This window comes from Pseudomonas khavaziana (assembly GCF_036704165.1).
Taxonomy (GTDB): domain Bacteria; phylum Pseudomonadota; class Gammaproteobacteria; order Pseudomonadales; family Pseudomonadaceae; genus Aquipseudomonas; species Aquipseudomonas khavaziana.
This window is the reverse complement of the sequence record NZ_CP129946.1, coordinates 4,255,214-4,365,940: the sequence shown is the minus strand read 5'-3', so window position 1 is coordinate 4,365,940 and position 110,727 is coordinate 4,255,214. Positions and strand designations below refer to the sequence as shown.

The following is a 110,727-nucleotide window of genomic DNA, read 5'->3' as shown; positions in this document are numbered from 1 at the left end:
CTGAATCCACCTGCTGGCGTTCGATTGCTCGGTGCCATCCCCCACAAAAATTATTGGTTTGCAGCAACAATTTTTCTTGTTGGACACTCCCCGCCCTCAGGCAGCAAAGTTGCCGCCACTGACGCTCGACCTTCCGGGTCAACAATAAAAAACCGAGCCGACTGCACGCCAATTCATGCTGTGAGCCCTTTGCCCACATCCTGCTGTATGGCGCCGCAGCGCGCACTAAAGGACCTCTCCGCCATGCAAACAGTAGTGAATTTATGGCCGTTGATCGGCGTACTTGTCATCGTGGTCGGCTTTGTATTGCGCTTCAATCCGCTTTTGGTGGTCACCGCGGCCGCCATCGCCACCGGGTTCGCCGCCCAGTTTCCGCTGGAAAAAATTCTCGCCACCATGGGCGATGGCTTCCTCCAGACCCGTGCCCTGCAATTGATTCTGTTACTGCCGCTGGCGGTGATTGGCCTGTTGGAGCGCCATGGCCTGCGCCTGCATGCGCAGAACTGGATCGCCCGCTTCGAGCGCGCCACGGTTGGGCGTTTGCTGATCATGTATCTGTTTGTGCGTGAATCCACGGCCGCCATGGGGCTTACCAGCCTGGGTGGGCACCCGCAAATGGTGCGCCCGCTGTTGGCGCCCATGGCCGAAGGCGCGGCGGAAAAACGCTACGGCAAGCTGCCGGACAAGCTGCGGCATAAGGTATTGGCCATGTGCGCGGCCACCGACAACGTCGGGCTGTTTTTTGGTGAAGATATTTTTGTCGCTTTCGGTGCGATTGCGTTGATGCATACCTTCCTGTTGGGCTCGGGCATTGATGTGGAACCGTTGCACATTGCCGTATGGGGCATTCCCACGGCGATCTGTGCCTTCATCATTCACGCTATCCGCTTGCATCGTTTTGATCGACGCCTGACCCGAGAGATGAGCCCGGCTACCGCTCCGGTGGAGGCTGCGCAATGATCATTTCCATTCAATACCTGTACTGGCTGGCCGGTGTGCTGTTGCTGATCACCGCGGGCATGATCCTGCTCGATCGCTCCCATCCCAAGCGCTGGTCCAGCGCGCTGTTCTGGCTGCTGTTCGCCATACCGTTCCTGGTGGGGGAGCGCTTGCCTTCGGTGGTCATCGGTGTCGGTGTAGTGGTGATGGCGTTGATCGCAGGGCTGGGCGGTGTTGGTCGTGGCCAGCACGCCGAATTGCACGACAAGGCGTCCCGCGCCAGTGCCGGGCGCCTGGGCCATAAATTGTTTATCCCGGCATTGGCGATCCCGCTGACCACGGTGATTGGTTCGGTATTGCTCAAACACACTGAAATAGGCGGTGTACCGCTGCTGGACCCGAAGAACACCACCTTTGTGTCCCTCGGCATCGGCTGCCTGATTGCCTTGGGCCTGGCCTGCTGGCTGACCCGCGATACGCCGGTACAAGCCTTGCGCGAATCGCGCCGCCTGACCGAGGCCCTGGGCTGGGCGATGGTGCTGCCGCAGATGCTGGCGATGCTCGGCTTGCTGTTCAATGAAGCTGGGGTGGGCACTGCTGTCGCCCACGTCACCACCACTTATATCAACCTGGATTACAAGTTGGTGGCGGTGATGGTGTATGTGCTGGGTATGGCCTTGTTTACCGTGATCATGGGTAATGGCTTCGCGGCGTTCCCGGTAATGACAGGTGGCGTCGGCGTGCCGGTACTGGTGGGGATTTATGGCGGCAACCCCGCGGTGATGGCGGCGATCGGCATGTTTTCCGGCTACTGCGGTACGCTGATGACGCCGATGGCGGCCAACTTCAACATCGTACCGGCAGCGTTATTGGAGCTGCCTGATAAAAACGCGGTGATCAAGGCCCAGATACCCACGGCGCTGATGATGCTGGTGGTCAATATCGTGCTGCTTTATCTGTTGATGTGAGGCTCATATGCAAACGGTGCTGCTGACGGGCTTCGAGCCCTTTGATAACGACTTGGTGAACCCCTCCTGGGAGGCGGCGCGACAGCTCGATGGCGTGCAAGTGGTCGAGGGCGTGCAGATTGTCGCGCGTTGCTTGCCGTGCGCCTTTGCCACCGCAGGCGCGTACCTGTCCCAACTGATCAGCGAGTTGAACCCGTCGATGGTGATTGCTACCGGCCTGGCACCTGGGCGCAGCGAGATGTCCATCGAGCGGGTGGCGATCAATATCAACGACGCACGCATCCCCGACAACCTCGGGCAACAACCGATTGATACGGCGGTGGTGGTCGATGGCCCGGCTGCGTACTTCTCGACGTTGCCGATCAAGTCCATGGTCAAGGCACTGCGCGAGGCCGGTGTTGCGGCAGCGGTTTCGCAAACGGCGGGGACCTTTGTGTGCAACCAGGTGTTCTATCTTTTGCAACATCGGCTGGTTGGGGCCGGGATACGCGGTGGGTTTATCCATATCCCGAGCTCTCCACCACCGGGCCAGCCTTCGCAGGTTGAAGGCTTGCGGCTGGCGGTCTCTACGGCTTGGCTCACCCAGGCCGATGTGGTCGAAACGGGTGGGCAGGTGAGCTGACGGCTGGGCTGCGCATAAAAGGTGGGGAAACTTCGGCTATAGTTCAAAAGCGTATCCACCTTGGAAAACCATCATGATCAAGTGCCCGAAGTTCGTGTCTGTCGCGTTGTCTCTCGCGCTGTTTGCGGGTAGCGGTCTTACCCTGGCTGATCCCGGTAATGGCAAGGGTCAAGGTAATAACAAGGGAGAGCAGGGCCAGGGTAATAACAAAGGCGGTAACCAGGGTGCACAAGGCCACGACAAGCCCAAAGGCAAAAGCGGCTCAGGTGGTCATGGCCCCAGCGTTGATCGAGGGAGCGTGCTGAATGTGTTGGGCGGTTATCGCGATTACTGGAGCCCAGGGCCTGCATTGCCACCAGGTATCCAGAAGAACCTGGCGCGTGGCAAGCCGCTGCCACCCGGTATCGCCAAGAAGCTCGACGGCCGCCTGTTGGGACGGTTGCCCCATTACGATGGTTATGAATGGCAGCAAGCGGGAACCGACTTGATCTTGGTGGCCATTGCCAGTGGCATTATCTACGAAGTGCTCAATGGCGCCTTTGATTGAGCGGGTGAAGGTTCAGGCCTCCTGTGCTGGAAAAAACAACTCGAAGCACGTCACGCCGCCTTCACTGGTAACGCCATAGCGGCCGTTATGCAATTGCATGATGGTCGCCACAATCGACAGTCCCAGCCCGTTGGACTGGGACGAACATTCGCGGGATTCATCCACCCGGTAAAAGCGTTCGAACAACCTGGGCAAATGCTCGGCGGCAATGGTTTGGCCGTGGTTGCTGACCCTCAGGTGGGTACCTCCGGTCGTCGGGATTGCCTGGATACTCAGCTCGGTGTTCGGCGCGCCATACTTGATGGCATTGGCACACAGGTTCGCCAGGGCTCGGCGCAGTAGCATCGGTTCAGCCCAGATCACCCCTTCGCCCAAGCCAACGATGTGCATGCCCACATCACCGGCCAACCCCTCGAAATAATCTGCGATGCGTTCCACTTCATCCGCTGCATCCAGCTCCTGGCGTTGGCGCAAGGCGCTGACAGGGTCGGTACGGGCCAGGAACAACATGTTATCGAGCATCCGCGCCAGGCGTTCGAGCTCTTCGACGTTGGAGGCCAGCAGTTGTTGGTAACTCTCCATGCTGCGGCTCTGTTGCAGGGCAACCTGGGTTTCACCGAGCAAATTGTTGATCGGGGTACGCAGCTCGTGGGCCATATCGGTGGAGACCTGGCCCAGCTGGATAAAACCTTTGGCCAGCCGTTCAAGCATGGTGTTGAAGGAGTCAATCATCGGCAGCAGTTCTTTGGGGGCGCCGTGGCTGTCGAGACGTTCGGCCAGGTTACTGACGCCGATGCCCTGTGCATGGCTGGCCAGGCGCCGCAACGGCACCAACCCACGGTGTACCAGCACATAACCGACCAAGGCGAGGATCACCGCTGCGATGCTGGCCAGGATGAACACGTTCAAGCGATAACGCCCGAGCATGGTCGTGCGCTCGGCCATCAGGCGCCCGACGGTGATTTGCAGGCTGCCCAGGTCACCGGTGTCGATGGACGCCGCCACTGTGGCCAACGGTACGCCGCTCACATCGAGGAAATGCTGCACGTCGGCAAGCCCAAGCGCATGGTCTTTCGTCACGGGCGATACCGGGGGAATCTGGATGTTGCCAGGGTTCACCAGCAATAACGCTTGCTGCCCGGGTGCGGCGATGCTCAATACCGACTCACTGTTGCCCAGCATATTCTGGAACAGCTCCGGCTTGGATTTGATCAGCTCCAGGGTGTTGCCGTCATTAAGCAGGTTGCGCAGTTGGTTGGCGCGCGAGATCAGCGCGGCGTCGTCACGCTTGATCAGTTCACGCTCCAGCTCGCGGTACAACGTCACGCCCAGGGTTGCCAGCAAGGCGAAGGCGAGCAAGGCGAAGATCAGCGCCAGGCGCAGGGTCAGGGAGTAGTGGCGATGACGGTTCATGGCTGGGTATCGAAGCGGTAGCCAATGCCCCGCACGCTGTGGATCAGCTTGAGCTGGAACGGGTCGTCGATTTTCAGGCGCAGGCGTCTGACGGCCACATCCACTACGTTGGTGTCGCTGTCGAAGTTCATGTCCCATACCCGCGAGGCGATCAACGAGCGGGACAGCACCTGGTCCTGGTGCGTGGCGAACAGGTGCAGCAGGGCGAATTCCTTGTTGGTCAGGGTAATGCGCGTGCCGGCACGGGTGACACGGCGCTTGAGCACGTCAATGTGCAGGTCGGCGATGTGCAGCTGTTCTTCCTCGCGGCTGGGGCCGCGGCGGTTGAGGGTGCGCAGGCGTGCGACCAGCTCGGCGAAGGAGAAGGGCTTGATCAGGTAGTCGTCGGCACCCAGTTCCAGGCCTTTGATGCGGTCGGCGATATCATCCCGGGCGGTGAGGAACAGCACCGGCGTATCGGCTTCTTTACGCAGGCGGCGCAGCACTTCCCAGCCGTCCATCTTCGGCATCATCACGTCCAGCACAATCACGTCGAAGGGCGTCTCCAGGGCCTGGTGTAAACCATCCACGCCATCGCGGGCCAGGCTTACTGAGTGGCCCAGCTCCTGCAGGCCGTTGAACAGATAATTGCCGGCCTTGGGTTCGTCTTCGACTACGAGGATGTTCATGGCTGATGTCCTGCTTCAATAAGTGGCGCAAGTGTAGCCCGATCAATTGTCACTGGCGCAACCAATGCCCTGGACCTGGTAATCCAGCACGTGTTCGCGGTCCTGGTGGTCCAGGTAACGCAATTGCGCCGGTACGACTCCGCATTGGCCATAGGTGTCGGTGCTCGACAGCACCTTGGCCACATCCAGGTGTACGAAGAAGCCGGTCTGGTCATGAATGACGTTGGAGGCAGGGACCGTGTCGGCAGCGAACGCCGAGCCGGTGGTGAGCAGAGCGGCAAAACCGAGGGTAAACAGTTTCATGGTGGTATCTCTCGTTACGGATTGGCTGCCGCAGTGGCAGTGAGTTCACGGTAACCAGGCAATCCCAACAGCCAACCAACAGGATCATGACAAGTTCGTCATTCTTGACGTGAGACCGATACGTAGGCGGTTTGAGGGGGCTCAGCGTTTACAAGCGTGAAGGTGATCCGTAGATTGCAGGGGTCCAGCTCATGAGGAAGCCGCGTAGTGTCCATCCCGAATCCAACTGTGTTTACCCGGCGCTATCGCGCCTTCCTGTTCGACATGGACGGGACCCTGCTTAACTCCATCGCCGCAGCCGAGCGGGTATGGAGTATCTGGGCGGAACGTCACGGCCTGGACGTGGAGGCCTTTCTGACCACCATTCATGGCGCCCGCGCGATTGATACCATTACTCGCCAGGCCTTGCCGGGTGTCGATCCCGAAGTGGAAGCTCGGTGGATCACCGAGGCTGAGTTGAATGATGTCGAAGGGGTTGTTGCGATTCCTGGCGCTGTAGAGTTTTTGAAGGGCTTGCCCATCGATCAATGGGCGCTGGTCACATCCGCTCCAAAGGCATTGGCGATGCGCCGACTGCAAGCGGCAGGCATTCCAGTACCGGAAGTATTAGTGACAGCCGAAGACGTGGCGAGCGGCAAGCCGGATCCGGCCTGCTATGTGCTGGGTGCCCAGCGCCTGGGCGTGCCGGTGCAAGACTGCCTGATATTCGAGGACGCCACCGTGGGAATCCGAGCGGGCGAGGCGGCGGGGGCGGATATCATGGTCGTAACCTCTGCGCACCTGACGCCGATGCTGACTGATCATGCTTGTATCGAGGGGTATAACGGGTTGCGGGCGCTACGCGACGCTGATGGCTTGCTTTGTGTTCATCGTTGACACCTGATGCACAGAAGGCCGAGCCTTTACTGGGCTCGGCCTTCTGTGCAGGCGGCTGCTTGCAACCGGCTGCTTTTCATTCCCTGACGCGACAACACCATTTCCCTGAGTATCTCTGTGGCGAGCCGATTGATGGCTTCAGTGCCGTGATAATGCGCCCGCACGATTCCAGTAACCGCAAAATGATCGGTTTCCGGGCTGCTGAGAACGGCTGACAAGGTACCGTCGGCATGCAGTGTGCACTCAACCCTGTAGCTGGGAAGGCGGTCTGCCAAGGCCGTTTCGATTTGGGATTTGCTGAGCGTGTCCATCTGTTCCTGCACCTTTGACTGACTGTGCATGCCCAAGCATAGGTCTTGTTGCTCAACTGTAAATACCGGCGATCCGATAGCATGCAGCGGTATCAGCGTAGGGTTTGCTGGTGTGCACGATCAGCTGCGCGTTGGCACAACTTGCGCAAAATAACCTTTTGCATGGGTTTGAGGCAGAACACCAGCAAGTAACCGCACAGCAGAAGTGTCAAGTCCAGCCAGGCGTGGTCATCGGTAAAGGCCCGTTCAGCTTCCACTCTCAACCCATACCCGAGCGCCAGGAAAACCAAGCCTATCAGCAGGGCGATCATCCAGGATCGGGTAACAAGTGGGGGCGTCGCGACTGGCCTCATCGACGTGCTCCTGAATGCACTCGGATGGCGGAAAAAAGCGTCACAAATTGGGCTACGAATAGATCGACAAGTTCCAGGTACGCGGACAGTTTCATCTTGCAGCGAAGAGACATGCAAAGGACGCGCTGGTCACGCAAAAAAGCGCGAGCAGGCCGATTGGGTTTTCGCCAGCCATTACAATGAACGAAAAGGCTGGCTACTGAGGCGTTTCAAGGCATCTGGTTTTTGTCGGGTGCAGTCAGGCCAGCCTGGATGCGCTGGTAAATCTCCTCGCGATGCACGGCAACATCCTTGGGGGCGTTGATGCCGATTCGTACTTGCTGGCCGCTAACGCCCAGGATGGTGATCGTAATGTCATCACCGATGTTTATGCTTTCACCGACTTTGCGGGTGAGTATAAGCATGGACTTCTCCTTGATTACTTTTAAGGACACATGTTTCAGACAGGGCAGGTGTCGGATGTGTGTAGCTTACTGCGAAGCGCTTCCCTGTGACTGCCTCTTTTAGGACGCATAGAGGCGACATTAATTCCCATGGCGGCATCATACAGGTCGCGATACATCATTCGCATTGTTTGAACCAACGTTTATGACGGCCAGAATAGACAGCGAATGGTAAAGTCGCCTCTTTGATCCTCAAAGGAGCAGGGCAGTGCGTAAAGTAGCGATGGCAATTGTGGTGTTGACGTTGGCCGGATGCGGTGAAGGTAAATCGGTCGATGCCCCCAAGGCCAAGCCTGCCGTGACTGAAAACCTGCCACAAACCGGTGCGATTGCCGCTCAGGAATGGGATCTATGGGTCGGCCCGCCGGACCACAAGCTGCAGGCGATCACTGACCTGACCGCCTGGTTGCTGGAGCATGGTTTCAGTTTTTACATCGTGAAGGTCGATGGCAAGGATGAGGTGCGGCTGGGGCCGTTCGCTACCAAAGCGGAGGCCGAAGCCAGGCAGGCGTTGCTTAATGAAAAGATGGCCAGGGCCAAAAAAACCGATACGGTGTCGGAGATCGTCGAACACAAGGCTGCACAGTAAGGCCTGAGTGGGCGGCATCCCCGCCCACATTCAGCCGCAGGCCTTCAGGTTCACCGGGCCGACAAACTCGTTGCCTCGCCCCATCACACAGGCCACGGTCTGGTTGCGCTGGCGCTCCCAGGTCTGCACTGGATAGGTCTTGTTCCAGGCTTCATACAGTTGCCGGTCCTGTTTCGACAGGCGCAGACCGTACTGCTTGCTCATATAAAAATACGTGCGTGCGATCATTCCACGAATGGAAGGGCGTGGCATGACCTTCTTGGCCTTGAAATCCACCTGGGTCAGGCATGAGCCGTACTGCCCGCTTTGCACCGGCAGCCAACCAAAGCTGAAGTTGTTACGGTCGCCATTCACTTCGCCGATGCTCGGCACCAGGTTGTGCAGGTCAGCTTCGGCGCGCTTGAACACCTCGTCATGGCGCGTGCAGTTTTTTCGCCCGCCACTTTGCCAGCATTGGCGCTGATGCCCGATCTGCCAGGCCGGCACGATGTGTTCCCACTCGATGCGCGCAGCGCGGTTGGCGTTTTTGCGCGGGATGTAGCCACAGGCTTTCAGGTCCACACGATTACCTGTGTACTTACACCCGCAATAGAACTCGGTGGATTGCGGGGCGTAGAGCTTCCAGGCAATTTTCTTGGCTTCGCTGAAGGTTCGAGGGGCTTGGGCGTGGGCGGTGACGGTAAAAAACAGACAGCACAGGGCAATAAAGCGGGCACTCATTCAATCAATCTTCCTTCGGCACAACCCAGAAAATCTGCACGCCGCCGTCATCCCGATAAGCCAGGGTGACATTGTCGTTTTCAGCAATTTCTTCCAGGAGACGCTGCCACTCGTCCTCCGGCTCATCGGGTAAACGGAAGATCAAGGCTGCCTTGGCCTTCTGGGCGTTGGTCGAATTGATGATTTTTTGCACGCGGATGGCCAGGCGCTGGTAGGCGTCAGGCGATGCTGATACTGCGGACGGGGGCTTTGCCACGGAGCATTCCTTAATAGGCTGTACGCACATACAGTATTTAAATGTAGGCGATTTCGCAACTGCTTAAATTTCAAGAAGTTCGTCTGACAGCGATTAAGGAAATTTGTTGAGAGGTGGGACAAAGGAACTGTAGGAGCGAGCTTGCTCGCGAAAAACGTGATAGCGCCGCAGTGAGTCAGCTTTGCGCGTTATCGTTAGCGTTCTTCGCGAGCAAGCTCGCTCCTACAGGTCGATCAACAGGTATCAGTATTCCCAGAACATCCGTTGCAGTTCCTTGCTGTCCTGGGTCTTGGTCAGGGCGACCATTGCCAGGATGCGGGCTTTCTGCGGGTTCAGGTCATGGGCGGCAACCCAGTCATATTTGTCATCAGGTTGTTCCGCGTTACGCAGGACGAAACCGCCGGCATTCACGTGGGAAGAGCGAATGATCTGCACGCCTTGCTTGCGCAATTCCTGCAGGGCAGGGACCACCTTGGAAGAGACCGAGCCATTGCCGGTACCTGCGTGGATGATGGCCTTGGCGCCAGCCTGGGCCAGTGCCTTGGCGGCGGTGTCGCTCACGTTGCCATAGCCGTAGGCAATTTCGACATCTGGCAGGCTCTTGATGGTTTTGATATCGAATTCCGAATCCATGGTGTGACGCTTGGCCGGCAGACGGAACCAGTAGGATTTGCCTTCAACGACCATGCCCAGCGGGCCCCACGGGCTCTTGAAGGCCTCGGTCTTGATGTTGATCATCTTGCTCACGTCGCGACCCGATTGGATCTCGTCGTTCATGGTGACCAGTACGCCTTTGCCGCGTGCATCCTTACTGCCGGCGACGGCAACCGCGTTGTACAGGTTGAGCATGCCGTCCGCCGACATGGCAGTGCCTGGGCGCATGGAACCGACCACCACGATAGGCTTGTCGGTTTTCTCCACCAGGTTGAGGAAGTAGGCGGTTTCTTCAAGGGTGTCGGTGCCGTGGGTGATCACGATGCCGTCGACATCCTTGCTGTCGGCCAATTCAGCGACGCGACGGCCCAGTTGCAGCAGGTTTTCGTTGTTGATGCTTTCCGAGGCAATTTGCATTACCTGCTCGCCGCGCACATTGGCGATCTGGCCAAGTTCGGGCACGCCGGCAATCAGTTGTTCGATGCCGACCTTGGCTGCCTGGTAGGTAGCGCTATTGGCGGCACTGGCACCGGCACCGGCGATGGTGCCGCCTGTGGCCAGGATGACCACGTTGGACAGTTTAGCCTTGGTTTCAACTTCTTTTGCCTGGGCGGCAAGGGGGAACAGCAGCAGGAGCGCGAGGGCGCCCGGGACAAAGTTCTTCAGTGCAGATGTCATTATTTTTCTCTCTGGTTTTTGATGAGTGCTGTTGCAGGTTCATCTAGAACACCCGGGCGGTTCTGAGCGCCGCAGGGTGCTGGGAAAGAGCAGGATTCATACCAGACTGATGGTGCTTGCTGTTTTAATTTAACGTTTTGATTTAGAACAGGTTTTATCGAATTTTAAGATCGCTGGCGCGACGCCTCGTCCGGCTTTCCGAACGGCGCAGGGTTGTTGTGTTCGGTTGTCCGAAAGCCTGTACGGATTATCCTGGTGGCTCGTACGGCTTCGGCGGGCGTGATCTGTCGTTTCAGGGATTATTCGGTAAAGGGCTTTGCTTAAACGTATCAGTGGCTTCGATCGAGCAGCCAGTTCTGAACAGCTGGATGGAAGGCTTGTTTTCTACCGTTGACAAATCCCGACAAGGTTCTCATAGTTTGTTTAACGCAAACGTTTGCGAGATGTTTCACGACGCACTCTTTGAGTACCGTGACAGCTCGTATCGGCCACCCAGGTGGGAGGCTGCCGAAGGCTCTTCGGTGCAAGCGTTGCTCACAATAATCATAAGATCGGAGTGAACCCATGAAGCTGCCATTTGCTGGACGTCTTCTTGCTGTCGCTGTGCTTGCTGCCGCATCCGCCGCTTTACCTCTCTCCTCTGCATTTGCTGAAGACGCCGCCGCCAAGCCCAAGGTTGGCTTGGTGATGAAGTCCCTTGCCAATGAGTTCTTCGTCACGATGCAAGAGGGCGCGAAGGCTTATCAGAAAGAACACACCGCCGATTTCGACATGATTACCAACGGTATCAAGAACGAAACCGACACCAGCGCACAGATTGCCATCGTTAATGAAATGATCAATTCCAAGGTCAACGCCATTGTGATCGCACCCGCCGATTCCAAAGCGCTGGCCAACGTACTGAAGAAAGCCTCTGATGCTGGTATCAAGGTCGTCAACATCGACAACCGCCTTGACCCTGACGTACTCAAAAGCAAAAACCTCGATATTCCTTTCGTAGGCCCGGACAACCGCAAAGGCTCCAAGCTGGTGGGCGACTACCTGGCCAAGCAACTCTCCGCGGGTGACAAGGTTGGCATCATCGAAGGCGTACCGACCACCACCAACGCCCAGCAGCGTACTGCGGGCTACAAGGATGCGATGGATGCCGCGGGCATGAAGATCGTCTCCACCCAATCCGGTAACTGGGAAATCGACCAGGGCCAAAAGGTTGCGTCGGCGATGCTGAGCGAACACCCCGATCTCAAGGCGCTGCTGGCCGGCAATGACAACATGGCCCTGGGTGCCGTCTCTGCTGTACGTGCAGCGGGCAAGGCCGGCAAGGTGCTGGTCGTAGGCTACGACAACATCGAAGCCATCAAGCCGATGCTGCAGGACGGACGTGTGCTCGCGACTGCCGACCAGGCTGCCGCCCAGCAAGCCGTGTTCGGTATCCAGAACGCGTTGAAGCTGGTCAAGGGTGAAAAAGTCGATGCCAAAGATGGCGTGATCGAAACCCCGGTCGAACTCGTCCTCAAGAAGTAATCCTGGCAGTACCCAACAGCGCTCGCTCGTCCTGGGCGGGCGCCTGGAGATTTTCCTATGTCATCTTCCGCCCCGAACGCTGTCCTCTCGGTCAGCGGTATCGGTAAGACCTATGCCCAGCCGGTTCTGTCCGATATCACCCTGACGCTCAATCGCGGGGAAGTGCTGGCGCTGACCGGTGAGAACGGCGCAGGCAAAAGTACCTTGTCGAAGATCATTGGCGGCCTGGTCACGCCGACCACTGGGCACATGCAGTTCAATGGCCAGGATTTTTGCCCCGCCAGCCGTACCCAGGCCGAAGCCTTGGGCGTACGCATGGTCATGCAGGAACTCAACCTGCTGCCGACACTGACGGTGGCTGAAAACCTGTTCCTGGATAATCTGCCAAGCAGCTGTGGCTGGATCAGCCGCAAACAACTGCGCAAGGCTGCGATCGACGCCATGGCCCAGGTCGGCCTGGACGCGATCGACCCGGATACGCTGGTTGGCAGCCTGGGCATTGGTCATCAGCAAATGGTCGAGATTGCCCGTAACCTGATCGGCGACTGTCATGTACTGATCCTCGACGAACCCACGGCCATGCTCACCGCCCGTGAAGTCGAGATGCTGTTTGAACAAATCACCCGCCTGCAGGCCCGAGGCGTGGCGATCATCTATATTTCGCACCGGCTGGAAGAGCTGGCCCGTGTCGCCCAGCGCATTGCGGTACTGCGCGACGGCAAGCTGGTCTGCGTCGAGCCGATGGCCAATTACAACAGCGAGCAGTTGGTGACCTTGATGGTTGGTCGCGAGCTGGGCGAACACATCGACCTGGGCCCGCGTACGATTGGTGCCCCGGCCTTGACCGTGACCGGCCTGAGCCGCTCGGACAAGGTTCGCGACGTCTCATTTGCAGTGCGAGCTGGCGAGATTTATGGCATCTCCGGCTTGATCGGCGCCGGTCGCACCGAATTGCTCCGCCTGATCTTCGGCGCCGACCTGGCCGACAGCGGCACCGTGGCCCTGGGCTCGCCGGCCAAGGTGGTGAGTATCCGCTCGCCGGTGGACGCGGTCGGTCACGGCATTGCCCTGATCACCGAAGACCGCAAAGGCGAGGGCCTGCTGCTGACTCAGTCCATCAGCGCCAATATCGCCCTGGGCAACATGCCGGAAATCTCCGGTGGCGGCCTGGTCAATAGCCGCGATGAAACGGCCTTGGCCAAGCGCCAGATCGACGCGATGCGGATCCGCAGTTCCAGCCCGGCGCAATTGGTCTCCGAGCTGTCGGGGGGCAACCAACAGAAGGTGGTGATCGGCCGTTGGCTGGAGCGCGATTGTTCGGTGATGCTGTTCGATGAGCCGACCCGGGGCATCGATGTCGGCGCCAAGTTCGACATCTACGCCTTGCTCGGCGAACTGACGCGCCAGGGTAAGGCGTTGGTGGTGGTGTCCAGTGACCTGCGTGAGCTGATGCTGATCTGTGACCGCATCGGCGTATTGTCCGCCGGACGCCTGATCCAGACCTTCGAGCGTGACAGCTGGACCCAGGACGAATTGCTCGCCGCCGCCTTTGCCGGCTACCAGAAACGTGACGCGCTGCTCAACGAGGCAGCGCCTAGGAATACCCCATGAAAACAAGCATTTCCCCCGGTAAGACTGGCGGCAACTTCTATGGCCTGGGTACTTACCTGGGCCTGGCGGGTGCTTTGCTGGCGATGATTGCGCTGTTCTCGGTGCTCAGCGACCACTTCCTGTCCTATGACACCTTCAGCACCCTGGCCAACCAGATTCCGGACCTGATGGTGCTGGCGGTGGGCATGACCTTCATCCTCATCATCGGCGGCATCGATCTGTCGGTAGGTTCCGTGCTGGCATTGGCGGCGTCGGCGGTCAGCGTGGCGATTCTTGGCTGGGGCTGGAGCGTGCTGCCCGCCGCTTTGCTGGGCATGGGTTGCGCCGCATTGGCCGGTACCATCACCGGCTCCATCACCGTGGCCTGGCGCATTCCGTCATTTATCGTGTCCCTGGGTGTGCTGGAGATGGCGCGTGGCGTGGCCTACCAAATGACAGGCTCGCGCACCGCCTATATCGGTGACTCGTTTGCCTGGCTGTCCAACCCGATTGCGTTTGGCATTTCACCATCGTTCATCATCGCGCTGCTGGTGATCATTGCGGCCCAGCTGGTTCTGACCCGTACTGTATTCGGGCGTTACCTGATCGGTATCGGCACCAACGAAGAGGCGGTGCGCCTGGCTGGCATCAATCCCAAACCCTACAAGATCCTGGTGTTCAGCCTGATGGGCCTGTTGGCCGGTGTGGCTGCCCTGTTCCAGATTTCGCGTCTGGAAGCGGCGGATCCGAATGCCGGTTCGGGCCTGGAACTGCAAGTGATCGCCGCCGTGGTGATTGGCGGCACCAGCCTGATGGGCGGGCGCGGTTCGGTCATCAGTACGTTCTTCGGTGTGTTGATCATTTCGGTATTGGCTGCCGGCTTGGCGCAGATCGGCGCAACGGAACCCACGAAACGCATCATTACCGGTGCAGTGATCGTGATCGCCGTCGTCCTCGATACTTACCGCAGCCAGCGCGCCAGTCGGCGGGGCTGAACCATGGCAACGATCAAGGATGTGGCAGCGCTTGCAGGTATTTCCTACACCACGGTATCCCATGTGGTGAACAAGACTCGGCCGGTCAGCGAGCCGGTACGCATCAAGGTCGAGGCGGCAATCAAGCAATTGGACTACGTGCCCAGTGCCGTAGCACGTTCGCTCAAGGCTAAGACCACGGCCACCATCGGCCTGCTGGTGCCCAACAGCCTCAACCCGTATTTCGCGGAGCTGGCCCGTGGCATCGAGGATTACTGCGAGCGTAATGGTTACTGCGTGATCCTCTGCAACTCCGATGACGACGCTGAAAAGCAGCGCAGTTACTTGCGCGTACTGCTGGAAAAGCGTGTCGACGGCTTGATCGTGACGTCGGTAGGTGGTGATGACAGTGGCCTTGCCGCTGGCTTGAGTGCGGTGCGCACGCCCATGGTGATTGTCGATCGGGCGCTGGATGGTATCGATGTCGATCTGGTACGCATCGACCACGAAGAGGGCGCTTACCTCGCGACCCGGCACCTGCTGGAGTTGGGACATCGGGACATTGCCTGTATTGGCGGCCCGGGGCATACCCGCGTGGCGCAGATGCGCCTTGCCGGCTACCAGCGTGCGTTGCGTGAGGCCGGTGTCGAAGTGTTGGCCAGCCGTATCCTGGAAAGCGACTTCACCAGCACCGGGGGTTATACCGCAGCGGTGCAGTTGCTCTCGGAAAACCCGCCCAGCGCGATTTTCGCCAGCAACGATATGATCGGCTTTGGCGTACTGCGCGCCGCTGCCGAGCGAAATATCCGTGTGCCAGGTGAGCTATCGGTGATCGGTTTTGACGACATCCAGATGGGGCGCTACGTGTACCCGGCATTGACGACGGTCGGGCAGTCGATCCTGCAGCTGGGCGAGACCGCGGCCGAATTATTACTGCAACGAATAGCAACACCCCAACTGCCGATCGATCAACGTATCGTGACGCCGAGTATAGTTTTGCGTGAGTCGACGGCGCCATTGGCCGGTGTGTTCGCCCAATACCGCTGAAACGAATTGATGAGTAGTGATGTATGCCAGCAAAAGTAGTGGTAGTAGGCAGCTTGAACATGGACCTGGTCACCCGTGCCAGTCGCTTGCCGCATGCCGGTGAAACCCTGGTCGGCCAAAGCTTTTCCACCGTTCCCGGAGGTAAGGGCGCCAACCAGGCCGTCGCAACGGCGCGCCTGGGGGCCGGCGTGGCGATGATTGGTTGCATCGGCACCGACGCCTACGGCAGTCAACTGCGCGAGGCATTGGTGGTGGAAGGTATCGATTGCCAAGCGATCAGCACCGTGGAAGGTTCCAGCGGTGTGGCGTTGATCGTGGTGGATGACAGCAGCCAGAACGCAATTGTTATTGTGGCGGGTAGCAACGGTGAGCTGACGCCCGAGTCGCTGAAAACCTGCGACGCTGTGCTGCAGGCGGCAGAGGTGATCATCTGCCAGCTTGAAGTGCCGATGGACACCGTTGGCTATACGCTCAAGCGCGGTCGTGAGTTGGGCAAGACGGTCATCCTCAATCCGGCCCCGGCAAGCGGGCCTCTGCCCGCGCAGTGGTATGCCTCGATCGACTACCTGATCCCCAATGAAAGTGAGGCCACCGCCCTGAGCGGTGTGGCGGTCAACTCGCTCGACAGCGCCAAGGTCGCCGCGATGGCGCTGATCAAGGCGGGGGCGGGTAAAGTCATCATCACCCTGGGCGCCCAGGGCGCGCTGTTCGCGGATGGTAAAAGCTTCGAGCATCTGGTCGCGCCAAAGGTCAAGGCGGTGGACACCACGGCCGCCGGCGACACCTTCGTCGGTGGCTTTGCCGCTGCGCTGGCTGCTGGCAAGAGCGAGCTCGAGGCCATCCGTTTTGGCCAGGTCGCGGCAGCGCTGTCGGTCACCCGTAACGGCGCTCAGCCTTCCATTCCTACGCTGCACGACGTACAAGGTTTTGTGCCCTCATGAAAAAGACCCCCCTGCTCAATATCGCCTTGTCTCGCATGATCGCATCCCTGGGTCACGGTGACATCCTGGTCATCGGCGATGCCGGCCTGCCGGTACCTCCCGGTGTGGAACTGATCGACCTGGCGCTGACCCAGGGCATTCCGGATTTCATCAGCACATTACGCATTGTGCTGAGCGAAATGCAGGTAGAAAGCCACGTGCTGGCCGAAGAAATCCTGCTCAAGCAACCGCCTGCGCTGACCCAACTCAATATACTCACAGAGCAGGCCGCGTTGGGTGAACGACGCCTGCTCAGCCATGATCAGTTCAAGCAACTGAGTCGCAACGCCCGCGCGGTTGTGCGCACCGGCGAATGCCAGCCTTACTGCAATATCGCGCTGGTGTCCGGCGTAACGTTCTAGCGTCCCCCCTATGACAAGGAGTGCTTTATGCAACGTGGTCTACCTACCCTGAAAAACCTGTTCCGGAGTGTCCTGCTTTTGTCCGCGCTCACAGCAGCAAGCGCCCAGGCGGCGGAAAAAATCGACCTGATCATCGACACTGATCCGGGTGCCGATGATGTGGTGGCGCTGTTGTTTGCCATGGCTTCGCCAGAGGAGCTGAGCATTCGTGCGCTGACCACCGTCGCCGGTAACGTGCGCCTGGACAAGACCTCCCGCAATGCGCGCCTGGCGCGTGAGTGGGCAGGGCGTGAGGATATTCCGGTGTATGCCGGTGCACCCGCGCCGCTGTTACGCAAGCCGATCTATGCCGAGAACATCCATGGCAAGGAAGGCATTTCCGGCGTCACCGTGCACGAACCGAAAAAAGGCCTGGCCGAAGGTAATGCCGTTGACTACCTGATCAAGACCCTGGGCAGCGCCAAGCCGCACAGCATTACCATCGCCATGCTCGGTCCGCAGACCAACCTGGCGCTGGCGCTGACCCAGGCGCCGGAAATCACCCAAGGCATCAAGGAAGTGGTGGTGATGGGCGGCGCGCACTTCAATGGCGGTAATATCACGCCGGTGGCCGAGTTCAACCTGTTCGCCGATCCAGTCGCGGCTGAGATCGTGCTCAAAAGCGGTGTGAAGTTGACTTACCTGCCATTGGACGTGACCCATAAAGTTCTCACCAGCGATGCGCGCCTGAAAAAGATTGCGGACCTGAACAACAACGCAAGCAAGGTCGTCAGCAGCATTCTGAATGAGTACGTCAAGGGTGACATGGAGCACTACGGCATTCCAGGCGGTCCGGTCCACGATGCGACCGTGGTTGCCTACCTGCTCAAGCCTTCGCTGTTCAGCGGTCGTCAGGCCAATATGGTCGTAGACAGCCGCGAAGGTCCGACTTTCGGCCAGACCATCGTCGATTGGTATGACGGACTCAAGCAGGAGAAGAATGTGTTTTGGGTGGAGAACGGCGACGCCCAGGGCTTCTTCGATCTGCTGACCGAGCGTCTGGCGCGTCTGAAGTAAGGCGTTTACCGGTCAGCGTTCGCTGGCCGGTTCTTATTTGTGCGCTGGTGCGCCCATATGGTCGGCCGGATATTTCTCGAATACCTGGCCGATGAATGCTTGTGCAGCTTGGGTGCCCAGCTCCTTGACCAGCAGGTCGATACCGATGATCGCCATTTCTTCCGGGCTGGTGGGGCTGTAGGAGCTTTGCCCTTGGGGCCATTTGGCTTTGATGTCGGCTTGGATCGTTACGGTGGTCATGGAAATCTCACGGGCTGAAAGTACTGGGCAATGCGCTGGAATGCGGTTCCAGCGGGCGCAGTTAAGCATTTTGCGCGGCATTTGGCACTGCTACTTAGGCATGAAGGAGGGGGTGTGCGACACTGCGAGCCTGTCCAATAGCCGGGAAACAACGCGTGCAGATCAATTTGAACAACCCTGAGGACCTGACCCAGGCTACCGTGCGCGAACTGCTTGCCAGCGCCAGTGACGATGAACATACCCAACTGCGGGTCACCAGGGAGGGTATTGCCTATATTTCTTCGGGGACCGTGGGAGGCGTTGATATCGACGGCCTGCTCTTTCGGCTGGAGACCTGGTCGAAGGGCTCCGGGTATGTCGGCATCGTCGCGGCAAGCGACGAAGTCTGGGTCATGCAGATTTTTAACGCGCTGAAGCAGAATTGGCCTACACCTTCTTCTGACTACATTGATATCTACTAGGTGCGTTCATATCTAGTCACGATTGACAGGGCGCTTGACTGCTGTGAGTGAGGCAGACTTGCGCGCAGGCGGTTAACGTCTTGAAACCAATCGCTTTGACTGCTGTCGCACGATCTCTGTCCATTTTTTATCATAGGAGGCTTCATGCCTTGGAAGCTCGCATCATTCGGTACTTTGTTGGCAGCACTCGCGTTGGCGGGTTGCAGCACCCCGGGTGCCTCTGAGCCAGGCAAAGGCGCCGCCGCGACCGATACCGGTCATAGCCGCTGTGAGTCGAAGGCCGCCGAGTTTGCAATCGGCCAGAAAGCCTCGCCCCAGTTGCTGGAGCAGGCCCGTACGCGTGCCGGTGCGCAGAATGCACGCATTCTCAAGCCCAACGATATGATCACGCTGGAGTATCGCTCCGACCGCTTGAACCTGAACACCGATAACAACCTGGTGATCACTCGGGTCAATTGCGGCTGATTGCCCTGCGGCTTTTGCATCGCCCATAAAAAACCCCGCCACATGGACGGGGTTTTTTTAGCTCAGCGGGGAATTACTCGCCGCGAACCTGTGCAGCTTGCATACCCTTTTGGCCTTTCTCAGCCACGAAGGAAACAGTCTGGCCTTCTTTCAGGCTTTTGAAACCGTCGCTTTCGATAGCTTTGAAGTGTACGAACAGGTCGTCACCGCCACCTTGAGGAGTGATGAAGCCGAAGCCTTTTTCATCGTTGAACCATTTAACGGTGCCGGTTTGGCGATTAGACATGGTGTATCTCCAAGAAACATATATTTTCAGTAGTGCTGTGCTGCTCAGGCCAACTGGGCACACTGGGCTATCATAGTCGAAATGTTCGACTTGGGAGCCCCCCCAAGGCATTGTTTGCTAATCAATCGCGTTGCGTTTGATCCCTGGGCCGGCTGAAAGCCCCGATCTACGGGGCTTTGCAGTGAAATATCAGCTGTTAAAAAAAGCCGTAAAACCTGCGTATTTTGTGCGAAATAGCAGTTTTGAGGCCGTTTTTTCAGTGAAAAGGCCGTCTGATCAGTGGTCAATCTTACTTTTTCTTCACGACTTTGCAGGACGAAATAGCCGCGACTGCTTTGTTTTTAAGCTCCGGGCTGGCGTTCTGGTTGGTCATGAGTTCCTTGATCTCGGCAGAACTCAATTCGGCATTGATCTTGTCGGCGCCACATTCGCAGTGGGCCTTGGCAGTCTTGACGTCTACGTTCTGGCTGGCGGCGGCACTGCAGTCGCTCACAAAGCTGTCACGGGCGCCGGCTGGCCAGTTGGAAGGGGCTGCAGCCTGTGCGCCGAGGGAAAGGAGGCTCAGGGTAGCGGCGACAGCGAGGGTAGAGGTGAAACGCATCATGGGATGCTCCTTTGGGTCGAGGACGAACGGCGATTCTCAGTGGGTTGGAGGCCCGGCGTACAGCTCAAGTTCACTTTTGCAGCTATAAAGCCTTGAAATGCTGTTTACACAAAGCTTCGCCGGCGCGACGACCGTTCATCTGTGCTAGCATCTTCGCCTGGCTATTTCCCGGCGCGCCATTTGCCGCCTTGCCAGGTCCTTTTTGTTCACTCCAGTCACTCTGGTTCGATTATCGGTTGGCCGAAAGGCTCCTGCCGCTGTAAGGCAGGCGTTCTCCATTGAACGGCCTGGTGTTGGATCTTGTACTGGCTCATCCCAACCCACGTGACCTTTGGTAGGGGTCACCACTAGGAGAGGAGGCGCCATGCCAACTATTACTCTTCCCGATGGCAGTCAACGTTCATTCGATCATGCGGTTTCCGTCGCCGAGGTCGCCGCATCCATTGGTGCCGGCCTGGCCAAGGCCACCGTGGCCGGCAAGGTCGACGGCAAGCTGGTTGACGCCAGCGACCTGATCACCAGCGACGCCAGCCTGCAAATCATCACGCCCAAGGACCAAGAGGGGCTGGAGATCATTCGTCACTCTTGCGCCCACTTGATTGGTCATGCGGTGAAGCAGCTGTATCCGACCGCCAAGATGGTGATTGGCCCAGTTATCGAAGAAGGCTTCTATTACGATATCGCCTACGAGCGTCCCTTCACCCCGGACGACCTGACGGCCATCGAGCAGCGCATGCACGCGCTGATCGAGAAAGATTACGACGTCATCAAGAAAGTCACCCCGCGTGCCGAAGTGATCGACGTGTTCACCGCGCGTGGCGAGGACTACAAGCTGCGCCTGGTCGAAGACATGCCGGACGAGCAGGCCATGGGCCTGTACTACCACGAAGAATACGTTGACATGTGCCGCGGCCCGCACGTGCCGAATACGCGCTTCCTGAAATCGTTCAAGCTGACCAAGTTGTCCGGTGCCTACTGGCGCGGCGATGCAAAGAACGAACAACTGCAGCGGATCTACGGCACGGCCTGGGCTGACAAGAAGCAGCTGGCCGCCTATATCCAGCGCATCGAAGAAGCCGAAAAGCGCGACCACCGCAAGATCGGCAAGCGCCTGAACCTGTTCCACCTCCAGGAAGAAGCGCCGGGCATGGTGTTCTGGCACCCGAACGGCTGGACCCTGTACCAGGTACTCGAGCAGTACATGCGCAAGGTTCAGCGCGAAAACGGTTACCTGGAAATCAAGACCCCGCAGGTCGTTGATCGCAGCCTGTGGGAGAAGTCCGGGCACTGGGCCAACTACGCCGACAACATGTTCACCACCCAATCGGAAAATCGCGACTACGCCATCAAGCCGATGAACTGCCCATGCCACGTGCAGGTGTTCAACCAGGGCCTGAAGAGCTACCGCGAGTTGCCGATGCGCCTGGCCGAATTCGGTGCCTGCCACCGGAACGAGCCATCGGGTGCGCTGCATGGCATCATGCGCGTGCGTGGCTTCACCCAGGACGATGCCCACATCTTCTGCACCGAAGAGCAGATGCAGGCCGAATCCGCCGCGTTCATCAAGCTGACCATGGATGTTTATCGCGATTTCGGCTTTACCGAAGTCGAGATGAAACTGTCCACTCGTCCGGAAAAACGCGTCGGTTCCGACGAACTGTGGGACCGCGCCGAAGCGGCACTGGCCGCAGCGCTGGACAGTGCGGGGCTTGCGTACGACTTGCAGCCGGGGGAGGGCGCATTCTACGGTCCGAAGATCGAGTTCTCGCTGAAAGATTGCCTTGGCCGCGTCTGGCAGTGTGGTACCCTGCAGCTCGATTTTAACCTGCCGATCCGTCTGGGAGCCGAATACGTCTCCGAAGACAACAGCCGTAAGCACCCGGTCATGCTGCACCGGGCGATCCTCGGCTCGTTCGAGCGGTTCGTCGGCATCCTGATCGAGCACTACGAGGGCGCGTTCCCTGCGTGGTTGGCTCCGACCCAGGCAGTGATCATGAATATCACTGATAAACAGGCAGATTTTGCCGCTGAAGTTGAAAAAACTCTCAATGAAAGCGGATTTCGTGCCAAGACCGACTTGAGAAATGAAAAAATCGGCTTTAAAATCCGCGAGCATACTTTGCTCAAGGTTCCCTATCTTTTGGTTATCGGAGATCGGGAAGTCGAGATGCAGACTGTCGCTGTGCGTACTCGTGAAGGTGCTGACCTGGGCTCTATGCCCGTCGCCCAGTTCGCTGAGTTCCTCGCGCAAGCGGTTTCCCGGCGTGGTCGCCCAGATTCGGAGTAATTACTATTAAGCGTGAAATGAGACAAGATAAACGAGCTGCACCGAAAGCCCCGATCAACGAGAATATCTCGGCACGCGAGGTTCGGTTAATTGGGGCTGAGGGTGAGCAGCTTGGGATTGTGTCAATTGAAGACGCGCTTCTTAAGGCTGAAGAAGCCAAGCTCGATTTGGTGGAAATTTCCGCCGATGCTGTACCGCCTGTCTGCAAGCTGATGGACTACGGCAAATCGATCTTCGAGAAGAAGAAGCAGATTGCCGCAGCCAAGAAAAACCAGAAGCAGATCCAGGTTAAAGAAATCAAGTTTCGTCCAGGGACGGAGGAAGGGGATTACCAGGTAAAACTGCGCAACCTGGTACGTTTCCTGAGTGATGGGGACAGGGCCAAGGTATCCTTGCGATTCCGCGGCCGTGAGATGGCCCACCAGGAGCTGGGGATGGAACTCCTCAAGCGGGTTGAAGCTGACCTGCTCGAGTACGGTTCGGTCGAACAGCATCCTAAGATGGAAGGACGCCAGCTGATCATGGTCATCGCCCCGAAAAAGAAGAAGTAATCAACAGGGCACGGCAGGCCTTCTGATTATGTTTATCAACTGAATGCGGAGTATCCGAACATGCCAAAGATGAAGACTAAAAGTGGTGCTGCTAAGCGGTTTCTGAAAACTGCTAACGGTATCAAGCACAAGCACGCTTTCAAGAGCCACATCCTGACCAAAATGTCGACCAAGCGTAAGCGTCAACTGCGCGGTAGCAGCTTGCTGCATCCGTCTGACGTGGCAAAAGTCGAGCGCATGCTGCGCCTTCGTTAATTTTGGATCAAGAATAGAGGAAGTAACTCATGGCTCGTGTAAAGCGTGGCGTCATTGCCCGTAAGCGTCACAAAAAAATTCTGAAACTTGCTAAAGGCTACTACGGTGCACGCTCACGCGTATTCCGTGTTGCCAAGCAAGCGGTAATCAAGGCAGGCCAATACGCCTACCGTGACCGTCGTCAGAAAAAACGTCAGTTCCGCGCTCTGTGGATCGCTCGTATCAACGCTGGTGCACGTGTTAACGGTCTGTCCTACAGCCGTTTCATCGCTGGCCTGAAAAAAGCGTCCATCGAGATCGACCGTAAGGTTCTGGCTGATCTGGCAGTGAACGAAAAAGCGGCGTTTGCTGCGATTGTCGAGAAAGCTAAAGCCACCTTGGCTTAAGTACCCCCGACAGTCACCCTGGGCTGCTCCTGTAGCCCAAGGTGTTAAACGTCATAAATAGGGGAAGAGCCTTCAAGCTCTTCCCCTATTTTGTATCTGGAGTCTGTACATGGAAAACCTGGACGCGCTCGTCGCCCAAGCCCTCGAGGCTGTGCAAAGCGCTGAAGATGTAAATGCCCTGGAGCAAATCCGGGTTCACTACCTTGGCAAGAAGGGTGAATTGACTCAGGTGATGAAGACCCTGGGGAATTTGCCAGCTGAAGAGCGCCCGCAAGTCGGTGCGCTGATCAACGTCGCCAAGGAGCGTGTCACAGAGGTCCTCAATGCGCGCAAGGCGTCGCTCGAGGAGGCCGATCTTGCGGCCAAGCTCGCCGCCGAGTCCATTGATGTCACCTTGCCTGGCCGTGGCCAGGCCTCGGGCGGTCTGCATCCGATCACCCGGACTCTGGAACGTATCGAACAGTTCTTCACTCACATCGGCTACGGCATTGCCGAAGGCCCTGAGGTCGAAGACGACTATCACAACTTCGAGGCGCTCAACATCCCAGGCCATCACCCGGCCCGGTCGATGCACGACACCTTCTATTTCAACGCAAACATGTTGTTGCGCACCCATACCTCGCCGGTACAGGTTCGCACCATGGAAGCGAACAAGCCGCCGATCCGCATTGTCTGCCCAGGCCGTGTGTACCGCAGCGACTCGGATATCACCCACTCGCCAATGTTCCATCAGGTCGAAGGCCTGCTGGTGGATCGCGACATCAACTTCGCCGACCTCAAGGGCACCATCGAAGAATTCCTGCGGGTGTTCTTCGAGAAGGAGCTGGCGGTGCGTTTCCGTCCATCATTCTTCCCCTTCACCGAACCATCGGCTGAAGTCGACATGGAATGCGTGATGTGCAGCGGCAAAGGCTGCCGCGTGTGCAAGCAGACCGGCTGGCTGGAAGTGATGGGCTGCGGCATGGTCCACCCTAATGTGCTGCGCATGTCCGGCATCGACCCGGAAGAGTTCTCGGGCTTCGCCTTCGGCATGGGTGTCGAGCGTCTGGCCATGCTGCGTTACGGCGTGAACGACTTGCGTCTGTTCTTCGACAACGACTTGCGGTTCCTCGCGCAATTTCGCTAGTCGTAACGAATCTTTAGGAGAGCAGGATGAAATTCAGTGAACAATGGCTGCGTGGCTGGGTAAGCCCGCAGGTAGATCGCGATGCGCTGGTTGCGCGTCTGTCGATGGCCGGTCTTGAGGTCGATAGCGTTACGCCGGCCGCCGGTGTTTTCAGCGGTGTAGTGGTGGGCGAGGTGTTGAGCACCGAGCAGCATCCCGATGCCGATAAATTGCGTGTGTGCCAGGTCAGCAATGGCGCGGAAACTTTCCAGGTCGTGTGCGGAGCGCCAAATGTGCGTCCGGGCCTGAAGATCCCGTTCGCCATGATCGGTGCCCAACTGCCGGGCGACTTCAAGATCAAGAAGGCCAAGCTGCGTGGTGTTGAGTCCAACGGCATGCTGTGCTCCCAGGCTGAGCTGCAAGTGGGCGAAGGCAACGATGGCCTGATGGAACTGCCGGCTGACGCGCCAGTGGGCCAGGACATTCGTGTCTATCTGGAACTGGAAGACGCCAGTATCGAGGTCGACCTGACCCCGAACCGCGGCGATTGCCTGTCCCTGGCGGGCCTGGCCCGTGAAGTGGGCGCGCTGTACAACACGCCTGTCGCCCGTCCAGTCGTCGCTGCCGTGCCGGCAGTGCACGACGAAGTACGTTCGATTGACGTGCTGGCGCCAAACGCCTGCCCCCGTTACCTGGGGCGAGTGATCCGTAACGTCGACCTGTCCAAGCCAACCCCGCTGTGGATGGTGGAACGTTTGCGTCGCGCTGACGTGCGCAGTATCGACGCTGCCGTCGACATCACCAACTACGTGATGCTGGAGCTGGGCCAGCCGCTGCACGCCTTCGATCTCGCCGAAATCAATGGCGGCATCCGCGTGCGCATGGCCGAAGAAGGCGAGAAGCTGGTGCTCCTGGATGGTCAGGAAGTCAGCCTGCGTGCCGATACCCTGGTCATCGCTGACCACTCCCGCGCCTTGGCGATTGCCGGCGTAATGGGTGGCGAGCACAGCGGTGTGTCCGCGACCACCCGTGACGTATTTCTAGAAAGCGCATTCTTCGACCAGATCGCCATCGCTGGCAAGGCACGTTCCTACGGCCTGCACACCGATGCGTCGCACCGCTACGAGCGTGGCGTGGACTGGAAGCTGGCCCGTGAAGCCATGGAGCGCGCCACTGGCCTGCTGCTGGACATCACTGGCGGCGAGGCCGGCCCGATCAGCGAAACCGTCAACGAACAATACCTGCCGTCGATTGCGCCGATCACCCTGCGCGCCAAGAGCGTTGAGCAAATGCTCGGCCTGGTCATCGAGCCGACTGAAATCGAGCAACTGCTGTCGGCCCTCGGCCTGGGCATTTCCTCGAGTGGGGAAGGGCAATGGCAGGTTGAAGTACCAAGTCATCGCTTCGATATCAGCCTGGAAGTCGACCTGATCGAAGAGCTGGCGCGCCTGTACGGTTACAACCGTCTGCCGGTTCGTTACCCGCAAGCGCGCCTGGCGCCACAGCCGAAGGCCGAGGCGCGTGCGGCCCTGCCAGAGTTGCGTCGCCTGCTGGTGGCTCGTGGTTATCAGGAAGCTGTGACTTACAGCTTCATTGATCCAAAGCAGTTCGAGCTGTTCAACCCAGGTGTTGAGCCACTGTTGCTGGCTAACCCGATCTCCAACGACATGGCCGCCATGCGTTCGTCGCTGTGGCCGGGTCTGGTAAAAGCGCTTTCCCACAACTTGAACCGCCAGCAAGACCGCGTGCGCCTGTTCGAAAGCGGCCTGCGTTTCGTGGGGCAGCTCGATAGTCTTAAGCAGGAACCGATGCTGGCCGGCGTCGTCTGCGGTAGCCGCCTGCCGGAAGGCTGGGCGCAGGGCCGCGACGTCGTGGACTTCTTCGACGTCAAGGCTGACGTGGAAGCGGTACTGGGCTTTGCCGGTGCGCTGGATGCCTTCACTTTTGTGCCGGGCAGCCACCCAGCATTGCATCCGGGCCAGACTGCGCGTATCGAGCGCGAAGGTCGCCTGGTGGGCTTCGTCGGTGCTATTCACCCAGAACTGTCGAAAACCCTGGGGCTGGATCGCCCGGTCTTCGTTTTTGAGCTGGTCCTGGCTGAAGTTGCCACGGGCAAGATGCCTAAATTCAGCGAGTTGTCGCGCTTCCCTGAAGTGCGCCGTGACCTGGCCCTGATCGCCGACCGTGACGTCGCCGCCACTGCCGTTCTGGATGTAATCCGTGAAAATGCAGGGGAATGGCTGACAGACCTCAGGCTATTTGACGTCTATCAGGGTAAAGGCATTGATCCGCATAGAAAAAGCCTTGCAGTTGGCTTGACCTGGCAGCATCCATCGCGCACTCTTAATGACGATGAGGTGAATACCACGACGCAAAATATCCTCACCTCGCTCGAACAAAGGTTGAACGCCACGTTAAGGAAGTGACGTATGGGGGCTTTGACGAAAGCTGAGATGGCGGAACGTCTGTACGAAGAGTTGGGTCTGAACAAGCGCGAGGCCAAGGAATTGGTCGAGCTGTTTTTTGAAGAGATCCGCCACGCTCTGGAAGACAACGAACAGGTCAAATTGTCCGGTTTCGGCAATTTTGACCTGCGAGACAAACGCCAGCGGCCTGGCCGCAATCCAAAAACGGGAGAAGAAATCCCGATCACGGCTCGCCGTGTGGTCACCTTTCGTCCAGGGCAGAAGTTAAAGGCCCGAGTTGAGGCTTATGCTGGAACCAAGTCATAACGACGAGCTACCCGTCATCCCAGGCAAACGCTACTTCACCATTGGTGAAGTCAGCGAGTTGTGTGCGGTAAAACCGCATGTGCTGCGCTATTGGGAGCAGGAGTTTCCTCAACTCAACCCCGTCAAACGCACCGGGAACCGTCGGTATTATCAGCGCCAGGACGTGCTGATGATCCGACAGATCCGCGCGTTGCTGTACGACCAGGGGTTCACCATCAGTGGCGCACGCCAGCGTATGTCCGGTGATGAAGCCAAAGACGACACCACCCAATACAAGCAACTGATCCGCCAGATGATCTCCGAATTGGAAGATGTACTGGTGGTGCTGAAGAAATGATTCAAGCTTTTAAAAATACTTCCACATTTCAAAAGCTTGCGGTATATTCCGATTCGCTTCGTTAAGAAGCGAACCCAGTAACACGCCTAGTCGGGGCGTAGCGCAGTCCGGTAGCGCACTAGCATGGGGTGCTAGGGGTCGAGTGTTCGAATCACTCCGTCCCGACCATTATTCCTGAGTAAAATCAGACACTTAAGCCGATCAGACAGATCGGCTTTTTTGTGCCTGCGCAAAATCCGCGCAAAACTACCCGGTGATTTCGCTGATATTCAGGTCCGGAATTGCCTCGGACCAGATGATTTCCTCATGGTCCCGCTGGTAGTTTTTGGTCATGCCCTCGCTCGCGTGGCCTGCGATCTTCTGCCCATCCTTTCCTGCTTTCTTGTACAAGTGCAGCGACAGTGCCCGCACTCCATGGAAGCCTGGCATCTCTTCCTCCTTCCATCCCGCGTAGCAGTTCGCCGCCTCTCTGGCCTCCTTGAACGCTCGCGTCAAATACCGTTCCTCAATCTTAGTCCAATGGTCCTTTGTCTGCGCCTGCTTCTGTTTTAGCCGATCCGGCTTGCGGTGTACCAGGTAAGGCGAAACCACATCATCGCGGCTCCGGCTGATTACCGCCTGCAGCTCTGGCGTGACCCTGAACCGAATCCAGGCCGCGTCTGTTGCCTTATTCGCCTGATTTCGGCGTGGTGATGAGGAGGAACAAGCAGGCACTCGCAATGAGCCAGACCGCGGTACCGAAGAAAGCCGCAGCCACGTCGAAATCCGAGGAACTGCTCATCAAGTCGCGGGCGGCAAAAAGCAGCCAGGCGCCAGAGGCGGTGATGTAGAGCAGGATGGAAATCATCACTTTGAATAGCTGAAGCGGTGTGATGGGTTTACGTGACATTCACTTTCTCCAGGGCGAGCAAGGGCCCGCCGCGTTGTTGGCTTTCGCAAAAAACTGAGGTGCTCTTGCTTCGCCATGAGGTGGCGAAGGAGTGGCTGTAAATTAGCAAATTATTTCTGCTGATTCTTTTTTGCTAATTTACATGCCGAAATAAAACCCGCCTGGGTGGCTCGTAGTGGCGAAGTAATGGTGCTAAATTTTGCGCACCAGTCGTGCTTGGGGTTAGTCAGTAGCGATGGAGAGGCGTAGGGCATGACAATCTGTCAGATCGACAAAACACAAAATAATAATCACAGGAAGTGAACCATGAAAATTATCACCCTCGTACTCGCGGCAGTTCTTGCCGTCACCTCTGTGTCTGCAATCGCGCACGGCGGTCGTACCGACAAGCAGGGGTGTCACAACGATAAGAAGGCGGGTACACGGCATTGTCACTGATCTAAGCCCTGATTCAGCGTTGCCTTGTAGGAAGCTGGCATGCACCTGGCGAACCCAGCCCAATTGCGCCGTGACCTGAAAGAGGCTGCGGCCCTGCGTAAGTGGTTGGGCATCGATCTGGTGCGGGCAGCTGTGCGGCTATCTGAGGCTGGTCAGGAAGATGAAGCCAAGGAGTTGCAGAGGATTGCAGCGAGCTATCAGGATGTCGAGGACAGGCTGGCGGGCTATGCGGATGAGGTGAATGGGGGAAGAATTTTGCGTGGGAAGGCTGAGTAGAAAGCGCAACGAATCTGGTCACTCGACCATCGCACAAGGGAGCGAATCTGGTGACAACCATCAAGTTCAGTTACAGGGATGCAAAGGGTGATTTGAGTCAGCGCGAGCTGATCCAGTGGTCAGAGAACTCGCTCTACATTCAGGGGAGATCTGCTGCTGACTCATTCCCTAAAACCTTCAGGAAAGACCGCATAGTTGAAGTCTACTTTGGTGCGGAGCTGTTGCTGAATGACGCCGCACCACCTGCTCCAGAGTTGCTGCAAAAAACACGACCCTCGGCCAAAGCTGTGTCGGCTGCTACTTCCCACCATCCATCGCCAAAGGCAACGCCTGGCGGTATTAACCAAATTCTTTTCACGGGCTTTGCGGCGGTGCACCGGGCCGAGCTTGAGCAAAAAGCATTGGATTCAGGATTCAAAGTTATGAGTACGCCTGGTAACACGCTGACCTTTCTCTGCTATGGCGATAACGCTGGACCTACTAAGGTTGCGAAAGCCCAGGAGGCCGGGGCTTTCATCATTGATGCTGAGCAGTTTCTGACTTTGATAATGACCGGCGAGATGTCTTAGCTGGAGCAGGCATGGCGTGACGGAATGTTGTAGCAGGTTGTGCGGATAGGTTGAAAGCGGGAAGGTTCGTTCGACTAGCGAGTACTTAGCATCGACAAGCAGGAAACGCTTGGGCGCTATATCAAGCGCACATGCACACCACATAAAACCGTTTAAATCAGATGGATATGAGAAAAATGGCTAATTTGCCCACCAGGCCTAAATCACAGATGCCTTTAGCAATTGATGCTCAGATTGAGATCGATGGCATTGGTATGGGCGTACTTTCGGATGGTACGCCTTTTCTAACTGCGCGCGGTCTGGCCCGATTATGTGGCATTCAGCACACGTCGATCTTGGATATTGCAAACGACTGGGCATCGAATAGGCCGGCAATCACCAAAATTCACTCGCTGCTTCAAACACATGGGCTGACCTATGAGGAGCCTTACACAACGGTTGTTGACAAAGGCACGATGTCACATGCGTACCCAGATGGCGTTTGCCTGGCGATCTTAGAATATTACGCATTTGAAGCAGGAATAAATCGTAAAGACGAAGCACTGATGAACTTCAGGCTTCTTGCTGGTAAAGCTCTTCGAGACTTCATTTACACGCAGGTCGGATACGATCCAGAGAACCACGTTCCTACTCAGTGGAAGCAGTTCCACGATAGGATGTCTCTGGTCTACAACGCGGTGCCAGCGGGTTACTTTGGGGTGTTCAAAGAAATCGCTGATATGGTCGTCCATCTTGGACAGAGCGGCATTCATATTGATAGGACCTTTGTTCCTGACGGTAGCGTGGGATACATTGGGCAAAGCATTGGAAAGCCGCTGAGTTAGAAAACGTTTACAGCCCACGAATAAAATACGAACACAACTACCCAGATTATTTCCCGCAAGCTCTGTCGAACCCTCAAGAGTCAAACTGCTATCCAGAGTCGGCCCTGGGGGAGTTTCGGAGGTGGTTCCGTGAGGTATACATGGGCGCTGGCAAGTTTGAGGCGTACCTAACAACGAAGGTCAAAGCCAAGGCTCTGCCGATATCTGTAGCTCAATTAGCCATTTCTTCGTACGCAAATCAGCCTCTTCTGAAGTAATAGGCTTTTTCGCTGTATAGAGCCCGGCCCAGCGCCGGGCTTCTCGTATCTGCCTACCGTTTCCCTGCCTGCTCGTACACCGAACTGCGCTCTCGCTTGCCGACAGCCAGCACCAGGATAACTATTCGCTCATCCTCAACGCGATACACCAGCCGGTAGCCGGCGCCGCGCAATTTGATCTTGTAGCAATCCTTCATGCCGTGGAGTGCATCGCCTGCCACCCGAGGTCCGGCCTGCCGCTCCTGGAGCTTTTTCAGAAACTGGAGGCGGATTGTGCCGTCGAGTTTTCGCAGTTCTTTCAGCGCCTTCGGATCCCATTCAACCTCGTACTCAACGCCCATTGGCTATGTCTGCCTCGGCCTCGCCAATCAAATCGTCGAGAGATACTCGAACAGGTGTTTCCTTGGCATCGAGACGACCCTTGACCAGGTGAACCAGCTCCAGTTCGTCCAGGCGCTCTACCATCGCTTCGTAGACATTTGCCGGAACCATGTAGCCCATTACGCGGTTGTGGTTCAGTACGGCCACGGGCAGGCCGTTGGCACCGCTCAAGACGGAGGAGGGGTTCTTCTTGAGTTCGGAAACGCTCACCGCCACATCAGCCAGAATATTTTGCATAGATAAGACTCCTATATAGGTCTTTATTCTGGTCTTTTTAGGTGGTGATGGCAAGCGACCCCGCAACTGATAGGCGGTCCACCGCAAGTTACTCCGGTGCTGTGATAGGTACCCCGCTGGCAATAGCAGCAAGACGGTTTAATGATCGTACTGACTGAGACAGACCCGTCATCAATTCCGCTTGGTATTTTTTCACTCCTTGATTGGCTAGGGTATCTAAGAGTGCTGCGACTTCCGATATGGTTAGTCGTATCTCATGATCATATTCGCCGCTTCGGTCGGGATCGCTGGTTTTCTTGACGTTGAACGCTGCGTAAAGAACTTCTTTTTCGGTCGCAATCGAGGTGACTGCCGCTTTCTTTGAGCGAAGTATGGCCCACCCAGTTTTTCGGTTCGAACCTTGCCGCCAGATTTCCATAGCATCTCCTTATAAGCCGGCTAGGTGCGTGGGAATTCGTTCTCGCGAGAGAGAAACAAGAAGGAAGAAATATTCCTTGCCCTGAGTTTGTCAGACAGTTTTATGCTGCAAAAACATCTGTGTGCGCCCTGAAGCGTGAGTTCCAGGATGCATTGCAGGTTGATGTAATTATCAAAGATATCGATGGAGGTAACGAGGATATCGGCATTGACCTTTCGGCTGACGGAATTGACCTGTTTGTCAGCCAGCCCTATGATCAAAATGAGCTTGAACGTATTTTGAACGGAGAATCCCAATGAAAGGCGAGAAGGTAGCAGACGCTTCGACGAAGATTCATGGTTCGTCGAAAATGTCTGATTTTTTCCGCCACGGGACCGTGGAGGAGAGGCGAGCCGTTTATCACATGGCAGCTAGTGCAGCCATTGAGGAGCAGAGGGAAGTGATTCGCTCAGCGAAGCCTGGCGAAATTCTGACTGTAAAACCTCGATAAATACGTATTCGTGTCCTTAATCCTTAAGCCCAGCCTTGCGCTGGGCTTTTTGCATCTGGCTCAAGGCTTTTCAGCGTTGGCTTTTCAAGCAGGGCGGCTATGCCCTCCAGCAGAACCAAGTCTGACTCCTTGAGTCTTCCTTTCGCGGCGGCCCTGGCGAGCTTCTCGATAACCGCAACTGCCCGCGGCGTAGCCTTGTCCTGGCCTCGACGCGAAGTGGGCATCCTAGTCAGTGCGAGTGATCGACTTCAATTCAGGCGGTGTAATCACATCTTCATTCTTGATACGTTTGGCGATGGCGGTTAAATGCAAGTCATCATCAAAAAGTAGTCCGGCGGATTTATCGGCGTTCGCGGGTTGAACGTGCTTGTAGTCCCAGTGGTGGCTTTGAGCTATGACGTCTGATGGTCAAGACCTGAGTGTCCAAGCCGATTGAGCTGCAGCGGGTCAGAATTAGAGAGGGGGCCCTGTAGGACAGCTCCTGATTGCATCCTGGGAATTGCTGTCCGTCTCAGATGATTTATCGTTTTGAAATCTAGGTTCGCCGTACGCATCTTTTCTCCGAGCGATCGAATGCAAGAGCAATTAGGACTTGAGCTAATGGCGAGCGTCGGAAAAAACCTGAACGGTGGTCGGGACAAACACGTAACCGGGAACAGCAGACCGAACAAAAAGCGGCATAGCAGAACGGTTGACGCGAAAACTACCTTGAAAGACGCCGTTATTGGGTGCAGAAAATGCCGAGAACGAAGGAGTAACTACCATGTCCGTAATGCAAAGCCTATGTGCTGGCTTGGCGTTTTTTGCCATTACTGCCTGTTCGACTTCGCCCTCGACTAAAAATGGTGGCGCCAATGATATCCAGGTGGCAGCCCAGAGGCTCGTAGGGCAGCCCGCCGAAAGGGCTTTTGAAGTATTCGGAGCGCCTGACCAGGGTATGGGGCCTTCATCATATGGTAGTGGCGGCTTCTACGCCTGGAATCGGATCCAAACACGCGTCACTCCTGAAAAGGTGTTCATCCAGACGGGGGTTGAGTATGTGGGTCAGCAAGAGAGGTGGGTCGGAATTGGAGGTCGTGGACTCAATGGCATCATGCCCGTCAGTAGTGAACCTATCTATCGCAAGGTCGGCTATGAAGAGAACAGGATCGTGATCGATTATTTCTGCAGCATCACCTTGTTGACAGATGGCAAGGATGTGATCACCGATGTGAGCGTGGTGAACTGCAACGATAAGAAGTAAAGCCAGCGGAGGTGCTGATCGCTTATGGCGATACGCTGTTGCTTCGCGGCACGGCAATGTCGTTCTCCCATGTTGGACTTGGACGCGCGCCATTGAGCAGAAAGTCTACTTAAGCCCAGTATTTGCCTGCAAGCTTGCAGGTGCAGTCTGGTCAATATGCCATTAGCACACCTGCCCTAATTGATCCTTGCTCAAGCCCACTATTAAAGTTGGAAGCGCAAGCCAATGTATTAACGATGGGAAGGGGAGTGAAGATGACAATAAAAAAATACGTCTATATGACGGCTGCAGCCTGCCTGTTAGCAACTTCAAGCGCGCATGCGTCGTTCGCCACCAGTTGCCAGGATTCTCAGCCGTGGTACCACTTCAGCATGATTGAAGCGGCAACCTGTTGGCTCTCTGGCCAATGGTAACCGGGTCGCCCCCGCTGCGGTTCGGCGGGGGAGAGCCCCCAGTGATGCCGCTCAAGTCGCGTCAAAATCGCTCGCTATCATTGGTGCACTTCAAATTCCTTAGGAGATGACCGCTGGATGGATCGTAGGAGTGCTTAAGCAAAGCAGCTACCAACCTTACGCCCATCACAGCCTTCCGATCCTCCGTTCGTCCAGTGCCCGGCACTCACTGCTACAAGCCTGCTCCAATGGTTTAAGTGCGTATTTGTCGTGCTTTTACAGCGGAGAGACAGCATGGAAATCAACGAGAACGCCCCAGGCAATATTTCACAGCAGGCAGTAACGCGCGGCACGGACAATGAGACCGGTCATGATCCAAAGCGCGATGAGGATCATATCCCGCTGCCACCAGATGACGAGGCACCCCTCGAGGAGGATATGTCGGACGTGGACGCTGCCGACTCCGTAGCCAGTGAGCATCCTGACAACTGAGCATTCAGATCAACGGACCCGGCCAAGCGCCGGGTTTGCCTTGATAGGCCAATTCCTTTTCAGCGTCGGAAGCTGGATAGATCGACGTAGGAGTCAATACCGGGGCTCGGTTTGCATTTAAATGCCAGCGCAAAATAATTACGCTATTGTCGGCATGAGGCTTATCGAAAAGGCCGAGAAGTTAAAGCAACCCAACTGCGGAGACTGATATGCATGCCGAAGACATTCTCGCCGACGACACAAACGAGGCAACATTTGAAGGCGTGACCGTACGTAAGGGGACGGTGGGTGCCTTTTTGGCAAACGTACGGGTTTGGAGTGATTCTGACGCGAGCATGGATGATCAACTGCTGGCTGAGCGAGAGATTATTCAATCTTTACCCGCTCTAAAGGCGATCGGTCTCCTTGATGTGTTTGAGCCTAAAGATTCCCGATTGCGTGAGTTGATCGCCAGGGCGGGCGTGGCACAGTGAGTGCATGGCCGAATCCCGATGGAAGTCACCCTGGTTAGCAAGATCAGAGAGTGCCGCATCACCTGGCATGACGTTGCGAGCGAACCGTAGCGCCTCTGATCGCATCTGTGCGAATGGCCGACGGTTGCCCAGCGTTGTTGCGTGCATGGCTGCATAGCGTGATCGGCAACTCTGTTATGTCAATGAAAATGCCGGCCATGGCCAGGGTGTAGCGATCATCGTCAATATCGCCACAGGTAGTGCTGACCGCCGCGTTCACGCTGTAGTAATAATGCTGGCTGAAACCGTTGTGCTGGGTTTTCCAGGCGACACTCTACGCTGTGCCGTGAACGGCATTCTCAAACACTTCTTGCAGCTCTATCCGGAGCTGGTGTAATCGTGGCGATCACCAATGATTGGGAGTAGAGCGCGGCACCCGCATTTCCCACTCCCATCGCTTGCGCTAGCCCTCTATTTTGCTATCTTGCCCGCTCGTATCGCAGCGGAAGCATCGAAGCATGGACTTATGGAAGACGTTGGCAGCCATCATCACGGTGTCGATCAGTGCTGACGTAATGGCGTGGTATGTCGAAAATCCAGTAGAGCGGGCGCTGACCGTCACGACGCTGTTTCCGACCATGATCCTCGGCGGAACAACAGCATTTACAATGTATGGTCCCTCGTTGATGAAAAAAGCCAAGAACGATGCGCTCGCCTTCATAGGCTCTGATGGTGAGATCCGCGGCGCGCAGTTTGAGCAGGCTTCTCGCTACTATCGCTCGACCTACAACTCGCCGCTAATGTCTGACATGCAGTTGGCGCGAGCGATCGTCGTGGCGTACTGAGCACAACCTTTCACGCCCTCTTCACATTCATGTGTTTATGGTGACTCCAGCTCCTGGTGAAAACCTCTTAGCCCGTGCCCCATCGCGGGCTTTTCTTTGTCTGCGATTTCAGGGGCTGTGGCTTCCTGCTGCGCGTTAGCTGATAAGCAACGGCCAGCCATATAAACCATCCTGGCATGACCATCAAGGCAACGCGGGTGTCAGGTCTCAATGCCAGCAGGCACAGAACGAAACCCATAAAAGCCAGTGAAAGCCATGCCATTGGCACGCCGCCTGGCATCTTGTAAGCAGATTTTGCGTGAAGCTCAGGACGCTTTTTGCGATAGGCAATGTAGGACACGAGGATGGTCGACCACGTGAAGATCACCAGAATCGCTGACACAGTGGAAACGATGGTGAAGGCCGTCATGACTTCCGGAACGATGAACAGCACGAGTACACCCAGCAGCATCAACAGCGTGGTGAAGGCCAGGCTCAGCAGAGGCACGCTGTTGCTCGACAGTCGCCGAAAAATACCCGGAGCGTTGTCCTGATTCGCCAGCCCGAACAGCATACGGCTGGAGGAGAATACGCCACTGTTGGCCGATGAAGCGGCGGATGTCAGCACCACGAAGTTAACGATGCCGGCAGCTGCGGGAAAGCCGGCGACGAGGAAAAGTTCGACAAAAGGACTTTTTACAGGTGACACCTGTTGCCAGGACGTCACCGCAATAATGCAGCCCAATGCCAACACGTAGAACAGGATGATTCGCAGCGGAATCGAGTTGATTGCCTTGGGTAAGGTCCTCTCCGGAGACCGGGTTTCTGCCGCAGCGGTGCCGATCAGCTCGGTGCCGGCAAATGAGAATATCGCCATCTGAAAACCGGCAAAAAAACCCAGCAAACCGTTAGGGAATGCAGCCTGCTTGTTCACTAGATGGCTCAGGGACGCGGTAACGCCATTGGGGGATACGAATGAGCTGGCAATCAGCACGATGCTGACCCCAATAAGCGTCACGACGGCGATGATCTTAATGATCGCGAACCAGAATTCGACTTCACCGAAAAGCCTGACCGTCAGCACGTTCAAGGCAAACAGTGTCGCCAGCATCCCGATAGCCGGTATCCAGGCAGGCAGATGGGGGAACCAGTACTGGAAAAAGCCACCAACGACGACGGCATCGCCGATCACGGCAACGCTCCAGCTCAGCCAATACGACCAGCCGAGGAAAAATGCGGCGCGAGGTCCCAGGTAAGCGCCGGCAAAATCGGCAAAGGTTTTGAAATTCAAATTGGAAAGCAGCATTTCGCCCATGGCACGCATGACGAAATAAACGAACAGGCCAATGATCATGTAGATGAGGATGATCGAGGTGCCGGAGAGGGCGATGATCTTTCCGGAGCCCATGAACAAACCTGTACCAATGGCGCCGCCCATGGCCATTAGCTGGATGTGACGATTGCTGAGCGTGCGCTGCAGCGCAGGTTGTTCAACCCGCTCTGATGAATTCGATTTCATTTCAAAACCTCTTGATCTTATGTTTTTGAGTTTTGGCAGAAAAGTGGGTATCCGGCGCCACTGTCAGGATGCAATGGCGGGTGACGGTATTGGTTTATCTGGGCGATGACGTCCCCCTGCACATGCCTGTGGCGTCACTTACAGGTCAACCGACCGTGCGCATATGGGCGGCTTTGGTCGGTTGCTGATCAAGCATCTGCAACAGGTTTTTATATTTTCAGGCGTCGGCACCCAGTGGATGCCGGCCGACTTGATGGTCGTGCGCCATCGCATGCAGGTAGCGAAGAGCGGTGTTCAGGCGCGTTTGCTCTCAAAGCCATGCAGTACGTTCACCGCATTGATTCCGATTTCATCGACCATGTAGCCGCCTTCCATCACGAAGAGGGTGGGGCAACCAACGCTCGCTATCAGCTCGCCAATCCCGATGAAGTCCTCGCTTTCCAACAGGAAATGACTGATGGGGTCGTCCTTGAAGGTGTCGACGCCCAATGAGATCACCAATACTTCTGGCGCGAATTGCTGAAGTTTCTTGCAGGCGTGAAGCAGGGCGTCGCGGTAGCTTTCCCAGGCGGTGTTTTTCGGCAATGGGTAATTGAGGTTGAACCCTTCGCCACGACCGGCGCCGACCTCATCGCTGAACCCTGAGTAGTACGGATAGGACACGCTTGGCTCGCCGTGCAGCGAGACGAACATGACGTCATTGCGCGAGTAAAAAATGTTCTGGGTGCCGTTGCCGTGATGAAAATCGACGTCGAGTACCGCGGCACGTTTGGCGCCCTGGGTGATCGCCTGCTGTGCGGCAATGGCTGCATTGTTGAGATAGCAGTAACCCCCCATGTATTCACGCGCCGCGTGATGGCCCGGCGGACGGCAAAGGGCAAAGGCACTGTCGTGGCCTTCATCGATAAGTGCCAGACCTGTCAGTGCGATATCGGCGCTGGTCTTGACCGCCTGCCAGGTGGTGGCGGTGATGGGTGAACCGGCATCCATTGCATAAAAGCCGAGTTTGCCGTCAATAAAGGTTGGCACCTGGTCGTTGGCCAAATCGCGTACAGGCCATACCAGTGGCAAGGCATCATGAGTGCGTCCTGTCGCGCACCATTCTGACCACGCGCTTTCCAGGAAACTCACGTAGCGCTCGCTGTGCGCGTTGACGTAACACGACCGGTCAAACACGCGGGGTTCGACTATCTGGCCAAGGCCTACTTGCTTGACACGGTTGTGAACGGTGTCGGCCCGACTGGGCTGCTCGAACGAGGGCTTGAGCACGCCATCCTTCAATTCGGTGCCATGGTGCAGACGGTGGGAATCACTGAAAACTGTAAACATTCTGCGCATCCGTTAATGTGAGCCAGTGGAAATATTCTGTTCTGGTCTGGGCGCGATTTCTTTGCTTTGTTTTCGTGCTTCTGTGTATTTATCGGGCGATTTAACTCGGAAATGGCTTAATGAAGAAAAATATATCCAGGCGCATCAGTCTCGATGAGACCGATCTGGCCATTCTTGAGTTATTGCAGGAGGACGCGAGCATTTCCAACGCCGAACTCAGTGAGCGGCTTTCGTTGAGCCTCACGCCTTGCTGGCGACGGCGCAAGAGAATGGAGGAGGCGGGGGTAATAAAGGGGTATCAGGCAACCCTTGATCGAAGAATGCTGGGGCTGGATATCATGGCATTCGTGCACATCCGCTTTTCTACCCACGCCGATCATGCTCCGGACGCCTTCGAGGCAGTGATTGCGCAATTGCCAGAAGTATTGGCCTGCCACAAGATCACCGGTGACGCCGATTACGTGCTCCAGGTGTTGGCAGAGGATCTTGATAGCTATAGCGACTTTATCGAGCAAGTGCTGAGGCGGCAGGTGGGTATCGCGTCTATTCAGTCGAGCCTGGCTTTGCGCGAAATCAAGGCCGGTAGTCGCATCGCCATACCTAAATTGAGCAAGGGGTAATGGAGGTGGGGCGCCGCGCAAACGTTCGGTGTCCGGAGCATTCCTTGGCCAATCGCAGCGGTATTGCGGTCGCAAAGACCCTGGCCTTTGATCAGCAATAAAACGCCTGACGCCTGGTTTTGATTAAACGGTAAAAGCCCGGCATGTCTGCTGGGCTTTTCTGCGTTGGCTTCTCAAGCGGGGCGCTATGCCCTCGCTCGCTTGTCAGTGCGAATGCCGCGGCTCACCACTGCGGGCAATCACACGTAGATGCAGCGTCGCAGGCTCCAGGCATCCACCTGTTGAAAGCTGCCCCACCAACTGCCGGTACAGTTCCTGCCAGGGTGTCTGGGAGGGCGGGATGTTCGGCGTCCACTCGAGTCGACGCCGGCTCATCTCGGCCTCGTCTATCAGCAGGTTGACCGTGCGTGTGTTCAGGTCGACCTTCAGGCGGTCGTTGGTTTTGAGCAACGCCAAGCCACCGCCTACCGCTGCTTCGGGGGACATGTTGAGAATTGACGGGCTTGCCGACGTGCCGCTTTGTCGCCCATCGCCCAGGCAGGGCAGGGAGTCGATGCCTTGTTTGATCAGGGCGGCGGGAGGCGCCATGTTCACCACTTCTGCACTGCCGGGGTAGCCCACGGTGCCCACGCCGCGGATGACCAGGATGCAGCGCTCGTCGATATCCAGCGCCGGGTCGTCGATGCGGGTGTGATAGTCCTCTGGCCCTTCGAACACGATCGCCCGGGCCTCGAAGCTGTTTTCTGCGCCGGGTTCAGACAGGTAGGTCTTGCGAAACGCTTCGCCGACCACCGACATTTTCATGATGGCGCTGTCGAAGAAATTGCCGCTGAGCACGATGAAACCGGCGCGGTGTTTGAGCGGGGTTTCAAAGGGGTAGATCACATCGGCGTTACTGGTCAGGGTACTGCTGACGATTTCGCCGATGGTCTTGCCGCTGACCGTTGCGCAATCTTGATGCAGACGCCCGGCTTTTTGCAGTTCGTGCATCACGGCCGGCACGCCGCCGGCGCGGTGGAAGCCTTCGCCGAGGTACTTACCCGCCGGCATGCAATTGACCAGCAGCGGCACGTCCTCGCCAATCCGTTGCCAGTCATCCAGGCTCAGTTCGACGCCCATGTGCCGGGCAATCGCAATCAGGTGCGGAGGGCAATTGCTGGATGCGCCGAGTGCCGAGGCGACGGCGATCGCGTTCTCGAATGCCTCACGCGTCATGATCTGCGATGGCCTTACGTCTTGCAGGACCAGCTCGCAAATGCGCTTGCCGGTGGCATAGGCCATTTGCCCGCGCTCACGGTAGGGCGCGGGAATACTCGCACAGCCAGGCAATGACATCCCCAAGGCTTCGGCCAACGCATTCATCGACAGGGCTGTGCCCATGGTATTGCAGTGCCCAACGGACGGCGAGGCCGCCGTGGTCATCTCCATGAAGCCTTCGTAGTCAATTTCGCCGGCAGCCATCAGATTGCGCGCATGCCACAGCACGGTTCCGGAGCCGATCAATTCACCCTTGTGGTGACCGTCGAGCATGGGGCCCCCGGACAGCACAATGGCGGGCAGGTCGGTGGTTGCGGCAGCCATCAGGCACGCGGGGGTGGTCTTGTCGCAACCGGTGGTGAGGACTACGCCGTCCAACGGGTAACCGTGGAGGATCTCCACCAACCCCAGATACGCCAGGTTACGGTCCAGTGCGGCCGTGGGCCGACGCGATTGCTCGGCGATCGGATGCACCGGGAATTCCATGGGGATGCCGCCGGCATCACGAATACCGGCCTTGACGCGTTGCGCCAACTCCAGATGATGACGGTTGCAGGGGGTCAGGTCGCTGCCGGTCTGGGCGATGCCGATGATCGGGCGTCCCGATTGCAGTTCTTCGCGGGTCATCCCGTAGTTCATGTAGCGTTCGACATACAGGGCAGTCATGTCCGCGTGGGCAGGGTCATTGAACCATTGCTCGCTGCGCAGACGACGTTTTGGCATTTCACTCATGATTCATTTCTCTCTTGTCATTATTGGCTGAATCGACAATCGGTTGGGATTCAGCGGGCGAGCAGGCCACGGGTCGCCAGATTGCGCAACAAGGCGCCGACCCCAAATGTCCAGGGAGTGGCGGCAGAGCTGTGGGTCACCTGGTTATGCAGGCTACCGAGCAACGGGCTGCTGATACGGACGCGGTCACCCAGCTTGTGGGTGAAACCGCTGCCGGCCTGATCGCGGTCTTCAGTGGGGGCGAACAGCGTACCGAGAAACAGCAGAAAACCGTCGGGGTATTGGTGATTGGCGTTGAGCGTCTGACCCACCAGGTCCTGTGGGTCGCGGCTGATCTGACTCATTGAGCTTGAGCCTTGCAGCCGATAACCGTCTTCGCCTTGTACCTCTAGATCGACCACGCAGGCCCGCACATCATCCAGGTCGAAGTGTTCGTCGAACAGGCGAATAAACGGCCCAATGGCGCAGGAGGCATTGTTGTCCTTGGCCTTGCTCAGCAACAGCGCGCTGCGGCCTTCGAAATCGCGCAGGTTGACGTCGTTGCCCAGGGTGGCGCCGTGGATCTGGCCACGGCTGTTCACCGCCAGCACCACTTCGGGTTCCGGGTTGTTCCACTGCGAGCCGGGATGAATGCCGATGTGGCTGGCGCTTCCCACCGCCGCAAGGATAGGTGCCTTGGTGAAGATCTCCGCATCCGGGCCAATGCCGACTTCCAGGTATTGCGACCACATCCCCCGTTCGATCAGCAAGGCCTTGAGACGCATGGCTTGCTCCGAGCCCGGTACGATCGAGCGCAGGTTGTCGCCAATTACGCTGCGGACGGTGGCACGCACAGCCTCGGCTTTTGCCATGTCACCGCCGGCCTGCTCCTCGATCACGCGCTCGATCATGCTGGCGGCGAACGTGACCCCGGCGGCCTTGATCACTTGCAAGTCCAGGGGCGCCAGCAAGTAGGGTCTGGACGGATCGGGAGCGGGGCCAGTGTTGGCGAGCAGCGCTTCGACACTGGCGATGAAGGTGCCGGGCGTCTGCCTGACGGCCGCCAGTGGAGATGGCGTTTCCAGCAGCTCACTCAGGGTCGCAAAACGCTCCGACAGATCAAACACACCGTCGCTGCGCAGCACTATCGGCGAGGGGCCCGCGATACTGCCAGGCACCCACGCGCGGCCGATCAGGGTGGCGGCCATACCATCGACCGGCAGGGTATTTTCGGGAGTCAGCAATAACGGCATGGCGAATTTTCCTGGTTCGTAAAGCCTTCACGCTAGGGCGGCGAGTCGATAAACTCCAATGAGATATATTCAGTATTTGATAACTTCAGGTTATTAGTAGCCCAAGGAATAGTCATGTCCGATCTGTCCTTTTCCAGCTTCTGCGGCTGGCTGAAATTCCGTCATCTTGTGTTGATCGATACGTTGGGACGCACGCGCAACATGCACCTGGCGGCGCAACAGATGAATCTCAGTCAGCCGGCCATCAGCAAGATGCTCAAGGAAATCGAAAGCCTGCTCGGCTTCGCCCTGTTCGAACGATTGCCGCGCAGCATGCCGCCGACCGCCCTGGGTGAGCACGTGCTGCGTTATGCGCAGATTGCCTTGAACGACGCGCGTTCGTTTGTCGAGCAAATCAGCAGCCTGCGCGAGGGCGGTCACGGCTCCCTCAAGGTCGGCGGGATTTTTGCCGCAACGGCTGCGGCTTTGCCCGAAGCGGTCCTGCAGATCAAACAGCGCTGGCCGCTGCTTTCGATTGAAGTAGTGGAGCAGACCAGTAATCGCCTGATGGAGATGCTTGAAGAGAAGCAGCTGGATCTGGCGGTGGCCCGGTTTACCGATCAAAGCCAGCAGCAACGCTATGACTTCGAGCCCTTGGCCCCCGAACCGTTCTCGATCGTGGTCAACGGTCGTCATCCGCTGGCGGACGCCGGCCCGCTCTCGTTACAGCAATTGGTGGACTTGCCGTGGATTCTCTATCCGGTCGGCACGCCGATTCGTGGCCGCATGGAACATGCCTTTGCCGAAGCCGGGGTCGGGATGCCACGCAACACCATTGACACCATTTCCATGCAGACCTTCCTCCAGGTTTTGCAGCGCGGGCCGATGATCGGGATGCTGCCCAGCGCCATGGTCAACCCGCTGCTTGAAAGTGGCCAATTGAAGACGCTCGATACCCCGCTGCATTTGGTGCCGCAGGACTACGGCATCCTCACGCGCAAAGGCGAACAACTGATAGGGGCGGCGCTGGAGTTCGCCCAGATACTCAAGGAAAACGCGCGCCTGGCCAGGGATCAGCCGGGTTAAGGGGCGAAAAATGACGGTTGTTGCGATAACGGATCGTTATCGGATAATCAATAAATGCCATTGGGAAAGAATCGATTGGCGGCAGTAGAGTACCGACCAGATTCCCATCTGGGTCAGGAGATTGTCATGCCCGAACTGTCCGGACACAACTTTATCGCCGGTGGCCGCAGCGCTGCAGGGTCGGTGTTGCTGCACAGCGTTGATGCTACCACCGGGCAACCATTGCCCACAGGTTTCGTCCAGGCCACGGTCGAGGAGGTGGATGCCGCAGCCGTGGCGGCCGCCCAGGCTTATCCCGCCTTTCGCAACCTGTCGGCCGTGCGCCGAGCGCAATTTCTGGAGGCCATAGCCATTGAACTGGACGCCTTGGGCGATGACTTCGTGGCCCTTGTCTGTCAGGAAACTGCATTGCCGGCGGCGCGTATTCAGGGTGAACGATCCCGCACCAGTGGCCAGATGCGCCTGTTCGCCCAGGCCCTGCGCCACGGCGGCTTTTACGGAGCGCGTATCGACTTGCCGCTGCCTGCCCGCCAACCCTTGCCCCGCAGCGACCTGCGCCAGTGCCGTTTGGGCCTCGGTCCGGTAGCGGTATTCGGCGCGAGTAATTTTCCGCTGGCATTTTCCACCGCAGGCGGCGATACCGCTGCCGCGCTCGCCGCGGGCTGCCCGGTCGTATTCAAGGCCCACAGCGGGCACATGGCGACCGCGGAACGGGTGGCCGAAGCCATCATCCGCGCCGCGGAGCAGACCGACATGCCCAGAGGTGTTTTCAATATGGTCTTCGGTGCCGGTGTGGGAGAAGCCCTGGTCAAGCACCCCATGATTCAAGCCGTCGGCTTCACCGGATCACTCAAGGGCGGCAGGGCGCTGTGTGACATGGCGGCTGCGCGCCCGCAACCGATCCCGGTGTTTGCCGAGATGAGCAGCATCAATCCGGTATTGGTATTGCCAGAAGCCTTGCAGGTACGGGGCGAGCGTGTCGCGACCGAGCTGGCGGCTTCGGTGGTCATGGGGGCAGGGCAGTTCTGTACCAATCCTGGCTTGGTCATCGGCATTCGCTCAGCGGCATTCAGCCGCTTCGTGCAAACGCTGAGTACATTGCTGGCCGATCAGCCGGGGCAAACCATGCTCAATGCCAATGGCCTGCGCAGCTATGTTCAGGGCTGTGAAGCCTTGCTGGAGCATCCGCGGATCACCCATTTGGCCGGGCACGTTCAGCAGGGTGATCAGGCCCGCGCGCAGTTGTTCCAGGCCGATGTCGAGCTGCTTCTGACTGGCAGCGTCTTGCTGCAGGAAGAAATCTTCGGTCCAGCCACGGTGGTGGTGGAAGTGGCTGATCGGGCTGAGCTGTTGGCGGCCTTGCAGGGTTTGCGCGGCCAACTGACAGCCACCCTGATTGGTGAGCCGGCTGAACTTGAGCAGTGTGCTGACCTTGTGGCCGTGCTTGAGCAAAAAGTTGGGCGAGTGCTGATCAACGGTTACCCGACCGGGGTAGAGGTTTGCGATGCCATGGTCCATGGCGGGCCTTGGCCGGCGACGTCCGATGCCCGTGGCACCTCGGTAGGCACCTTGGCCATCGATCGGTTCCTGCGGCCGGTGTGCTACCAGAACTTCCCCGATGGCTTGCTTCCCGATGCCTTGAAGAACAGCAATCCCTTGGGGCTGATGCGCCTGGTCAACGGAGAACACACGGCCCAGCCACTGTAATAACGGCAGCACTGCCGGATGAGTGCTCATTCGGCTTGACCCATTCGATAAAAATAATCAGGCATATCCATATGCCCAGGGGTTACCTCATGCAAACCATACCCGAGCATTCGCCCGCGCAGGCGCCATCTCGCGAACTCGACTTTGAAAACCAGACCTATCGCAAAGTCATCTGGCGCATCCTTCCCGTGCTGCTTTTGTGTTACATGGCAGCCTACCTGGACCGGGTCAACATCGGCTTTGCCAAACTGGATATGCTCAATGAGCTGCAGTTCAGCAACACGGTCTATGCGTTGGGCGCCAGTATGTTTTTCTGGGGGTATTTCCTCTTCGAAGTCCCCAGCAATCTGCTGCTGCATCGCTTCGGGGCACGGTTCTGGATCGCCCGGATCATGCTCAGTTGGGCAGTGATCTCCATGGCGGTGGCCTACACCGTGCCGCTGGCGGGGTTCTTCGGTATCCAGTCAAGCAGCATGTTTTATGTGTTGCGCTTCCTGCTGGGGGTGTGTGAAGCCGGCTTCTTCCCCGGCGTGATTCTGTACCTCAATTATTGGTTTCCAACGCACCGGCAAAGCCGCGTGATGTCCGGCTTCCTGATGGCCATGCCGATCAGCCTGACACTGGGCGGCATGTTGTCCGGTTGGCTGATGAACAGCATGCAGGGCGTGCATGGCTTGTCGGGCTGGCAGTGGATGCTGATCATCGAGGGGCTTCCGTCGATCATCATGGCCTTCATCGTGATCGTTTGCCTGGCCGACAACATCGACAAGGCCAAGTGGCTTTCAGCGGCGGAAAAAGCCCTGCTCAAGGCCAACCTGCAAACCGATAACCACGGCAAGGCGACGCGTTTGAGCGAGGTGTTCTTCAACCCGAAGGTGTGGTTGCTGGTGTTGATTTTGCTGACCTTCAACACGGGCTTCTACGGCCTGGCGTTCTGGATGCCCTCGATTATCAAGAGCAGCGGTATCACCAACAGTTTGCACATTGGCTTCCTGACCGCCATACCCTATGCGGTCGCCACGGTGGTGATGCTGCTCAACGCTCGACACTCCAACCGTACCGGCGAGCGGCGCCTGCATGCGGCGATACCTGCCTTTATCGGTGGGGTCGGCTTGATCTTCAGCGCCTTCTTCGCCGACAACCTGGTGTTGTCCGTACTCTTCCTGAGCGTCGCCGCCTCCGGGATTCTCAGCCTGATGCCGATTTTCTGGACCCTGCCGGGGACCTTGTTGTCAGGCGTAGCGGCTGCAGCCGGCATCGGCATGATCAACGCCATCGGCAACCTGTCGGGGTTCACCGGGGCGATGATCACTGCGGTGGCTGAGAACCTCACCGGCAACATCAACAATGGCACCTATGTGTTGGCCCTATGTCTGTTCGTCAGTGGCGGGCTGATCCTGGCCATTCCCGTGTCCATGCTCGGCAGGGCGCCGAAAGCGGCAACCACCTCAGTGGCGCTGGAAACCGCATAGACATGCGCCAAGGAAATTTCCCACATCCAACCCCGATACCCGGTTGTTAGGCTCCAACTCTTTGACCTGATTCAAGGAGTTTCCTGATGACAAAACGTCTCGCCGCCGAGTTCTTCGGTACATTCTTATTGGTGCTGGGTGGCTGCGGCAGTGCCGTGTTGGCTGCCGCATTTCCTGAGTTGGGCATTGGTTTTGCAGGCGTGGCATTGGCATTTGGCTTGACGGTATTAACCATGGCCTACGCCGTCGGCCATATTTCTGGCGGGCATTTCAATCCGGCGGTCACCTTGGGTTTGCTCGCCGCTGGGCGTATTGATGGCAAGGATGTGGTGCCCTATATCCTCACTCAGGTTCTGGGTGCGATTGCGGCGGCCGGGGTGTTGTACCTGATCGCCAGCGGCAAGGCCGGGTTTGATGTAACGGCGGGGTTTGCCACCAATGGTTATGGCGAGCATTCACCCGGGGGCTTCTCGTTGCTGTCGGTAGCGGTCACCGAGTGTGTGCTCACGGCGTTTTTCCTGCTGATCATCCTGGGCGTCACCGATAAACAGGCGCCGGCGGGTTTTGCGCCGCTGGCCATCGGGTTTGCCCTGGTCTTGATTCACCTGATCAGTATTCCTGTAAGCAACACGTCGGTTAATCCGGCGCGCAGTACGGGTGTGGCGCTGTTCCAAGGCGATTGGGCGATGGCCCAGTTGTGGGTGTTCTGGGTGATGCCTTTGCTTGGCGCAGTGGCTGGTGGCCTCGTGCACCGTTTTGTCTTGGCGACAAAACAATAGTCGCCCAGGCCATCTTTGCTCGGCGCGCGCGGGACTCGAAATGGTTCGACCGCGCCATCTGGCTGCAACTCCGCCAGTGGCGGCAGCAATGCTGTCGGCCACGAACAGCGCGTTGGGCGACTTCGGCGCGTTGGAGCGGCGTGATGGTTTCGCCGCAACCCTCAGCGAACTGGGCGTGCAGCCTTCGGTCTTCGTCCCGGATACCGATCGCGCACCCTTCGAAGCGGGCAGGCAGGCCATGGATGTGCTGATGAGCATAGGTATCTACATAACTTTGGCGTGGCTCTGAACCTGTGGCGAGGGAGCTTGCTCCCGTGACGGTTCGGCATCTGGCGACTATCTACCTGACACCCCCGCGACCTATAAGTGTGGGAGGGGCGGTGCGACGATTCGACTTGCCCCCGATGGCGGCCTGACAGCCGACCAGGATGTTGGATCAGACCGAGTACATATCCGTTGCTGCGGTAACGGCCACTTAGGGTTACGCCCTTACGGCGTGTCACTTTTGTAAAGGCACAAAAGTAACCAAAAGGCCTTCGCCCCAACACTCGGCACCTCGCTTAGGCTCGGTGTGCCCGAACGCAGGCTTGAATCCGTGGGCCGCCGCCACGCGCCATCCATGGCGCGGGGCGGCTAACCCGGCGTCCTGCCGGGTTACCCACGGCTTCAAGCCTGCGTTCGGCCAGCGTGTTTGACGGGGCGCCTGAGATCAAGATCAAAAGCCAGAGCAACAGCAACAGCGCAAGAGCAAGCAGTTGTGTAGATACCTATGCACTGATGGCCGAGTCAGCAGGCCCGATGCGATCTTCTTCGCCAATGACAACCTTGCGGCCGGCGGCTTACCCGCGCTGGAGATCGGTGTCGTTGCTGCCACAGGGGTCTTGCAAAGGTTGGGCGTATTACCGATCACGAGTGAAGTTCAGCGCTTGAATCTTTTTGCACTGCCGGTTAATTGAACGGGAAAGTGCCCGAATTAATAAGAAGTATGGCTAATGGCAACTAGTGGCTATTGGCTGCTAATGCTCTATATCAGTGCATTTGGCAACGTTTTGTATTTAATTCTCCCGTGATCCGGAACTAGCGCTATAACTTCCAGTCGATACCCCCGGCTAACTCCCGTATGGGCTGTGGCGAACTAATGGCATTGTTCGGTAGTTCCAAATAGCCATACTTTTCGCAACCTCAGATATTCCCAGATGATGTCGTCAGCCCCCATTGATGCCTGCAAGCTGCCTATCCCGCACACCGACCAGGTGTGCGCGTGGCTGATGCAGCATGCCGGGCTCAAATCCCTCGACCTGGAGCGCGCCCAGCGCTTATCCACTGACCCCCGCGACCTGCTGGGGTTACTGACGCGCCTGGGCTTGGTCTCCGAGGTCGAGCTGGCGCGTGCCTGGGCCGATCTGCTGGATGCGCCCTTGCTGCTGGCCGACGCCGCGCCGCCGCTGCTCGACCCGCTGCCGGTCTTGACCGAACGCTTTATGCGGCACTACCAAGTGGTGCCCATGGGCTGGAGCGAAGGAGGCCTGCGCGTACTGGCCGCCAACCCGGCGCAGCTGTATCCGTTCCAGGCCCTGGCCTATGCCTGTCAGGTGCCGGTGTGGCTGGCCATCGGCCCGCGCAATGAAGTCGACACACTGATCGAGCGCTATTACGGCCAGGGCCGTTCCGCCATGGGCACCCTGATCGAGAACCTCGACGAGCAGGACGGCGCCCTTGAAGACATCGAGCACCTCAAGGACATGGCGTCCGAAGCGCCGGTGATTCGCCTGGTCAACCTGATCCTGCAACGTGCGGTGGAACAGCGCGCTTCGGACATCCATATCGAGCCCTTCGAAAACCAGTTCAAGGTGCGCTATCGCATCGACGGCGTGCTGCACGACGCCGAAGCGCCGCCCGCCAGTTCATCGGCGGCGGTGATCTCGCGGGTGAAAATCATGGCGCGCCTGGACATTGCCGAACGGCGCCTGCCCCAGGACGGGCGCATCATGCTGCGCATCCAGGGCAAGGAGCTGGACCTGCGCGTGTCCACGGTGCCCACCAGTTTTGGCGAGTCGGTGGTGATGCGCCTGTTGGATCGGCAAACCGTGCAGTTCGACTTCCCCAGCCTGGGTTTCGATGGCCAGCGCCTGGCGGCCTTCCTCGACCTGCTCGAACGGCCCCACGGCATCCTGCTGGTGACCGGGCCCACCGGCTCGGGCAAAACCACCACGCTCTACACCGCCTTGTCGCGGCTCAACACCAGCGAACGCAAGATCATCACCGTGGAAGACCCGGTGGAATACCAGCTCGAAGGGATCAACCAGATCCAGGTCAAGCCGGCCATCGGCCTGGACTTTGCCGGGGTGCTGCGCGCCATCGTGCGCCAGGACCCGGATGTGATTATGATCGGCGAAATCCGTGACCTGGAAACCTGCCGCATCGCCGTGCAGTCCTCCCTCACCGGGCACCTGGTCCTGTCGACCCTGCACACCAACAGCGCTGCCGCGAGTATCACGCGCTTGCTCGACATGGGCGTGGAGAGCTACCTGATTGCCTCCACCGTCAGCGGCATCCTCGCCCAGCGCCTGGTACGGCGCCTGGACCCGGCCACGCGGGTAGCCTTCGAAGCGCCGCCGGCATTGATCCAGGAACATGGCCTGGATCGATTGACCGAGCAGCGTCCGATCCTGCTCTACCGCGGCGATTACCACGGTCGCAGCGCGCTCACCGAATTGCTGGTGATGAACGACGAATTGCGCAGCCTGCTGATGCGCCACGCCGACGCCGCCACCCTTGAGCAGGCGGCGCGCCTCGGCGGTTTGCGCACCTTGTATGAAGACGGTTTGCGCCAGGCGCTGGCGGGCGTCACGTCCCTGGAAGAAGTGCTGCGCGTGACCCGTGGAGAGGACGCGTGAGCCTGTTCAAATTCCGCGCCCTGGACAGCCAGGGCGTCGCCCAGAGCGGTACGCTGCACGCCGCTGACCAGGCCGCCGCCGTCGCCGCCGTGCACAAACGTGGCTGGTTGCTGCTGCACATCGAAACGGCGGGCAGCCCTTTATTGCGCCACACACATCGGACGTTGAAGGGTGCCGCGCTGGTGAGTTTCACCCAGCAGCTGGCCACGCTGCTTGGCGCCGGCCAGCCCCTTGAGCGCTCGCTGGGCCTGCTGCTCAAGCAACCTGGCCAACCCCAGGTGCGGGCATTGATCGAACGTATCCGCGAGGAGGTCAAGGCCGGCAAGCCGTTGTCGGTCGCGTTGGAGGAGGAGGGCGGTACGTTTTCCCCGCTGTACTTGAGCATGGTGCGCGCCGGTGAAGCCGGTGGAGCGCTGGAAGCGACCCTGCGCCAGCTCAGCGATTATCTGGAGCGCAGCCAGTTACTGCGTGGCGAGGTGATCAACGCACTGATCTACCCGGCGTTCCTGGTGGTCGGCGTGCTGGGTTCGCTGGCGCTGTTGCTGGCTTATGTGGTGCCGCAATTTGTGCCGATCTTCCAGGACCTGGGCGTGCCGATTCCGCTGATCACCCAAGTGATCCTGGGGCTTGGCGAGTTTCTGGGGGCCTATGGCCTGGTGCTGTTGGCCGGGATGTCGATCAGTGCATGGAGCCTGGCAGCGCGCCTGCGCGACCCCGGTCGGCGCGAACGCTTTGACCGTCGTCTGTTGGGCGTGCGCGTAATCGGCCCGCTGCTGCAGCGGGTCCAAGCCGCCCGCCTGACCCGCACCCTCGGCACCTTGCTCAGCAATGGCGTGGCGTTACTGCCGGCGTTGGTCATCGCCCGGCAGGTCTGCAGCAATCGTGCACTGCAGGCGCAAGTGGCGTTGGCGGCGCAACGGGTCAAAGGCGGCGGCACCCTGGCCGATGCATTTGGCCGCCAGCCGCTGCTGCCGGAGTTGGCCCTGCAAATGATCGAGGTCGGCGAACAAGCCGGTGAACTGCCCAGCATGCTGCTCAAGGTCGCCGACATCTTCGACATAGAGGCCAAACGCGCAATCGAGCGTCTGCTCGCGGCGCTGGTGCCGACACTGACCGTGGTCATGGCCGTGCTGGTGGCAGTGATCATGCTCGCGATCATGCTGCCGCTGATGAGCCTTACCAGCCATATATGAACCTTCATGGAGTGGAATCAATGAAAACCAGGCATCGCCAACGCGGCTTCACCCTATTGGAAATGCTCGCGGTGATCGTGCTGCTGGGTATCGTCGCGACCATTGTGGTGCGCCAGGTCGGCGGCAATGTGGACAAGGGCAAATACGGCGCGGGCAAGGCGCAACTGGCCAGCTTGAGCATGAAGATCGACAGCTACGCCCTGGACGTGGGCGCGCCGCCCAACAGCCTGCAACAGCTGCTGGACAAACCGGCCAATGCGTCCAGCTGGGCTGGCCCCTACGCCAAGCCTTCGGAATTGAAAGACCCGTTCGGCCATGGCTTCGGCTATCGCTTCCCCGGTGAGCACGGCGCCTTCGACCTGATCTTCTACGGCCAGGACGGCCAGCCCGGCGGTGAGGGCTACAGTGCCGACCTGGGCAACTGGGAATAACCCGCCCATGGCCCAGCGCGGCTTTACCCTGCTGGAGATGCTGGTGGTGCTTGTATTGATCGGTATCGCGACCGGGTTGCTGGCCTTCGGTGTGCGCCAGGGGCTGCAGATGGCCCAGGAACGCCGGGTGGTCGGGCAGATGGTCGAGGCACTGCGCACCACGCGGGCGGGGGCGATTATCAGTGGCCAGGCGGCACGCACCGAGTTCGATCTCCAGGGCCTGACTTTCCAGGCCCCAGGGCGTGCGCCGCAACACTGGCCGGCCCAGTTGCAGGTGACGTTGCACAGTGCCGAGGCGGCGGGCGCCGCCGTGGTGTTCTACCCCGATGGCAGCTCCACCGGCGGCAACCTGTTGCTGGCCAACGGCACGCGGCGTTGGCGTATCGATATTGGCTGGCTCACGGGCAGCGTGCAGTCCAAGGCGCTGCCATGAAGTACCAGGCCGGCTTTACCTTGCTGGAAATGCTCGCCGCCCTGACGTTGATGGCGGTGTGCAGCAGTGTGTTGCTGGTTGCCTTCGGCCAGAGTGCGCGCTCGTTGTCGCAAGTGGCCCACAGCGACCGGCTCACCCATGCCGCGCTCACGGTGCTCGACCAGGAAGCGGCCGGCCCGTTGACCGAGGGCACCCGCCAGGGCGAACTCGATGGCATCCATTGGCAGTTGACCAGCACGCGACAACAGCCCCATCTGTTTCGCCTCGACCTGAGCCTGCGCGAAGGCTCGCGCCAGGCCCGTTTCAGCACCTTGAAGGCACGCCTGTGAAGCGCCGCGAGCAGGGCTTCACCTTGCTGGAGATCCTCGTGGTGCTCAGCCTGCTCTCGATATTGCTGCTGCTGGTGGGCGGTGCGTTGCTCGGAGCCAACCGGGCGGTGGCCAAGGCCCAGGGCTACACCGCCAGCCTGGACGAAATGCGCGCAGCCCAACAGTTCTTGCGCACCGCCATCAGCGAGGCGCTGCCGTTGGATGTGACTGAGGACGACAGCCAGGCCGATGGGTTTTTTATCGCGACGCCAGAGCGCTTGCAGTTTGTGTCGACCTTGCCCGGCGTGCTCGGCGGTGGCATCCAGCGCTTTACCCTGCAACGGGTCGAGCAGGATCTGCAGGTGGTGTTCTCGCAGCCGGAATCGCACAAACATCCCCTGCGCGACGACCCCCAGGTGCTGCTGCATAACGTCCAGGCGTTGCGGTTCAGTTTTCGTGGTGTCTCGCCATTGGGCCAGCCCACCGGCTGGCTGAGCACCTGGCCCTGGCCCAAGCGATTGCCCGCAGCGGTGCGCATCGACGCCAGCGTCAACGGGCCGGTGCCTTGGGTGACCCAGGTGATTGCCCTGCGCCTGAACCTGTCCAGCGCGAGTATTGAGGAATGAGGCGCCAACGCGGTGCGGCGCTGTTGCTGGTGCTGTGGGTGCTGGCCTTGCTCAGCGTATTGCTTGGCGGTCTGGCGGGCTGGGTACAGCTGGAAAGTCGCCAGGCGCTGTGGCATCGCCAGCACACCCAGGCACGCTTGGCCGCCGAAGCGGGTATTGCCCAGGTCATGGCTGGTGGGCATTGGGTGGCGGATGGTCGTGCTATCGCGCTGACCTTCGATGATGCCCGCCTACAGGTGCGCCTGCGCAGTGAGCGCGGCAAGTTGTACCTGGTCAACGCCCATACCGATGACCTGCTGCGCCTGGCCCTGGCTTGCGGTGCCACACCGGCCCAGGCCCAACAATTGGTCAAGGCCCTAGAGGCCCGTCGTAAACAGGGCCTGGCACCGTTTCGGGTGCTGGAAGAAGTGCGTCAAATGCCCGGTATGACCCAGGCGCTCTACAGCCAACTGTTGCCGGAACTCACCTTGTGGAGCGACCTGGACCGACCCGATCCGGCATTCGCCAGCGCCTTGATGCGCAAGGCACTGAACCTGCCGCGCCAAAACGCCGAGGGCGTCGACCCTGGCCAGGTGCTGGAAATCGACAGCCGCGCCGAACGCCCCGGCGGCTATCAGGCGCGCCTGCAACTCACCGTCTTATTGAGCCCCGCGGAGGACAGCGCACAGCCCTATCGGGTCGTGCGGTGGCAAGAATGAATCGACTCGAACCTATCGCCAGGCAGTGGCGCGGCAGCCTGCTGCAACAAGGCTGGCGCCTGTGGCTCACGGAGTTGCGCGGCTGTGTGCCGAAGTGGCTGGCCCTGCAGGAGCCACCTGAGCAGGTCCATCATTGGCCGCTGACGACGCCCGTTGCGCCGGGCAGTGCGCGCCAGGTGCTGATGCTCGCTCCCGACGCAGTGTTGCAGCAACGCGTGCAACTGCCCCTGGCTGCCGCGCGCAACCTCACGGAGGTGGTCGGCTATGAACTGGACCGCTACACCCCGTTCGACGCCGAGCAGCTGTACTTCGTGGCTCGCCAGGAGCAGCGCACGTCCAGTCACCTTGAGGTAACGCTGGTGGCGATCCTGCGCGAGCGCCTGGACCAGATCCTCAGCGACTGCGCCGCCCTTGGCTTGCATCCACACCGCGTGGACGTGGCGGGCATGGGCATCGACCTGCTGCCCGCGCCGCTGCGCCCGCGCCAACGTCCAGCCGGAAAGCAACTGCAGCGCAGCCTGCCGTGGTTGTGCGGTGCCTTGCTGATCGCCGCGATGCTGCTGTGGCTCAACGACCGCCAGCGCGTACTCGACACCATGCACGCCACCGTACAGCAGCAAAAAGCCCAGGTCGCCCAGGTGCACGCGGTACGCCAGCAACTGCTAAATACCCGCGGCGCAGCGCAGTACCTCACCCAGCGCAAACTGGCACAGCCGCCCCTGGCTGCGCTGCTGAACGACTTGACCACCTGCCTGCCCGCCGACACTTGGCTTGACCAATTGGCCGTCAAGGAGGGCGAGGTGACGTTCTCTGGCCAGAGTGCCAAGGCCAGCGGCCTGATCACCCGCATCAAAGGCTGCCGACGCCTGGAAAATGCCCAGTTCGAAGGGGTGATCCAACCCGATGCGCGCACCGGCAAGGACCAGTTTGCCTTGCGCGCCCACTTACGCCAGGAGGCCGCCGATGCGCCGACCCCTCACACCCCGTGAACGTCGCGGCGGGGCCTTGTTGATTCTCGCCGTGGTGCTCGGTGCGGCCTACTGGCTGTTGATCGACAGCTGGTTTGCCGGGCCGCTGCGGGCCATGGGCGAACAAGCCGAACAATTGCGTGAACAGCAGCAACGCTACGCCAGCGTATTGCGCCAGGGCGATGCATTGCGCGAGCAGCTTGAGCGCGCGCGGCAAGACCCGGCCAGCAGCGCCAGCCTGTTGCCCGGCGATGATCCCGATGTGGTCGCTGCCGACCTGATGCAGCGCCTCGCCGACCTGATCAACAGCCACGCCAACCTTGGCGGCGGCTGCACCCTGACCCAGCGCAAACCCATCACTGCCGAACAGGACGACAGCGAGCCTTACCGCCAGGTCAAGGTCAGCCTCACGCTCAACTGCGCAATCGAACCGCTGACCGCGATCCTGCATGCGCTGGAATATCAGCCGCCGTTTCTGTTTGTCGATGAGCTGCGCATTCGCCGCAGCAAACAGGCGCCGTCCACTGGCGGGGCGGGCAAGCTGGCGGTGCAACTGCTGGTGCGTGGTTACCTGCAACCTGCGCGGGTGGCGCCATGATCGGCTCACTGCGCCCATTGGAATGGAGCTTGCTCGGCCTGGCCGGCCTATTATGTCTGTTGATGGCGGTGATCCTCAGCAGCATCGGCGATGAACCGCGGTGGCTGCCCGCAGCGCCGGTGCCTGCGCAGCCCTCCGTCAGTGTGCAAGCCGCTCCTGCGCTGGCGTTGCAGGATCTGGCTGCCACCTGGCAAGCACCGCTGTTCAGCCCGGACCGCCGCCCGGACCGGGTGATGGGCAAGGTGCGGGTGGCCAGCCTGGCCAACCTGACCCTCAGCGGCATTATGATCACCGGCAACCTGCAAATGGCCATGCTCAAGCAAGCCGATGGCCCGGCGCTGACGGTACGCCTGGGCCAGACCCTGCCCAATGGCTGGCGCCTGGAACACCTGACCCCGCAATACGCCCGTTTCGCCCTGGACGGGCGCACCCAGACCCTGAGCCTCTACGGCAAGCGGTTACCCCTGATTTCCCATCCCCGCGAGCCCCTCCCTTGATCGATATGCGCACTTCGCTGTTTTGCCTGGCCACTGCCGTCTCCCTGGGCGGCTGTGGATCCTTGCCCGACACCCTCGACCCCGACGCCGACCTGCTGCACGAAGCCCTGCAGGGTACCGGCTCGCAACGCCCGCCGCCCGAGTCGCCCGTGGCTGAAAACCCTCAGCCGGCCACCCCGGCACCGCCGCAACGCCAGTTGATTCGCGGCAATCAAGGCTTCGTGCGCCAACCCACCGCGCCCGCGAAAGTGCCGGAGCAGGGCGGCGACATCGTGTTCAACTTCGCCGACCAGCCCATCGAGGCGGTGATCAACAGCGTGATGGGCGACCTGCTGCACGAGAACTACAGCATCGCCGAGGGGGTGAAGGGCAATGTCAGCTTCTCCACCTCCAAACCGGTGGACAAGCAACAGGCGCTGTCGATTCTCGAGACCCTGCTGTCGTGGACCGACAATGCCATGATCAAGCAGGGCAGCCGCTACGTGATCCTGCCGGCCAACCAGGCGGTGGCGGGCAAGCTGGTGCCGCAGATGCGCGTGGCGCAACCGTCCAGCGGCCTCTCGGCGCGGCTGTTCCCGCTGCGCTATATCTCCGCCACCGAGATGCAGAAACTGCTCAAGCCGTTTGCCCGCGAGAACGCCTTTCTGTTGGTCGACCCGGCACGCAATGTACTGAGCCTGGCCGGCACCCCGGAAGAGTTGGCCAACTACCAGGACACCATCGACACCTTCGACGTCGACTGGCTCAAGGGCATGTCGGTGGCGGTCTTCGGCCTGCAACGCGCCTCGGTGGCCGAACTGATGCCCGAGCTGCAAGCCATGTTCGGTGCCGACAGCGGCACGCCCCTGGCGGGCATGCTGCGCTTCCTGCCGGTCGAGCGCACCAATTCGGTGGTGGCGATCTCTTCCCAGCCCGAGTACCTCAGCGAGGTGGGCGACTGGATTCGCACCATCGACGAGGGCGGCGGCAACGAGCCGCAGATGTATGTGTACGACGTGCGCAATATGAAGGCCGCCGACCTGGCCAAGTACCTGCGGCAGATCTACGGCAACGGCGCGATCAAGGACGACACGCCCGCCAAGGTCGCCCCGGGCTTGCGTACGACTACATTGTCATCGTCCACCAGCGCCGGTTTGCAATCCAACGCCCCTGTGCCGGCCGCCGAGGAACCCGAGCCGCAGAGCGGCGAGAACACCCCGGCGACCCCCACCAGCGACCTCGAGGCCGGCACCCGCATCACCGCGCAAAAGAGCAGCAACCAACTGCTGGTGCGCACTCGCCCGGCGCAGTGGAAAGAGATCGAAGCGGCGATCAAGCGCCTGGACAACCCGCCGCTGCAAGTGCAGATCGAGACCCGCATCCTTGAGGTCAAGCTCACCGGTGAGCTGGACCTGGGCGTGCAGTGGTACCTCGGTCGCCTGGCCGGCAATTCCACCAGCACTACGGTGGCCAATGCCTCCGGCAGCCAGGGCGCACTGGGCGGTGGTGGGGCCGGGCTGGGGGCGGCGGACTCGTTGTTCTACTCTTTTGTCAGCTCCAACCTGCAAGTGGCCCTGCACGCCCTGGAAACCAACGGCCGTACCCAGGTGCTGTCGGCGCCGTCGCTGGTGGTGATGAACAACCAGCCGGCGCAGATCCAGGTGGGCGACAACATTCCCATCAGCCAGACCACCGTCAACACCGGTGACGCCGACACTACCTTGAGCAGCGTCGAATATGTGCAGACCGGGGTGATTCTGGACGTGGTGCCGCGCATCAATCCGGGTGGCCTGGTGTACATGGATATCCAGCAGCAGGTCAGCGATGCCGAGAGCCAGGTGGGTAATAGCGACACGCCGGTGAATCCGCGGATTTCCACACGCTCGGTGTCCACCCAGGTGGCGGTGCAGAGTGGGCAGACGGTGTTGCTCGGCGGGTTGATCAAGCAAGACAACGCTGAGAGTGTCAGTGCCGTGCCTTACCTGGGCAAGATCCCGGGTTTGCGCTGGTTGTTTGGCAATACCAGCAAGTCCAAGGACCGAACGGAGTTGATCGTGCTGATCACCCCGAGGGTAATTACCAGCAGCAGCCAGGCGCGGCAGGTGACGGATGACTATCGCCAGCAGATGCAGCTGTTGCGGCCCGCTCAATAATCCGGGCCGCACTCGCTAAAAATGTGGGAGGCGATGTAGGGCTACCCCTATTCCTGCAACAACAATGCCTGCTGCTTGAACCTGCGTTTCTGCGCAAACGGTAAGGTCTCATCGTCCCCATACGGCGCGCTGTACCAATTGCCGTAGCTCGGGTTGGGCAGCAGGAACCAGCGCTGCCCCAGCCAGTTCACATAGGGTTCGACGGCCTTGCGCTGCGCAGCCAGGGTGTTGTGTTCGGCCTGCACGAAATCTCCCAGCGAGTCACCGGCCATCAACAGCACGCGGGCATGATTGGCGACTCACTGGCGACGGCAATTCTTGCCATAGCCAGCGCTTTCGCAGTGGCCGATGGGGGTGCTGGCCGCCAGGATCTGTGCGTCGCTCTCTATCGGAAAGCCACGCAAACGCAGGTTTTCAGCAGTGGCCGCGACCTGGCTGTGTTCGCGGTTGGTGAGGTAATACACCTTGATCCCTTTTTGCCTGGCTGCCTGCAGGAATGCCACGGAACCTGGTAGTGCCTGGGCCTTGGCCTGCTCCACCCAGGTGTTCCAGCGGTCATAGGAATACACCTGGTTATTGATGATGTCGCGGGCGTTGAGCGGCACGTTGTCCAGCAGGGTCTCGTCGATATCCACCACCACCGCCGGTGGCAGGCCGGCCAGCTTGCGCGCCGGGAAGGGCAGGGCGTCCCAGTTGGGGTCGGCCAGCGCTACATCGAGTTGGCGGGTGGCGTTGGCGAAGAGCTGGCGGTAGATCAGCTCGTGCTCGATGGACGTCTGGGTCCAGAGCACGGCGTCGAGTTGGTCGTTGGCCGGTGGGGTTTGCTGGCAGCCTGCAAGGGCGGTGGTCAACAGGCAGGCACTGGCGAAGAACAAGTTACGCATGGGCAAGTCTCGCAGAGGGTAGGCGCGTGGTCAGCACAGTAGCGCAATCACCCGCACAATCAAGGCGTGCACACCAGTGACTGGCGCTCATAGTTCAGCGCCTTGTTCTGCGGTGGCAACGCATAGGTGGCACGACAATGCTGCTCACCCCACTTGATGATCAGCGTGCCCTGATCCTCTTCCACCAGTGCCAGGGCATTGCCATTTGGATCGGCAATTGCCAATTGCTTGCCATTGGCGTCTTCCAGCGAGGCACCAAACGACAGCGGCTGATGCTGTGCGTCAAACAACTCAAACAACACCCGCCGTCCGGTAGTACCACTGTAATGCGCCACCACGATGGCGCCACGGCGCGGCACCAGCTGCTGGGTGGCGTTAGTGATTTCCACGTCGCCACCCAGATCGCGAGTGTCCAGGCTGATCCAGTTGACCCGGTAAGGTTGCGCAGTGGGCACCACCGCATAGCCGTTGTAACCGGTTTCCACCCCGCTGTAGCTGCTGATCTTGGCTCCAGCGACGCCAGGCACCTCAGCCAGGGCGAAGGTCTCGCTGACGGTTTGCCCCAGGTTGACGCCGCCAGCATGGGCCACCACAGAACCGGCAAGGTTGAAGTTCTGTGAGTTGTAGCCCTGGCCCTGGCTGTAGCCGAGGCTGACGTCTGCCACGGCGGTGCGGCTGTTGATGTTCACCGAGCCTGAGTCGCCGCTGGTGTCACTGTGGCCGGCCTGCACCGAATAGAAGGTGTCGCTGGTGTCGGCCACGTAGCCGTTGATGCCCGCTTGGGTGGTGGTGTCGCCACGTTGGTGGCTGGTGGTGACAAACGCCCGTGGCGCGCGGGCCTGGCTGCCCAGCGGAAAGGACACCGACAGGTTCAACTGTGTGTCGCTGCTCGGCTCGCCCCAGGTGACGATCTGCTTGGTACGCGTCACGCCAAGGTTGTAGCTCAGGTCGCCCCAGTTGCCGGTGTAGCCTGCGGAAAAGCTCTGGGAACCGCCGCGATTCCAGTAGCGCTGGTCGCTGGCGTTTACATACAGGCTACCGAATTCACTGTTGCGTCCGATGCTCTGGTTGATGGTCAGGTCGGTGCGGGTTTTCGAGTGGCCGGTGCGCACGCGCAGGTCTTCGCTGCTGTCTTCCACATGGTCGGTGAGGGTGCGATAGCCCTCGGTGGAGTAGCGATAGGCGGCCAGGGTGAAGTTGGTGTCGGTGCCGGCAAAGGTCTTGGCGTACAAGGCGCGCACGCTGCTGCCCTGGGAAGTTCGGCCCTGGGCCTTGCTGGACGAATGGGTGGTATCCAGGGAGAACGCACCGAATGCGGTGTTGCGGCCGGCGCCGATCGACAGCGCGCTGTAGTCCTCACTGGCTTGCACACCGACAATCCCGCTGAGGTTGCTGGTCAAGCCGTAAGCCAGCGTACCGCTGAGAAAACGCGGGCTTGCCAGGCCATCGGCATTGCTTTTGAACGTGCCCGCCGAGACGCTGTACTTCACCTGGCCTTCGCGCACCATGATCGGCAGGCTGGAGAACGCCTGCATCGTCACCCGACGCGTGCCGTCGGCTTCGATCACGGTGATTTGCAGGTCACCGTTGGAACCGCTGGGGTAGATATCGTTGATCTCGAACGGCCCCGGCGCGACGTTGGCGGTGTAGAGGATGTAGTCGTTCTGGCGGATTTCCACCGTCGCGTTGGTCTGCGCCACCCCACGGATTACGGGGGCATAGCCGCGCTCGCTGTCGGCGCGCATGCCATCATCCGAGGCGAGCTTGACTCCGCGATAGCGCACGCTGTCGAACAGGTCAGTGTCGGAGAAAATCTCACCGGCGCTGAACTGGCCCTTGATCGCGGTGACGTCATGCTGCAGGTAAGTGCGGTTGCTGGCAAAGGTGTTCGAGCGATCGGTGCCGCCGCTCAGGTTCGACTCGTTGCGCAGGCGCCAGGCCCCCAGGTTGATGCCGTTGCGCAGGCCCAGGTTATTGGCGATGCGGGTCTTGTAGTCGCCGGCGGTGCGGCTGCTGTTGAGCTGGTAATTGATGAAGGCGGCGGGCACACCGTCGTCCCACAACTGTGGGTCGACATACCCGCGCAAGCCGCGCTGCATCGCCACCTGCGGGATACTTGCGAGCAGGCGCAGGCGGCTGCTGTCGTAGCGCACGCTGGCGTCTTCGATCATGTCGGCAAGGGCGTAGCATTCCTGCGGCTGCTGCGGGTCGAGCTTGCCCTCGGCCTGCAAACGGTGCATGTCGATACCCAGTTGCTTGAGCAGGTCGAGGGTCAGGCAGGCTTCGACCCGGCCGTTTTTGGGGGTGCGCTTGAAATCGATATCGCGCCGGCCCACCAGCACTTCGTTGCTGTACAGGTCGACGCGGTAAGTGCCCGGCAGCACGCTGTTTGCAGAGAGCAATTGCTGCAAGTCCACTGGTGACTGCGAGCCTTGCAGGAAGGTGGTATTGAAGGTTTCCGTAGCGTCATCGGCCATGACCAGGCCGGGCAGGCTGGCGGCAATCGCCAGCGACAGCGTCTTCAACTTCAGTGCGCCACGTGCGGGCGTGTTGCTGGAAAGAAAAGACATGCGAAGACCTATGACATCCCTGATTGACGGACAGCCGGGCACGCAAACACGCACGCGAAGTGAACCTGTGGGTTAACGAAAGTGCTTAGGGGTTGAGGCGCGATTCAGTCGCGTGCGCCGGCAGCGTCGCGCCGCTGGACAGCGGTGCGCTGTAGTGGTTCTGCGCGCCGTAGTCATTGATGCTGGAAAACGACAACTGCACTGGTCCGCTTGCGACTGGAGCGGTGAGCGCAAACTGTTTTTGTTCGCCGGGCGCAATCATGGTGGAGTCGCTGGCCAATACCGCCTGCACTTTGATGTCGGCCATGGACACGTGGTACAGCGTCGGGTTTTTCACCTGCAACAGGGTTTGGCTGCCGTGTTTGGCCAGCGTCCATTCAAGCTGCGCAGGGGCTTGCAGCGCGCTGCCGGTAAGGCCGGCAGGGCGGTAAAAAATCTTGATGCGTTGGCGGATAGCCAACTGCAAGGTGTTCTCGGCTTCGCTGGCCTTGGGGATTTCCTGCACGTTGAGCCACACCACCGACTCGCGGTCCGTGGGCATGCCGGTGCCTTCGTACAGGATGCGCAGTAGTTGTTGTTCCTTGGCAAATACCCGCGCCAGGGGCGGGGTGACGGCAAACGGCGCGCGGCTGGCGCTGGCGTCGTTCATGTCGACCCAGGATTGAATCAATACATCCTGGTTACCGTTACGCACGGTAATGTTGGCTTCCTTGTGGTCACCGTCAAACACGATACGGGTGGCATTCAATGAAATGCTGGCGGCGGCCTGGGTAGCCATGAGCAAGCCCAGCAGCCCCAGACATGCGGCGATAGAACGAGGCGGCATGAGGGTTATCCGGTGTAATCAGAAGACAATGGCGAGGCCGCAAGGCCTCGCGCGTTCGGTGCCCGGGGCGCCGAATTATTCGTATTGCAGGATGAACGGCAGGGTGGCGTCACCGCGACCGGCGGTGGACGAACCCGCGGCTGCGGTAGTGACATAGGCGGCCGCGAAGCTCAGGGTGGCGTCGCCGCCTTCAGTACCGGCACCGTGCATGGTGCTTTCAATGCGTGCGGTGCTTGGCGAGCTGAGGTCGATCAGACCGCCCTTGCTGTCGAGCAGGGCGATACCGACGTTTTGTGCAGTGGCCGAACCCGGGGTCAGGGCCAGTACTTTTTTGCCGGTGACCAGGCCCGAACCGCCGTTGTTGGCGTCAAAGATCATGGCGACCTTGGTGCCCTGGTTGCAGTTGACGTTCAGGTTGAAGTCTTTGGCGGTCACGCGGCCTGCGGTCGGGTTTTCCGCGGTGCCCATGTCTTTGATCGATACGTTGCCCATGTCCACCGAAATAGTGCGGTCGGAGTTGGCGCCGTCCACCGAGCAGGCATCGTTGTTAATGACGCCGGTGAAGGTGATTTTACCGCTGCCACCCGTGGTTGGCGTCGGAGCAGGATCCACGGCAAATGCACTGCCGGAAGCGGCGATAATGGCCGAGGCGATCACAGCCAGGGAAAACTTTTTCATGATAATGTCCGTAAGTGTTAGTTGGAAAAGTTGCTGTTGTTGAACTGCGAGCAAAGAGTAGGCGACGAGGCGGCGGGAGCGAATAAGACGATTCTTATAAGCTCTGGGGCGGGCAGGTTATTTGTGGTGGTTGCAACGGTGGAAGGCTTGAAAACAAAGGGCAAAGCCATTGTCCAGGAATGGCTTGAAAGTTATGCGTTAGTTGAAGATGTTTCGTTCCAGGCAATAAGCAAGTAGATCCTGGTCGCTGCTCACTTCAAGTTTGCGCATGGCCGATATCTTTTGCGCACTGATGGTCTTTGAACTTCGGTTCTGACGGCGGGCAATATCACTTACGCTCATGCCGGAAATGAACAAGCGCAGGATCTCGAACTCTTTGGGCGATAAACTGGTAAAGCGTTCGTCTATCGCGGTGAGGGTCTCGATCACTGAGGTTTTGGGCGGCTCCAGGCTTCGATAGGCGCTGCGCTGCGCAATCGCTTTGAGCGCCAGTTGAATTTCGGTGTGCAACTGGCTTTTCTGAATGATGCCGACCACGCCCAGTTCCTGCAGGCGGGTGAGGATCAGGTGGTTGGAGATCATGGTCAGGATCAGGATCTGTACCTGCGGGAAATGCCGTTTCAGGTACTCCACCAGCTTCAGGCCATCGCCGTAGGGCGAATCGCCTGGCATGTTGTAGTCGGTGATCACGATATCGACGCCTTGATACTGCAACAACTCGATCAGGCCGGCCGAACACACGGCCTCGCCGACGACTTGAAAGCGTACGTCCCGCTCTACCAGTTCGCGAACGCCCAGCAACACGATCGGGTGATCGTCGGCGATTACCACGTTGAATTTTTTCATAAAGGGCCGTCCGTAGTGCCAGTTCAAGTGAGTGAAGGGTGCCCGGGCTGGAGAGTTTCCAGAACGGCCGACAGACGCCGCATCACAGTCTTCACCTTGAGCTCAAGCGTTGTGTCGAGGCTGCCGCGGTCAAGGGCGCTTTCCAGTTCGATGCACGCCTGGGCCAGGCTGAGCGCCTGAACAGCACCCAGGGCGCCGGCGATCGAATGCAGCAATTGGCCGAGTTTGCGGGTATCACGCTGTGCCAGAGCCACATCGATGCGCTGTATGTCCTGCTGCACGCTGCTGATGAACAGCGGGCGCATCTTGTCCGACAGTTGCACGCTGTCGTCGAATACCGGCGCGGCAGGCTCAACCGGGGGCTTGACCTTGCACAGCTTGATCAACTGGCCACGCAGGGTTTGCAGGCTCAAGGGCTTGACGATCCAGGCGTTCATGCCCACCGCCAGGCAACGCACGCCTTCCTCGCGCATCGCATTGGCGGTCACGCCGATAATCGGCAACTGAGGGTCATGTTCGCGCAGGGTTCTGGCCAGCTCGTACCCATTCATCAACGGCATATTCACGTCGGTCAGTACCAGGTCGAAAGCCTGGGGTTGCCACAATTGCAACGCCTGCTCGCCGTTGGCGGCCAGGCTAACCGAGCAACCGAGTGCCTCCAGCTGCTCCTTGATGATCGCCTGGTTGACCGGGTTGTCCTCGGCCACCAGGATGCGCAGCCCCAACTGCCCCGCAGTTTGTGGTCGGGTCGGCGTGGGCTGCTCATGCTTGCCATGCTGCGCCAGTGACACGGTGGCGGCGAGGGTGCGTACGTCGTGCAGATCCACCACCCAGCCTTGCGGCGTGTGCAGCGGCGGGCTGTGCGCACCCGGCAGGCACAGCACGCGCTGGCCGATCCATGGCCTGGCGGGCTCCCTGGGCAACAGGTCCACCAGCACTGCGTGATGGTTGTCTTTGTCCTGGGTGGTCGCCGCCAGGGTGGCAGTAATGCCCAGGCGGTTGAGCCAGTCACTCATCGCCTGTGCCAGTTCGCGTACCGGTGCCTGTACGTATACCGGCGTCGGGCTGGGTTCGATCAGCGGCAGGTTGGTGAGTGTGCCGCCACACAGCGGCAGGCGCATTTTCAACGTAAAGCTGCTGCCCAGCCCGGGCTCGCTGACCACACGGATCTGGCCGTCCATCATCTGCGCCAGCCACCGGCAGATCGGTAGGCCAAGCCCGGCACCGCCTTCGCTGGCGGTGTCCGGCGCCTGGTAGAACAGATCGAAGAGCTTGGCCTGCTGCGCCTCGGGGATGCCTACGCCGGAGTCGGTGACTTGCCATTGCAGGTCGACATGATTGGCGTCGCGGCCCGTCACCCTGGCACGAATCACCACGCGCCCGAAATCGGTGAATTTGATCGCGTTGCTGACCAGGTTATTGAGAATCTGGCGGATGCGCATCGGGTCGCCCATCACGCAGTCCGGCAACTGCGGGTCAATGCAGCTATAGAGCTGCAGCCCCTTGCGCTGGGCAAAAGCGGCGTAGGTGTGCAGGGTGTCTTCGAGCATGTCCAGCGGGCAGAACTCCACAGCTTCTATCGCCATTTGCCCGGACTCGATCTTCGAGACATCCAGCACATCGCTGATCAGCTGGAACAGGGTGGCGGACGAGCGCTGGATGGTGTGAAGGTAGGCCTTCTGGTGTGGGTCAAGGTTTGTCAGACCGAGTAATTCGAGAGTGCCGAGCACGCCATACAGCGGCGTGCGGATTTCATGGCTCATCGTTGCCAGGAACAACGTCTTGGCCTCGCTGGCTGCATCGGCGGCGTGGCGCGCCTCTTCCAGGGACTGGGCATCTTCGATATGCCGGGTAATATCGTTGAAAGCGTACAGGCGCACATTTTCAGCTTGGTAGCGGGTCGACACAAAACCGATCTGCAGGTGCCGGCCCTCGATCTCCAGATGCGTCTCACCGCTCTCAGCCATGTCGTGCTTACCGGCCATGGCCGCCACCAAACGTGCGGTACCGGGCCATTGCTGGGCCCGCTGGTTTTCGATCAACACCTTGCCATCGCTGCGTCGCACCACGCATAACCCGGTTGGGGCGGTGTCGATGATCACGCGACTGAATGCCACGCTTTCGGCAATGCGTTCGTGAGCCAGTTGCGCCGGCGTAATCACCTGGCGTCGATACCAGCGACTGCCGGCCCAACACAGGGTGATCAGGCTGAACAGCAGCAACGCCAAGGTGCTCAACGGCCACAATGCGGAGTGAAAGAAGTGCGAGTAGTTCAGGCCATAGACCGCGCTCCAGGGCTGGTCGCCGGCCTGGGTGATCTTGAATTCAATGCCGTTGGCCGTGAAATGCACACCGTCGCTGAGCTGCGCCTGGATGATTGGCCCGATCAACCGGGTGCGGTCAGGGCCAATCAGGGTGAAACGATCAAACGCCGAGTGATTCAGCGCGCGCTGTACATCGTCGACCTGCGACACATCGAGCAGGGTGCCGATCACTGCCTGGCCCTGTACGTCGAGTGGCAGGCCGATGTAGGCCAGCAAATATTCGGGTTCGGGCCCGGCCTGCCAATACACCCGATTCTGCTCAAGCGGCTGCGGTGTCTGTGCGAGGATTTGCTGCACAGCGTTGACTCGCGCCACGGGGTTGTCGGTATCCTCGGGGCTTTCCCGGTGCTGATAGCCCACGGACGGAACAGTGATGGTGTAGTTCGCCTGACGATTGAGCAGAAAGGTTTGCGGCGCCTCGTACGGCGACGAGGACCAGAAGGCGCTGTAGTAGCTGGTCAGGTGCGCGCCCAGGGCAAAAATCGGCGGCCTGGCGGCGGCTCCGATCTGCTGTTCATCGAACTTGATGCTGAACGGTACCGAAAACGAATACTTCTGGCCTTCGTACAATGTGCGGCGGTTGTCGACCATGCGGCTCTTGAGGCTGATCTGCACGTGGGTGGCGTGCAGCAGTTCGGCCTGGATGCCGGGATGCGTCAGGCTCTTGAGGTAGGTTTGCTGATCTGAGAGATTTTCCATCAGTCGCGCAAAGTGAAAGCGCATCGCGCCATACCGGATTTCGACGCCCCTTTGCAGAGACCAGTAATTGGTCAGTACCAGCAGCAAAGCAATTCCCATCAGCACCATCAAGCCCTTGTTCAGGCGCAATGAGCTGCGGGTAAAGGCTTCGAGGATCGCGTTGTTGTGCTTCATCAGGGGGTCCGCAGGCGCAGGAAAAATCGGCACTGGATGCTGCTTGCTCCTTTAAAGGGCAAGAAATCCGGGGCCGCCAGCTAGTGAGATGTCGCGGGGCCATCATTGTTCAGTAGTTGTTGAAATTGGTCTGAAGACACCGCATGGGAGATCAGGAAGCCCTGCACCTGATTGCAGTCGATTTTGCGCAGCAGCGCCAATTGCTGAGGGGTTTCCACGCCCTCGGCGACCACCGTCAGGCCCAACTTGCGGCCCAGCGCGATAATGCTCGCCAACGCCTGGGCGATGCCTTCGTTGTCGTGGCTGCCCTGCACCAGTGCCTGGTCGATCTTCAGTTCGGTAAACGGCGTGGACACCAGATTGAGGTAGGAGCTGTAGCCCTTGCCGAAATCATCCTGGGACAAACTGAATCCCTTGATCCGCAATCGACAGGCGCCGGCGTAGAAGTTGCTGATGTCTTGCGGCACCGAGCATTCCATCAGCTCAAAGCAGATCATTGCGGGGATGCCGTTGTGGTGCAGCACGAACTCCAGCAAGCGGTCTGCCAGGTCATGGCTGTTGAGCAAGTGGGTCGGCAGGTTGATCGACACTGGAATTTCATAGCCGCGCTGGCGCCAGTGTTCCTGGGCGTGGATCGCTTGCTTGAGCACCAGCCACAACAGCCGCTCCTCCAGTTCGAACGCCTTGATCGCCGGCAGGAACGCGGCAGGCAGCATCACGCCTTGCTCGGGGTGCATCCAGCGCACCAGGGCTTCGGCGGCGACAATACGGCCGTTGGCAAGGGATTTCTTCGGCTGGAACCAGGCCTGGAACTGGCCACCGCTCATGGCCTGTACCAGCGTTTGACGGTCGATGTCCATGTGCTCGGGCAATTCCGGAGAAGGTTTGTGCACCTTGTTCCTGAGTTGATCGACCAGTGTGCGCAAGGCCTCGGCGGTCACAGGTTTGGAGATCAGCCCGATCACTTCGACATCGAGGTTTTTTGCAACCAGGCTGGCCGCCATCAGCATGCGCCGTGACGCCGCGCTCATGATCGCCAGCGCCGGCTTGCAGCGTAGGCTGGCCAGGCACTGGATAAATTGCACGCCGTCCATGCCGGGCATCAGCAGATCGGTCAGCACCAGGTCGAAGTCCCGCTGGCGCAGACGCTTCAGCGCCTGGTTGCCATCCTCGGCGGTTTCGAGCAGGAAGTCTCCCAACTCGCTGAGCAGGTTCTGCAGGTAGATATGCTGCAGGGGATGGTCCTCGACAATCAGAATACTAAGGGGCTTCATGGGGGATCCGTGCATAAGGCGCCAGGGAGTTGAATAGAGCCCGCAACGCAAAAGGTTTGACCAGGCAATGGTTCATGCCGGCGGCCAGGCACAGGTCGGTCTCGCCGCGCATGGCGTTGGCGGTGGCCCCGATAATCGGCAACGGGCAGCCCTGTCGACGCAGTTCACGCGCCAGTTCATAGCCGTTGATATGGGGCATGTTCACATCCGTCAACACCACATCGAAGTTGCCGGCGCTGTACAGCTGCAACGCTTCTTGACCGTCGGCCGCCAGTTCCACGGTGCAGCCGAGTTCTTCGAGTTGGTCACGCAAAATCAGCTGGTTGATGATGTTGTCCTCGGCCACCAGCAGATGCAGGTTGAGTTTGTTCAGGTCCCGCTGGTGCGTTTGCTCATCGGCGCGGGCCACCCATAGCCCTTGCGCCTGGCTCACGGCCTGATGAATGGCTCCCAGGTGGTTGAGGTTGACGTGCCAGGCGCCAGCGTCGGCTTCTACGCAGGGGCAGGCATTGCTGCTCACGTGAATCACCGGCCCAGGCCACTCGGGCACCAGTAACGGGTCAACGCTGCCGGGGTGCACTTGCAACAGCAGGTGCGTGTCCGCCAACGTCGGCAAGCCCGCCTGGGCCCTGGCGCCCCAACGGCGCAACCAGCCGGCGATCGCGTTTGCCAGTTCCGGAATCGGCGAGGCCACGTAAATGGTCTCGGCCAGCAACGGTGTCATCGGTGCAACAGATGCTTCCTCCAACGGCAGGATCAGGCTGAAACTGCTGCCCAGGCCGAGTTCGCTGACCATGCGGATATTGCCGTTCATCAACTCCGTCAGACGCTGGCAAATCGGCAGGCCCAGGCCGGTGCCGGCAACCACATTGGTATTGCCTTCACTCTGGTAAAACGGCTCGAAAATCATCGCCTGGTCTTCCTGGGCGATACCTTTGCCGGTGTCTGAGACTTGCCACAACAGACTGGAGCGTTCGCCGTCGCGGCCCAGCACTTTGACCCGCAGCACCACGCGCCCATAGTCGGTGAATTTCACCGCGTTGTTGAGCAGGTTATTGAGAATCTGGCGGATGCGCGTCACGTCACCGATCAGCCGTTCCGGCAACTTGGGATCGAAGCAGGCGTACAGCTGCAGGCCCTTGGCGTGGGCCGCCGCGGCGTAGCCTTGGATGATTTCATGCACCAGGTCCAGCGGCGAGAACTCGCTCATCTCCAGTGCCAGCTGCCCGGCTTCGATCTTTGATACGTCCAGCACATCGCAGATCAGTTGCAGCAAGGTCGACGATGAGCCTTCGATCGCCTGCAGGTAGTCCTTTTGTTGCGCATCCAGTTGCGTGCGCGCCAGCAGTTCCAGGGTGCCGAGCACGCCATACAGCGGTGTGCGGATTTCATGGCTCATGGTCGCCAGGAACAGGGTTTTCGCGGCATTAGCTGCGTCCGCCGATTGCCGCGCCTCTTCCAGCGCCGCCTCGACCTGCTTGCGCGCGCTGATATCACTGAAGGCGCAAAACAGCACGTCTTCGCCTTTGTAACGGGTCGGTGCACTGCTCAGGTACAGGTGACGGCCGTCGATGGTTTCAAAGTAGTCACTGCGCTCGGAAGGGCCGTTGGCAAAGGCCTGCTCGATCCAGCCGGCGCGCAGCGCTTCGCGCTCCGGCCCGTTCCCCAGCCATTGTTGGGCCAGGGTGTTTTCCAGTACCACCTGGCCGTCGGTGCGGCGCAGCACGCACAGGGCCACGGGGGCGGTCTGGATCACATCGCGGCCGAAGGCTTCGCTTTCGATCAACGCCTGGATGCGATGGATCGACGGCAGGATGAAACGCTGGTCGACGCGGCGCATCACCAACCAGATCAGCGTCAGGCTGAACAGGCAAAACAGCAGCGCACCGAGCAGCTGTTTCCACAGGCCGGTGACCACCGCACGCAGGTCGATGGAGTACATCAACTGCCATTCAGAGGACTTCAGGTGTTTGCGAATCACCAGATGGTCGGGCAGCCAGCCGTTGCCGACAAAACCGAAAAAACTGTCTTCGCCGGGCCTCAGGTGTTGCTGGCTCAACTGTGTATCGGTGCTGTTGGTGAACACCAGCATGCCCTGGGAATTGAGCATCATGAACTCGCCGGCGCTCTGGTCGCTCAGGGTCGTGGAGACTTCCCTGCTTTCCATCTCCAGTCCGAGCCAGCCGGAGTCGCGATCACGCTCGTCCAGGCGAATGAAGATATAGAGGTGCGAGTGCTGTTCAGTCCTGTCGCTCAGCCAGAGCTCGTTGAGCGTGGCCGGGTCGGTGTGTTGCAGGGCCTTGAGGCGGTTGAGCATGCACTTGGAAATCGGCAATACCTGCGTGGTCGCATCGAACAGCCGCGTTACGTGCGGGTTGGAGCCGGTGTTGACGTAGAGCAGGTTGAGCTGCTTGGCCTTGAGGTAGTCGCGCATGCGCGCGGTCAGCCAGATGCTCCATTGACCGCCCGGGGTGTCCCCCAGCTCCAGGTGTTGTTCTTCCGCCGAAGAGGGATAGACCCTGGACTGCTTGCGCACTGCCGACAGGCTCAGGCTTTCGAGCAAGGCTTGGCGGTTGGTGAAAAACGTATGGGCTTCGGCTATGGCGCTGCTCATATAGCCGCGGCGCTGGGAAATGTCGTTGTTGAAGGTTGACAGCAGAAAGGTATAGACCCCGCCCAGGATGCCCACCAGCAGCACGCTCGCAAAAATACGAAGCAGCCTTCTGGCTGCTTCGGGTCGGGAAAGGACGGGGTTGATCTGTAGCAGGTAACTTTTCAATCGCATCGGCAGACTTTACGGCTGGGCCTTTGCCGGTGGCATAAGACGATCCTTAAAAATCGCCTACTTGTAGTACATATCCACTACCACGGCAGCGTCGAACGCACCTGGAATCGGCAAGGTGCGCCATTTGAGGTCTGCGCGGAATTCATCGTGGCTCTGGCCCAGGCCCATCAACTCCTGCAGCGTGAACCAGTTGTTGAACGGCAGTTGCTGCTGGCTCTCGGCGCGAGACAGTGAGATGCCGACCGAGCTGTTGTTGTCCGGCACCAGCAAGCCATTGTTCACACTGCCGCCGCCGGGCGTGGTGGCGAAGCGTGCGCTGACGGTATAGGGCGTGTCGCAGCCCTTGCGCAGGTTAAGGCTGAAGTTAGCGCTGCTGGCGACTTCACCGATCGCGGCCTTGCGCGAGGGCGTGGGGAAGTTGACCACGCTGGGGCTGATGGTCAGTTCTGGGGTGCAAGGCACGAAGCGGATATCGTTCATGCCGGTGACCACATAGTTGAAATTGCTGTTGGGTCGTGAGTTGAGCCCGCGCACCCCATCCAGTTGGAACACGCGGTAAGAGGTTAAGGTGCTGGCCTGGCCGCTCGGAGGGGTGGGGTCGTACTTCTCGATGAATACGCTGAAATTGAGCGTAAAGCGCGCCTTGTCCCAACCCACGCAATTGGACAAATTGCAGCCTCGGTCGGAGAAGAAGCCGGTACCCACCTTGCCGGTGCTTTGGGTAATCGGCTGGTTGTTATAGCGAATGCCCACGCGAATCCCGGTGCCAATACTCACGCTGGCCGGGTTGACATAGAAATACACTTCCTCACGGCCGTGGAGGTAGTCGTCCTTGCAGATCACGTTGGTCGAGCGAGGGCCGGACTCCCAGATAATCGTGCCGTTGGGGGCGTCGGCTGCCACCGCCAGCGCCGTACCCAGCGCTTCCTGGGTGATGATCGAGTTGGTGCCGTCCTCGCGGCAGGCCAGTGCATGGCTGGTGGCGGGCAGGACTGCACAGGCCCATATCAGTAGGGGTAAACAGCGTTTGGTCAGTGACATTGGTATAAATACCCTGTGTTCTATCAGTTGAGCGCCGCGCTATGCCGGGCTTGCAAACCGATATCGGTGATTTCGGTGAAATGGAGGGTGGTGCCTTTGGGCAAGGCGCCTGGTGCGGTCAGGGTCTTACGCTCGTGGGGCTTGAGCATCAGGTAGTCGCTGAGCGCCAGGTTGTCGGTTTGCAGGTTGACCAGTGACAAGTGAAAGGCGCTGGGGTTGTCGACGGTGACCGTACGCCCGTCGCTGCTCCATACCAACTGCTTTACGGCCTCGGCCGAACTGCCCTGGAGTGCGGGTGGCCGATAGAAAAGCTTGAGCCGCTGGCGAATCGCAAACTGAACGCTGTTGGCGTCTTGCGACTTCAGTGGAATTTCCATGATATTGAGCCAAAACAGCGATTCGCAATCGCTGGGCAAGCCTTCTCCGGCATACAGGATGCGCAGCTTGTGATGCTCCCCGGCGCCCAGTTGTACCAACGGCTCGGTGGCGGCAAAGGGCACGGTACGGCCGGTGGATTCGTCCTCGCCTGTGATCCAGGTTTGCACCACGACTTCCTGCGAGGCCTGGTTGACCACGCTGATACCGGCGGCGTTGTCCTGGCCGAAGTAGATCAGGCGTGTGCCTTCGATCTTCAGCGCCGCATTGGCAGGTGGAGACGCAAGCATCAGCAGCCCGCAGGCCACCAGTACCATTCTGAGTAGAAACATGAACACGGCAATTCCATGGTCGGGTAAGGGAACGCAGCCCATGGTAGGTAGTGGGTGGAGCTAAGGCTTTGAGGCGATTCTTAAAAGTACGGTGTGCCCCGGATTGCCGTTTCAGAATCGCCTTAAAGTCAGGTTTCACCCCTGACGGTTAATTTGTTCAGCGTTGAATGATCGACGCGGATGCCCAACTGTCAGGTTTACCCTATGTCCAATAAAGCGTTACGCCTTCTGATTGCCGATGCAGAGCTTTTGCAACGGATCAAGATTGAGAAAATGCTCAACCAACTGGGCTATCACCGCATCGCTCCGTTGAGTTCGTTCGACGAATTGCAGGCACTGACACGCTCGGGCGTCGTGGCGTTCGACTTACTGATCATCAACACCGCCCTGGTCCACTCGCGGCAGGTCAACCTATTGAAGTATTGCCATGACAACCCGTTGATCCGCCACACGCTGATCTATGACGGGCAATGTGCGCAACGTTCCGTGGTGTCGGTATCGGTGAGCCAGACCTTGCACCTGTCGTTGTCACAATCGCCCGACTTCAACTCCCTGCGTCGCTGCATGGAAATTGTCGATCCGGCGCACAGTTCCCCGCCCGTTGAGCGGCCGATACTGCGCACCGTGGACGGCCGGCCGCCCCAGGCTTCGATGAGCCCGCGGGCGTTCTATCAGGGCGACCCGACTGTGGTGGCATGTGCCGTGGGGTTGTTTCCCAAACGCTGATCGTATCGCGCAGCATCAATCAATAGGCGCAGCAGCGCATGGAACATCATGTCGCCCAGCAAAGGCAGCGCGGCGCACAATTGCAAATCAACCTTGCCCATCACCCTTGCGATCGATCCAATGGGTCTTGATGCCCTTGGCCCAGGCCACTGTATAAAAACAGCTGAGCAAGACGATGCCCCACTGCTCGGCATTGATCGACGACCAGAACCAGAACGGCTGGCCGGCCATGCCAAACAGGCACGCATAGCGGCGCACCTTCAAGCGTTTGCTCTGGCTGAACCAGATAGCGACGACGCCGAGGGCGGCGATCATGATTTGCGCGATCAAAGCCAGACTCCTTTGCTGGGGGCGTTTTGTTCAAGGGTGGGAATAGTGTGTTCCCACCTTTGAACCGCACTGTTATTTGTCCTTGCGCGCATCCATGGTCTTTTGATGCTCGGCCAGGAACGGCTGTTCCGCAGGATCAAAACGATCAATCCCGGCCGTAAAGCGATGCCAATAGGGATACAACGGCTGACGACGCGTAACAGCTTCGATGCGTGACGATTGTTCCTCGGTCAGCTTCAGCTCAGTCGCGGCAAGGTTATCGCGCAGGTGCTCTTCGGTGCGCGCACCGACGATCAGTGAAGTGATCCCCGGCCGATCCTTGAGCCAGGCCAGGCAGGTGCGGGCGACCGAGACGCCATGCTCGTCACCGACGGCGGCGAGGGTCTCGATAATATCCAGGGCGCGTTCCTGGTCATGCACATAGGGTTCCGGCCAGCCGCTGCCCTGGCGGGTATTGGCCGGTGGCTTGTGTCCGCGGCGGGTCGTGCCGGTCAGCAAGCCTTCACCCATCGGGCCCCATACCAAAGTACCGACGTGCTGGTCCAAGGCCAACGGCAGCAATTCGTACTCGGCTTCACGGGATTCCGGGGTGTAGTAGATCTGCTGCGTAATGGGCTTGAGCATGCCGTGCAGCTCGGCCTTGCCCAGGGTCTTCATCATCTGCCAAGCGGTGAAGTTGCTGGTGCCGAAGTAACGGATCTTGCCCGAGCCAACCAACAGGCGCAGCGCTTCGAGGGTCTCTTCGATGGGCGTCATGCCGTCCCAGTTATGCAGTTGGTACAGGTCGATATGGTCGGTGCCCAACCGCTTCAAGCTGGCTTCGCAGGCGCGGATCAGGTGATAGCGCGATGAGCCGGAATTGTTCGGGTTGCTGTCCACCGGACTGCGGCCCTTGGTCGCCAGCAGGATATCGTTGCGCTTGTCGCCCAGGGCCTTGCCGACTACCTCTTCGGCCAGTCCATGGGAGTAAAGGTCAGCGGTGTCGACCATATTCACCCCGGCGTCGAACGCGATATCGAACATGCGCCTGGCCAGGGGCACGTCCACCGCGCCGCATTTTTCGAACTCGGCACGACCGCCAAAGGGCACGGTGCCTAGGATGATTTCCGAGACCAGCAGGCCGGAATGACCCAGTTGTCGGTATTGCATGTCGCCTCCTACTTAACGTTGCACGTGAAGGTGTGAACGATGGGGAGGGCGATAGTTTGAATTTTTTTCATGAAATTGCGACGCCGGCGCGGAGAATTTCGGACAGGTGATTGTTTCGCCCAATGAAATGCTGGATTGTAAATTCTGGTCATTCCGCCGACTGAGGCGGCAGTGGAATATGCCTGGCGTCAATACCCATTCTTTTGGAGCTTTTCATGACCCAGCCTGCGATCAAATTTTATGGTTTTCCCCTGTCCGGTCACTCCCATCGGGTCGAGCTGATGCTCTCCCTGCTGGGCCTGCCCAGTGAATTTATCCTGGTGGACCTCAAGCAAGGTGCGCATAAAACGCCCGGATTCATCGCCAACCTCAACCGCTTCGGCCAGGTCCCGGTGATCGATGACGGCGGTACTGTCTTGGCCGACTCCAACGCGATTCTGGTCTACCTTGCCAGTACCTATGGCAAAGGGCAGTGGCTGCCAAGCGATCCCATCGGCCAAGCGCGGGTCCAACGCTGGCTCTCGGCCGCCGCCGGTCAACTCCATGCCGGGCCCGCCACGGCGCGCTTGGCCACGGTGTTTGGCGCCGAGGTGGATACTATCAGCGCAATCAACCGAGCCCATGCACTGCTGAACGTGATGGAGCAGCACCTGGGCGAGAGCCGTTTTCTGGCTGGTGATCAGCCAAGCATTGCCGATATTGCGTTCTATACCTACGTGGCCCATGCGCCGGAAGGCAACGTGTCGCTGGCCGACTACCCTAAGGTGCGTGCCTGGCTTGCCAGCATCGAAGCCTTGCCGGGGTTTGTCGCTATGCCGCGCACGGCGGTGGGGCTGCAATCACAGTAACGATCAAGAGGCGCCGATGGACCGATTTCATGAGATGCAGGTATTCCTGGCGGTGGCCGAGGAGGAGGGGTTTGCGGCTGCTGCGCGTCGCCTGAAAACCTCGCCACCCAGCGTCACCCGCGCCGTTGCAGCCATGGAGCAGCGCATCGGTACGCAACTGCTGGCGCGCACCACGCGCAGCCTGCACCTGACCGATGCCGGCCAGCGTTACCTGGAAGATTGCCGACGCATTCTCGCCGAACTGGAAGAGGCCGAGGAAGCGGCAGCGGGCAGTTACTCCATCCCCGGCGGCCACCTGACAGTGACCGCACCGGTGCTGTTTGGCGAGCTGTATGTGGCGCCTGTGCTGGGGGAGTACCTGGACCAGTTCCCCCTGGTGAGCATCAGTGCCTTGCTGGTCGACCGTGTGGTCAATATGGCCGATGAAGGCGTCGATGTAGCGGTGCGTATCGGCCATCTGCACGAACCCGGGCAGCAGGCGATCAAGGTCGGCGAAGTGCGCCGGGTGGTGTGCGCATCGCCGGCTTATCTGGACGAAAATGGGCGCCCGCAGTGGCCTGAGCAATTGCGAGAAGCCAAGATTGTCACCTCTTCGTCCAGCCAACTGGTCAGTGAATGGACGTTCGTCGACGCCGGGCGGCCGCTGAAGATAGCCATTGAGCCGCGTCTGAGCGTTACGGCGAACAATGCCGCAATCAACCTGGCGCGCCTGGGCTGGGGCATGACCCGGGTGCTGTCCTATCAGGTAGCGGCAGCGGTGGCGGCGGGTGAGCTGGAGCTGGTGCTGGAGGCTTTCGAACCGGCGCCGCTGCCGATCCACGTCGTGTTCCAGCAAAACGGCCGCATACCGGCCAAGGTCAACACCTTTGTGGATTTCTTAAGCCAGCGCCTCGGACAGGACGCGGCCCTCAATCCAGCGACGAAGCGTCGTGCCTGATGGAGCGCTTTCGCGATATGCAGTTGTTTGCCGCGCTGGCCGGGCAACCCAGCCTGGCGTCGGCGGCACGCCATGCCCGGGTTTCCGGCCCGACTCTGGTACGTGCGGTTGCGCGCCTGGAGGCACGCCTGCGGGTGGTGTTGCTGCAACGCAGCACACGCGGGGTCAACCTCACCGATGCAGGCCAGGCTTACCTTGCCGACTGTGTACGCCTGCTGGCCGCGGTGGACGCGGCCGAAGCCTCGGCCAACGGCGCCCATGTGCACGCCCAGGGCAACCTGCGGATATGCCTGCCGTTGCTGTTCAGCCGCTATGTGATGGCACCGCTGCTGGCTGGCTATATGGATCGCTACCCGGCGGTGCGTGTCATCGCCCATTACCACGACTATTACCCCAACCTGCACGAAGAGGGGTTTGACGTGGCGGTGTGGGTGGGTGAGCTGCCCAACTCATCGCTGATTGCACGACAGGTCGGCCAAGTGCGCACCCTGCTTTGCGCGAGCCCCACGTATTTGGCGGCCAGGGGCGAGCCCCGGCATCCGGCTGACCTCAAGCAACATCATCTGATTGCCAGCGCTGAAACGGTGCATTGGGGTTTCCCTCACTACACCCTCAAGGCCCGCGCACGCCTTAGTTGCGCCACGGTGCAAGGCGCGATCAATGCGGCAGTGCAGGGCGCGGGGGTGATTCGTTGCCTCAGTTACCCGGTTCACGATCACTTGATGAGTGGCCAACTGCGTCGTGTCTTGCCGGCCTTTGAACTGCCGCCACTGCCGGTGCATGTGATCTACCGCGAAGGCCGGCATGCGTCGATGCGCGTGCGCAGTTTTGTCGACTACTGCGTCACCGCGTTGCGCGAACATCCGGCATTTCAGTTGGCGTAATAGTGGATTGCCTGGGGTGGGCATTCTCTCGATGGCTGGGCAGGCGCAGCATCCGGTTATCCAACCAGAGGTGATCGCCATGAACTCGATCGAACAATCCCCTTGGCATGCCGGCGAACGGCACTTGCAGGAAAGTGCAGGCGTCGCCGAGCGCATGGCCATGATCGGGCCGAAGGTCATTCGTGATCATTTGCCCGAGCAGCATCGTGATTTTTATCCGTTGTTGCCTTACCTCGTTCTGGGTGTGGTGGATGAACAGGGTATTCCCTGGGCGACGATGTTGGAGGGCGCGCCAGGGTTCGCCCATTCACCGGATTCGCAGACATTGCAGATCGACAGCCTGCCGTCCAAAAGCGATCCCGCCTCGGCTGGCGTCACTCGTGGCGCGTCGGTTGGCTTGCTGGGCATCGACCTGGGCACCCGGCGTCGCAACCGCATGAACGGTCGGATCGGAGCGCTGGATCATCATGGATTTGCGATTGATGTGGTGCACACCTTCGGCAACTGCCCCAAGTACATCCAACTGCGTCCGGTCGAGGCTATAGCACGCAAGCCCGGCAACGACATCGAGCGCAGCACCAGCCTGGACACTGCCGCCCAAACGCTGATCCGCAACGCCGATACCTTCTTTGTCGCCAGCTACGTGGACCAGCACGGCGAACGCTCGGTGGACGTTTCCCATCGCGGCGGCGACACGGGGTTTGTGCGGGTGGAAGGCAACGTGCTGACCGTCCCCGATTTTGCCGGCAACCTGTTTTTCAATACCCTCGGCAACCTGCACGCCAACCCGGTGGCAGGGTTATTGTTTGTGGATTTTGAAACCGGCGACGTGCTGCAAGTGGCGGGACGTACAACGTTGATTCTCAGCGGGCCGCAAGTGGCCGAGTTCGAGGGCGCGCAGCGCTTGTGGACGGTGACGGTGGAGCACGTGGTCCGCCGTCCGGCAGCGTTGGCACTGCGCTGGCAGTTCGCGGAGTTTTCACCGCACAGCCTGGCGATGGGCACCTGGTAGCCTGGCCCGCGCTCCCAGGCGTAGCTACCTCACTGATGCAGTGAGATCAAATGTGGGAGGGGCGGTGCGACGATTCGACTTGCTCCCGATGAGGTGGTGTCAGTAGACACATTTGTGACTGACGCACCGCCATCGGGAGCAAGCCCCCTCCCACAGAGAACATCATTGCCTGTTGGGTTTGCGTTTGTTCATCAGGCCACCGGGCATTCCCGGTTCAGCGCTTCATCGACCAGCAACTGCGCAATCTCCATCATCTGCACCACTGCCAGCACTTGTTTGCGACCGTGACCCTCGAGCTGTTCGGCACAGTCGTAGGCACAGACAGTCGCTGACTCCAGCATTTCGCTGGCATTGCTCAGGGCGGCTTCAGTGCTGAGGCCAGGGCGGACGGTGAAGATGACATCGGGAGGTAGTTGCGGCTCATCCGAGTGGGATGGCGGGGGATTGGGTGTGACTTTCTTCATGGCGAAGCTCCTATGAATGAGCACCTCCATTTCGCTACCACACGAAGTAAGGAGGCGACTGTACACGGGGTGGTAGACCGGTCATAGAAACCCGGCAGGCCGAAGCCTCCCATGCACAGCCGCCACAAAGCAGCCCGCACAAAAAAACGCCCTCGAGCGTTTTGGGGTCTATGAAAGAACTGGGCTACCACACCCATTCGCTGATTTTGCAGCGGCCCGCGAAGGTTAGCGGTGAGGCTCATCGGACGCAACCCGAAGTTTGTGTAAGAGCCGTCTGACGAATTCAGTCTATGGAAGGCGGTTGGCCTGACCCGCAGTTTTGCCGTAGTCGGTGTTGGGAAACAGTTGGTTGGTCATCTCGATGATCTTGCTTTGTGCATCAATAAACTTGCCCATTCGGGCGCCGCCGGAGGTTGAGTCATACAATGCCTGTCCGATCCGCCGACCGTTCTCGAACACCTGAATATCGGCGAAGCTCATATACAACGCCATGTCCCAGCTCCATGTACCGATGTAAGTGGTCGACAGCGCGCAATTGGCTGGCGGGGTGCCTGGCGGTAACTCGCGGGTTTGAAAGCCTTTGCTGCGCAATTGGGCTGTGTAGGTGGTGTTGAAGCCTTCACGCAAGCCGGCAGCGGGGATCATGCAGATTTCAGGGGAGTGAACATTAGAGGCGGGAACAGGTGTGACGGTTTGCGTGATGCTGCAGCCGGTGAGGGCGATGCAGGCCAGTACGAAAGCGAGGGCTGTTATCCGGCGCATTGCGACCTCCATGTCATGAGTAGTGGCTGGATGATAGCAGTGATCGTCCAGCGTTGAGCACGATGGTTCGGGTGCAGCAGATCAAATGTGGGAGGGGGCTTGCTCCCGATGGCGGTGGGTCAGTTACATATGTATTGGCTGACACTACCTCATCGGGAGCAAGCCCCCTCCCACAGTGGGATGTCATTGCTTGTTGAATTTGCGTTTATTCATCAGGCCAGCGCTTCACCCATGAACATGTTGCTGGATGTTGAACCGTCAGCGTGGGCAGTTTCTCTGGGTTAGCCTTGTTTTCTTAATGCCAACAAGGACTCGTCATGCAAAGAAAGGTCATTAATCCCACGACGGTATTCAATTCGCTGCAATACGGTTTCAGCCAGGCCATGGAAGTGCCGGATGGTCGGCGGATCATGCTTTCCGGGCAGGTGGGCGTGGATGCTCAAGAGCGCACTGTGGGCCCTGGCATTGCCGAGCAGACCGCCACGGCGTTGGACAATGTCGAGAAGGTGCTGGCTGAGGTGGGTGGCGATCTGTCCCATGTGATCATGCTGCGGTTGTATATCGTCGAATCTGCCCGGGAGCAGCAGGAACCGATTGCTGAAGCGCTGCGCCAGCGCTTCGCGCATAACCCGCCGCCGTCTTCGTGGATCATGGTCAGTGGGTTATCGTTGCCGGAATGGTTGATCGAGGTTGAGGCAGAGGCGGTGGTTCCGTTCAGTTAGGCGAGCGCTTTTTTGAACGTGGGTAGGGTAAAGGTGCACGTGCGATCCAAAGGTGGGAGGGGCGGTGCGACGATTCGACTTGCCCCCGATGAGGTAGTGTCAGCCAATACATCTGTGACTGACCCAACGCCATCGGGAGCAAGTCGAATCGTCGTACCGCCCCTCCCACATTTGATCTGCGCTGCTTTGAGCATCATTTGTAGTCAAACCCCGATTCCCGCCGTACCATTCGCCCCCTCGCAGTGACGTGAGGCGCAGCGCCAGGAAGGCTCATCCCATATTTGTCCTGACGGCTGCAGTGTACTTTTTGCCAGCGTTCAGGATTCGATATGTCTTGCTTCTCCCGGCCTTTGGCCTTGTTCTTGATCACGGCGGCCCTGACGGGGTGCGGTACTCAGCCCGCCTCGCTGGTCAGCCAGCCGTTGCAGCCTGGCCCCCAGGAACCGGTCGCTTATGTTGTCGGGTCGATCGGCCCGCAGAGTCTCAGCGCGTCCCCAGCACCTAACCAGCGTCTACTGTTTCGCAAGCGTGGTTCCGAATTTGGTGCCGCGGCGATATGGGTCGGTGCGGGGCGCCAAACCCCTCAGGATGTGAAGGATGCGGCCGGTGCCGCCAGTATATTTGTGCTGGCGCTCAAGCCTGGGGATTACGAGTTTTATGATTTTCAGTTTTTCTCCAGCAGTTACTCACCGACTCTGGGGACCACCTATACCTCGGTGCAGGCGCGAGAGAAGTTCAACCTGCCACTGCGCCTGAAAGCCGGCAACGCCTATTACCTCGGTGAGTTTCGCTCGTTATGCCTTGGAGCCTCCCTGTGTGCCTTCCGCTGGCGCGATCAGCAAGCTCGTGACGAGCTGCTTGCGCGCCACTATGTTCCGGGCTTGCCGACTCTGGAGTTGCTGCCCCTGGATTATCGCAGCGCCGCCCCTTACATCATCGCGCCTCTGCCAGCCGGCGCGGGCCAGAACACCCTTCACGAGACACGTCCATGAACCGCTTTATGACCCTCGGCGCCCTGACGCTGCTGACGGGGTGTGCAACCACCCATACGCTGCCTGAGCGTGCATTGCCGGATGGCAAGGAATACCTCAAGCCGATCCACGTTATGATCGATGATCCGCTCAATGCCGCACTCATCCGTAATCAGTTGCGCGAGACCGGGGTGTTTCGCAGTGTCGAAACCGGCAGGGGCAACCCGGGGGATTATTCAGTATGGGTGCGCTACAACATCCAGCGTGATATGCCGCCTTTCCCCTTGGTATTGCTGAGTGCGGCAACCCTGTTTCTAATGCCCCTTTCCGTGACCGTCGACACCACCACCGAGTTCTCCCTGCAGCACGATGGAAAGCAGCTCAAGCAGTACAGCTACCGCAACGTCACCCACAAATACTCCTGGCTGCTGGATGGCCCCGGCGGGATGGAGCTACAGAGCGGTCATCGTGTCGCACGTGCTTTTGCCGAGGATGTACAACGCGACGGCTTGCTGCCCGAGGAGCACGCACAATGATCAGGACTACGCTACTGGCTGCCGTGCTGTTGCTCGGCGGTTGCGGTACCGCCCTCAAACCGTTGGACTACAAGGCAGAACGTGCCTATGTGCCGATGAGCGTCACAATGCCGTCGCCCACGTCGAGGTTTGAACAGCAGACCCAGCGCGAGGTCATCCAGCTGTTGCGTGACACAGGTGCCTTCAGCTTTATGGATGGCGGCTTCAGCAAGACCGGCTACAGCTTGTTGGTCGATCAACGCGGCGGTAAAGGTGCCGGTGCGCTCCCGGCGATACTCGGCGCGCTGACGCTGCTGACCGTGCCGGTGCCCTACACCTATGAGCGCCAGTTGCACGGCTCGCTGTACAAGGACGGGCACCTGCTCAAAACCTATGCCTACAAACGCGGTGGCTGGACGGCCACGACCTGGTATATCCCCATGACCGAGCCCCGCAGTGAAAGCGAAATGTTGAGCGACTTGATGCGGGATCTGGACCACGATCGCTTGATTCCTTATCAGTGACAGTTGGGTATTTTAATTAGTCTTAATAGAGGAATTCACGGATGAATTACGCGTTGTTGTTTGGCTTGGAGGTGCAACTGGGCTTTTTGGTGATGGCCTTTGTGTTGGTGATGGCGGTGATTGGTTTCATTCTTGACAAAGACACCACGCCGCAAGTTGTCGTGGCGACTGGCGTTGCGCTGATTTCGATTGCCGCGTGTGCCGTGGTCTCTATCGACGCATTCAATGGGCTGGCGCAGTCACTACATGAAAAAGGCAAAATCAGCGGTGATCTGTTTGACCAGGTCAAACACCGTTCCAACCTGTTCCTGTTTGTTTTCCCGTTTGTAACCGCCGCCATCGGCACGAACCTGATTTCCGATGTGCTGACCAAGAAGTTGCATTATGAAAAAACCTTGGGTCCTGTGGATTTGCTGCAAGGGTGCTGGGAGCTTCTGACAATCCTGTTCGGTGTGGTTATTTTGCCGTTTGTTGCGATTGGCTTGGTGCCCTTCCTGCTGGTCGATACGTGGAAGCGCCACGTCACCCGTTATATGGAAGTCGTTGGCGCAGTAAACCGCCATCTGCAACTCAAGATGCTGAAGGCCGACATCATTTCCAGGAATCTGTTTCGTGGCCCACCAGCCAAACCTGAGCGCTGATTCCGGTCGCCGGCACTCAGTCCTTAATACCGAATCATCACCGACTTAAGCTCGGTGTAATCCTCAATAAATGCACTGCCAAACTCTCGCCCAACCCCCGAAGACCGGCTGCCGCCAAACGGCACAGCCGGGTCGAGCAAGGTGTGCATGTTCACCCACAAGGTGCCGGCCTTGATCGCCGGGATCAGGCGCAGGGCTTTACCCAAATCGTTGGTCCACAGGCTGGCGCTCAAGCCGTAGGGCCCGTGGTTCATCAGCGCCAGCAGTTCGTCTTCGTCATCGTAGGGCAGGAAGGTGGCGATGGGGCCGAAGGTTTCTTCGTTGAGCAGGGTGTCGTGCAGGTGGTTGGCGAGGATCACCGTGGGTTCGACGTAGCAACCAGGCCGGTCGATAAGGTGGCCGCCATGGATGATCGTGTTGTTTTCGGCGCGGGCCTGGTTGAAGTAGCCGAGCAGTTTCTGCTGGTGTTGCTGGTGCGTGACCGGGCCGAATTCGGTGTGTTCGTCCAGGGGCGAACCGATGTTCAGGCGGCTCAGGCGCGCTTTGAGTTTTTCCAGCACGGCGTCGATCTGCGAGCGGTGCACGAAAAAGCGTTCAGCCGCCGCGCAGATTTGCCCGGCGTGCAGGAAGCCCGCCTCGATGATGCCGTCCACTGCCTTGTCCACGTCCATGTCACGCAGGAAGCCCGCAGCATTCTTGCCACCCAGCTCCAGGGTTGCACGGGTCAACCCGGCACCCATGGCGCTGCGGCCGACGGCGATGCCGGTGGGCACTGAGCCGGTGAAGGACACTTTGTGGGTGCCTGGGTGTTCCACCAGCCCCTTGCCGACATGGCCGCCGCCGGTCAACACATTGAGCACCCCCGCCGGTAACCCCGCGTCGATCGCCAGTTCAGCGATGCGCAGCAGGGTCAGCGGCGTGAACTCGCTGGGCTTGATGATGATGCTGCAGCCGGTCACCAGCGCCGAGGCGAGTTTCCAGATGGCGATCATGGTGGAGAAATTCCACGGCACAATGCCAACCACCACGCCCACCGGTTCGCGCAGGGTGAAGGCGGTGTAGCGCTCGCCATTGAACGACGGCAGCGATGGGGTCAGGGTCTGGCCGCTGAGCTTGGTGGCCCAGCCGGCGTAGTAACGCAGGAAATGCGCGGCCTGGTCGACCTCGAAAGCGCGGGAAATCTGGATGATCTTGCCCGACTGGCAGGTTTCGATCTGCGCCAGTTCTTCACGGTGCTGTTCCAGCAGGTCGGCCAGTTTCAGCAGCACGTTGCCACGGGTGGCGGGGGCGGCCTGGGACCAGAGTTGGAAACCACGGTTGGCGGACGCAACCGCTGCGTCGATATCGGCCAGGTCAGCATCGGCGACTTCGGCGATCACCTGGCCGTTGGCGGGGTTGGTCACGCTCAGGCTTTCAGCGGCGTGGCTGCGCACGTTGACACCGTCGATAAACACCCCATGGCGGCGACGCAGAAAGGCTTCGACTTGGGGCAGCAGCGGGATATCGCTCATGGCAGGTTCCTGGCAGTTCATAGAGAAAACCCGAGGGTAACCAACGCACCGATAAGCGGCTTGACTGTGCCTGCCAGGTTTTATGCCTGTGCATGCCGCACCTGTGAAAAGTACAAGTTTGCCTGCCGAATGTGCATTCTCCGCCTGCGTGAGCCGTTCGATACTGGCCCTGTATCCCGCGCCGCTCCGCAATCCGGAGCGCCTGCCGGACTTCCAATAATAAGCAGGGCCGTCCATGAAAAAGCCAAACCCGCTCCTCGAAGACCTCAAGCCCCTCCTGCCGGCCATCGCCGCCAATGCCGGCTGCGCCGAACAGCTGCGCCAAGTGCCGGATGAGAATATCGCCTTGCTCAAAAGCATCGGCCTGCATCGCGCCTTTCAGCCCAAGGCGTACGGCGGCCTCGAGCTGTCATTGCCCGAATTCGCCGACTGCATCGCCTTGCTTGCCGGCAGTTGTGCCAGCACCGCCTGGGCCATGAGTTTGTTGTGTACCCACAGCCATCAGCTGGCGCTGTTCTCGGCTCGGTTGCAGGAGGAAATCTGGGGCGCCAACCCGGATGCCACGGCCAGCAGCAGTATTGCGCCGTTTGGTCGGGTCACCGAGGGCGAAGGCGGCGTGTACTTCAGCGGCGAGATGGGTTGGAGCAGCGGCTGCGACCATGGTGAGTGGGCAATTGTCGGCTGCCGCCGCCAGAATGCCGAAGGCACCCAGGATTACTGCTTTGCCGTGCTGCCGCGCAGTGACTATCAGATTCGCGACGACTGGTTCGCTGCCGGCATGAAAGGCAGCGGCACCAAAACCCTGGTCATCGACAACGCCTGGGTGCCCGAGCACCGTATCCAGAAGGCCAAGGACATGATGGAGGGCAAGTCCGCAGGCTTTGGCCTCTACCCCGACAGCCAGATTTTCTACGCACCTTATCGGCCGTATTTTGCCAGTGGTTTCTCCACCGTCAGCCTTGGTGTGGCCGAGCGCATGCTCGACGTGTTCCGCGAAAAAACCAAGACCCGGGTGCGCGCCTACACCGGTGCCGCTGTGGGCGCCGCCACCCCGGCGTTGATGCGCCTGGCCGAGTCCACCCACCAGGTGGCCGCCGCCCGGGCGTTCCTGGAGAAGACCTGGCAGGAACACGCTGAACACAGCGCCGCCCAGCGTTACCCGACGCGCCAGACCCTGGCGTTCTGGCGCACCAACCAGGCCTATGCCACCAAGATGTGCATCGAAGCGGTGGATCGCCTGTTCGCTGCCGCGGGTGGCAATGCCTGGTTCGAACATAACGAGATGCAGCGCCTGTTCCGCGATTCCCATATGACCGGCGCCCATGCCTACACCGACTACGACGTCTGCGCGCAGATCCTCGGCCGTGAGCTGATGGGCCTGGAGCCCGACCCGAGCATGGTGTAGTCGCGTATTCCTCCATAACCATCAGGGCGGCCAATAGACGCCACCCGGGAGCCTTGCATGTCTGACGTTTTCGACCCGCGTGCCTTTCGCCGCGCCCTGGGCAACTTCGCCACCGGCGTGACCGTGGTTACCGCCGCCACCGCTTCCGGGCGCAAGGTGGGCGTGACCGCCAACAGTTTCAACTCGGTGTCCCTCGACCCGCCGCTGGTGCTGTGGAGCATCGACAAACGCTCCAATAGCCATGAGGTGTTCGAGGAGGCCAGCCACTTTGCCGTGAATGTGTTGGCGGCCGACCAGGTGCACCTGTCCAACAACTTTGCGCGCCCCCGTGAAGATCGCTTCGCCCTGATCGAATACGAGCCGGGGGAGGGCGGCTCGCCGGTGTTCGCCGATTGCTCGGCGCGCTTTCACTGCGAGAAATACCAGCAGATCGATGGCGGCGACCACTGGATCATGATCGGCAAGGTGGTGGCCTTCGATGATTTTGGCCGGGCGCCGCTGCTCTATCATCAAGGCGCTTATGCCGAGGTGCGGGCGCTGCCTCCGTGCGCGCCCGACGGGGTTCAGAACGGTACGGCCACCACCAGCTGACTGTAGACATTGGTGCCGTTGCCGCCGACCTGGTTGCCGCCGGTGTCGGCATCTTTGTCGGGTTTGTACAGCCCCAGCAGCGGCGTGATGATCAGGTGTTCATTGACGGCCCATTCGGCGTACAGGTCCAGTTCGCGGCCATCCAGGTTCAACTGGCCGCGGGTGCTGACGGTGTTGTAGTCGAAGAACAGCGCGCCGAGGGTGAGGTTCTCCAGCGGCTTGGCCTTGAACGCCACGTGTTGCACCGCTGTGTTGCTGTTGTAGGGGCCGGAATAGTTGCCCGCCACTTCGCCCTGTACCCAGGTGCCATAGCCGCGGTTGAAGCCTGAAAACATGCCGTCCCAGTTTCTTGAATAACGGGCGTAGCGGTAGGTCAGGTCCGGTGACCAGGGCAGGTCGGCGAAGGTGTAGCCGGCTTCGGCGTAGCCGGCGCTCTGCTGGCTGTCGCGGCGGTCCTGGCGCGCCAGTTCGAAGGCGAAGTGGGCGTTGTCGATGCCCGCATTGCCGGCGCCACGCACGCTATAAAGGTTCATGCCTTTGCGCTGGCGTTGCAGGTCGGTGGCGAAACGCTCATCCACGTCGATCCCGTGAATATAGGTAAGCCCCAGGGTACCCGGCGCGGCGCTGTACTCCAGGGTGCCCGCAGCCATTTCGGTCCTGGCTTGGGCGCGGTTGTCGGACTTGATCCACATCAGGCTGCCATGCACGCCATCCTTGCCGCCCAGGCGAATGACCGCTGTCTTGTCGAAAGCATGGCGCGCGGCGATGTAGTAGGCGCCGCCGCGATTGAACTCCCCATCGCCCACGCCATTGCCGAGGTTGGGGCCGTCGTCGTTGATGATAAAACCGTCGCCCAGCATGATGATCTGGCGGCCGAACGACAGGTCTAGGCCGTCCTTGCCCAGCGCCGGGAACAGCTCGCCGGAGCGCCAGCCGGCGAAGGCCTCGTCAAACTTGGTGGTGCGCTCGGTGCCATTGGTGACCCCGGACGCATCGCCATCGCCCCAGGTGCCGGAACTCACCAGATTGGCCGTGCCATACACGCCGCCCAGGCTACCCAGGTTTTGCTCGACGCTCAGGCCGTACTTGATGAACGCCTCGCGCCAGGTGGAGCCGCCCCGGCGGCCGTCGTAGTTTTTCGGACTGTTGAACATCCCATACACAGCGAGGAAGTTTCCCGTGACCTGGGTGTCGGCATCGGCGTACAACTCGACGGCATGAGCTTGCCCGGCCAACAGCGCGACGCCTATGACGACCGCTTGGCGCAGAGGGCGATTTTTCAGTGTGTGCTCCATTGTTATTGTCCCCATCTTGGTTAAGAGTGAGGGCGCATTAGGGCGAGGGGCGTCAAGCCAAGTCTTTGCCATGCGTGCCAGGGAATTGACCCTGGCCGCCAGGTGCTACGCCGTGGCAGGCAGCTACAAAACCAGCGGCAGACAGGGGCAAGACGATCAACGCGGGTGGGGCGCAGAGTGCCGACACACTAAAAAAACCGCTTTCGAGGACCCCACCATGTCGATCAACGACCGACTCACCGCGCACCTCAACCGAGGCACGGTAGGTTTCCCCACCGCGTTGGCCAGTACCATCGGCCTGATCATGGCCAGCCCGGTGATACTCACCGCCACCATGGGCTTCGGCATCGGCGGCAGTGCGTTTGCCCTGGCAATGCTGATCGCCGTGGTGATGATGCTGGCCCAGGCGACCACCTTTGCCGAGGCCGCCTCGATGCTGCCCACCACCGGTTCGGTGTACGACTACATCAATTGCGGCATGGGCCGGTTCTTCGCGATCACCGGCACCCTGTCGGCGTATCTGATCGTGCATGTGTTCGCCGGCACCGCCGAAACCATCCTCGCCGGGGTCATGGCCCTGGTGAACTTCGAACACCTCAATACCCTGGCAGAATCGGCCGGCGGCTCATGGCTGCTGGGCGTGGGTTTCGTGATCGTGTTCGGGGTGCTGAACGCCTTCGGGGTCAGTGCCTTTGGCCGCGCAGAGATCATCCTTACGTTCGGCATGTGGACCACCCTGATGGTGTTCGGCGTGCTGGGCTTGATCGCCGCGCCAGCGGTGCAACTGGACGGCTGGTTCGGGGAGTCGCTGGTGGGCACTGACCTGGTCACCGTGTTGTCGCTGGTGGGCATGGCGATGTTCATGTTCGTCGGCTGCGAGTTTGTCACTCCGCTGGCACCGGACCTGCGCCAATCGGCCAAGGTGATGCCACGGGCGATGATGCTCGGGCTGATGGGCGTGGCGACGTGCATGTTCATCTATGGCGCCGCGATGAAGCGCCAGGTGGAAAACGTGGTGCTCGACGCCGCCTCCGGTGTGCACTTGCTCGACACACCCATGGCCATCCCCCGGTTTGCCGAACAGGTGATGGGGCAGGTCGGCCCGTTGTGGCTGGGCATTGGCTTCCTGTTTGCCGGCGCTGCAACCATCAACACCCTGATGGCTGGCGTACCGCGCATCCTCTATGGCATGGCGGTGGATGGCGCGTTACCGAAGGTGTTCACCTACCTGCACCCGCGCTTCAAGACACCGCTGCTGTGCATCCTGGTGGCCATGCTGATCCCGTGCCTGCATGCGCTGTACCTGGGCGGTAACACCGACAACATCATGCACCTGGTGCTGGCGGCGGTGTGCGCGTGGAGTTTTGCCTACCTGCTGGTGACGTTGTCGGTGGTGATCCTGCGCATTCGCCGTCCGGACTTGCCCCGGGCGTACCGTTCGCCGTGGTTCCCGCTGCCGCAGGTCGTGTCGAGCATCGGCATCCTGCTGGGCATGTGGTTTATCACTCCGCCCGGCATGAACCCGGCGGATATCTATGTGCCGTTCGGGGTGATGCTTGGCGTAACGGCGACCTACGCGTTGTTCTGGACCCTGGTGGTACAGAAGGTCAACCCCTTCAAGCCCGCCTGCGTCGAGGAGGTGTTGGCCAAGGAATTCAGCCATGAACCGGGACATGCCCATGAGCCTTATAGCGACTTTGCGGCAAAAACTGTTTGACCTGTTCAGCGCTGATCGCGCACCGAGCGGCTATCGACCCGGGGTGACCCTGGCGCGTTTGCGGCGTGATCTTGGCCTGGCGACACTCGACGTGGATGGGGCGGTATTTGAGCTGGTCGAGCGCACCGAATCGCAGTTGTTGATGCATCTGGTGATGACGGAGTTCGTGTTGCACGTGCCCACGCCTACCCCAGGGGCGGGCAGCTTCGAGGTGCACCATGGCGGGGCTATTCGGCGCAACGGCATCCGTGTGCGGCAGCGTTCTGGCAACCAGGCCCAGGGGCTTGAACTGCAGGCGCGTTTGCTGGCGGACAAAGGGTTATTCGAAGCGCTGATGCCTCTGGATTTCAAGCGTCTGCGTATCGACCTCAAGGACCAGCAATGGTGCGTGCGCCTGGAGCATATGGGCGGCAGCGAAGTGGTCAACCGCATGCCGGCGTTTCGGCGTTATATCGCTGTAAGCCCGGAGCAACGCAACTATTTACTGGCGGCGTTGGCTGGCATGAAGCGGGTACTGTCGAATGTCTGATTGGCATCATTAGTGCTTCTGCAAAGGCCAAACGAGTTGTTGTTGCGCGCACATAGATAACATGTTAACTATTGCACCAGAACAACAAAAAGAACGCCACTGCGGAGACACCCCATGAGCATCCCACAGCATGCACCCGACGGGCTCGACAGCTGGAACCGCGAACTGCGCGCCGCGTGCGGCCACTTCGACACCGAACTGGCCTTCAACCGTTCGCTGTTTATCGGCGAGATCCACAACCTGCCCCGTGGCCTGGCGATCCTGCGCACCAATGCCGGGCTGATCAAGCGCCTCACGCACCATGCCGACCACGACAACGACCAGGAATGTTTCCTGGTCAGCCAGCGCAGCGGCTATGCGCAGATCACCCAGAACGACCAGACTGTGCAACTGGCCCCTGGCGAGATGCTGCTGATGGACTCGGTAGGCTCCATCGAAATCACGCCCTTCGGCTTGATCGAACACGCCTCGTTGTCCCTCTCGCGCACTGAGGTGTGCAAGCACCTGCGCGGCCAGGCGCGGGCCTTTGGCAAGATTTCATCGACCAAGGCCTGTGGGCGCATGTTGCATGTGCTGATGGATCAACTGTGCAAGGACGATACCGAAGACAACGCCACGGAAGTGGAAGCACTGCAAGCGGCCTTCGTGTCACTGTTGGGGTCGGCGCTGGAGCAGGGCGATGAGTGCCACGAAGGTGTGGCCTCGTTGCAGGGCAATAACCTGCGCAGCTATGTGCAAAAAGTCATCGATGAGTCACTGGGCCAACCTGGCCTGAGCCCGATTGGCCTGGCCAACCGCCTGAATATCTCGGTGCGGCACCTGTACCGCTTGTTCGAGGAACAGGACGACAGCGTCTGCCGCTACATCCAGCGGGCGCGGCTCAAGCGCAGTGCGGACGACTTGACCAATCCGTTCCTGCGCAGTGAATCGATCACCTCGATTGCCTACAAATGGGGCTTTACCGACTCGGCGCATTTCAGCCGATCGTTCAAGAAACAGTTCGAAGTGTCGCCCAAGGATTTCCGCACCAGCCGGTTGCAGGCGGTGGGGGCATAAACAGGTCCTTCAGGCTGCAGGAGATCCAATGTGGGAGGGGGCTTGCTCCCGATAGCGGTCTATCAGCTATACATGTGCTGGCTGATGCACCGCTATCGGGAGCAAGCCCCCTCCCACATTGAACCGAGTTGAGTTTCAGGTTTCGGGTAGGGTAGACCCACCATCCACCACCAGCGTCTGCCCGGTGATATAGCCAGCCAGGTCAGAAGCCAGAAACAGCATCGCCCCGGCAATATCCGCCGCCGTACCCAAACGCCCCAACGGCACACGGCTGGCGATACTGTCGGTCAACGCAGCATCACCCAGGTTACCCATCGCCGGCGTGGCGATCATGCCCGGTTCCACGCCATTGACCCGCACGTTCAACGGCGCCAGTTCCAGCGCCGCATTACGGATAAACCCGTTCACCCCGGCCTTGGACGCCGCATAGTGGCTCAGCCCCGGATAACCCACCCGATTGCCGGTGACCGAAGACGTCACCAGCACGCAACCCCGGCCTTGCTCGCGAAACATCGGCAGCGCCGCCTGGGTCAGCCAGAACAGCGCCGAGAGGTTCACCGCCAAGGTGCGTTGCAGGATCGCCGGCGTGATGTCGGCAAAGGCTGTCAGCGGGAAATACCCGGCGTTGTGCACCAGGATATCCAGCTGCGCCAAGCCTTGAACGCAGGCGAACACCGCCTCGGCTTGCGCCAGGTCGACAGCCACGGCCTCGACCTGATAACCCCGCGCGCACAGCTCTGCAGCCACCGTTTCGGCCTGTTCAAATAAGCGATCGGCAATTACCACCCGCGCACCCCGTTGGGCAAAGGCTTGGACGATGCCCAGGCCAATCCCTTGGGCACCGCCGGTGACCAGCACCACCTGGCCGCTGAAATCCAGGTCATTGGGCATGGGCAGGCTCCAGGCGCGTAAACGCCAGCGTCGGCACGTCGACGATGCTCGATCCACCGTCTGCCACCAAGGTCGCCCCGGTAATGATCGAAGCGTCGTTGCTGGCCAGGAAGCGGCATACCTTGGCGATCTCATCGGCACGGGCGGCGCGGCGCAGGGGTACATCGGCACACACACGCTCGTACGCTTGCTGCAAGGTGTCCCCGTAGGCGTCCATCAACGGCTGCATCTCTGCATCGGCCATCGGCGTGTGCACCCAGCCTGGGCACACCGCGTTGACGCGCACGCCGTGGGGGCCATAGTCCCGTGCCAACGAGCGATTGAGCCCGAGCAACGCATGCTTGGCCGTGGTGTAGCCGCACACTTCGGGCCCTGCTGCGAGGGAAGCGATGGAGCCAATCAGCACGATACTGCCGGCGCTTTCCTGCAACAGCGGCAGGCAGGCGCGGGCACTGTAGAACGCGCTGTCCAGGTTGCTGCGCAGCGCCGTCTCCCAGGTGGCCGGGCTGGTCTGGGTGGCGCTGCCCAGGCCATGGCCACCAGCACAGGCCAGCAGCACATCAATGCGTCCGTAGTGGGTGTGGATCTGCCTGATAAAACCGTCCCAGGTGTCAGGGCGGGCCGCATCGCCTACCAGGACCAGGCCGCCGGTTGCGTGCGCCACCTGCTCCAGCGGCTCACGGCGCCGGCCGATCAGCACCAGCCGTGCGCCTTCCTCGGCGTACAACTGGGCACAGGCGGCACCGATGCCGGTGCCGGCCCCGGTGATCACCACCGTGCGCGCCTCAGTCACGGGGATATTCCGTGTGGTTGAGCACCTGGCAATAGGAGCTGATGGGGAAGTTCGACAGTGCATCGAAGGACGCCCCCGCATAGCCGAAGATCTTGCCGTCGCTGCGGTGCTGTTGCAGATCGATCAGCACCAGGCCGAGGGTCGGCACGATCTTCTCCTGCCAGACGAACAGGTACAGCCGCTCGGCGATCTTGTAGTAATGGCAGCGGTCGGTGTCGCACAAGCCTTGCTCCACGCCCTTGAGGCATTGCCAGGCGTAGAACCCCGGGTTGAGGTAGATGTGCTCGTAGACCTCGCTGGGGCTGTAGCGGTACAGGTTGCGCAGGCCCACCAGCTCATCGGTGGGCGCATGCAGGCAGTGGCCGTCCTGCCAGGGCCGGTCAACGCTGCCGTGGAGGAACTCCGCGTGCACCGAGGTCAGCGGCTTGCCGGCCAGGGCGCGATGATAGAGGCCTTCATGGGTGTCTGCCTGTTCCGGCAGGCGGCCGATCACGGCGGTGAAGGATGCATTCGGCGTGTCCAGCACCAGGCTGATCGACCAGCTTTGCCCGGCCTCGTGCTTGATGAAGTCCACCAGGTACAGGCCCGGGCGAATCGAGCTGGCGCGGTAGGCGGCGCTGCCGCTGGAGTGGCCGTCGGCAGCGTGCCAGGCCAGGCGCTCTTGCTCGAAACGGTGTTCGATCTGCCAGCCATTGGCGAAGTGCAAAGTGAAGGTCTGCCCGGCCAGGTCGGCAAGGTTCGGCAGGATGAATGCCTCGGGCGCAAAACCGTCGGCCAAGGCGCCCACGGTGATCCAGTCAGAAGAAGTGGTCATGGCAATGCTCCCTTAAACGACGGCGAAGTAGTGTTTGACGAAACTCTCGCTGACCACTTCCCACAGCACCGGCGTGCCCTTGGTCACGAACCAGCTGTCACCGGCCTTGTAGCGGGTGGACTGTCCGGTGGACTCATCGGTGAGCACCACTTCGCCGGTGACCACGGTGGCTTGTTCGGCGAAGGGGTAGACCATGCGGAACTTGCCCTGGGTGGTGCCGAAGTAGGCGCTGCTGACCGCATCGGTGGGGGCGCCGAAGGTCATCTTGCCGAAGGCGCGCACCTCGCCTTCAAGGATCTGCGAGCCGAGGTCGGCCACGGTGCCCCATGCATCGAGTTCCGATAGCTGGATGTTGTGTTTGATAGGGGTAAGGGTCATGGCAATTGCTCCTGATAAATACAACATTATTTTTTGTAGGAGCGAGCTTGCTCGCGAAAAACGTCCTGACGCCGCGATTCACTGCAATGCCCGCGTTATCGTTGATGTTCTTCGCGGGCAAGCCCGCTCCTACAGGGGTTAGCGACGCCCGTTCCAGTAGCCGGACAGTTGGTGCCAGGATTTACCCGCCGTCAGCAGCAAGGGGCGGATCGCATCCTTGCCGATGATGGTCGGGCGGTGGATCGAGCTAACCAGGTCATAGCGCGCCGAGCCTTCGCTCATGCCCTCGGCCAGGACCTTGCAGATGATGTGGCTGGGGGTGACGCCGAAGCCCGAGTAGCCCTGCACGAAAAACGCATTGCTGCGCCCTGGCAAGGTGCCGATCTGCGGGAACAGGTTGGGGCTGCAGGCCATCGGGCCGCCCCAGGCCAGGTCGATCTTGACGTCCTTGAGGTAGGGGAAGATCTTCAGCATGAGCGTGCGGTTCCAGGCTTTCAGGTCGCCGGGAATGTGTTCCACCAGGGGCGTCGCGGCGCCGAACAGCAAACGGTTTTCATTGGTCACGCGGTAGTAGTCGATTACCGGGCGGATGTCGCTGTAGGCGCCACGGATCGGGCTGATGCGCTGGATCAACTCTTCGGACAACGGCTCGGTCATCATCTGGAACGCGTAGGTGTTGATGGTCGAGCGGTGCAGTTCCGGTTCCAGCTTGTTGAGGAAGCTGTCACAGGCCCACAGCAACTTGCTGGCGCGCACCGAACCACGACCGGTGCGCACGGTAATGCGCTCGCCGTAGCTGACCTCCAGGGCCGGGCTGTTTTCGAAGATGCGCACGCCATGGCTGGCCAGCGCGGTGGCTTCGCCCAGCAGCAGGTTCAGCGAATGCACATGCCCGCCACCCATGTGCAGCAGGGCGCTGGTGTAGGCGTTGGAGCCGATGATCTGCTGCACATCCGAGCCGCCGAGAAAGCGGATTTCATGCTGGCTGTTGACCGACTTGAAGTCCTTCTCCCAGGCGCGCAGGGTTTTTTCCTGGCGGGCGTTGAAGCCCATGTAGCCGTAGCCGTGGCAGAAATCGGCATCGATGTTGTATTTGGCGATGCGGTTCTTGATGATGTCGGCGCCCAGGTCGCTGATCTCGAACACCTGGCGCAGGCCGTCTTCGCCGACGTCCTTCTTGATCTTCTCCAGGTCATGGCCGATGCCCGCCATGATCTGCCCGCCGTTGCGGCCGGTGCCGCCAAAGCCCAGGTAGCGGGCTTCGAGCACGACGATATTGGTGATGCCTTTTTCCGCCAGTTCAAGGGCGGTGTTGATCCCGGAAAAACCGCCGCCGATCACCACGACGTCTGCGTCGATGTCTTGCTCCAGGGTAGGGAAACTGAGGTTGTATTTCTTGGTGGCGGTGTAATAGGTGGGGGTTTCGATGTTGATCATGGCGCAGCCTGAAAAAGTGAAGGAAGGCGCTGAAGCGAATGCCCCCATTAGGGCCCCTGGCGGGCTGGAAGTCTTGATCCTGCGTGCCCGGTTTTTTGATTCAGCGCGCCACGGGCGCGGCGACAGACAAGTTATAGCGCGCGAATGGGCGCGGAATGTTAGAGTTTCGTTAAATTATTAACTAAATACTTCGTGACCCTGAGCCCTATGTCCAAACCTCGACAATCCCTGACCCTGGCCTTGTTGCAAGCCCGTGAAGCGGCGATGAGTTTTTTCCGTCCCTCGTTGAATGAGCACGGCCTGACCGAACAGCAATGGCGCATCATCCGCATCCTCGAACAGCACGGTGAGCTGGAGATTTACCAACTGGCGGAACTGGCCTGCATCCTCAAGCCGAGCATGACCGGCGTGCTGGTGCGTATGGAAGCGGCGGGCATGGTGCATCGGCGCAAGGCCGAGCAGGACCAGCGCCGGGTGCTCATTACCCTGGCAGACAAGGGCAAGGCGAGTTTCGAGTCCATGAGCCAGTGCATGGAGGCCAACTACCAGCGCTTGCAGGATCAGTTTGGCGAGGAGAAATTCCAGACCTTGCTGGGGTTGCTGGATGACTTGAAGAACATCAAGCGATAAGGCGATCTCCCAAACCCAGGAAATCAAAATGTGGGAGGGGGCAAGCCCTAATGCCAGTCAGTTAAGGCTTTTTTGTAGGAGCGAGCTTGCTCGCGAAAAACTTACAGGCGCCGCGTTCATTCAGCAAACACGCGTTATCGTTGACGTTTTTCGCGAGCAAGCTCGCTCCTACAGAAGGCGATGACCGCTTAACTGACTGGCATTAGGGCTTGCCCCCTCCCACATTGGATCTCAGTACACGCCGCCTGTGGTGGTGGTCTGTAGAGTGTCTTTGAACTTCCCAGCCAATGCCTGCAAGCCCCGCATCAACACCGTAGTATCCACCCCCACCGCCACGAACGTTGCGCCCAGCTCGATATAGCGCCGCGCCAGGCGTTCATCCGCACTGAGAATCCCCGCCGCCTTGCCGGCCTTGACGATGCGCACGATGGCATCCTCAATCGCCGCCTGCACTTCAGGGTGCCCGGGGTTACCGCGATGGCCCATGGCTGCGCTCAAGTCCGCCGGGCCGATAAACACACCGTCCACGCCATCGACGGCGGCGATGGCGTCCAGATTGGCCAGGCCTTCGCGGTTTTCGATCTGCACCAGCAGGCACATCTGCGCGTCGGCCTGGTCGAGGTACTCGGGCAGGCTGTTCCAACGCGACGCACGCGCCAGGGCACTGCCGACGCCGCGAATACCCTGGGGCGGATAGCGCAGGGCGCGCACCAGTTCCCGGGCCTGGGATGGGCTTTCGACCATGGGCACCAGCAGGGTCTGGGCGCCGATGTCCAGCAATTGCTTGATCAGCGCGGTGTCGCCGATCACCGGGCGAATCAACGCCTGGCTGGGGTAGGGCGCTATGGCCTGCAATTGCGCAAGCATGCCCGGCAGGTGGTTGGGGGCGTGTTCGCCATCGATCAGCAGCCAGTCGAAACCGGCGTTGGCGGCCAGCTCTGCGCTATAGGCATTGGCGAGGCCGAGCCACAGGCCGATCTGCACCTCGCCCTGGTGAAGGCGTTGTTTGAAGCGGTTGACAGGCATGTCCATGACAGTCCTCCAGTGTTCAGACGAAGCGACAGGCGATCGAGCCGAGCAGGTCGTAGTCGACGTGGAAAGTATCCCCGGGGCGGGCCGCCACCGGGCGGGTAAACGAACCGCCTAGAATCACCTGGCCGGGCAGCAGGGTGACGTCATACGCCGCCAGTTTGTTGGCCAGCCAGGCCACGCCCTTGGCCGGGTGATTGAGCACTGCCGCCGAGACGCCGGACTCTTCGATCACGCCATTGCGGTACAGCACTGCCGGCACTTTGCGCAGGTCTATCTCGGTCGGCCGCACGGCACGGCCACCGAGCACCACACCGGCGTTGGCGGCGTTGTCGGAGATGGTGTCGAACACCTTGCGGGTGGCGTTGGTCTGCGGGTCGATCTGCTGGATGCGCGCGTCGATGATTTCCAGCGCCGGGATTACCCATTCGGTGGCATCGAGCACATCGAACACTGTGCAGTTCGGACCCTTGAGCGGCTTGCCGAGGATGAATGCCAGTTCCACTTCCACGCGCGGCACGATGAAGCGCTCGAAGGGAATATCACTGCCTTCATCGAAAAACATATCATCGAGCAGGGCGCCGTAGTCGGGCTCGGTGATGTTTGAAGAGACCTGCATGGCCCGTGAGGTGAGGCCGATCTTGTGGCCCTTGAGCGTGCGCCCATCGTTGATTTTTTGTGCCACCCAGGCGCGCTGGATGGCGTAGGCGTCCTCGATGGTGATGGCGGGGTAATCGAGGGAAAACTGGCGCACCTGTTCGCGGCTGCGTTCGGCGCGGTCCAGGTGGGCAGCGGCCGCGAGGATTTGCTGGGAGTCGAGCATGGCAACGGTCTCTAGTGGGGGTTGACGATGGCGGCGTGGGTGCGTAGCACCAGCAGACCACCGAGGGCGATAAACAGGGCGAGTACGTACAGGGCCAGGCTGGCGCTCTGGGTGGCGTCGCGCATCCAGCCAATCAGGTACGGCGCGAGGAACGCGGCAATGCTGCCGAACGAGCTGATCATGGCGATGCCCGCCGCCTGGGTGGTGTTGGACAGAAACGCCGGCGGCAGTTGCCAGAACATTGGCAGCGCCGCGCTGGCGCCCATGCCGGCGACCGCCAACCCGCTCATCACCAGCAGCGCATTGCCGGGCGCCAGGCCCGCCACGGCGATGCCGATCGCGGCCATCAGCAGCGGCACGCACAAGTGCCAGCGGCGTTCGCGATGGCGGTCGGAGGAGCGCCCACAGCCGATCATGAAGAAACAGCCGGCCAGGTAGGGCACGGCGCTGAGCAGGCCGACCTGGCTGTCGCGGCCGATGCCGGCGCCGTGGATCAGGGTCGGCATCCAGAACGCCAGGGTGTTGACCGCCAGCATCACCGCAAAGTACACGGCTACCAGCAGCCACACTTGCGGGTCCCGCAGGATGCCGCTGAGCGAGGTGATAGTCTTGCGCTGTTCCTCATTGCTCAACTGGGTGCGCAGTTGCTGTTTTTGCTCGGTGCTCAACCAGTGCACTGACTCGAAACTGTCCGGCAAGCACTTGAGCACCACCAGCCCCAGCAGCACCACGGGCGCACCTTCGATCAGGAACATCCACTGCCAGCCGCGCAGGCTGCCGACGTCGTGGAAGTTCTCCAGGATCGCCCCGGAAATCGGCCCGCCCAACACCCCGGCCATGGGCACGGCAATGGCAAACAAGGCGGTGACCTGGGCACGCCGACGCGCCGGGTACCAACGGTTGAGAAACACCAGGATGCCCGGGAAAAAACCGGCCTCGGCCACCCCCAGTAAAAAGCGCAGCAGGTAGAAACCGCGGGCGCTCTCCAACCACAGCATGCCGGTGGAGAGCAGGCCCCACACCACCATCAGGCAAGCGATCCAGCGCCGTGGCCCGACGCGGTCCAGGGCCATGTTGCTCGGCACGCCGAACAGCGCGTAGGCGATGAAAAACAGCCCGGCGCCGAAGCCGTACACCGTGTCGCTGAACTGCAGGTCGTGGCTCATCTGCATCTTGGCGAAGCCGATGTTGATACGGTCCAGATGGGCGAACAGGTAACACACCAGCAACAAGGGCATCAGGCGCCAGGTCACCAAACGATGGGTACGGTCGTGCTCGGCAAGCCGCAGGCTTGCAGTGGAGTGGGCTGTGCTCATGATGTTGTACTTTTTGTTGTAGGAGCGAGCTTGCTCGCGAAAAACGTCAACGAAAACGCAGCGCTGCTGGATCCGCGGTGCCTGGAGGTTTCTCGCGAGCAAGCTCGCTCCTACAGGGGGGCGGGGCCCTTTTCAGTTCGCCGCGTTGTTCAGGAACGCATGCACATTGTTCTGCTTGAAGTTGAGCTGCGGGTGCAGCTCGATCATCTCGAACGACAGCGCCAATAACCGCTGCGCCTGCAGCTCGGCGAAGTGCGCGGTAATCACCGCGAACACCGCTTCGGCCACCGCCTGGCGCGTGGAGAGGTCGCGACCGTGGCCGACCTTGAGGGTCATGTGCACGAAGGCGTAGTCATGCTTGCCGTCGGCCATGCGCCAGGTGTCCAGGCGCACGCCGCGGCTGCGGATGCCGCCCAACGGAAACACGCCACTGTCGCCCAGCACGCGGTGGATTTTTTCAAACAGGCCGGGCAAATCGGCCTGAGTTTCAAGGTTGTCGGTGTATTCGGCAATAAAGTGCGGCATGGTGTTCTCCCTGGTCTACAGCGGGAAAATCGCATTGATCTGGCCAGTGCCCGAACTGCCGAACGGCGGCGTGATGATCTCGGCCGGCTGGGCATAGTCGGGCCCACCCAACAGGCCCAGGAGCATGGCGGTGTCGTGCATCTTGCCTTCGCCAAAGCAGTGTTCGGCGTAGTCCGGCAGCATGGCGCAGAACTCCTTGAAGCGGCCCTGCTGCCACATCTCGACCACGTGCAGGTCCACCTGCTTGTCGAATTCGCGGGTCCAGTTATGGATATTCGCTTCGGCCTGGCGATCGTCGGAAAAACGATGGGACAGCGACCCGGACGCCAGCACCAGCACCTTGCGGTCACTCTTTTCGATGGCCCGGCGCACGGCGGCGCCAAAGGCGAAGCTGTCTTCCAGGCGATGCCAGGCACACCAGGCGGCGATGGAAATGACCTTGAACTTGTCATCCTCGGGCACACCCATGTGCATGTAGCGCATGGGCACCAGGGTGCCGTATTCCAGCTCCAGGCTGGGGATGTTGTGGGCCATGCTGCGCACGCCGGCCAGGTTGGCTTCGGCGGCGATCAACTCACCCAGCTCGGGGCAGCCCGGGTAGGCGTAGTCCATATTCTTGATGAAGTGCGGCAGTTCGTTGCTGGTGTAGGTGCCTTGGAACCGTTCGCCACAGTTGATGTGATAACCGCTGTTGACCAGCCAGTGCACGTCGAACACCACGGCGGTGTCGGCCCCCAGTTCGCGGGCGCGGCGCCCGATTTCCTTGTGCCCGGCAATCGCCGCTTCGCGACAGCCGTGATGCTTGCCGGGCAGTTCCGACAGGTACATCGAAGGTACGTGGCAGATCTTCGCTGCCAGAACCACTTCGCCCATGATGATTCTCCTGAATAATTGTTCTTGTAGGAGCGAGCTTGCTCGCGAAAAAGGTCAACGATAACGCAGCGCTTCAGGTAGCCGGCGGTGCCTGTGGGTGCTTCGCGAGCAAGGACTAGGCGTCCCCCTCGCTCCTACAGGCAATGCGGGCTTCAGATGCCCCAGCGCGGAATGTGATGACTGCCCATGGAAATGCACACGTTCTTGATCTCGGCAAACACTTCAAAGCTGTACTGGCCACCTTCACGGCCGGTGCCTGAGCCTTTCACGCCGCCGAATGGCTGGCGCAAGTCGCGCACGTTCTGGCTGTTGATAAATACCATGCCTGCTTCAATACCGCGTGCCAGTCGATGGGCCTTGCCGATGTCCTGGGTCCAGATATAGGAGGCCAGGCCGTATTCGGTGTCGTTGGCCAATTGCAGCGCCTCGGCTTCGTCCTTGAACGGGATCAGGCACACCACCGGGCCGAAGATTTCTTCCTGGGCGATGCGCATCTTGTTGTTCACATCGGCGAACACCGTCGGCTGGATAAACTGCCCGCGGCTCAAGTGCGCAGGCAAGTTGGCCGGCCGCTCCAGCCCGCCGGCCAGCAGCGTAGCGCCTTCCTCCAGGCCGATCCTGATGTAGCCGGTGACCTTGTCGTAATGGGCCTGGGTGATCATCGAGCCGACCTGGGTCTTGGGGTCCTGGGGGTCGCCCACGATCAAGCGCTTGGCCCGCGCCGCGAACTCGGCAACAAACTGCGGGTAGACGCTTTCCTGGATAAAGATCCGGCTGCCGGCGGTGCAACGCTCGCCGTTCAGGGAAAAGATCGTGAACAGTGCGGCATCAAGGGCACGCTCAAGGTCGGCGTCTTCAAAGATCAGCACCGGCGACTTGCCGCCCAGTTCCATGGAGTACTTTTTAAGGCCCGCGGTCTGCATGATTTTCTTGCCGGTGGCGGTGCCGCCGGTAAAGGAAATCGCCCGCACATCCGGGTGGCGCACCAAGGCATCACCAGCGGTGGCGCCGTAGCCCTGGATCACATTGAGCACACCGTGGGGGATCCCGGCTTCCACTGCCAGGCGTCCCAGTTCATTGGCAGTCAGGGGCGACAGTTCCGACATCTTCAACACCGCCGTGTTACCCAGGGCCAGGCACGGTGCGGTCTTCCAGGTGGCGGTCATGAACGGCACGTTCCATGGCGACACCAACGCGCACACGCCCACCGGCTGGTACAGGGTGTAGTTGAGCATCTGGTCGTCCACCGGGTAGCTGTGGCCGTCCATGCGCGTGCAGACTTCAGCGAAGAAATCGAAGTTGTGCGAGGCGCGTGGGATCAACACGTTTTTGGTTTGGTGGATCGGCAGGCCTGTGTCGAGGGTCTCCAGCTCGGCCAGGCGTGGCACGTTCTGTTCGATCAACTCACCCAGCTTGCGCATCAGGCGTGCGCGTTCCTTGGCCGGGGTGTTGGCCCACTTGGGGAACGCCGCCTTGGCCGCCGCTACGGCTTGGGCGACTTCTTCGGCGCCGCCGCTGGCCACTTCACCAATGGCCTCGCCAGTGGCCGGGTTGTAGTTGACGAACACGTCTTTGCTCTCGACCTCACGGCCATCGATCCAATGTTTGATCATGTTGCTCAAGCCTCTTTGCGCGCGGAGAAAAACTGCGTCTCACTGACAATACGGTTGACCAGGCGGCCCACGCCTTCGACTTCCACCACCACTTCATCCCCTGGCACCACATCGGCCAGGCCCTCGGGCGTGCCGGTGGCGATCATGTCGCCAGGTTGCAGGGTCATGAAGCTGGACAGGTATTCGATGAGGTAGGGGATATCGAAAATCATGTCTTTAGTGCTGCCTTCCTGGCGCAACTCGCCGTTGATCCAGGTGCGCAATTTCAGGTTGCCCGGGTCGGGCACGTCAGCCACGTCGACGATCCACGGGCCGACCGGGGTGGTGGCGTCGCGGTTTTTTACCCGCAGGTTGGGGCGGTAGTAGTTTTCCAGGTAGTCGCGGATCGCGTAGTCGTTGCACACCGTGTAGCCGGCCAGGTAATCCAGGGCGTCGGCGCGCTTGACGTTGCGGGCGGTCTTGCCGATCACCGCCACCAGCTCGCACTCGTAATGCATGTAGGCAACGTTATCCGGGCGCCAGGTGACTTGGCGGTGGCCGGTGTAGGTGCCGACTGACTTGATAAAAACCAGCGGTTCGGTCGGCGGTGTGAAAGCCAGTTCGGCGGCGTGGTCGGCGTAGTTCAAGCCGAGGGCGAACATGTTGCCGGTGGCGGGTGGCAGCCATTGCACCTGTTCTTGCGCGAGCCGGCGGCCATCGCCGAGGCGCACGCTGCAGTCGTCGTCGACCTGCACGGAATGGATTTGACCTTCAAAGCCGATGCGTGCGCGCTTCATGCCAATACCTCTGCCTCAATGGTGTTGAGCAAACGGCCCACACCGGTGATTTCAACTTCAACCCGGTCGCCGGGCTGCACATCGACGCGGCCTTCCGGTGTGCCGGTGATCAGCACGTCACCAGGGTGCAAGGTCATGAATTCGCTGATCTCGGCGATCAATTGCGCAATGTCTCGCACCCAATGAGCGGTGGAATTTTCCTGGCGCAGTTGGCCGTTGACGAAGAGCTTGAGGTCCAGTTGATTGGGGTTGGTCACTTGGTCGCGGGCGATCACCTCAGGCCCCAGGGCGCAGAACCCATCGCGGCATTTGGCTTTGACGGCGGGGCGGTAGTAGCTGTCTTCCGGCAGGCTGAACTCGTTGACCACCACATACCCGGCGACATGGGCCATGGCATTGTCCTGGCTGACGCGGCTGGCGCGCTGGCCGATCACCACACCCAACGCCGGGCCCGGTTGCAGACGCTCGCCCGCCGGCTGCAGCACCACGCCGCCATGGGTATTGCGGGTGTTGGGAGTCTTGATAAACAGCACCGGCTTGGTCGGTGGCTTCTGGTAGGGCGCCTGCTCGAAGGCGGCGAGATGTTGCTCCAGCAGGCCCTGGTAGTTCAGCGCAACGCCGAACAGGGTGCCGCTGGCAACATCATGCAGGGTACGGCTCATGCGTTTCTCCTGGCGGTGACGAAGACTGCGTTGGCAGTTCGTTAAGTTGTTAACGTTATAATTAATATGTTAACTACCGTCAAGCATGGCAAACTCCAACGGCATCAGAACAACAAGAGGAGGGCCGCGTGAAGCCGATTCCCAATATCAACATCGGGCAGGTCTACGACCAGCGCTACAGCGATGCCGAGGTGCATTACGACAAGCTCGGCAACCTGGCGGGTTTTTTCGGGCGCAACATGGCCGTGCATCGGCATGACCGGTTTTTCCAGGTGCATTACGTCAAGAGTGGCGCGGTGCGGGTTTATCTGGATGATCGTCAATACGTCGAGTCGGGGCCGATGTTTTTCCTCACGCCGCCCACGGTGGCCCACGCCTTCGTCACCGAAGCCGATGCCGATGGGCATGTGTTGACGGTGCGCCAGCAGTTGGTGTGGGGGTTGATCGACGCCGACCCCAGCCTCGCCTCAGGTGCGGCCTGTGTCGCGCTGGGCGACGACGCCGACGGGCTGGATCAGCTCTTCGAAGCACTGTGCGACGAGATCAACGCCGAACGGGCAGGGCGCGCTGCCGCCCTCGACAGCCTGACGCGCCTGATCATGATCCGCCTGCTGCGCCTGTGCGCCCACGCGTTGCCGGCACGCCCGATGGCCCGTGAAGACCTGCGCATTTTCCATCGCTTCAACGAGCTGGTCGAAGCCCATTACCTGGAACATTGGCCGTTGGTGCGCTATGCCGAGGGAATCGGCGTGACACCGGCGCGGCTCAATGAGGTGTGCCGACGCATCGCCGACTTACCTTCCAAGCGTCTGGTCCTTGAACGGCTGATGCAGGAAGCCAAGCGCCTGCTGCTGTTCAGCGGAAGTTCGGCAAATGAAATCTGCTACCAGCTGGGGTTCAAGGACCCGGCGTATTTCAGCCGGTTTTTCCTGCGTTATGCGCAGATGACGCCGGGGGAGTATCGGCTGCGGCAGTCGGGGTTGGGTTGACACTCCAGGCGCCACCCAGCGCCGTGTACAGATTCACCTGCGCCACCAACTGCGCCAGCCTATCCACAATCAGCGCCTGCTGTGAGTTGAACAATGCCCGCTGCGCATCGAGGAACGTCAAGTTGCTGTCCACGCCGCTGCGGTAGCGATGCTGGGCCAGGTTATAATAGCTTTGGTTGGCGGCGACGAAATCCCGTTGCGCGTCCAGTTGGTCGTTGAAGGTCTGGCGCGCGGCCAGGCCGTCGGCGACTTCCTGGAACGCGACCTGGATGGATTTTTCATACTGGGCCACCGTGATGTCTTTCTGCAGCTTGGCGTAATCAAGGCTGGCACGCAGGCTGCCCGCGTTGAAGATCGGCAGATTGATCTGCGGCTGGAATGTCCACGTGCCCGACCCGCCCTTGAACAGCCCCGACAGTTCCTTGCTGGTGCTGCCGGCGTTGGCCGTAAGGGTTACCGACGGAAAGAACGCGGCACGGGCGGCGCCGATATTGGCGTTGGCCGCCTGTAACTGGTATTCGGCCTGGAGGATATCCGGACGGCGTTGCAGCAGGTCGGAGGGCAAGCCGGCGGGGACGCGGGCAACCAGGTCGTCGGCCAGTGGACGCGAGGGCAGGTTTTCATCTACCGGCCCGCCCACCAGCAGGGTGAGGTTGTTGAGGTCCTGGGCCACCTGGCGTTCATAGCGGGCCACGCTGGCACGGGTGCTTTCCACCGCTGTGCGGGCTTGCACCACATCCAGCGCCGAGGCTTTGCCCGCGCTTTTACTGCGGCTAGTCAATTGCCAGCTGTGGTCATTGGCCACCAGGGTTTGCCCGGCGAGGGCCAGCAGTTCCTGATCGGCTCGCCAGGTCAGGTAGGCATTGGCCACGTTGGCCACTAGGCTCAATTGCGCACTGCGCCGTGCTTCTTCGGTGCCCAGATAGGTGAGCACCGCCTGTTCGCTGAGGCTGCGCACACGGCCGAACAAATCCAGCTCGTAGGCGCTCAGGCCCAGGGTGGCGGAATAGTTGGACGTGATCGCCGACTTGCCGGTGCCGGTCACGTCCCCCGGCAGCTTCTGGCGCTTGCTGGCGCCGTTGGCGGAGATCGCCGGGAACAGATCTGCGCGCTGGATGCGGTACTGCGCCTGGAACGCCTGCACATTCAGGGCCGCCACCCGCAGGTCGCGGTTGTTGACCAGCGCTTGACCAATCAGCTGTTGCAGTGCCGGGTCGTGGAACAGCTGCTGCCAGTCCGGGTTCGGCGCCAAGGGGCCGGCCTGCGCCAGGCTGTAGACGCCGCCCTGGGGATACTGCGCCGGTGTCGGTGCTGCGGGCCGTTGATACTCGGGGATCAACGAGCAACCGCCGAGCATCCAGGCCATGCCGACGGTATACCACGTCAGTTTGTTCATCAGGCGCCCACCATCCATTTGGCCAGGCCGTGCCGACCACTCACGCCGAGCTTGGCGGCGGCGCGCTTGAGGTAGGTCTCGATGGAGCTGTTTTTGACACTGAGCTTTTCCGCGATCTGCGGCACGGTGCCGCCGGTCAACAGGCCCAGGCACACCTCCTGCTCCCGCGCCGACAGGGTGATATCGCTCAGGGACAGACGCTTGTAGAACTCGCGCTGCAATTGCGATTGCTCCAGCAGGGTATGGGCCGGTCCGATCTCGGCCTGCGGTGCCTGGCGCAGGAGCTGCGCGTGCCGCTCCATCAGCGGCAACAGCGTGTCCGATAAACATTTGAGAAACGACAATTCCGCAAGGGAAAACCCACGCTGGGTCGGAGGCCGATAAAACGAAATCACGGAGCGTCGATTGCCTTGGCGCGATACCAGGTTGCACTGGTGCGAACTGCCCCGTGGGTGTGCGCTGTCGGCCTTGGCTTTCATCTGGATCAGCAACGGGTCTTGCATGCACAACATCTGGCGCAGCAACGGATGGTCGTTCAGCGGGTGCAGGGTCTGGTCTACAGACAAATCCTTGTTCAGCCCGGCGCTGCCCAGCAACTTGATGTCCAGCACGCAGTCGCGCAGTTCATCCAGGGTCCATTCGCTGAGGTCCACCAAATGGATTGGCACCCACTTGTCCACCAGGTGCAGCATATTGGCGGCGAAATGTTCGTTGCCGCTGTTTGAAATCAACTCGCCCATTTCGGCATAAAATTGCGCGCCCTGTGTGTCGCCAATACTACGGGTCAGACTCATAGCCATCTCATCCTTGATGTCGAAAACCGTCAACGGACGCCCTGGGCCTGGGCGGGGCGGTCCGTACTGCTTGAACGTAACTCGGCGTTCGAGATTTTATTTAGCCATAGGGAATTGTCCTACGTATGTAGCGGAAACGAGGGACACAAGCTGCCATAAAAATCGCGTCATTAATTCGACGTTTCTGGCGAGTAAAACCGGCAACGAACCCAGATGGATAATTTTTACATGCGGCTAAATAACTGATATTAAAGATAAAAATATTAATTTAAGTGGGTGGTCGAAATGCCAGCATCGGCTATATATAGCCAATCTCCTACAGGGCTTTAATCGTTTCAGCAGTGAACCCCTCGCCAGCCCCGTTCTATCCATTCGAATGTCCGGGTTTCGGGTGGCAGACAGCCTCCTGCCTGCATGCTCAAATTCGGCAACTTCCGCGTAATGGGCCACCTTGCGCCGCCAGTGCCTGACCCCCATGAGAAGGATCTTATGCAGCATTCCTCCCGCCTGCCGGCCAGCTTCCCGCTCACCGCCGCCCAACAGGACATCTGGCTCGATCAATTGCGCTTGGGCGATTCGCCGATGTACACCATCGGCGGCTATCTCGATTTTGCCGGCCCGGTGGTGCCCGAGCGCATCCGGCAGGCCGTTGCACAACTGGTGGCTCGGCACGATGCGTTGCGCACCCAGCTGCAAACCGACGCCGATGGCATGCCACGGCAAACCTTTGCCGCGCAATTGGCGGTGGACGTGCCACTGCATGACTTCTGCGCGCTGCCCGACCCACTCGCGGCGACCCATGCCTTGATGCAGGCGCAGATGGCCCGGACGTACGCCTTGAGTGGTGCGCCGTTGTTTGGTTTTTTCCTGGTCAAGCTTGACGATGATCACTACCGCCTCGGCACCCAAGCCCATCATCTGATCCTCGACGGCTGGGGCTTTGGCCAGATGCTGCAATCCCTTGCCGAGCTGTACACCGTCCTGGAACAGGGTGGTCAAGCGCAGCCGCTGGCCCCGTCCTATATCGAGTTCATCGACACCGACCAGCGCTACCTGCAATCGGCCCGCTACGCTCGCGACCGTGCTTATTGGCTGGACAAATACCAGGTGTTGCCCGAGCCGTTGCTTACACCGAAGAACGCCGCCAAGACGTCGAGCAACACCCTCGTGCAAGATTTCCCTGCGGCGCTGCTCGACCGCATGGAGCAGGTCGCCCATCGCCACGAGGCGTCGGCGTTCCATGTGTTGCTGGCGGCGTTGTATGTGTATTTCACCCGCACCAGCCAACGCGAGGAATGGGTGGTGGGGCTGCCCATCCTCAACCGCTCCAACGCGCGTTTTCGCGCCACCGTAGGCATGTTCACCCAGGTCAGCGCGGTACGTTTTCAGTTCAGCGAAGCGTTGTCTTTCTGTGACCTGGTACGCGGCATACGTGATCAGCTCAAGCAGGACTTCCGTCATCAGCGTTTCCCCTTGAGCGAGATGAACCGCGAGCTGGGCCTGCGCCGCACGGATCGCGGCCAGTTGTTCGATTTGTCTGTGTCGTTCGAGCAGGACGACCATGACCTGCGTTTCGGTCAGGTCCAGGCCCGCGCTATCAAGGTCTCCAACCAGCATGAGACGCTGCCGATCGCCATTCACCTGCGCAGCAACCGTTACCAGGACAGCGCCTGGCTGCACTGCGTCTATAACGAGGCGTACTTCCAGCACGACGAAGTCCAGGCGTTGGCGCGGCGCTTCATCTGGCTGCTGGAGCAAGGGCTGGAAGACAGCGCATTGAAGATCGGTGAGTTGTCCCTGCTGCCGCCTGAGGAGCAGGCCCGGTTGTTGCACTGGAACGCTACCGCGCAGCCCAACGCCGCGCCACAGACTTTGCACCAGCGGATTGAAGCGCAAACCGCACGCACGCCGGATGCCATTGCCGCGGTGTGCCAGGGCCGCCAGTTGACCTATAGCCAACTCAACCGCCAGGCCAATACCCTGGCCCATCAACTGTTGGCACACGGCGTACAGCCGGATGATCGCGTGGCGATCCTGGCCCGACGCGGTCTGGACACCTTGGCGGGGCTGTTGGCGATCCTCAAATCCGGCGCATGCTACGTGCCGCTGGATCCGGCCCATCCCGCCGAGCGCCTGGACTACCTGTTGCATGACAGCGCGCCTGTGGCGATCCTGACCCAACACGACCTGCGCCAGCGGCTGCCTGCGTCGCCGGTGCCGGTGATCGCGCTGGAGCCTGCCGCTGCACACATCGACAGCAACCCCCAGGTACCGGTCACGCCGTCGAACCTGGCCTATGTGATCTACACCTCTGGTTCCACCGGTTTGCCCAAGGGGGTGATGGTCGAGCACCACAGCGTATCGAACCTGGTGGACTGGCATTGCCGGGCCTTCGACCTGCACGCGGGCAGCCACACCGCCAGCGTCGCCGGCTTTGGCTTTGATGCGATGGCCTGGGAAGTCTGGCCGGCCCTGTGCGTGGGCGCGACGCTGCACCTGCCACCGGCCCACGACGGCGCAGAAGATATCGATGCGCTGCTCCACTGGTGGCGTGCGCAACCACTGGACCTGTGTTTCCTGCCCACGCCGGTTGCCGAATACGCCTTCAGCCAGCACCTTGTACATCCCACCTTGCGCACCTTATTGATCGGCGGAGACCGTCTGCGCACCTTTACCCAGGTGCAGACGTTCGCGGTGATCAACAACTACGGTCCTACCGAAGCCACCGTGGTGGCGACCTCAGGACCTGTCGAAGTGGGTCAGCCGCTGCATATCGGCGCGCCGGTCGCCAATGCCAGCGTCTACCTGCTGGACGCGCAACAGCGCCCGGTGCCGATTGGCGTAGTGGGGGAGTTGTATGTCGGCGGCAAAGGCGTAGCGCGGGGCTACCTGAACCGTGCCGAGTTGAGTGCCGAGCGTTTTCTGGAGGATCCTTTCAACGACGGTCGCATGTACCGCACCGGCGACCTGGCGCGCTGGTTGCCGGAAGGCAACCTAGAATACCTGGGGCGCAATGATGATCAGGTAAAAATCCGCGGCGTACGCATTGAACTCGGCGAAATCGAATCGGCCCTGGCCGCCCATCCGGCGATCAAGGAAGCCGTGGTGCAGTGCCGTGAGGGGCAATTGCTGGCCTGGTTTATCCCGCGTGAGCCGGTCGATATCCAGGTACTGCGCGCGCACCTGCAAAGCGCGTTGCCCGACTACATGGTGCCGGCGGCCTACGTATGCCTGGAGGTGATGCCGCTGACCGCCAACGGCAAGCTCGACCGCAAGGCCTTGCCGCCACCGAACCCGGCAGCCTTTGTCACCCGCCGCTTCGAAGCCCCGCAAG

General features: G+C 60.0%; 115 protein-coding genes, 1 tRNA gene and 5 pseudogenes (1 of these 121 running past the window's edge). 69 read left to right on the top strand and 52 right to left on the bottom strand.

Features of this window, described 5'->3' with window-relative positions; genetic code table 11:
• Positions 1-243 precede the first annotated feature (243 nt).
• The 4 genes from QYQ93_RS19325 to QYQ93_RS19310 all read left to right on the top strand — a co-directional run bounded on the left by QYQ93_RS19325 (position 244) and on the right by QYQ93_RS19310 (position 3,076).
• On the top strand, positions 244-960 hold the full coding sequence (locus tag QYQ93_RS19325) for a DUF969 domain-containing protein (RefSeq protein WP_043049552.1): 717 nt from the start codon (positions 244-246) through the stop codon (positions 958-960).
• Positions 957-1,907, top strand: a complete 951-nt coding sequence (locus tag QYQ93_RS19320) for a DUF979 domain-containing protein (protein ID WP_046068927.1) — start codon at positions 957-959, stop codon at positions 1,905-1,907. Before QYQ93_RS19325 ends, QYQ93_RS19320 begins: the two co-directional genes overlap by 4 nt.
• 7 nt (positions 1,908-1,914) lie before the next feature.
• On the top strand, positions 1,915-2,529 hold the full coding sequence (gene pcp, locus QYQ93_RS19315; RefSeq protein WP_338475275.1) for a pyroglutamyl-peptidase I: 615 nt from the start codon (positions 1,915-1,917) through the stop codon (positions 2,527-2,529).
• A 73-nt stretch (positions 2,530-2,602) separates the two neighbouring features.
• Positions 2,603-3,076: an anti-virulence regulator CigR family protein gene (locus QYQ93_RS19310; RefSeq protein ID WP_338475274.1), complete on the top strand. Its 474-nt coding sequence runs from the start codon at positions 2,603-2,605 to the stop codon at positions 3,074-3,076.
• A 12-nt stretch (positions 3,077-3,088) separates the two neighbouring features.
• On the opposite strand, the gene QYQ93_RS19305 is transcribed toward QYQ93_RS19310, so the two are convergent.
• From QYQ93_RS19305 to QYQ93_RS19295, 3 genes are read right to left on the bottom strand one after another with little or no spacing between them, the layout of a single operon-like run.
• Positions 3,089-4,489 carry a heavy metal sensor histidine kinase gene (locus tag QYQ93_RS19305; RefSeq protein WP_338475273.1) on the bottom strand — a complete coding sequence of 467 codons (1,401 nt, stop codon included), beginning with the start codon at positions 4,487-4,489 and terminating at the stop codon, positions 3,089-3,091.
• Complete coding sequence (locus tag QYQ93_RS19300) at positions 4,486-5,157, bottom strand: heavy metal response regulator transcription factor (protein ID WP_043049557.1); 672 nt, start codon at positions 5,155-5,157, stop codon at positions 4,486-4,488. The genes QYQ93_RS19305 and QYQ93_RS19300 overlap by 4 nt, the downstream gene beginning before the upstream one ends.
• Positions 5,158-5,199: 42 nt before the next feature.
• The gene (locus tag QYQ93_RS19295; protein ID WP_043049558.1) at positions 5,200-5,460 is read right to left on the bottom strand and encodes a DUF2790 domain-containing protein; all 261 of its coding nucleotides are present in this window, start codon (positions 5,458-5,460) and stop codon (positions 5,200-5,202) included.
• A 207-nt stretch (positions 5,461-5,667) separates the two neighbouring features.
• Here QYQ93_RS19295 and QYQ93_RS19290 point away from each other — a divergent pair, with 207 nt between their 5' ends.
• The gene (locus tag QYQ93_RS19290; RefSeq protein ID WP_043049559.1) at positions 5,668-6,336 is read left to right on the top strand and encodes an HAD family hydrolase; all 669 of its coding nucleotides are present in this window, start codon (positions 5,668-5,670) and stop codon (positions 6,334-6,336) included.
• 26 nt (positions 6,337-6,362) lie between these two features.
• On the opposite strand, the gene QYQ93_RS19285 is transcribed toward QYQ93_RS19290, so the two are convergent.
• From QYQ93_RS19285 to csrA, 3 genes are all read right to left on the bottom strand, one after another.
• Positions 6,363-6,647 (bottom strand): hypothetical protein, encoded by a 285-nt coding sequence (locus tag QYQ93_RS19285; RefSeq protein WP_043049560.1) that lies wholly within the window; start codon positions 6,645-6,647, stop codon positions 6,363-6,365.
• A 92-nt stretch (positions 6,648-6,739) separates the two neighbouring features.
• Positions 6,740-7,000 (bottom strand): hypothetical protein, encoded by a 261-nt coding sequence (locus QYQ93_RS19280; protein ID WP_043049561.1) that lies wholly within the window; start codon positions 6,998-7,000, stop codon positions 6,740-6,742.
• A 209-nt stretch (positions 7,001-7,209) separates the two neighbouring features.
• Positions 7,210-7,404 carry a carbon storage regulator CsrA gene (gene csrA, locus QYQ93_RS19275; protein WP_043049562.1) on the bottom strand — a complete coding sequence of 65 codons (195 nt, stop codon included), beginning with the start codon at positions 7,402-7,404 and terminating at the stop codon, positions 7,210-7,212.
• 262 nt (positions 7,405-7,666) lie between these two features.
• On the opposite strand from csrA, the gene QYQ93_RS19270 reads away from it, so the two are divergent.
• Entirely contained in the window at positions 7,667-8,032 is a 366-nt protein-coding gene (locus QYQ93_RS19270) for a sporulation protein (RefSeq protein ID WP_043049563.1), read from the top strand.
• A gap of 30 nt (positions 8,033-8,062) precedes the next feature.
• Here QYQ93_RS19270 and QYQ93_RS19265 read toward each other — a convergent pair whose 3' ends face one another.
• From QYQ93_RS19265 to QYQ93_RS19255, 3 genes are all read right to left on the bottom strand, one after another.
• The gene (locus tag QYQ93_RS19265; protein WP_043049564.1) at positions 8,063-8,752 is read right to left on the bottom strand and encodes an endonuclease; all 690 of its coding nucleotides are present in this window, start codon (positions 8,750-8,752) and stop codon (positions 8,063-8,065) included.
• Positions 8,753-8,756: 4 nt separating this feature from the next.
• Complete coding sequence (locus tag QYQ93_RS19260) at positions 8,757-9,038, bottom strand: DUF1654 domain-containing protein (RefSeq protein WP_043049565.1); 282 nt, start codon at positions 9,036-9,038, stop codon at positions 8,757-8,759.
• 213 nt (positions 9,039-9,251) lie between these two features.
• Positions 9,252-10,340 (bottom strand): asparaginase, encoded by a 1,089-nt coding sequence (locus QYQ93_RS19255; RefSeq protein WP_043049566.1) that lies wholly within the window; start codon positions 10,338-10,340, stop codon positions 9,252-9,254.
• A gap of 564 nt (positions 10,341-10,904) precedes the next feature.
• On the opposite strand from QYQ93_RS19255, the gene QYQ93_RS19250 reads away from it, so the two are divergent.
• Genes QYQ93_RS19250 through QYQ93_RS19220 form a run of 7 tightly spaced genes read left to right on the top strand, consistent with a single transcriptional unit; the run spans position 10,905 to position 17,873 of the window.
• Positions 10,905-11,864: a sugar ABC transporter substrate-binding protein gene (locus QYQ93_RS19250; protein WP_043049567.1), complete on the top strand. Its 960-nt coding sequence runs from the start codon at positions 10,905-10,907 to the stop codon at positions 11,862-11,864.
• 57 nt (positions 11,865-11,921) lie between these two features.
• Positions 11,922-13,475: a sugar ABC transporter ATP-binding protein gene (locus QYQ93_RS19245; protein ID WP_338475272.1), complete on the top strand. Its 1,554-nt coding sequence runs from the start codon at positions 11,922-11,924 to the stop codon at positions 13,473-13,475.
• Positions 13,472-14,449, top strand: a complete 978-nt coding sequence (locus tag QYQ93_RS19240; RefSeq protein ID WP_003192502.1) for an ABC transporter permease — start codon at positions 13,472-13,474, stop codon at positions 14,447-14,449. The genes QYQ93_RS19245 and QYQ93_RS19240 overlap by 4 nt, the downstream gene beginning before the upstream one ends.
• 3 nt (positions 14,450-14,452) lie before the next feature.
• Entirely contained in the window at positions 14,453-15,475 is a 1,023-nt protein-coding gene (locus QYQ93_RS19235; protein ID WP_043049569.1) for a LacI family DNA-binding transcriptional regulator, read from the top strand.
• Positions 15,476-15,498: 23 nt separating this feature from the next.
• Positions 15,499-16,416, top strand: coding sequence for a ribokinase (gene rbsK, locus QYQ93_RS19230; RefSeq protein WP_043049570.1), 918 nt, complete (start codon positions 15,499-15,501; stop codon positions 16,414-16,416).
• The gene (gene rbsD / locus QYQ93_RS19225; RefSeq protein ID WP_043049571.1) at positions 16,413-16,817 is read left to right on the top strand and encodes a D-ribose pyranase; all 405 of its coding nucleotides are present in this window, start codon (positions 16,413-16,415) and stop codon (positions 16,815-16,817) included. Before rbsK ends, rbsD begins: the two co-directional genes overlap by 4 nt.
• A 27-nt stretch (positions 16,818-16,844) precedes the next feature.
• Complete coding sequence (locus tag QYQ93_RS19220; protein ID WP_043049572.1) at positions 16,845-17,873, top strand: nucleoside hydrolase; 1,029 nt, start codon at positions 16,845-16,847, stop codon at positions 17,871-17,873.
• Positions 17,874-17,906: 33 nt separating this feature from the next.
• On the opposite strand, the gene QYQ93_RS19215 is transcribed toward QYQ93_RS19220, so the two are convergent.
• A complete protein-coding gene (locus tag QYQ93_RS19215) occupies positions 17,907-18,113 on the bottom strand; it encodes a hypothetical protein (RefSeq protein WP_043049573.1) in 207 nt (68 codons plus the stop codon).
• A gap of 155 nt (positions 18,114-18,268) precedes the next feature.
• On the opposite strand from QYQ93_RS19215, the gene QYQ93_RS19210 reads away from it, so the two are divergent.
• Both QYQ93_RS19210 and QYQ93_RS19205 read left to right on the top strand, forming a co-directional pair.
• Positions 18,269-18,574 carry a hypothetical protein gene (locus QYQ93_RS19210; protein ID WP_043049574.1) on the top strand — a complete coding sequence of 102 codons (306 nt, stop codon included), beginning with the start codon at positions 18,269-18,271 and terminating at the stop codon, positions 18,572-18,574.
• Between the two features lie 144 nt (positions 18,575-18,718).
• On the top strand, positions 18,719-19,039 hold the full coding sequence (locus QYQ93_RS19205) for an I78 family peptidase inhibitor (protein ID WP_043049575.1): 321 nt from the start codon (positions 18,719-18,721) through the stop codon (positions 19,037-19,039).
• A gap of 73 nt (positions 19,040-19,112) precedes the next feature.
• On the opposite strand, the gene QYQ93_RS19200 is transcribed toward QYQ93_RS19205, so the two are convergent.
• The gene (locus tag QYQ93_RS19200) at positions 19,113-19,325 is read right to left on the bottom strand and encodes a cold-shock protein (RefSeq protein WP_003234260.1); all 213 of its coding nucleotides are present in this window, start codon (positions 19,323-19,325) and stop codon (positions 19,113-19,115) included.
• Positions 19,326-19,614: 289 nt separating this feature from the next.
• On the bottom strand, positions 19,615-19,929 hold the full coding sequence (locus QYQ93_RS19195) for a hypothetical protein (protein WP_080889086.1): 315 nt from the start codon (positions 19,927-19,929) through the stop codon (positions 19,615-19,617).
• A 364-nt stretch (positions 19,930-20,293) separates the two neighbouring features.
• Between QYQ93_RS19195 and thrS the strand changes: the two genes are divergently transcribed.
• The 9 genes from thrS to QYQ93_RS19150 all read left to right on the top strand — a co-directional run bounded on the left by thrS (position 20,294) and on the right by QYQ93_RS19150 (position 27,750).
• The gene (gene thrS, locus QYQ93_RS19190) at positions 20,294-22,216 is read left to right on the top strand and encodes a threonine--tRNA ligase (RefSeq protein WP_043049576.1); all 1,923 of its coding nucleotides are present in this window, start codon (positions 20,294-20,296) and stop codon (positions 22,214-22,216) included.
• Positions 22,216-22,767: a translation initiation factor IF-3 gene (infC, locus tag QYQ93_RS19185; protein WP_169960276.1), complete on the top strand. Its 552-nt coding sequence runs from the start codon at positions 22,216-22,218 to the stop codon at positions 22,765-22,767. Before thrS ends, infC begins: the two co-directional genes overlap by 1 nt.
• Positions 22,768-22,827: 60 nt before the next feature.
• On the top strand, positions 22,828-23,022 hold the full coding sequence (gene rpmI, locus QYQ93_RS19180) for a 50S ribosomal protein L35 (protein WP_002553160.1): 195 nt from the start codon (positions 22,828-22,830) through the stop codon (positions 23,020-23,022).
• 29 nt (positions 23,023-23,051) lie between these two features.
• Positions 23,052-23,408: a 50S ribosomal protein L20 gene (gene rplT, locus QYQ93_RS19175; protein ID WP_002553161.1), complete on the top strand. Its 357-nt coding sequence runs from the start codon at positions 23,052-23,054 to the stop codon at positions 23,406-23,408.
• Between the two features lie 109 nt (positions 23,409-23,517).
• Positions 23,518-24,534 (top strand): phenylalanine--tRNA ligase subunit alpha, encoded by a 1,017-nt coding sequence (gene pheS / locus QYQ93_RS19170; protein ID WP_003192486.1) that lies wholly within the window; start codon positions 23,518-23,520, stop codon positions 24,532-24,534.
• Positions 24,535-24,560: 26 nt separating this feature from the next.
• The gene (gene pheT, locus QYQ93_RS19165) at positions 24,561-26,939 is read left to right on the top strand and encodes a phenylalanine--tRNA ligase subunit beta (protein WP_338475271.1); all 2,379 of its coding nucleotides are present in this window, start codon (positions 24,561-24,563) and stop codon (positions 26,937-26,939) included.
• 3 nt (positions 26,940-26,942) lie between these two features.
• Positions 26,943-27,245: an integration host factor subunit alpha gene (gene ihfA, locus QYQ93_RS19160; protein ID WP_002553164.1), complete on the top strand. Its 303-nt coding sequence runs from the start codon at positions 26,943-26,945 to the stop codon at positions 27,243-27,245.
• A complete protein-coding gene (locus QYQ93_RS19155) occupies positions 27,226-27,582 on the top strand; it encodes a MerR family transcriptional regulator (protein WP_003174972.1) in 357 nt (118 codons plus the stop codon). Before ihfA ends, QYQ93_RS19155 begins: the two co-directional genes overlap by 20 nt.
• Before the next feature lie 91 nt (positions 27,583-27,673).
• Positions 27,674-27,750, top strand: a tRNA-Pro gene (locus QYQ93_RS19150).
• Positions 27,751-27,828: 78 nt separating this feature from the next.
• On the opposite strand, the pseudogene QYQ93_RS19145 reads toward QYQ93_RS19150, so the two are convergent.
• Both QYQ93_RS19145 and QYQ93_RS19140 read right to left on the bottom strand, forming a co-directional pair.
• Positions 27,829-28,251 (bottom strand): annotated as a pseudogene (locus QYQ93_RS19145) (integrase); the annotation flags it as partial.
• A complete protein-coding gene (locus QYQ93_RS19140) occupies positions 28,250-28,471 on the bottom strand; it encodes a hypothetical protein (protein ID WP_043049584.1) in 222 nt (73 codons plus the stop codon). The gene QYQ93_RS19140 and the pseudogene QYQ93_RS19145, both read right to left, overlap by 2 nt.
• A 306-nt stretch (positions 28,472-28,777) precedes the next feature.
• On the opposite strand from QYQ93_RS19140, the gene QYQ93_RS19135 reads away from it, so the two are divergent.
• The 4 genes from QYQ93_RS19135 to QYQ93_RS19120 all read left to right on the top strand — a co-directional run bounded on the left by QYQ93_RS19135 (position 28,778) and on the right by QYQ93_RS19120 (position 30,578).
• Positions 28,778-28,909, top strand: coding sequence for a YHYH domain-containing protein (locus QYQ93_RS19135; protein WP_094030725.1), 132 nt, complete (start codon positions 28,778-28,780; stop codon positions 28,907-28,909).
• Positions 28,910-28,948: 39 nt separating this feature from the next.
• A complete protein-coding gene (locus QYQ93_RS19130) occupies positions 28,949-29,185 on the top strand; it encodes a hypothetical protein (RefSeq protein WP_043049585.1) in 237 nt (78 codons plus the stop codon).
• Between the two features lie 50 nt (positions 29,186-29,235).
• Positions 29,236-29,754: a BRCT domain-containing protein gene (locus QYQ93_RS19125; protein WP_052501145.1), complete on the top strand. Its 519-nt coding sequence runs from the start codon at positions 29,236-29,238 to the stop codon at positions 29,752-29,754.
• A gap of 176 nt (positions 29,755-29,930) precedes the next feature.
• Complete coding sequence (locus QYQ93_RS19120) at positions 29,931-30,578, top strand: hypothetical protein (protein ID WP_338475270.1); 648 nt, start codon at positions 29,931-29,933, stop codon at positions 30,576-30,578.
• A 310-nt stretch (positions 30,579-30,888) separates the two neighbouring features.
• Here QYQ93_RS19120 and QYQ93_RS19115 read toward each other — a convergent pair whose 3' ends face one another.
• From QYQ93_RS19115 to QYQ93_RS19105, 3 genes are all read right to left on the bottom strand, one after another.
• Positions 30,889-31,176, bottom strand: a complete 288-nt coding sequence (locus QYQ93_RS19115; RefSeq protein ID WP_124378654.1) for a type II toxin-antitoxin system RelE family toxin — start codon at positions 31,174-31,176, stop codon at positions 30,889-30,891.
• Complete coding sequence (locus QYQ93_RS19110; RefSeq protein ID WP_124378653.1) at positions 31,166-31,453, bottom strand: type II toxin-antitoxin system Phd/YefM family antitoxin; 288 nt, start codon at positions 31,451-31,453, stop codon at positions 31,166-31,168. Before QYQ93_RS19110 ends, QYQ93_RS19115 begins: the two co-directional genes overlap by 11 nt.
• Positions 31,454-31,541: 88 nt before the next feature.
• On the bottom strand, positions 31,542-31,871 hold the full coding sequence (locus QYQ93_RS19105) for a hypothetical protein (protein WP_338475269.1): 330 nt from the start codon (positions 31,869-31,871) through the stop codon (positions 31,542-31,544).
• A gap of 11 nt (positions 31,872-31,882) precedes the next feature.
• Between QYQ93_RS19105 and QYQ93_RS19100 the strand changes: the two genes are divergently transcribed.
• From QYQ93_RS19100 to QYQ93_RS19080, 5 genes are all read left to right on the top strand, one after another.
• Positions 31,883-32,170: a zeta toxin family protein gene (locus QYQ93_RS19100; protein ID WP_338477277.1), complete on the top strand. Its 288-nt coding sequence runs from the start codon at positions 31,883-31,885 to the stop codon at positions 32,168-32,170.
• Positions 32,171-33,124: 954 nt separating this feature from the next.
• The gene (locus tag QYQ93_RS19095) at positions 33,125-33,604 is read left to right on the top strand and encodes a hypothetical protein (protein WP_338475268.1); all 480 of its coding nucleotides are present in this window, start codon (positions 33,125-33,127) and stop codon (positions 33,602-33,604) included.
• A 686-nt stretch (positions 33,605-34,290) separates the two neighbouring features.
• Entirely contained in the window at positions 34,291-34,488 is a 198-nt protein-coding gene (locus QYQ93_RS19090; protein ID WP_043049592.1) for a hypothetical protein, read from the top strand.
• Positions 34,489-34,697: 209 nt separating this feature from the next.
• On the top strand, positions 34,698-34,961 hold the full coding sequence (locus tag QYQ93_RS19085) for a hypothetical protein (protein WP_338475267.1): 264 nt from the start codon (positions 34,698-34,700) through the stop codon (positions 34,959-34,961).
• A gap of 497 nt (positions 34,962-35,458) precedes the next feature.
• Positions 35,459-35,785 (top strand): DUF2388 domain-containing protein, encoded by a 327-nt coding sequence (locus QYQ93_RS19080; RefSeq protein ID WP_043049594.1) that lies wholly within the window; start codon positions 35,459-35,461, stop codon positions 35,783-35,785.
• A 67-nt stretch (positions 35,786-35,852) separates the two neighbouring features.
• Here QYQ93_RS19080 and QYQ93_RS19075 read toward each other — a convergent pair whose 3' ends face one another.
• On the bottom strand, positions 35,853-37,283 hold the full coding sequence (locus tag QYQ93_RS19075; protein WP_338475266.1) for an amino acid permease: 1,431 nt from the start codon (positions 37,281-37,283) through the stop codon (positions 35,853-35,855).
• 294 nt (positions 37,284-37,577) lie between these two features.
• Positions 37,578-38,612: a histone deacetylase family protein gene (locus QYQ93_RS19070; protein WP_338475265.1), complete on the bottom strand. Its 1,035-nt coding sequence runs from the start codon at positions 38,610-38,612 to the stop codon at positions 37,578-37,580.
• 119 nt (positions 38,613-38,731) lie between these two features.
• Here QYQ93_RS19070 and QYQ93_RS19065 point away from each other — a divergent pair, with 119 nt between their 5' ends.
• A complete protein-coding gene (locus QYQ93_RS19065) occupies positions 38,732-39,232 on the top strand; it encodes an Lrp/AsnC family transcriptional regulator (RefSeq protein WP_057024985.1) in 501 nt (166 codons plus the stop codon).
• 204 nt (positions 39,233-39,436) lie between these two features.
• Here the strand turns inward: QYQ93_RS19065 and QYQ93_RS19060 are convergent, their stop codons facing one another.
• Complete coding sequence (locus tag QYQ93_RS19060; RefSeq protein WP_338475264.1) at positions 39,437-41,221, bottom strand: IlvD/Edd family dehydratase; 1,785 nt, start codon at positions 41,219-41,221, stop codon at positions 39,437-39,439.
• A gap of 50 nt (positions 41,222-41,271) precedes the next feature.
• Positions 41,272-42,453: a fumarylacetoacetate hydrolase family protein gene (locus QYQ93_RS19055; protein ID WP_217881474.1), complete on the bottom strand. Its 1,182-nt coding sequence runs from the start codon at positions 42,451-42,453 to the stop codon at positions 41,272-41,274.
• Positions 42,454-42,567: 114 nt separating this feature from the next.
• On the opposite strand from QYQ93_RS19055, the gene QYQ93_RS19050 reads away from it, so the two are divergent.
• The 17 genes and pseudogenes from QYQ93_RS19050 (at position 42,568) to gspD (ending at position 58,257) form a co-directional block, all read left to right on the top strand.
• Positions 42,568-43,518: a LysR family transcriptional regulator gene (locus QYQ93_RS19050; protein WP_338475263.1), complete on the top strand. Its 951-nt coding sequence runs from the start codon at positions 42,568-42,570 to the stop codon at positions 43,516-43,518.
• Between the two features lie 126 nt (positions 43,519-43,644).
• Positions 43,645-45,225, top strand: a complete 1,581-nt coding sequence (locus QYQ93_RS19045) for an aldehyde dehydrogenase (NADP(+)) (protein WP_338475262.1) — start codon at positions 43,645-43,647, stop codon at positions 45,223-45,225.
• 89 nt (positions 45,226-45,314) lie between these two features.
• Entirely contained in the window at positions 45,315-46,697 is a 1,383-nt protein-coding gene (locus tag QYQ93_RS19040) for an MFS transporter (RefSeq protein WP_338475261.1), read from the top strand.
• A gap of 86 nt (positions 46,698-46,783) precedes the next feature.
• Entirely contained in the window at positions 46,784-47,476 is a 693-nt protein-coding gene (gene aqpZ, locus QYQ93_RS19035) for an aquaporin Z (protein WP_043049603.1), read from the top strand.
• 103 nt (positions 47,477-47,579) lie between these two features.
• A pseudogene (locus QYQ93_RS19030) lies at positions 47,580-47,732 on the top strand (LacI family transcriptional regulator); the annotation flags it as partial.
• A gap of 538 nt (positions 47,733-48,270) precedes the next feature.
• A pseudogene (locus tag QYQ93_RS19025) lies at positions 48,271-48,469 on the top strand (hypothetical protein); the annotation flags it as partial.
• Positions 48,470-48,675: 206 nt separating this feature from the next.
• The gene (gene gspE / locus QYQ93_RS19020) at positions 48,676-50,373 is read left to right on the top strand and encodes a type II secretion system ATPase GspE (protein WP_338477276.1); all 1,698 of its coding nucleotides are present in this window, start codon (positions 48,676-48,678) and stop codon (positions 50,371-50,373) included.
• A complete protein-coding gene (gene gspF, locus QYQ93_RS19015) occupies positions 50,370-51,566 on the top strand; it encodes a type II secretion system inner membrane protein GspF (protein ID WP_043049325.1) in 1,197 nt (398 codons plus the stop codon). Before gspE ends, gspF begins: the two co-directional genes overlap by 4 nt.
• Positions 51,567-51,586: 20 nt before the next feature.
• Entirely contained in the window at positions 51,587-51,997 is a 411-nt protein-coding gene (gene gspG, locus QYQ93_RS19010) for a type II secretion system major pseudopilin GspG (RefSeq protein ID WP_124421745.1), read from the top strand.
• Between the two features lie 7 nt (positions 51,998-52,004).
• Complete coding sequence (locus tag QYQ93_RS19005; RefSeq protein ID WP_043049327.1) at positions 52,005-52,430, top strand: GspH/FimT family pseudopilin; 426 nt, start codon at positions 52,005-52,007, stop codon at positions 52,428-52,430.
• The gene (locus tag QYQ93_RS19000) at positions 52,427-52,759 is read left to right on the top strand and encodes a type II secretion system protein (protein ID WP_043049328.1); all 333 of its coding nucleotides are present in this window, start codon (positions 52,427-52,429) and stop codon (positions 52,757-52,759) included. Before QYQ93_RS19005 ends, QYQ93_RS19000 begins: the two co-directional genes overlap by 4 nt.
• The gene (locus tag QYQ93_RS18995) at positions 52,756-53,364 is read left to right on the top strand and encodes a prepilin-type N-terminal cleavage/methylation domain-containing protein (RefSeq protein ID WP_043049329.1); all 609 of its coding nucleotides are present in this window, start codon (positions 52,756-52,758) and stop codon (positions 53,362-53,364) included. The genes QYQ93_RS19000 and QYQ93_RS18995 overlap by 4 nt, the downstream gene beginning before the upstream one ends.
• On the top strand, positions 53,361-54,062 hold the full coding sequence (locus tag QYQ93_RS18990; RefSeq protein WP_043049330.1) for a general secretion pathway protein GspK: 702 nt from the start codon (positions 53,361-53,363) through the stop codon (positions 54,060-54,062). The genes QYQ93_RS18995 and QYQ93_RS18990 overlap by 4 nt, the downstream gene beginning before the upstream one ends.
• Positions 54,059-55,051, top strand: a complete 993-nt coding sequence (locus QYQ93_RS18985) for a PilN domain-containing protein (RefSeq protein WP_338475260.1) — start codon at positions 54,059-54,061, stop codon at positions 55,049-55,051. The genes QYQ93_RS18990 and QYQ93_RS18985 overlap by 4 nt, the downstream gene beginning before the upstream one ends.
• Positions 55,026-55,628, top strand: coding sequence for a type II secretion system protein GspM (gene gspM / locus QYQ93_RS18980; protein ID WP_043049332.1), 603 nt, complete (start codon positions 55,026-55,028; stop codon positions 55,626-55,628). Before QYQ93_RS18985 ends, gspM begins: the two co-directional genes overlap by 26 nt.
• Positions 55,625-56,125, top strand: coding sequence for a hypothetical protein (locus QYQ93_RS18975; RefSeq protein ID WP_338475259.1), 501 nt, complete (start codon positions 55,625-55,627; stop codon positions 56,123-56,125). Before gspM ends, QYQ93_RS18975 begins: the two co-directional genes overlap by 4 nt.
• 5 nt (positions 56,126-56,130) lie before the next feature.
• Positions 56,131-58,257 (top strand): type II secretion system secretin GspD, encoded by a 2,127-nt coding sequence (gspD, locus tag QYQ93_RS18970; protein WP_338477275.1) that lies wholly within the window; start codon positions 56,131-56,133, stop codon positions 58,255-58,257.
• Positions 58,258-58,304: 47 nt separating this feature from the next.
• On the opposite strand, the pseudogene QYQ93_RS18965 reads toward gspD, so the two are convergent.
• From QYQ93_RS18965 to QYQ93_RS18920, 10 genes and pseudogenes are all read right to left on the bottom strand, one after another.
• Positions 58,305-59,141, bottom strand: a pseudogene (locus tag QYQ93_RS18965) (5'-nucleotidase, lipoprotein e(P4) family).
• 59 nt (positions 59,142-59,200) lie between these two features.
• Complete coding sequence (locus tag QYQ93_RS18960; protein WP_338475258.1) at positions 59,201-61,711, bottom strand: fimbria/pilus outer membrane usher protein; 2,511 nt, start codon at positions 61,709-61,711, stop codon at positions 59,201-59,203.
• Between the two features lie 85 nt (positions 61,712-61,796).
• The gene (locus QYQ93_RS18955) at positions 61,797-62,537 is read right to left on the bottom strand and encodes a molecular chaperone (RefSeq protein WP_338475257.1); all 741 of its coding nucleotides are present in this window, start codon (positions 62,535-62,537) and stop codon (positions 61,797-61,799) included.
• Positions 62,538-62,612: 75 nt separating this feature from the next.
• The gene (locus QYQ93_RS18950) at positions 62,613-63,215 is read right to left on the bottom strand and encodes a fimbrial protein (RefSeq protein ID WP_043049337.1); all 603 of its coding nucleotides are present in this window, start codon (positions 63,213-63,215) and stop codon (positions 62,613-62,615) included.
• Positions 63,216-63,413: 198 nt separating this feature from the next.
• A complete protein-coding gene (locus tag QYQ93_RS18945) occupies positions 63,414-64,061 on the bottom strand; it encodes a response regulator (RefSeq protein ID WP_338475256.1) in 648 nt (215 codons plus the stop codon).
• Positions 64,062-64,084: 23 nt separating this feature from the next.
• A complete protein-coding gene (locus QYQ93_RS18940; RefSeq protein WP_338475255.1) occupies positions 64,085-67,258 on the bottom strand; it encodes a hybrid sensor histidine kinase/response regulator in 3,174 nt (1,057 codons plus the stop codon).
• Between the two features lie 80 nt (positions 67,259-67,338).
• Positions 67,339-68,532: an EAL domain-containing response regulator gene (locus QYQ93_RS18935; protein ID WP_338475254.1), complete on the bottom strand. Its 1,194-nt coding sequence runs from the start codon at positions 68,530-68,532 to the stop codon at positions 67,339-67,341.
• On the bottom strand, positions 68,519-71,317 hold the full coding sequence (locus QYQ93_RS18930; protein WP_338475253.1) for an ATP-binding protein: 2,799 nt from the start codon (positions 71,315-71,317) through the stop codon (positions 68,519-68,521). Before QYQ93_RS18930 ends, QYQ93_RS18935 begins: the two co-directional genes overlap by 14 nt.
• A 57-nt stretch (positions 71,318-71,374) precedes the next feature.
• Positions 71,375-72,358, bottom strand: coding sequence for a fimbrial protein (locus QYQ93_RS18925; RefSeq protein ID WP_043049341.1), 984 nt, complete (start codon positions 72,356-72,358; stop codon positions 71,375-71,377).
• Between the two features lie 23 nt (positions 72,359-72,381).
• Positions 72,382-73,065: a molecular chaperone gene (locus tag QYQ93_RS18920; protein WP_338475252.1), complete on the bottom strand. Its 684-nt coding sequence runs from the start codon at positions 73,063-73,065 to the stop codon at positions 72,382-72,384.
• Positions 73,066-73,269: 204 nt separating this feature from the next.
• On the opposite strand from QYQ93_RS18920, the gene QYQ93_RS18915 reads away from it, so the two are divergent.
• Positions 73,270-73,791 (top strand): chemotaxis protein CheY, encoded by a 522-nt coding sequence (locus QYQ93_RS18915; RefSeq protein WP_338475251.1) that lies wholly within the window; start codon positions 73,270-73,272, stop codon positions 73,789-73,791.
• An 87-nt stretch (positions 73,792-73,878) separates the two neighbouring features.
• Here QYQ93_RS18915 and QYQ93_RS18910 read toward each other — a convergent pair whose 3' ends face one another.
• Together QYQ93_RS18910 and QYQ93_RS18905 are read right to left on the bottom strand one after the other, a co-directional pair.
• Complete coding sequence (locus tag QYQ93_RS18910) at positions 73,879-74,121, bottom strand: hypothetical protein (protein WP_052501140.1); 243 nt, start codon at positions 74,119-74,121, stop codon at positions 73,879-73,881.
• 72 nt (positions 74,122-74,193) lie between these two features.
• Positions 74,194-75,270, bottom strand: a complete 1,077-nt coding sequence (locus QYQ93_RS18905; protein WP_338475250.1) for an aldo/keto reductase — start codon at positions 75,268-75,270, stop codon at positions 74,194-74,196.
• Between the two features lie 215 nt (positions 75,271-75,485).
• On the opposite strand from QYQ93_RS18905, the gene QYQ93_RS18900 reads away from it, so the two are divergent.
• From QYQ93_RS18900 to QYQ93_RS18885, 4 genes are all read left to right on the top strand, one after another.
• Complete coding sequence (locus QYQ93_RS18900; protein ID WP_043049345.1) at positions 75,486-76,118, top strand: glutathione S-transferase family protein; 633 nt, start codon at positions 75,486-75,488, stop codon at positions 76,116-76,118.
• Between the two features lie 16 nt (positions 76,119-76,134).
• On the top strand, positions 76,135-77,055 hold the full coding sequence (locus QYQ93_RS18895) for a LysR family transcriptional regulator (RefSeq protein WP_043049346.1): 921 nt from the start codon (positions 76,135-76,137) through the stop codon (positions 77,053-77,055).
• Entirely contained in the window at positions 77,055-77,939 is an 885-nt protein-coding gene (locus tag QYQ93_RS18890) for a LysR family transcriptional regulator (RefSeq protein ID WP_043049347.1), read from the top strand. The genes QYQ93_RS18895 and QYQ93_RS18890 overlap by 1 nt, the downstream gene beginning before the upstream one ends.
• A 79-nt stretch (positions 77,940-78,018) precedes the next feature.
• Entirely contained in the window at positions 78,019-78,951 is a 933-nt protein-coding gene (locus QYQ93_RS18885; RefSeq protein WP_043049383.1) for a pyridoxamine 5'-phosphate oxidase family protein, read from the top strand.
• A gap of 191 nt (positions 78,952-79,142) precedes the next feature.
• Here QYQ93_RS18885 and QYQ93_RS18880 read toward each other — a convergent pair whose 3' ends face one another.
• Both QYQ93_RS18880 and QYQ93_RS18875 read right to left on the bottom strand, forming a co-directional pair.
• Positions 79,143-79,415 (bottom strand): DUF6124 family protein, encoded by a 273-nt coding sequence (locus tag QYQ93_RS18880; protein WP_043049348.1) that lies wholly within the window; start codon positions 79,413-79,415, stop codon positions 79,143-79,145.
• A 288-nt stretch (positions 79,416-79,703) separates the two neighbouring features.
• Positions 79,704-80,177 carry an Sbal_3080 family lipoprotein gene (locus QYQ93_RS18875; RefSeq protein ID WP_043049349.1) on the bottom strand — a complete coding sequence of 158 codons (474 nt, stop codon included), beginning with the start codon at positions 80,175-80,177 and terminating at the stop codon, positions 79,704-79,706.
• 317 nt (positions 80,178-80,494) lie between these two features.
• Here QYQ93_RS18875 and QYQ93_RS18870 point away from each other — a divergent pair, with 317 nt between their 5' ends.
• The 5 genes from QYQ93_RS18870 (at position 80,495) to QYQ93_RS18850 (ending at position 83,550) form a co-directional block, all read left to right on the top strand.
• Positions 80,495-80,899, top strand: a complete 405-nt coding sequence (locus QYQ93_RS18870) for a RidA family protein (RefSeq protein WP_043049350.1) — start codon at positions 80,495-80,497, stop codon at positions 80,897-80,899.
• Between the two features lie 329 nt (positions 80,900-81,228).
• Positions 81,229-81,891 carry a hypothetical protein gene (locus QYQ93_RS18865; protein WP_338475249.1) on the top strand — a complete coding sequence of 221 codons (663 nt, stop codon included), beginning with the start codon at positions 81,229-81,231 and terminating at the stop codon, positions 81,889-81,891.
• On the top strand, positions 81,888-82,406 hold the full coding sequence (locus tag QYQ93_RS18860) for a hypothetical protein (protein ID WP_338475248.1): 519 nt from the start codon (positions 81,888-81,890) through the stop codon (positions 82,404-82,406). The genes QYQ93_RS18865 and QYQ93_RS18860 overlap by 4 nt, the downstream gene beginning before the upstream one ends.
• Entirely contained in the window at positions 82,403-82,909 is a 507-nt protein-coding gene (locus QYQ93_RS18855; RefSeq protein ID WP_043049353.1) for a hypothetical protein, read from the top strand. Before QYQ93_RS18860 ends, QYQ93_RS18855 begins: the two co-directional genes overlap by 4 nt.
• Positions 82,910-82,950: 41 nt before the next feature.
• On the top strand, positions 82,951-83,550 hold the full coding sequence (locus QYQ93_RS18850) for a hypothetical protein (protein WP_043049354.1): 600 nt from the start codon (positions 82,951-82,953) through the stop codon (positions 83,548-83,550).
• 23 nt (positions 83,551-83,573) lie between these two features.
• Here the strand turns inward: QYQ93_RS18850 and QYQ93_RS18845 are convergent, their stop codons facing one another.
• Entirely contained in the window at positions 83,574-85,061 is a 1,488-nt protein-coding gene (locus tag QYQ93_RS18845; protein ID WP_043049355.1) for an aldehyde dehydrogenase family protein, read from the bottom strand.
• Between the two features lie 235 nt (positions 85,062-85,296).
• On the opposite strand from QYQ93_RS18845, the gene QYQ93_RS18840 reads away from it, so the two are divergent.
• Both QYQ93_RS18840 and QYQ93_RS18835 read left to right on the top strand, forming a co-directional pair.
• Complete coding sequence (locus QYQ93_RS18840; RefSeq protein WP_043049356.1) at positions 85,297-86,466, top strand: p-hydroxyphenylacetate 3-hydroxylase oxygenase component; 1,170 nt, start codon at positions 85,297-85,299, stop codon at positions 86,464-86,466.
• A gap of 57 nt (positions 86,467-86,523) precedes the next feature.
• A pseudogene (locus tag QYQ93_RS18835) lies at positions 86,524-86,997 on the top strand (flavin reductase family protein); the annotation flags it as partial.
• Positions 86,998-87,029: 32 nt separating this feature from the next.
• Here the strand turns inward: QYQ93_RS18835 and QYQ93_RS18830 are convergent.
• Positions 87,030-88,352 (bottom strand): hypothetical protein, encoded by a 1,323-nt coding sequence (locus tag QYQ93_RS18830; RefSeq protein ID WP_338475247.1) that lies wholly within the window; start codon positions 88,350-88,352, stop codon positions 87,030-87,032.
• Between the two features lie 217 nt (positions 88,353-88,569).
• Here QYQ93_RS18830 and QYQ93_RS18825 point away from each other — a divergent pair, with 217 nt between their 5' ends.
• The 3 genes from QYQ93_RS18825 to feaR all read left to right on the top strand — a co-directional run bounded on the left by QYQ93_RS18825 (position 88,570) and on the right by feaR (position 91,654).
• Positions 88,570-90,069 carry an APC family permease gene (locus tag QYQ93_RS18825; RefSeq protein ID WP_338475246.1) on the top strand — a complete coding sequence of 500 codons (1,500 nt, stop codon included), beginning with the start codon at positions 88,570-88,572 and terminating at the stop codon, positions 90,067-90,069.
• Positions 90,032-90,598, top strand: a complete 567-nt coding sequence (locus QYQ93_RS18820; RefSeq protein WP_338475245.1) for a DUF3156 family protein — start codon at positions 90,032-90,034, stop codon at positions 90,596-90,598. The genes QYQ93_RS18825 and QYQ93_RS18820 overlap by 38 nt, the downstream gene beginning before the upstream one ends.
• 114 nt (positions 90,599-90,712) lie before the next feature.
• Entirely contained in the window at positions 90,713-91,654 is a 942-nt protein-coding gene (feaR, locus tag QYQ93_RS18815) for a transcriptional regulator FeaR (RefSeq protein ID WP_043049361.1), read from the top strand.
• Between the two features lie 135 nt (positions 91,655-91,789).
• On the opposite strand, the gene QYQ93_RS18810 is transcribed toward feaR, so the two are convergent.
• The 5 genes from QYQ93_RS18810 to QYQ93_RS18790 all read right to left on the bottom strand — a co-directional run bounded on the left by QYQ93_RS18810 (position 91,790) and on the right by QYQ93_RS18790 (position 95,967).
• A complete protein-coding gene (locus tag QYQ93_RS18810) occupies positions 91,790-92,545 on the bottom strand; it encodes an SDR family oxidoreductase (protein ID WP_338475244.1) in 756 nt (251 codons plus the stop codon).
• A complete protein-coding gene (locus QYQ93_RS18805) occupies positions 92,535-93,338 on the bottom strand; it encodes an SDR family oxidoreductase (protein ID WP_338475243.1) in 804 nt (267 codons plus the stop codon). Before QYQ93_RS18805 ends, QYQ93_RS18810 begins: the two co-directional genes overlap by 11 nt.
• Entirely contained in the window at positions 93,331-94,152 is an 822-nt protein-coding gene (locus QYQ93_RS18800; protein ID WP_338475242.1) for a molybdenum cofactor biosynthesis F family protein, read from the bottom strand. Before QYQ93_RS18800 ends, QYQ93_RS18805 begins: the two co-directional genes overlap by 8 nt.
• 12 nt (positions 94,153-94,164) lie before the next feature.
• Positions 94,165-94,530, bottom strand: a complete 366-nt coding sequence (locus QYQ93_RS18795; RefSeq protein WP_043049365.1) for a cupin domain-containing protein — start codon at positions 94,528-94,530, stop codon at positions 94,165-94,167.
• A gap of 138 nt (positions 94,531-94,668) precedes the next feature.
• The gene (locus tag QYQ93_RS18790; protein ID WP_043049366.1) at positions 94,669-95,967 is read right to left on the bottom strand and encodes an NAD(P)/FAD-dependent oxidoreductase; all 1,299 of its coding nucleotides are present in this window, start codon (positions 95,965-95,967) and stop codon (positions 94,669-94,671) included.
• Between the two features lie 207 nt (positions 95,968-96,174).
• On the opposite strand from QYQ93_RS18790, the gene hpaR reads away from it, so the two are divergent.
• Positions 96,175-96,597, top strand: coding sequence for a homoprotocatechuate degradation operon regulator HpaR (hpaR, locus tag QYQ93_RS18785; protein ID WP_043049367.1), 423 nt, complete (start codon positions 96,175-96,177; stop codon positions 96,595-96,597).
• 231 nt (positions 96,598-96,828) lie between these two features.
• Here the strand turns inward: hpaR and hpaI are convergent, their stop codons facing one another.
• From hpaI to QYQ93_RS18745, 8 genes are all read right to left on the bottom strand, one after another.
• Positions 96,829-97,629: a 4-hydroxy-2-oxoheptanedioate aldolase gene (hpaI, locus tag QYQ93_RS18780; RefSeq protein ID WP_217883720.1), complete on the bottom strand. Its 801-nt coding sequence runs from the start codon at positions 97,627-97,629 to the stop codon at positions 96,829-96,831.
• Between the two features lie 16 nt (positions 97,630-97,645).
• A complete protein-coding gene (hpaH, locus tag QYQ93_RS18775) occupies positions 97,646-98,449 on the bottom strand; it encodes a 2-oxo-hept-4-ene-1,7-dioate hydratase (RefSeq protein WP_338475241.1) in 804 nt (267 codons plus the stop codon).
• A gap of 11 nt (positions 98,450-98,460) precedes the next feature.
• Positions 98,461-99,765: an MFS transporter gene (locus QYQ93_RS18770; RefSeq protein WP_338475240.1), complete on the bottom strand. Its 1,305-nt coding sequence runs from the start codon at positions 99,763-99,765 to the stop codon at positions 98,461-98,463.
• Between the two features lie 132 nt (positions 99,766-99,897).
• On the bottom strand, positions 99,898-100,290 hold the full coding sequence (locus QYQ93_RS18765; protein ID WP_338475239.1) for a 5-carboxymethyl-2-hydroxymuconate isomerase: 393 nt from the start codon (positions 100,288-100,290) through the stop codon (positions 99,898-99,900).
• 15 nt (positions 100,291-100,305) lie between these two features.
• Entirely contained in the window at positions 100,306-101,163 is an 858-nt protein-coding gene (gene hpaD, locus QYQ93_RS18760) for a 3,4-dihydroxyphenylacetate 2,3-dioxygenase (RefSeq protein WP_124378592.1), read from the bottom strand.
• A gap of 152 nt (positions 101,164-101,315) precedes the next feature.
• Positions 101,316-102,776 (bottom strand): 5-carboxymethyl-2-hydroxymuconate semialdehyde dehydrogenase, encoded by a 1,461-nt coding sequence (hpaE, locus tag QYQ93_RS18755; protein ID WP_338475238.1) that lies wholly within the window; start codon positions 102,774-102,776, stop codon positions 101,316-101,318.
• A 5-nt stretch (positions 102,777-102,781) separates the two neighbouring features.
• Positions 102,782-103,552 (bottom strand): fumarylacetoacetate hydrolase family protein, encoded by a 771-nt coding sequence (locus tag QYQ93_RS18750; protein ID WP_217883726.1) that lies wholly within the window; start codon positions 103,550-103,552, stop codon positions 102,782-102,784.
• The gene (locus QYQ93_RS18745; RefSeq protein ID WP_043049374.1) at positions 103,549-104,214 is read right to left on the bottom strand and encodes a fumarylacetoacetate hydrolase family protein; all 666 of its coding nucleotides are present in this window, start codon (positions 104,212-104,214) and stop codon (positions 103,549-103,551) included. Before QYQ93_RS18745 ends, QYQ93_RS18750 begins: the two co-directional genes overlap by 4 nt.
• 128 nt (positions 104,215-104,342) lie before the next feature.
• Between QYQ93_RS18745 and hpaA the strand changes: the two genes are divergently transcribed.
• The gene (gene hpaA, locus QYQ93_RS18740; RefSeq protein WP_043049375.1) at positions 104,343-105,203 is read left to right on the top strand and encodes a 4-hydroxyphenylacetate catabolism regulatory protein HpaA; all 861 of its coding nucleotides are present in this window, start codon (positions 104,343-104,345) and stop codon (positions 105,201-105,203) included.
• Here the strand turns inward: hpaA and QYQ93_RS18735 are convergent.
• Together QYQ93_RS18735 and QYQ93_RS18730 are read right to left on the bottom strand one after the other, a co-directional pair.
• Positions 105,130-106,599 carry an efflux transporter outer membrane subunit gene (locus QYQ93_RS18735; RefSeq protein WP_338475237.1) on the bottom strand — a complete coding sequence of 490 codons (1,470 nt, stop codon included), beginning with the start codon at positions 106,597-106,599 and terminating at the stop codon, positions 105,130-105,132. The two genes, hpaA and QYQ93_RS18735, sit on opposite strands and share 74 nt — an antisense overlap.
• Entirely contained in the window at positions 106,599-107,393 is a 795-nt protein-coding gene (locus QYQ93_RS18730) for a helix-turn-helix transcriptional regulator (RefSeq protein ID WP_338475236.1), read from the bottom strand. The genes QYQ93_RS18735 and QYQ93_RS18730 overlap by 1 nt, the downstream gene beginning before the upstream one ends.
• Positions 107,394-107,882: 489 nt before the next feature.
• On the opposite strand from QYQ93_RS18730, the gene QYQ93_RS18725 reads away from it, so the two are divergent.
• Positions 107,883-110,727: the 5' end (the start) of an amino acid adenylation domain-containing protein gene (locus QYQ93_RS18725; protein ID WP_338475235.1), read on the top strand. Its footprint extends 3,425 nt past the window's final position; only the first 2,845 of its 6,270 coding nucleotides appear in the window; it begins with the start codon at positions 107,883-107,885; the stop codon falls past the right edge of the window.

Coding starts and splice junctions, on each gene's coding strand:
- gspM (WP_043049332.1), top strand. CDS start 55,026: ATGCGCCGACCCCTCACACCCCGTGAACGTCGCGGCGGGGCCTTGTTG.
- csrA (WP_043049562.1), bottom strand. CDS start 7,404: ATGCTTATACTCACCCGCAAAGTCGGTGAAAGCATAAACATCGGTGAT.
- QYQ93_RS19245 (WP_338475272.1), top strand. CDS start 11,922: ATGTCATCTTCCGCCCCGAACGCTGTCCTCTCGGTCAGCGGTATCGGT.
- QYQ93_RS19000 (WP_043049328.1), top strand. CDS start 52,427: ATGAAGTACCAGGCCGGCTTTACCTTGCTGGAAATGCTCGCCGCCCTG.
- pcp (WP_338475275.1), top strand. CDS start 1,915: ATGCAAACGGTGCTGCTGACGGGCTTCGAGCCCTTTGATAACGACTTG.
- QYQ93_RS19200 (WP_003234260.1), bottom strand. CDS start 19,325: ATGTCTAATCGCCAAACCGGCACCGTTAAATGGTTCAACGATGAAAAA.
- QYQ93_RS19295 (WP_043049558.1), bottom strand. CDS start 5,460: ATGAAACTGTTTACCCTCGGTTTTGCCGCTCTGCTCACCACCGGCTCG.
- QYQ93_RS18825 (WP_338475246.1), top strand. CDS start 88,570: ATGTCGATCAACGACCGACTCACCGCGCACCTCAACCGAGGCACGGTA.
- QYQ93_RS18905 (WP_338475250.1), bottom strand. CDS start 75,270: ATGCAATACCGACAACTGGGTCATTCCGGCCTGCTGGTCTCGGAAATC.
- QYQ93_RS19195 (WP_080889086.1), bottom strand. CDS start 19,929: ATGATGCGTTTCACCTCTACCCTCGCTGTCGCCGCTACCCTGAGCCTC.
- QYQ93_RS18895 (WP_043049346.1), top strand. CDS start 76,135: ATGGACCGATTTCATGAGATGCAGGTATTCCTGGCGGTGGCCGAGGAG.
- QYQ93_RS18870 (WP_043049350.1), top strand. CDS start 80,495: ATGCAAAGAAAGGTCATTAATCCCACGACGGTATTCAATTCGCTGCAA.
- QYQ93_RS19285 (WP_043049560.1), bottom strand. CDS start 6,647: ATGGACACGCTCAGCAAATCCCAAATCGAAACGGCCTTGGCAGACCGC.
- QYQ93_RS19325 (WP_043049552.1), top strand. CDS start 244: ATGCAAACAGTAGTGAATTTATGGCCGTTGATCGGCGTACTTGTCATC.
- rbsK (WP_043049570.1), top strand. CDS start 15,499: ATGCCAGCAAAAGTAGTGGTAGTAGGCAGCTTGAACATGGACCTGGTC.
- QYQ93_RS18945 (WP_338475256.1), bottom strand. CDS start 64,061: ATGAAAAAATTCAACGTGGTAATCGCCGACGATCACCCGATCGTGTTG.
- QYQ93_RS19270 (WP_043049563.1), top strand. CDS start 7,667: ATGGCAATTGTGGTGTTGACGTTGGCCGGATGCGGTGAAGGTAAATCG.
- hpaD (WP_124378592.1), bottom strand. CDS start 101,163: ATGGGCGAAGTGGTTCTGGCAGCGAAGATCTGCCACGTACCTTCGATG.
- QYQ93_RS18855 (WP_043049353.1), top strand. CDS start 82,403: ATGATCAGGACTACGCTACTGGCTGCCGTGCTGTTGCTCGGCGGTTGC.
- QYQ93_RS19250 (WP_043049567.1), top strand. CDS start 10,905: ATGAAGCTGCCATTTGCTGGACGTCTTCTTGCTGTCGCTGTGCTTGCT.
- QYQ93_RS19130 (WP_043049585.1), top strand. CDS start 28,949: ATGCACCTGGCGAACCCAGCCCAATTGCGCCGTGACCTGAAAGAGGCT.
- QYQ93_RS18830 (WP_338475247.1), bottom strand. CDS start 88,352: ATGGAGCACACACTGAAAAATCGCCCTCTGCGCCAAGCGGTCGTCATA.
- QYQ93_RS19310 (WP_338475274.1), top strand. CDS start 2,603: ATGATCAAGTGCCCGAAGTTCGTGTCTGTCGCGTTGTCTCTCGCGCTG.
- QYQ93_RS18960 (WP_338475258.1), bottom strand. CDS start 61,711: ATGTCTTTTCTTTCCAGCAACACGCCCGCACGTGGCGCACTGAAGTTG.
- QYQ93_RS19320 (WP_046068927.1), top strand. CDS start 957: ATGATCATTTCCATTCAATACCTGTACTGGCTGGCCGGTGTGCTGTTG.
- QYQ93_RS19220 (WP_043049572.1), top strand. CDS start 16,845: ATGCAACGTGGTCTACCTACCCTGAAAAACCTGTTCCGGAGTGTCCTG.
- aqpZ (WP_043049603.1), top strand. CDS start 46,784: ATGACAAAACGTCTCGCCGCCGAGTTCTTCGGTACATTCTTATTGGTG.
- QYQ93_RS18845 (WP_043049355.1), bottom strand. CDS start 85,061: ATGAGCGATATCCCGCTGCTGCCCCAAGTCGAAGCCTTTCTGCGTCGC.
- QYQ93_RS18990 (WP_043049330.1), top strand. CDS start 53,361: ATGAGGCGCCAACGCGGTGCGGCGCTGTTGCTGGTGCTGTGGGTGCTG.
- QYQ93_RS18900 (WP_043049345.1), top strand. CDS start 75,486: ATGACCCAGCCTGCGATCAAATTTTATGGTTTTCCCCTGTCCGGTCAC.
- QYQ93_RS18765 (WP_338475239.1), bottom strand. CDS start 100,290: ATGCCGCACTTTATTGCCGAATACACCGACAACCTTGAAACTCAGGCC.
- QYQ93_RS19095 (WP_338475268.1), top strand. CDS start 33,125: ATGTCCGTAATGCAAAGCCTATGTGCTGGCTTGGCGTTTTTTGCCATT.
- thrS (WP_043049576.1), top strand. CDS start 20,294: ATGCCAACTATTACTCTTCCCGATGGCAGTCAACGTTCATTCGATCAT.
- QYQ93_RS18770 (WP_338475240.1), bottom strand. CDS start 99,765: ATGAGCACAGCCCACTCCACTGCAAGCCTGCGGCTTGCCGAGCACGAC.
- QYQ93_RS18865 (WP_338475249.1), top strand. CDS start 81,229: ATGTCTTGCTTCTCCCGGCCTTTGGCCTTGTTCTTGATCACGGCGGCC.
- QYQ93_RS18875 (WP_043049349.1), bottom strand. CDS start 80,177: ATGCGCCGGATAACAGCCCTCGCTTTCGTACTGGCCTGCATCGCCCTC.
- pheT (WP_338475271.1), top strand. CDS start 24,561: ATGAAATTCAGTGAACAATGGCTGCGTGGCTGGGTAAGCCCGCAGGTA.
- QYQ93_RS19090 (WP_043049592.1), top strand. CDS start 34,291: ATGGAAATCAACGAGAACGCCCCAGGCAATATTTCACAGCAGGCAGTA.
- rpmI (WP_002553160.1), top strand. CDS start 22,828: ATGCCAAAGATGAAGACTAAAAGTGGTGCTGCTAAGCGGTTTCTGAAA.
- QYQ93_RS19045 (WP_338475262.1), top strand. CDS start 43,645: ATGCCCGAACTGTCCGGACACAACTTTATCGCCGGTGGCCGCAGCGCT.
- QYQ93_RS19280 (WP_043049561.1), bottom strand. CDS start 7,000: ATGAGGCCAGTCGCGACGCCCCCACTTGTTACCCGATCCTGGATGATC.
- QYQ93_RS18985 (WP_338475260.1), top strand. CDS start 54,059: ATGAATCGACTCGAACCTATCGCCAGGCAGTGGCGCGGCAGCCTGCTG.
- QYQ93_RS18975 (WP_338475259.1), top strand. CDS start 55,625: ATGATCGGCTCACTGCGCCCATTGGAATGGAGCTTGCTCGGCCTGGCC.
- QYQ93_RS19085 (WP_338475267.1), top strand. CDS start 34,698: ATGCATGCCGAAGACATTCTCGCCGACGACACAAACGAGGCAACATTT.
- QYQ93_RS19080 (WP_043049594.1), top strand. CDS start 35,459: ATGGACTTATGGAAGACGTTGGCAGCCATCATCACGGTGTCGATCAGT.
- QYQ93_RS19205 (WP_043049575.1), top strand. CDS start 18,719: ATGCCTTGGAAGCTCGCATCATTCGGTACTTTGTTGGCAGCACTCGCG.
- QYQ93_RS18920 (WP_338475252.1), bottom strand. CDS start 73,065: ATGTTTCTACTCAGAATGGTACTGGTGGCCTGCGGGCTGCTGATGCTT.
- rbsD (WP_043049571.1), top strand. CDS start 16,413: ATGAAAAAGACCCCCCTGCTCAATATCGCCTTGTCTCGCATGATCGCA.
- QYQ93_RS18925 (WP_043049341.1), bottom strand. CDS start 72,358: ATGTCACTGACCAAACGCTGTTTACCCCTACTGATATGGGCCTGTGCA.
- QYQ93_RS19255 (WP_043049566.1), bottom strand. CDS start 10,340: ATGACATCTGCACTGAAGAACTTTGTCCCGGGCGCCCTCGCGCTCCTG.
- QYQ93_RS19110 (WP_124378653.1), bottom strand. CDS start 31,453: ATGCAAAATATTCTGGCTGATGTGGCGGTGAGCGTTTCCGAACTCAAG.
- QYQ93_RS19235 (WP_043049569.1), top strand. CDS start 14,453: ATGGCAACGATCAAGGATGTGGCAGCGCTTGCAGGTATTTCCTACACC.
- QYQ93_RS18730 (WP_338475236.1), bottom strand. CDS start 107,393: ATGAGTCTGACCCGTAGTATTGGCGACACACAGGGCGCGCAATTTTAT.
- QYQ93_RS18790 (WP_043049366.1), bottom strand. CDS start 95,967: ATGATCAACATCGAAACCCCCACCTATTACACCGCCACCAAGAAATAC.
- QYQ93_RS18800 (WP_338475242.1), bottom strand. CDS start 94,152: ATGACCACTTCTTCTGACTGGATCACCGTGGGCGCCTTGGCCGACGGT.
- QYQ93_RS18930 (WP_338475253.1), bottom strand. CDS start 71,317: ATGCGATTGAAAAGTTACCTGCTACAGATCAACCCCGTCCTTTCCCGA.
- QYQ93_RS19155 (WP_003174972.1), top strand. CDS start 27,226: ATGCTGGAACCAAGTCATAACGACGAGCTACCCGTCATCCCAGGCAAA.
- QYQ93_RS19060 (WP_338475264.1), bottom strand. CDS start 41,221: ATGAGTGAAATGCCAAAACGTCGTCTGCGCAGCGAGCAATGGTTCAAT.
- pheS (WP_003192486.1), top strand. CDS start 23,518: ATGGAAAACCTGGACGCGCTCGTCGCCCAAGCCCTCGAGGCTGTGCAA.
- QYQ93_RS19055 (WP_217881474.1), bottom strand. CDS start 42,453: ATGCCGTTATTGCTGACTCCCGAAAATACCCTGCCGGTCGATGGTATG.
- QYQ93_RS19105 (WP_338475269.1), bottom strand. CDS start 31,871: ATGGAAATCTGGCGGCAAGGTTCGAACCGAAAAACTGGGTGGGCCATA.
- QYQ93_RS19050 (WP_338475263.1), top strand. CDS start 42,568: ATGTCCGATCTGTCCTTTTCCAGCTTCTGCGGCTGGCTGAAATTCCGT.
- QYQ93_RS19240 (WP_003192502.1), top strand. CDS start 13,472: ATGAAAACAAGCATTTCCCCCGGTAAGACTGGCGGCAACTTCTATGGC.
- QYQ93_RS19265 (WP_043049564.1), bottom strand. CDS start 8,752: ATGAGTGCCCGCTTTATTGCCCTGTGCTGTCTGTTTTTTACCGTCACC.
- QYQ93_RS19065 (WP_057024985.1), top strand. CDS start 38,732: ATGAAGAAAAATATATCCAGGCGCATCAGTCTCGATGAGACCGATCTG.
- QYQ93_RS18810 (WP_338475244.1), bottom strand. CDS start 92,545: ATGCCCAATGACCTGGATTTCAGCGGCCAGGTGGTGCTGGTCACCGGC.
- gspG (WP_124421745.1), top strand. CDS start 51,587: ATGAAAACCAGGCATCGCCAACGCGGCTTCACCCTATTGGAAATGCTC.
- ihfA (WP_002553164.1), top strand. CDS start 26,943: ATGGGGGCTTTGACGAAAGCTGAGATGGCGGAACGTCTGTACGAAGAG.
- QYQ93_RS18885 (WP_043049383.1), top strand. CDS start 78,019: ATGAACTCGATCGAACAATCCCCTTGGCATGCCGGCGAACGGCACTTG.
- QYQ93_RS19040 (WP_338475261.1), top strand. CDS start 45,315: ATGCAAACCATACCCGAGCATTCGCCCGCGCAGGCGCCATCTCGCGAA.
- QYQ93_RS18880 (WP_043049348.1), bottom strand. CDS start 79,415: ATGAAGAAAGTCACACCCAATCCCCCGCCATCCCACTCGGATGAGCCG.
- QYQ93_RS18955 (WP_338475257.1), bottom strand. CDS start 62,537: ATGCCGCCTCGTTCTATCGCCGCATGTCTGGGGCTGCTGGGCTTGCTC.
- hpaI (WP_217883720.1), bottom strand. CDS start 97,629: ATGGACATGCCTGTCAACCGCTTCAAACAACGCCTTCACCAGGGCGAG.
- QYQ93_RS18750 (WP_217883726.1), bottom strand. CDS start 103,552: ATGAAGCGCGCACGCATCGGCTTTGAAGGTCAAATCCATTCCGTGCAG.
- QYQ93_RS19140 (WP_043049584.1), bottom strand. CDS start 28,471: ATGTCACGTAAACCCATCACACCGCTTCAGCTATTCAAAGTGATGATT.
- QYQ93_RS19305 (WP_338475273.1), bottom strand. CDS start 4,489: ATGAACCGTCATCGCCACTACTCCCTGACCCTGCGCCTGGCGCTGATC.
- hpaR (WP_043049367.1), top strand. CDS start 96,175: ATGTCCAAACCTCGACAATCCCTGACCCTGGCCTTGTTGCAAGCCCGT.
- QYQ93_RS18915 (WP_338475251.1), top strand. CDS start 73,270: ATGTCCAATAAAGCGTTACGCCTTCTGATTGCCGATGCAGAGCTTTTG.
- QYQ93_RS18890 (WP_043049347.1), top strand. CDS start 77,055: ATGGAGCGCTTTCGCGATATGCAGTTGTTTGCCGCGCTGGCCGGGCAA.
- QYQ93_RS19120 (WP_338475270.1), top strand. CDS start 29,931: ATGGCTAATTTGCCCACCAGGCCTAAATCACAGATGCCTTTAGCAATT.
- QYQ93_RS18850 (WP_043049354.1), top strand. CDS start 82,951: ATGAATTACGCGTTGTTGTTTGGCTTGGAGGTGCAACTGGGCTTTTTG.
- hpaE (WP_338475238.1), bottom strand. CDS start 102,776: ATGATCAAACATTGGATCGATGGCCGTGAGGTCGAGAGCAAAGACGTG.
- feaR (WP_043049361.1), top strand. CDS start 90,713: ATGAGCATCCCACAGCATGCACCCGACGGGCTCGACAGCTGGAACCGC.
- QYQ93_RS18820 (WP_338475245.1), top strand. CDS start 90,032: ATGAGCCTTATAGCGACTTTGCGGCAAAAACTGTTTGACCTGTTCAGC.
- QYQ93_RS18795 (WP_043049365.1), bottom strand. CDS start 94,530: ATGACCCTTACCCCTATCAAACACAACATCCAGCTATCGGAACTCGAT.
- QYQ93_RS18735 (WP_338475237.1), bottom strand. CDS start 106,599: ATGAACAAACTGACGTGGTATACCGTCGGCATGGCCTGGATGCTCGGC.
- hpaH (WP_338475241.1), bottom strand. CDS start 98,449: ATGCTCGACTCCCAGCAAATCCTCGCGGCCGCTGCCCACCTGGACCGC.
- rplT (WP_002553161.1), top strand. CDS start 23,052: ATGGCTCGTGTAAAGCGTGGCGTCATTGCCCGTAAGCGTCACAAAAAA.
- QYQ93_RS19115 (WP_124378654.1), bottom strand. CDS start 31,176: ATGGGCGTTGAGTACGAGGTTGAATGGGATCCGAAGGCGCTGAAAGAA.
- QYQ93_RS18950 (WP_043049337.1), bottom strand. CDS start 63,215: ATGAAAAAGTTTTCCCTGGCTGTGATCGCCTCGGCCATTATCGCCGCT.
- QYQ93_RS19135 (WP_094030725.1), top strand. CDS start 28,778: ATGAAAATTATCACCCTCGTACTCGCGGCAGTTCTTGCCGTCACCTCT.
- QYQ93_RS19005 (WP_043049327.1), top strand. CDS start 52,005: ATGGCCCAGCGCGGCTTTACCCTGCTGGAGATGCTGGTGGTGCTTGTA.
- QYQ93_RS18940 (WP_338475255.1), bottom strand. CDS start 67,258: ATGAAGCACAACAACGCGATCCTCGAAGCCTTTACCCGCAGCTCATTG.
- QYQ93_RS19300 (WP_043049557.1), bottom strand. CDS start 5,157: ATGAACATCCTCGTAGTCGAAGACGAACCCAAGGCCGGCAATTATCTG.
- QYQ93_RS19260 (WP_043049565.1), bottom strand. CDS start 9,038: ATGTGCGTACAGCCTATTAAGGAATGCTCCGTGGCAAAGCCCCCGTCC.
- QYQ93_RS18935 (WP_338475254.1), bottom strand. CDS start 68,532: ATGAAGCCCCTTAGTATTCTGATTGTCGAGGACCATCCCCTGCAGCAT.
- QYQ93_RS19215 (WP_043049573.1), bottom strand. CDS start 18,113: ATGACCACCGTAACGATCCAAGCCGACATCAAAGCCAAATGGCCCCAA.
- gspD (WP_338477275.1), top strand. CDS start 56,131: ATGCGCACTTCGCTGTTTTGCCTGGCCACTGCCGTCTCCCTGGGCGGC.
- QYQ93_RS18745 (WP_043049374.1), bottom strand. CDS start 104,214: ATGAGCCGTACCCTGCATGATGTTGCCAGCGGCACCCTGTTCGGCGTT.
- QYQ93_RS18840 (WP_043049356.1), top strand. CDS start 85,297: ATGAAAAAGCCAAACCCGCTCCTCGAAGACCTCAAGCCCCTCCTGCCG.
- gspE (WP_338477276.1), top strand. CDS start 48,676: ATGTCGTCAGCCCCCATTGATGCCTGCAAGCTGCCTATCCCGCACACC.
- QYQ93_RS18860 (WP_338475248.1), top strand. CDS start 81,888: ATGAACCGCTTTATGACCCTCGGCGCCCTGACGCTGCTGACGGGGTGT.
- QYQ93_RS19075 (WP_338475266.1), bottom strand. CDS start 37,283: ATGAAATCGAATTCATCAGAGCGGGTTGAACAACCTGCGCTGCAGCGC.
- QYQ93_RS19070 (WP_338475265.1), bottom strand. CDS start 38,612: ATGTTTACAGTTTTCAGTGATTCCCACCGTCTGCACCATGGCACCGAA.